Raw genomic sequence first — 115,343 nt, 5'->3', positions numbered from 1 at the left:
GCATGGTCGACGACTTCCCGCCAGAGATGGCGCGGCGTGAGTTCGTGGGGATCCGGCGCCAGGTCACGGCGGAAATGATGGCTCCAAAGCCCGTACGCGAGATAGACGAGGCCGTTGATGACGAAGGCCCAGGCGAAGAAGAAGTGCCAGCGCCGGCCGGCGGCCAGGTCCTGGTAGGACGGAAGCGTCAGCCACCCTGGAAACGCTCGCGGGGTCGGTTCGCCGTCCAACTTCGACAGGCCGAGGACCCCCGTCGTGGGCAGCGAGACATCCCCGATCTCCACGAAGCCCTGCGGCTCGCCGTTCTGCTCACGCGCGCCGATCGTGACGAAGGCCGGATCGGCGTCGGCACCGTACTGGCCCCAGTGAAGCCGCGGATAGGCGTTGAAGATCTGAAGCCCGCTCAGGAGCAGGAAGCTGAGGCACAGCACGTTCAGCCAGTGCGTCAGCCGCGTGACGATGGCGTGGCGCCGGATGAGGACGGTTCTCTCGCGCGGCGCTGACGGTGCATGCGGCGTATCCGTGGTCATCGGATTGGTCCCCATGGTGCTCTTGGTTGATCGGAAGGGAATGGCTGTCGCGTCCACCGGCCGGGCGATGTCGGCCAGGCCGGGGGACGCTCGGCTCACATCGGCGGGACGACGCCGTTTGCGCCGACGACGACCTGCTGCGCCGCGATCGCGCCGCCCGCATCCTTGTCGCCGGAAACGAAGACGGCCGCGCCCGGTTTCAGGTCAGCTTCCGTGGCCGGTGCCAGGGTGACGACGGGCGTGCCATCAGGAACCGCGATCTTCTTCTCCTTGCCGTGGTAGGAGACGGTCACGGTCCGGCCGTCAACGTCCTTGACGGCGTCCGCAACGGTGGCGTTGGTCATCGTGCTGTCGGGCTTCAGATCCCACCCGAAGCTGCCCTCCCCGGTGCCCTTCAACGCCGACGGGAAGATCAGAACCTCGAGCGCCCCATCGCCGCCATCGTTCGTCGGAAGCGAGGCGATGCCCACATAATCGCCGGGCTTGATGTCGTCGATGGCCGCCTGCGCGACGCTCGAGAGCATCCATCCCTGCGCGAGGGCGATGGTGACGGTCTCGCCTTCACGCGTCTTCACCGTCAAGGCTTTGCTGTCCGCATCGACGACAGCGCCGCGTACGCGCACCGTCTCTGCGGCAGCGCTCTGCACGAAGGCTGGCAGACCAAGCGGTAGCGTTAGCATGGCGGTTGCCAGGATAGCCGGCACAGATTTCCGAAACATGACGTTCTCCTTGTTGCCTAATCGTAGGTCGTTGGTGGGCGCGGGAGGGATGGCTTTCGTGCGCGCCCCACATGAAAGCCAAAGCGAAGCCGTCGGCGCCTACTGAATGGCGGTCGCTGTCAGTGGCTCGTGTGAGTTGAAGCTCGTCGAGCGCGAGAGGGCGTCCCAGGCGGCTATTTCAGCCTTCATGCTCTCCAGCTTCTGCTCGACCAGAAGCAAGGCATCGTCGCCCAGGAAGAGCCGCACCGGCGGCTCCGGGGAATCGATCAAGGTCAGCAGCGCCTGGGCGGCCCTGGTCGGATCGCCCGGTTGATTGCCGTTCTTTGCCTGCCGGGCGGCGCGGATCGGATCCATGACCGCGTCGTAGTCGACGATGCTGCGGACGGCGCGATCCATGGATCGCCCGGCCCATTCGGTACGGAACTGGCCGGGAGCAAGGGCGGTCACGCGGATCCCGAAACCCGACACCTCCTTGCCGAGGGCCTCGGAGATACCCTCCAGAGCGAACTTGCTGCCGCAGTAGAAGGCGATACCAGGCAGCGTGATGAAGCCGCCCATGGACGTGACGTTGACGATGTGGCCGCGCCGCCGCTGGCGCATTCCAGGCAGCACAGCCTTCATCATCGCCACCGGGCCGAAGACGTTGGCGGCGAACTGTCTCTGGAGGTCGTCCATGGAGGATTCCTCCAACACACCCTCTTGGCCATAGCCGGCATTGTTCACCAGCACGTCGATCGGACCGGCCATCTGCTCGGCCTCGGCAACGGCCGCAGGAGCAGCGTTGAGATCGGTGACGTCGAGCAGGATCGGGTGGGCGCGCTCCGGCGCGACGGCGGCGAAATCCCCAGCGTCGGTTTCCCGCCGCACCGTGCCGACAACGCGGTGGCCTGCCGCCAGTGCCCCCGCGGCGAAGGCGCGCCCGAGGCCAGAACTGACGCCGGTGATCAGAAAGGTTTTGCGATCGGCATTTGCCATGGTCTAACTCCAAGCGATGGCAATAACTATATCATGATATAGATACCAACATGACCCGTGACAAGACTCGCTCGACCGCCACCAATGTCAGAGGCGAGCCGCTGCGTCAGAACGTGCTCGATGCCGCGGAACGGCTGCTCCAGGAGGGCAAGGCCAACTTCTCGATGCGCGATTTGGCGGCCGAGGCGGGCGTCAGCTTTGCGACGCCATTCAATCAGTTCGGCAACAAGGCTGCGCTCATGCACGCACTTGCAGCCCGGCGGATCGAGACGGTGGTGAAGCGTTTTGCCGAGCGCCGACTGCCCCCGCTGGCGGCCGACCGCGTGTTGCTGGCCATCGACATTGCCATCGCCGGCATCCTCGAGAAGCCGGAGGTCAACCGCGTGGTTATGGGGTGGATCGGGACCTCCGGGCCCGCCCCCGGAAACATTCTCGCGCAGTCGAAAGCCTTGTGGGCAATGGCGCTGGGCGACGGGGACGGCCTACCCGAAGCCTACAGAGAGCGGACGTTGCGGTTCCTGCCGGGGCAACTCGCGTTCGGCTTCCGAGGCGTGCTGTCCTTCTGGACGGCTGGCGAATTGCCGGACGACGCGCTCGCCATGCAGGCACGAGAGGTCGCCGAAACCTTGCTGCGGGGCCTCGCAAACCCCGGCGCCGACTGTCATCCGTGAGCCCTTTGCGCTTTCGGGCGCATGGAGATTTGCGCCACCCACAACGGGACGTTTCAGACCGTCGGATAAGGGCGCCGGAGTTAGAAGCCATGGTTCACCTCGACCCCACGGCCATTCAGCGATCCTCGCTGCCCTCCCGCGCTACCCGCGAAAGAGCGGAATGCCGATCCCCGCACCGGCTCGACCTGCGACCCGGATCGAGCCGTTCTCGTTTGGTCAGGCATCGTGTCCTGCCGCTCGCAGGATCAACTTCGCCACCTCGTCGGGATGGGAAATCGGCGAAACGTGGCTTGATGCCAGCTCGACCGTCGAAGCGCCCATCCGCTTCGCCATGAAGCGTTGCGGCCTGGGATCGATCACCCGATCGTCGGCAGACACTGCGTAGAAAGAGGGTTTGGTCCGCCACGCGGCCTGGCTGACTTTGCCCATCGTCAGCTCTTTGCGAAAGGGCCACTGCACCGCGTAAAGTACCCTGGCCTTCTCCGGCGGTAAGTCGGGTGCGAAATCATGCAGAAAGGCTTCCTCGGTCAGTCGCCCCTCTTCACCGTCAAACACGATGCCCGCCGCTGCGGGCGCCGCAGGAAACCGCTTGGCAAGCGCAGTGTAGTCCTCGCCGGCGTCAGGAGCCCGGGCGGCGACGTATACCAGCGCCGATACATTCGGGGCGGTCCCCGCCTCGGTGACGATCATGCCCGAGAACGAATGTCCGACGAGCACGGTCGGTCCCTCCTGACGGGCGAGGACCCGGCGACACGCGTCCACCGCCTCGGGTAACGTCGTGAGCGGGTTTTGGACCGATGTCACGTTGAGCCCGCGACTTTGCAGGGGGCCGATCACGTCAGCCCACGATGAGCCGTCAACAAACAGCCCGTGAACGAGGACGACGTTGCGGGCCCTCCCGGGGTGAGGTTGGGCCGCGAATGAAAGCGCGGGGACGAGAGGGGCTGCCAACGCAGCCGCCAGCGCGGTCACGACGGTCCGGCGATCGATTTCCATGTTTCAATGCTCCTGAATCCAAGTGAATTCGAATGCGCAGAACTCGGCGGAACCGTTTGGTGCCTCCGCCGCTTCCGCTCCGGTCGAGCCGACTGCGGCTTTGCGCTCGCGTGCACGGTTCAGGCGGCAAAGCCGCCGTCGATCGTGTGCAAGGAACCCGTGATCCCACGCGCCTGCGTGCCGGCGAGGTAGAGCGCCAGGTCTGCCACTTCGTCCGGGGTGCCGTAGCGCTTTATGGCCATCGGCGCGAGCATGGAAGCTGCCCGAGGACCCTCGGCCGGGTTCATGTCCGTATCGGTAGGGCCGGGCGGGATCACGTTGACCGTGATGTCGCGCGAGCCCACGTCGCGTGTCAGACCGCGCGCCATGCCCTGCATCGCAGCTTTGGTCATCACGTAGGCGGCAAGCCCGGGCCACGGCATGTTGTCAGCGGTGTTCGATCCGATGACGAGGATGCGACCGCCATTGGGCATCATCCGCGACGCCTCGACACTTCCGAAATAGGCGCCTCGCACGTTGACGTCGATCATCCGGTCGACGTCGTCGGCGACCAGCGTCAGCGGATCGCCGAACACCAACAGACCAGCGTTATAGACGAATATGTCGATCGGCCCGGCGTCACGGATCGACGCGATGAGCACCTCGCGTTCGCCGGCATCCGCCCGGACGGCCTGTGCGCCTGTTTCGGCGGCGAGTTGGTTGGCCGCTTCGGCAGAAGCGACGTATGTGAACACAACGGTCGCCCCGGCTGCGGAAAAGCGCCGCACTATCGCGGCACCCATACCGCGACTGCCGCCGACGACGAAGACCTTTCGATCAGAAAACTTCATCATGCTTGTCCTTTGAATGCGGAAGGGATTGCGCCTGTCGACGGTCGTCTGCGGGTGCCCCACCGGCCGGGGGCGTCCGGCCCCGTCAGAGAGGGGTAGCGATGCTGCGCGACACGGTGGCGTCGGTGAAGCGGGGAACATCTGCCATCACCGCCTCCGTTTCGGCGGATGCGAGCGCCGCGTGAAGGGCGGCCTCGTCGCGAAACCGGTAGATCCCCACAGAGACATCCACCGCGTCGGCGTCGCGGGAAAGAAGGCGGCAGCGCTTTCCAGTCCATGCCGCTGCCAGCACGCGAGCGCCAGCGGTAGATGAACGTCGACATAGTGGTCGCGGTCGAAATAGGTGCCGCCGCTGCATGTCACTATTAGTGTTGTGTGTGTCATGGACCAGCATTTGGTCGGTTCAGCGTTGATAGTAAACTTACAGAAACGTACGTTGCTTGTTCAGTTATGTCAGTATTGGATGGTGGAGCGATGGATTGGAGCGACGTCCGGATATTTCTCGCCGTGGCGCGGACGGGAACGCTTGGGGCCGCGGCCCGGGCGCTACGGTTAAGCCATCCAACGATCGGCAGACGCGTACGGGCACTGGAAGATGCGACTGGTCAGACCCTGTTCCAGCGAACTGCCGATGGTTTCGTCCTGACGGAAGAGGGGAATGCTATTCTAGCGCTCGCCGAGCAGATGGAGGAAAGCGCGCTGGCCATGGAGCGGCGGCTGGCCGGGCAGGAACAGAACCTACAGGGGAGCTTGCGCATCTCCTCCGCCGATTGGTTCGGCGCCTATTTCCTGCCGCCGATCGTGGCCGACTACACCAGAGCCTATCCGAGCGTGGACATCGAAGTCCTGACGGGAACGCGCCTGTTCAGCCTGGCGCACCGCGAGGCCGACATCGCCTTCCGGATCGTGCCCTTCAACAATGCGGACGTCGTGCAGCGAAAGCTCGTCCACCTGGACTATGGCGTGTACGTCGCTTTGGGCGCCGCGGACCCGATCTACCGGGATGGAGCTGGGTTTCGCCTCATCACCCACGACACCTCGACCGGGCAGTTCCCCGACATCGACTGGCTCATGGAAGCCTTCCCGAACGCCCAGCCGCTGATGCGGTCGAACAATCGCAACGTGCAAGGGCATATGTCCAAGCAAGGCATCGGCATTGCCGTCCTGCCGCAGGTCGTCGGCGATCAGATCATCGGGCTGCGCCGACTTGAACTGCCCGAGAAGCCGCCGGGCCGCGATATCTGGATGGGCTACCATCGGGATCTGAAGCACCTCCAGCGCTTGCGAGCCTTCATCACGACCGTGACGGACCACATCTCTCGTATGCAAGCCTGACTCTGTCTGGGAGACCGCCCTGATCCATTCCCGGTCCCTGGCTCGGCGCCTGGTTCCGGGCGCCGGACGTCACAGCTTCCGAGACCACGGCGATGGCAACGGGTTCGTCCACGCTGAAGGCAAGCTGGGTCTGAGGTGATGGCCAATGGATGTAGGACTCCTTCGCCGTCACGCGCGAAAAGCTTTTCCCAGACGTCGTCAAGGTCCGAACAGATCTGACCGCGTGATGTGCGGAATCGTCAGTACTCGCAACGAAAATGTACGCCTACTTTGCCGTATCGAATGATCCTCGGCGTTCAAACGATCGGAGAAGAAGATGCACATCGGTTTCATCGGGCTTGGCAGCATGGGAAGGGCCATGGCCCGCAATCTCATCAAGGCCGGCCACGATGTCAGCGCGTGGAACCGCACGGCGTTGAAGCCGGAGGCAGCACATGGGATTACGACCGTCGACGGGCCCGAAGAAGCCTTTCAGGCGGAAGTGGTCTTCACCATGCTGTCGGACGACGCTGCGATCCGGGGGGTGGTGCTCGAGGGCGCGCTCCTCGATGGCGCACGCGCCGAGCTGATCCACGTGGTAACCTCCACCATCTCTATCGCCTTCGCAGAAGAGCTCGCGGCACGGCATGAAGAGGCTGGCGTCGGCTTTGTGTCGGCGCCGGTCCTGGGGCGGCCGGATGTTGCCGCCAGGGGCGAGCTAAACATGCTGGTCGGCGGCAAGGTGGACGCTATCACCGCCATCAAGCCGTTGCTCGCCGTGCTCAGCAAGAAGGTCTGGCAGCTTGGCGAGATCCCGGCTCAGGCCAATGCGGCCAAAATCGCCGCCAACATGATGATCGCCATGGCGATCGAGGCCATGGCGGAAGGCGTCGCGCTGACCGAGAGCGTCGGCCTAGAACGCGCGCGCTTCTTCGAATTGATCCTGGGGACGCTCTTCGCCGGGCGGGCCTATGAAAGCTACAGCGCGCAGATCACCGAAGGGGCGTTCAAGCCAGGCTTCCAAGCCAAGCTTGGCCTCAAGGACCTGCGACTGGCGACCGAGGCAGGCAGCGCGACAGGACGCAGCCTGCCGATGCTCGACGCGGTGCGGGAGCGATTGAGTGACGCCGTCTCGGCTGGGCTTGGCGAGCGGGACTGGTCGATCATGGCCGACGTCACCCTGCGCGGGGGCAACCGTTCGACGATATCCGCGGCCGCAAAGGAGAAGCACCCATGAAGACCTGGCTCATCACCGGCTGTTCGAGCGGCTTCGGCCAGCGCCTGGCGATCGCCGCCGCGGACCGTGGCGACCAGGTTGTCGCGACGGCGCGCGATCCGCGGTCGATCGAGGACATGGCCGCTGCCTATGGCGGCCGCATGATCGCGCTGCCGCTGGACGTGACCGATGCCGCGTCTGCGGTGTCGGCCGTCGCGGGCGCCGAGGCGTCGTTCGGCGGGTTGGACATCCTCGTCAACAACGCCGGCTATGGCCTGTATGGCGCTATCGAGGAAGGGGCGTCCGACGAGTATCGCCCGATGTTCGACGTGAACGTTTTCGGCCTGATCGAAACGGCCAAGGCCGCCCTCCCCGCTCTGCGAAGCCGTGGCGGGACGATCGTCAACTTCTCCTCTGGCGCAGGCATCGCCGGCGGCGGTGGTAGCGGTTATTACAACGCGGCGAAATTCGCGGTCGAAGGCGTGTCGGAAGCCCTTGCGGACGAGCTCCAACCGTTCGGCATCCGCGTGATCATCGTCGAACCCGGCCCTTTCCGCACCGAATTCCTCGGCCGGTCGACCACCATGGCGGCGAGGCAGATGCCCGAATATGCCGCGAGCTCCGGCAAGCGCCGACGGTACCGCGAGACGAACGATGGCAACCAGGCCGGCGATCCCGACAAGGCGGTAGCCGTGATCCTGCAAGCGGTCGACGCCGAAGAGCCGCCGCTACACCTCCCGCTTGGCCCGGTGGCTTACGCGATCGCCGAACGAAAGCTGAGGGCGTTCAAGGCTGACATGGATGCGTGGCGCGATATCGCGATCCACACGGATTTTGATCGGGCTTGAAGGCGGACCTTCGCCCGTATTTTCCTGTTCCGGAGCAAAATCATGATTGCAGCTTTGAACGGATTCACCCAGCAGATCATCGCGGCGAACGGCGTCAAGATGAACACGGTCACCGGCGGTGAGGGTCCGCCGATCGTTCTGATCCACGGCTTCCCGCAGACATGGTGGGAGTGGCACCGTGTCATGCCGTTGCTGGCCGCGCGGTTCAGCGTGGTCGCCGTGGACCTCCGCGGTGCAGGCTTTTCGGAGTGCCCGCTGGATGGTTACGACAAGGCGACGCTTGCGCGTGACGTCCATGAGGTCATGAGCGCGCTGGGGCATGAGCGCTACGCGGTATGTGGGCATGACATCGGCGGTATGGTCGCGCTGGCGCTGGCGGCAACGCACCGGGACGCGGTCTCCCATCTGGCGATACTCGACGTGCCGCTTCCGGGCTGGAGCGAATGGGAAGCGACCGCCGCGAAGCTTTGGCACTTCGCGTTTCATATGAACCGGGACCTGGCGGAGCGTCTGATCTACGGCCGCGAGTATGATTATGTATCTGCTTTCATCGCGGAGCGGATCTACGACCACAACAGCTATGATCCGGCCGACATCGACATCTATGCCAGGGCTCTGGCCCTTCCCGGGCGCACCCGCGGCGGCATGGAATGGTACCGCAGCTTCGATGCCGATCATGCGGCCGCGCTGGAATATAAGAGGCAACCACTGGATGTGCCGGTTCTGGCGCTCGGCGGCGACCAGCGGTTCGGCTCGCGCATGGTGCCGATGCTCGAGGAGTTCGCAACCAACGTGACCGGCGGCGCGATAGAACGGTGCAGCCACTATGTCCCGGACGAGCGACCGAACGAGGTTGCCTCGGCCCTGATCGCGTTTCTTTCCGCCCATTGAGAGCACCATGCCGGCGGACGCGCAATGGCGCGATCCGCCCGGGCACATCGGACGATGCCAGGTTCAGAGCCGGCCGTCCGCAGCAACAAACCTGTCCAGAAAAAGGAGACCGTCATGACCGCATCGACGATACGCGGCGTCAATCATATCGGCATCACCGTGCCAGATATCGAAGCTGCAACGGCATTCATTATCGAGGCGTTTGGGGGACAACTGATCTATCAGTCCTTCGGCCCGAACGATCCGCCGCGCCAGGGACACGAGTTTGAGCGGGCGGTGGGAGCCTTCCCGGGAACGGTAGTCCGTGGACAGGCGATGGTGAAGATCGGGACCGGGCCGGACATCGAACTATTTGAGATGCACGGACCCGAACAGGCGCAACCCGTCCGGGCGAGTGACTTCGGCATCACCCATTTCGGCGTCTACACCGACGATATCGACACGGCTGTCGAGCGCTTCGAAAAAGCCGGCGGCACCGCGCTTACCGCTCCGCGAGCAATCCCCTACGCGACTGAAAAGGGACCCGGGAACAAAGTCTGCTACTGTCGTATGCCCTGGGGAACGACAATCGAATTCATCACGACGCCTGACCAAATGGCGTATCATGCCCAGACTGATCTTCGCAGGTGGCAGGACGACGATTAAGCTGAGCTGCAATCTCCTGCTGGTGCCGGACATCTTTGCCACGGCGACAGACTTGCACCCGGCGCTTGCTGTCAAAAGGAGACCGTCTCCTTCCAGGGCCACGGACAGAAAAATCTGCCGTCTAGCGCTGGAGCCAAGTCGCGGCAACGCCTCCAATACAGGGCAGCCGCAAGCGGGCATTGCATCGGCGCCCTCGACCACAGTCGCATCATTGCCTTCGTCCGCGTGCTGATCAAAGTATGCGGAGACTTTTCGAAGGCAGGATGAAACCGTGCCCCGACCGCATATCCGTTCCGCCACCAACTCAGACGTTCAAGCCATTACAGCCTTAGTGGACGATGCCTACGGCTGTTATGTGGAGCGCATGGGGCGTGAGCCCGCACCGATGAGCGACGACTACGGGCGGCTTGTCGGCAGCGGTTGCGTGTGGGTTCTGGTGATGGACGAGGAGGTCGGAGGTCTTATCGTTCTGCGACGGGAAGCCGACCATGTTCTAGTCAGCAATGTCGCGGTCGGGCGTGCACATCAGGGCCGGGGTTTCGGAAGAAGGCTCCTGACCATGCTGAAGCGTATGCTCGCCAAGGCGGCTACGACGAGCTGCGCCTCTACACCAACGAGTTGATGTACGAGAACCTTAGGATTTACGAGAGACTGGGATGGGAGGAGTACGATCGCGCAGAACAGGACGGCTTTCGCCGCGTGTTCATGCGCAAGCGGCTCGACCTTAGCTTATCCGGGACAGCGGTCGGTTAATCCCGTCAGGGTTTGCGGATGGTCCGCTTCAGGTGCCCGTAAGAGTCCTGACAAAGCGCACCGTCCTGGGATCCGAAGGATGGCGGAACATCCGGTCGGGCGGCCCCTGCTCGACGATTTCGCCGTCCTCGAGGAATGCGACTTGATGGGCGATCCTCTCGGCGAGACGGAGGTCGTGGGTCGCCATCAGCTATCTCGCCGGCACCCTCGGCGGGTTGCTCACGACCTGGGTGACGTTCACGCCTTGCTTCCTGTGGATCTTTCTCGGCGCGCCGTTCATCGAGCGCATGCGCGGCAACCGGGCGGTCTCCGGCGCTCTCGCGGCGATCACGGCGGCGGTGGTCGGGTGATCCTGAACCTAGGCGTCTGGTTTGGGATGCACGTCCTCTTCCGAAAGGTTGATGAAGTCCAAGCGGGTCTGCTTTCGCTTGATGTTCCAATCCCTTCGAGCGTCGACCCCGTCGCCCTCCTGCTGTTTGCCGCAGCCGCTCTCGGCTTAGTCCGATTCCACATCGGTATCCTGCCGACTCTCTTGGGAGTCGCAGGTGCGGGAGCCCTCTGGCATCTCGCAGAGGGTTTGATCTGAAACGGCTTAGAAGCTCAACATGCGGCCGCTTTTCACTCGTCGACGCCAGAAAGCTGCCTGTCCGCAATCCACCCCGTCCGGTCGCTAGTACCGACGAGCGCTCTTCACGGCCCCTACTAAGCCGCCGCCGCTACGACATTATCGCGACCTTTTGCCTTGGCCCCGTAAAGAGCCACGTCCGCCGATTGGATCAACCCGGCGAGATCCCGCAGTTCCGCTCCCGCCCCTGCCGTCAACGTCGCAACGCCCGCGCTGATCGTCACGACGCCGTGGCTGCTGCCGGAATGCGGAATCGCCAGTTCCCGGACTGCCTGACGCACGACCTCTGCGCGCTCGAAGGCTCCGGCCGCGCTGGTGGCGGGCATCACCGCCGCAAGCTCCTCTCCGCCATAGCGCGCCGTAAAGTCCCCCGGACGTCGCAGATTTCCCTCAAGCGCCTCGGCGATCCGGCGAAGACATTCGTCTCCGGCTGGGTGCCCGTACGTGTCGTTGAAGGCCTTGAAGCTGTCGACGTCGATCAGGAGAAAGCTGAGGTCGGTCTTGGCGCGGACCGCGCGAGCGAACTCGGTGTCCAACTGCTTGTCGAGGGCCCGCCGATTGGCGAGGCCGGTCAGGCCATCGGTGGATGCCAGCTTCTCCAGCTTCAGGTTCGCTTCCGCAAGCTGGCTCTCCATCATCTTGCGGGACGTGAAGTCTCGCATGACGAAGACCGTCCCTGCACCAGCCTCCAGAGGCTTGCCAGCCACCTCCACCCAGCGGAAACCTCCGCCCCGATGGGCGACGCGATATTGGACCCCCGCCACCGCTCGGCCCGCCAGCACCTCGGCCATCATCGCATCGACGATCCCGACGTCGTCCGGGTGCGCAAGATCACGCGGTCGCATATTGATCAGCTCTACCGGTTCGCATCCGAGGACGTCGCGGCTGGCGGGAGAGACGTAGACGCGTCGTCCGGTAGTATCCGTCCACGTGATAAGGTCGGCAGTGTTCTCCGCGAGCGCACGGAACCGAGCTTCGCTAGCAGCCACGACCAGTTCGGCCTCCCGCCCGATCGAGAGCTTCCTCGACATCGCGTCAAGGACGCGGCCGAGCTTCCGGAGCTCCGGAGCCTGCCAAGGCTCGAGATCTGCCGTAGCGGCGAAATCCCCAGAACCGATCCCCGTCGCCGCGTCCATGAGGCGTCGAAGCGGGCGCAATTGCATCCGCTCGCTGATCCACCACACAGCCGAGGTTGCAACGAGCAGCAACGTCAGAAGTCCGACAGAAGACAGCATTAGCCGATGGCGGACCGGTGCCATCACCGAGCTCCTGTCCTCGCCGACCGCAAGAACGATGTTCCCTGCGCTCGAGAGAGGAGCGAAGCCGAATACCTTGTCCGCGCCATCAATCCCCGCCACTTCGGCCGTTCCGCCGCCAGGCATATTTCGGACTGCGGCCGTCAGTGGGTGTCCCGGGAAAGGCGCGCCAAAGGGGACGCCGAGCAGCGGCGGATAATGGACGATGATGCGACCTGAATCTGGTTCCAATAGCAGAACCGTCCTTTTTCCGCCGTCAGAGACCGCCTCTATTTCCGCAGTCATGCGGTCGAGGTTCAAGCTGGCGAAGACGGCGCCTGCGAAGCCGCCCCGAACGCGGGGGAATCCGCTCGCAGTGATCACTGTTGGTTTCCCGCTCACTTTCCCAATGACGAAGTTCCCGACGACAAATTGAGCTGCCTCCGGCGCCATCATCCTGTCCCGCAGATCGACATCGCTCAGAGCCTGGCGCACCGTCAGCGAGTTATGGCAGGTGATCGTCCCGGCGGCGTCAACGACGCCTACCGTGTTGTAGAGCGGATTGGCCGTCTTTATCCGCCGGATCAACGAAGAGCATGCCTCTCCTCCGGTCGGGACGACGGCGGGAACCAACGCCAGCGCCTCCAGCAGCGTCCTGGTTTCGTCGAACACGCGAGACTCGGTCGCAGCCGCCAGCGTCGCGGCGGCGTATACGTCGTTCTTCGCCGCGGCGATCGTCTGGTTGTGATCGACCCAAAGATAGCAGACGAACGCGATGGTCAGCGGAACCATGGCGAACGCAACGAGCGCGATCAGCCTGCTGCGCATGCCGATCGAGCCGATGGTGGGCAGTTTCAAGAGGTCTCGATTTCACAGATGAGGTGCCAACCGCGGCACGACGATGCCTCTACGGGTAGCAGATTTTCCGATGTTTAGCTTTACGGGGTCCTGTCGCATTTCCTGCTCATGGTGTGACGCAAAGCCAAATGCGGCTAGAGTCACTAGCACAAGGAAGCCGTTCAACCCGATCAGAACGGCCGCCGGAACGGGTGCAGGCCGCCACCGCCCGCATGAAGCGTCCTTTCTAGCGAGGCAGGAGAAAGGATTGAAGGCAGAGAGCTCCCCTGTGATACAGGTCTTTTCGACGAACGCGGCGGAGCGCTGGATTGAGATGCTAGTTCGGTAGAGGACAGGCCGCTCCCCACCCGAGCTGGAGTTGCTTTTCATCGCCTCCTGGGGAGCGAAAGCGGTCTGTCCGATTCTGGACATGCTAACCGCGAAAGCCGCCGTTCGGCTCGTGACCCTCTCTGAAGTCATTGTTGCTGCAACGAATGACCGGAGCCCCTGCGGGATGGAGCCCGGGAAATCCTAGACGCAGTCGTCCGAGAACGGCACCCTCATAAGGTGGACGCCCCCCAGTTGCCGACGGCTATTAAACAGAGCGCGGATTCTGAGGTTGTGGCGCACAATATTAAACTACGCAGCCGGGGTAATTTTTTAGCGAGCTGATGCAGGATCCGGCGACGTCCTGCTCTGCTTGGCGTGCGCCGGGGCTCGACCTTCCAAGGCCCGAGAAGCTCGCGGCGACCACCACTGTGTGCGTCTTCACAGAGTACGGCATGATCTGATGCCTTCGTACCGGCTCTGGCCGAGGCAGGTACCAACGACTTCTATTGGGCGCAGGGGTTGCTGCCTTCCAAAGATGTACCGATCGCTGCGCCTCCGTCCGGCAGCGCCTTGTGAACAATGTTGCATGACAGGCACATAGGGTTGGGTGCTTGGCTATCATTACAACTATTGCGGAGCTTTAGCTCGCGCCACCTCACAGACGCCGCTATGGCTAATGTCCTCGTCGTGCCTGAGTCGGCACGGCAAGCTTCGATCCTGCGCAAAAGCGTCGAGCCAGATCGCATAGGAGATGTGTGCCATCGAGACGCATGGTCTGCGAGGAACCACCTTCTGGCCTTTCGTCGGCTGGACAACGTGTTGCGTCGTTCGGCGAACTCGCGCTTTGGCGGCGATCGCCGCCGTGTGGCTCGTGGCGGGCTGCGGTTCGGTCGGTCAGCCTGAAACGGCTTCTCGAACAGCGATGGTCGATGCGCAGCAGGCATTTGCCTTACCGCCCGTGGGGGGGCCAGCCGTCATTGCGGTTGTTGAACAACGCTACCCAAACGCGACCGAACAGAAAATCGTCCTGCGCGCCAACGGCCGCAGTGCCGGGGAAAACTATTTGCTCGTCCAGTTCTTCGGCCCTGTCGGGGCGACCGGGCGCGGCCGCGATGACCTACGCAACCGCCCGCTCGCTGTGACCAACGTCGGCGCCGAGATGCGAGCGGCGTTTCCCGGCGTGACGATGGCCCGCTCCGCGATCTTCGTGCAGAACGAGTATGGTCCGTTCGGTTACGCGATTGGGCGAGCGGCGTCTGGCGACACCTGCGTCTATGCCTGGCAGCGGATCGCGGGCACGCCGCGGCCGCCGATGATCTTCCGCTCGAACGGCGCCATCGAGCTTCGGTTGCGCCTGTGCGATGGTGGCACCAGCGAGGCAGCCCTGCTGTCGGTGATGTATGGCGTGCGGATTCGTGCCTTCTTCGCCAGCGGGGCCTGGAACCCCTATGGCACCCCGCCGTCGCCGGATGCCGCAATCGGCCAACTCGGCGCGCCGATCTATCCTACCGGTGCCGGCGGCTACCAACCTCTGCTTGCGGATACGCCGGCACGCCCTGCGCAGCCGGCGCGGACCCGACCGGTGCGCCGCGCAGCCAGTCCGGCGCCGGCGCCCGTCGCCGTGCCGGCCGAGCCGCTTCCGGCACCTGTCGGTCCGCCCATTCCGCCACCGCCCTCGGCGACAGGCGCGGCACCTGAAGCACCGGCGGCCACCGCCGTTCCGAGTCCGCCGACAAACGCCTCCACCACCGATGATGCTGCGCCGGCGACGCCCGCAGCCACACCGACACCTGCCTCGGGTCCCGCACCGCTGATGCCGTCACGCCCAGCTTGCTCAGCCGCGCAGGAGGCGGCGGGCGCATGCTGAAGATCCTCCTCTCATTTGCCTGGATCCTGGCTGCTGCGCTGGCCCTCTTTGTGATCACGCTGCCGATCAGCCTCCAGGCACAGCTCGTCGCCGTGACGCTCGTGCTCGGTGTCATGATGCTGCTGAAGGTGCTGAAGCTCGGCGGGACATGGCGGCTCATCGCGCTCGCGCTCGGCACCACGATCGTCCTGCGTTACGTCTACTGGCGCACCACCAGCACGCTGCCGCCGGTGAACCAGCTCGAGAACTTCATTCCGGGCTTCCTGCTGTATCTCGCCGAAATGTACAGCGTCTTCATGCTGGCGCTGAGCCTGTTCGTCGTGGCGGCGCCGCTTCCGCCGCGGAGCGGGAGGGACACGCCCAATTCGGACCGGTTCCCGTCGGTGGACGTCTTCGTGCCGAGCTACAACGAAGACTACACGCTGCTTGCCAACACCCTCGCAGCCGCCCTGAAGATGGACTACCCGTCGGACCGCATGAAGGTCTGGCTGCTGGATGACGGCGGCACCAACCAGAAGCGGTTCGCGGAGCACGCCGGTACCTCGCAAGCTGCGGAAAAGCGCAACACCAGCTTGAAACAGCTCTGCGCCGATCTCGGTGCCATCTATCTGACCCGCGAGCGCAACGAGCACGCTAAGGCCGGCAATCTCAACAACGGGATGTTGCACTCGGACGCGGAACTCATCGCCGTCTTCGATGCCGACCATGCTCCGGCGCGCGACTTTCTGCTCCAGACGGTGAACTATTTCGAGCAGGATCCGCGCCTGTTCCTGGTGCAAACACCTCATTTCTTTATCAATCCCGATCCGGTCGAGCGCAACCTGCGCACCTTCGAGAAGATGCCGTCGGAAAACGAGATGTTCTACGGCATCATCCAGCGCGGACTGGACAAGTGGAACGCGGCGTTCTTCTGCGGCTCGGCAGCCGTTCTGCGGCGGGAGGCGCTCGACGAAGCCGGCGGTTTTAGCGGGGTCAGCATCACCGAGGACTGCGAGACTGCGCTCGACCTGCATTCGCGCGGCTGGAACAGCCTTTACGTCGACATACCGCTGATCGCTGGGCTGCAGCCCGCGACCTTCGCCAGCTTCATCCAGCAGCGCAGCCGTTGGGCGCAGGGCATGATGCAGATCATGCTGTTTCGCTTTCCGCTGTTCAAGCGAGGCCTCTCGTTTCCGCAGCGGCTTTGCTACATGTCGTCGACGCTATTCTGGCTCTTTCCATTTCCCCGCGCGATGTTCCTGGTGGCGCCACTGTTCTACCTGTTTTTCGGGCTTGAGATCTTCAATGCCTCGGGCGGCGAGTTCCTCGCCTATACGTCGACCTACATCATCGTGAACCTGATGATGCAGAACTATCTCTATGGGTCGTTCCGCTGGCCGTGGATTTCGGAACTCTACGAATACGTCCAGACGGTGCATCTCCTGCCGGCGGTGATCTCGGTCCTCATCAATCCGCGCAAGCCGACCTTCAACGTCACCGCCAAGGATGAATCCATCCTGACGAGCCGGCTGTCGGAGATCAGCCTGCCGTTCTTCGTCATCTTCTTCGTGCTGCTGCTTGGCGTTGCCGCGACCGCCTGGCGTGTCGTCACCGAGCCGGCCCAGGCCGATCTGACACTCGTCGTCGGCGGCTGGAACGTCTTGAACCTGTTGATTGCCGGCTGTGCGTTGGGCGTGGTCTCCGAACGCGGCGCTCGCAGTGCGTCCCGGCGGATCGGTGTCGCAAGGCGTTGCGAAATGCTGGTCGGCGACCAGGTCTTCCCGGCGACCATCAACGACGTATCCGTCGGCGGCGCCCGCATCCAGGTGTTCGGGGACGCGCCGCTGCAAACCTTCAAGAATGGACCGGGCACACTGCGATTCCGGCCGCATTCGTCCAGCGAGACCGCGGCCCTCGGCTTGCAGATCCGCAACGCACAGAAGGAGAGCGACGGCGCATCCATCGGATGCAGCTACGTCGTCAACGACGCCACCGATCACTTTCTCATCGCCGACCTGATCTTCGCTAATTCCGAGCAGTGGCGTTCGTTCCAGTTGAGCCGACGCCGTAATCCGGGTCTGTTACGGGGAACAGGATGGTTCATCGGGCTTTGCTTCTACCAAACGTCGCGGGGGCTCAGCTACCTGGCGCGCGGCGCGATGGGTCCGAAGAAGTCGGCCAAGCCAACGCAGAGAACAGTGGGCGCGCCATGAAGTGCCTTTTCAGTGCCGCTGCCTTTTTGGTCCTCGCGACCATGCCCCTACAGGCGCAGCCGGCGCCGTTCGACATGAGTCCGGAGCGGCCGGCCGACACCACCGCTCCGAGCCCACCGGTCGTTCGCCCGGCCACGCCCTCCGAATCGGTTGCGCCACGCTCGCCGGCGCCAGCGAGCGCTGACGCCCCTCGAACCTCTCGGGATACCGTGGACGACGACGCGGGAGCCGAGACGGCCGGTCCATTCCGCCGCCACATCCTGCCCATGGATAATTTCGTGCTGGCGGGGGAGATTGCGGCGCGAAGCTGGTCGATCTTTCTGACTGCTGAGCAAGCCGCTTCGCCGGTAGAACTCGCCGTCGGCTATCAAAGTGCGATCTTCGTCGCCCCTGAGGCTTCGCGACTCGTCATCACCATCAACGGCACGGAGGTCATCGAGGAAGCCGTCAGCTCTCCCGAAGGCGTCAAGCAGCTTAGGGCCGTCATTCCGCCCGGCGTGCTGCGGCCTGGCGACAACGACATCCGTTTCGCCACCTCGCTCCGACATCGCACCGACTGCACAATCTCCTCGACCTACGAGATTTGGACCGACATAGACCCAGCGCAAAGCTATCTGGAGTTTGCCGCCGAGGACGCCAGGCAGCTCAGGCGAGCGGAGGATATCGGCGCGGTAGGCGCCAATGCGCTGGGCAAAACCCGCTTCCATATCTACGTGCCCTCCGGCGACATCAGCCCGGTCGCCGATACGATCATCCGGCTTTCGGAGGGTCTGGCGCTGCTGGCGAGCATGCCGAACCAGACGATGGAGGTGGTGCGGGGAGATGTACCGATCCCGGGTGATGGCGAGATGACCGTGCTGGTCGGTCCTGCGGCGGATCTCGACAGCCTCGTCACCACCATCCCCGTCACCGCCGCGACTCAGCCGACCTATGGCTTCGTGACGCTGCGACAGGATCCGTCGGTGACGGTACTCGTCGTGACTGGCCCGGCCTGGAGCGACGTCGACTCCGCAATCCAGCGCATACTTGCGCCGATTGATCGGCCGATTTCCGTCAGCCGGAGCGCTCTCGCGGATCGATCCTGGCGAACGCCGGACAGCCCGCTGTTCCTCCGTGGGCGGAATGTGACGTTCCAGGAGCTCGGCATCAACACGCAGGAGTTCGCCGGACGGCGTTTTCGCGCTGACTTCACGGTCGGTATGCCGTCGGACTTCTACGCAAAGGCTTATGGCAATGCGACGATCCTGCTCGATGCGGCATATGCCGGAAACGTCGTCGCCGGAAGCCACTTCGACATCTATGTAAACGGCAACATCGCAACGACGCTGCCGCTCGGATCCGCCGGGGGTGCAGTCCTCGATCGCTTCCCCGTCGACTTCACGATGCGGCACCTGAAGCCGGGGATCAACGAGATCGTTGTCGAAGCGATCCTCATGACCCCCGACGACGCGGCCTGCAGCCCTGTCGCAAATGGCGACGAAAAGAGCCGCTTCGCCCTCTTCGAGACGTCGGAACTGCAGATTCCGGATTTCGCCCGCATCAGCAGCATCCCGGATCTTTCGCCGACGCGGGGGGTAGGTTCGCCTTACAACCGCCAGGCCGACCCATTTCCCCTACTAATAGAACGGGGTGGCAGAAACGGCGAGGCTATTATTTCAGCCGCCGCGACGCTGCTCGGCCGGCTTTCGGTCGTCGCCGGACGTCCGGTGCCCTTTGTTATACAATCGTCAGCGGCCGCAGCCGCGGCGCGAGATGCGCTGTTCATCGGGACAGCCGATCAGATGCCGGCTGGCGTGCTGCCGCGGCTGAGCGTCTCGGAAGCGGTCAAGACCGACTGGGGCAACCTTGAAGCGGACCCAGGGTCGGCGGAGGAAGCCGCGATCGCCGCCCGCTGGCAGGGCGAGGTCGGGGCGGGGCGCTGGCGCCAGCGGCTGAGCGAATTACAGGACTGGATGACCGCCAAGTTCGACATCATCCCGGAACAGATCCGGCTGCGCCCGGTCGGCGAGGCGGAGTTTATGCCGCCGCCCTCGGCAACGCTGATGATCGCCCAGGGTATGAGCCCCTCCGGCGACAAGGTGTGGACCGCGTTCAATGCCCCGACGGCGGCCGACCTGACGGCCGGCATCGAGGCAGTGACCGCTCATGAAGGCTGGGGGCAGGTCGGCGACAGCATCACCACCTACGATGCGGCGACGCAGACCTTCACCCAGATTCACGGAGCGGCCCCTACCCTGGTCCAATCCCAGCCTATCTCCTTCTCGAACCTGCGTCTGGTCACGGCGAACTGGCTGTCGGAGAACGTGCTCTCCTACGCCGGCCTGCTGGCGATCGTCGCCCTTCTGCTGGGGCTCGTAACAACGGCCTTTGTTTCGCAACTCGGGAGACGAAAGTGATGCACGCCGCATGCCGGGGCGCGTCGCTCGCCGCCGCCTTCGCGGCGTTGATCGCGACTACGACGATGGCCGACGCCCAAGCCTCGATCCGGCCCACCGACTGGGCCGCATACCAGCAGAGCTTCGTCGCGCCGGACGGTCGGGTCATCGACGACGGCAATGGCGACATCTCCCACAGCGAGAGCCAAGGCTATGGGCTGCTGCTCGCCTATCTTGCAAACGACATGGCAGGATTCGACTTGATCTGGTCGTTCACGCGGACGGAATTGCTGCTGCGCGACGACGGCCTGTCGGTGTGGAAATGGGATCCGGCGGCGACGCCCCATGTCACCGACCCGAACAACGCCACCGACGGCGACATCCTGATCGCCTACGCCCTGGCGCTGGCCGGCCGGCAATGGCAGCGGCCCGAACTGCTGGCCTCGAGCAGCACGATGGCCGAAGCCATCGCCGGCCTCATCGGTACCCAACAGGGCCGGACCGTGATCATGCCCGGCGCCGTCGGTTATGGCACCGACGACCGGCCGGACGGGCCGGTGGTCAATCTGTCCTACTGGATCTTCGAGGCCTTCCCGGTGTTCGCCGAGATCGCCCCGGATACCGACTGGCAAGCCGTGTCGAACGACGGGATCGCGCTGCTCCAGCAGTCCCTCTTGGGCCCCCGGCGACTGCCGCCGGAATGGCTGTCGCTGCAGACCCGCCCGCGGTCGGCAGACGGGTTCCCGGAAGAGTTCGGCTACAATGCCCTTCGCATACCGCTCTATCTACTGCGGGCCGGCGTGACCGACGACGCGCTGCTGCGCACTTTGGCAGACGGGATGAGCACCGAGACGGGCGAGGTTGCGATCGTCGATATCGCAACGGGCAACGTCAAGACCGCGCTCGCCGATCCCGGCTACGCGATCATCCCGGCGCTCGTCGGCTGCGTCCTCGAGGCGACGCCGATCCCACGGGCGCTGCAGCGCTTCGAGCCGACCCTCTATTATCCCTCGACGCTGCATCTCCTGTCCTTGTCCTACGCGACGCAGGCGCACCCGGAATGCCTCGAATGAGCTCTGCCCCGGCCTCTCGGCGCAGCCTGTCGCTGCTGGTGGCGGGTCTCGTTGCCGGGGTAGCGCTGAGCCAGTGGATCGACATGGCCGAGGACCGCTCGCGCCTGCCGGTCGGCGCCGATGTCCTATCCGGCGCAGTGTCGGATGGCGATGACCGGCGGACCTTCGCCGGCGATGAGCAGTGGTCGATGGTCTCCGAGGCCGGCGCGCAGGCGAGCGAGACGGTGCCGGATGCTGCCCCAGCCGCGGCGGCTTCGGGGGACGAGCCCGTTCTACCGCGTGGCAGGACCGCCAGGACTCCGTTCGCTGCCGATGCGCCGCTGGTGGCAGAGGCAGAGCCGGGTGCCGACGCCCCGACGACGCCGCCGCAGGTCGACGAGACGGCACTTCGCTATTTTGCCCGCTCCGGCGATTCCCGTCGGCTGGAAGCCGAGATCGCCCGCCTGCAGGCGCTCTATCCCGACTGGACGCCGCCGGAGGATCCGTTGTCCGTCCCGGACCTCGGCGACCCGTCGCTCGACGCCATGTGGCAGCTTTACGCAGGAGATAAATACGCCGAAGTCCGCGCCGCGATCGCGGCACGGCAGGAGGACGAAGCGGGCTGGGAGCCGCCGGCCGATCTCCTCGACCGGCTGGCGGTCGCGGAATCGCGCGTCAGGCTGGTCAACGCCTCGAACCTGCAGCAATACGACACCGTCGTTCGCGTCGCTGGGGACACGCCCAGCCTCCTGACCTGCAGCGAGGTCGACGTGCTGTGGCGGCTGGCCGAGGCCTTCGCGGAGACCGAGCGTCCGGGCCGGGCGCTCGACGCCTATCGCTACATCCTCACCAATTGCGACAATCCCGGCGAGCGGCTCGCGACGATGCAGATGGCGATCCAACGGCTCGACCGGCCGGCGATGGACAGCCTGCTCGCGCTGCAGCGGCCGAACGAGGACGGAATCGACGAGTTCGCCGCCATCCGCAACGATCTGAGCCGCCAGGCCGTCGATGCCGGCAACGCCGACCCGAACGCAACGGCCAGCCAGGCCGACCTCGAAACCGTTCGCCGGCTGGCCGAGGCGGATGGCGCGGTGGGCGACCGGCTACTGCTCGGCTGGTACTATCTGCGACGGAACGAAGCCACCGCTGCGGAGGCATGGTTCCGCCTTGCCCGGGCGGCAGCGGACACGTCCGAGGCCTCGCAGGGCCTGGCGCTGGCGTTGCTGGCGCTCTCGCAGCCGGTCGAAGCCGAGGCGGTGATCCGCCCGTTCGCCGACGAGTCCGATGCGGCCCGCACCGTCTATGTCGCGGCGGCGGCTAACCTCCTCGCCATCGAGCCGCCGATCGTCCAGTCGCCGGAAGTTCTCGGCACCATCGTCGCCGCGGTCGCCAAGGCAGAGGATGCCAACGGCGCCCAGCAGCTCGGCTGGTATGCCTACGGGCTGAACCAGTTGCCGACGGCGGCGCAGTGGTTTGCCCAGTCGCTCGACTGGCAGCCCAACAGCGAGCTGGCCGCCTTCGGCCTGGCGCTTGTCAGCCAGCGGCTCGGCGACGCCGGCGAACTCGCCCGCCTCAAGGCGGCCTGGCAGGGCCGCTCGCCGCGGATCGCCGAGATCGGCCAGGCCGGCGCGACGCTGCCGCAGACCGCATCAGGCGCTCTCGCGGCGACCGCGGCGGCGATGCAGGCTTCGTCTCCCTCAGCCGCTCCGGCGCCCTTGGCCTTTGTGCAACCGGCGGCACCGACCGCTTCGTCGGCACCTGCTGCGGCTGCTTCTGCCGCCGCCGCACCCGACGCCGCCGCTCCGATGCAGCAACCCGCCGTCCGGTCGGCGCCGCAGTATGCACAGCCGCGGCAGCGCAATTCGCCGCGCGGCTGCAGCGCGTCCACCGATCCCCGCACGCTGTCGGCGCAGGCGGCGCTCGACCGCGGCTGGTGTCTGATGGAACTGAACCGACCGATCGAGGCGGCGCCGTCCTTCGGCATTGCCCTGCTTGCCGGTTCCGCCCAGACGCGGCGCGATGCCGCATACGGCCAGGCCCTGGCCTATCTGCGGGTCGGGCTCGCCGACAAGGCAGCTGTCGCGGCAGCACGGGAGCCACAGCCGCGCGAGCGCCGCATCGAGCTGGAGACGGCGCTCCTCAGTGCACAGGCGCTGGATTCATTTGGGGCCAAGCGCCCCGTGGAAGCCTTGATCGCGCTCGACCAGCGCTCACGGATCGCCCCCGACCAGCTCGATCTGATGGTCTTGCAAGGTTACGCCTATCTGGAACTGCGTCGCTTCGCCGACGCAGAACAGGTGTTCACCGCAGCTGCAAAGGCCGGTAGCCGCGAGGCTGCCCGCGGCCTCAATGCATTGAAGACGGCTACCGGCGTTTTTGTGTCTTCCGACTGATGAGTGAAGATACTCATCATGCGCCTGCTTCAATGGCGGTAAACGCGTGGCGAGGACGTGCGCCAGCGCGCTCAACGAATGCAACGAGGCTGTCGAGCTGCCGGCTTCGAACCGGACTGCGACATCGTCTAGAGGACGTTCCGTGAGGCTGGCCGAGCAAGCAATGCCGAGGATTGGGCGTCGTTGCTGAATGGGCGCGCCGCGCAGGACTGTCCGATCGCCTGTCATAGTCCACTATGTCGGGTTCTTCCTGATCGTCATCGGCTGCGTAACCCTCGGCACGGCTCTCGGATTGGCCGCCGCAGTGGCAGCCCTCGAACTCGCAGGAGGTGACGCACGCGGTGGGCCGTTCGTGTTCATTGGCATTGCAGCCATGAGTGGGACAGGCGCCGGATTCCTCGTCGGTATCGCCGGCGCGGTGCTGTGGCTGCGCAGCCGCCAAGCGCATACACCCTAGCGGCGACGGTCAGAGTGGATGACAAGCCACCGACGGCGTTACTGATCGCCCCGTCTCAGGACGTTTCCCGGCGGCCTGCGACCGTGGGTCGCTGTTCGAAGGAATTATTGCTGGAACACCTTCGGCCCGTATCGCGAAGGCCGGCGGGATCCATCCGGATCACCGCGAGCACGCGAGCGACGCGATCCTCTCGCCTGCTCTTCAACGCATTCTGCCGGAATATCCCGACATCAAGTTCGATTTGTCGGCGCGGTGTAGGACGTAACCAGCTCTGACTTTTCGGTTTGCTGGGAGCCGGTGGGCATCTTCCACACGACCCCCCAACGGGCCAACAATGGTCCCCTGATCACGCCGGCTTCTACCGCACGGCTTTCGCGCTCCGACGCAGCGAGAATGTTCAACGCGTTACGAGAAATAACTAGCGGCAATCGACTACTTGCATTGGATCATCTATAATAGTCTAAGTGTTCATTGAATGACCTCTTTCTCTGGCTTCAGATCGATCTGGAACGATACGTCCATCATTCCGAAAATGATGATCTCAGAGCCGATCATTACCCTCGGTTTACAGATTCTCGACGCAATGAATTCAGCCGCCGGGACGGTCCTCTTACGGTGCTCAATTCATGTGGCGCGTCTATTCATGTCTGGTTTACGAGCATGACCTTCGCTTCGTCGCGATCGCCATCGTCGTGTGCGTGCTCGGCAGCTTCACGAGTGCGGCGCTGCTTCAACGGGCAGCGACAACCGGGGATGTGCAGCGCCGTAGCTGGGTGATCTTGGCGGGAATCGTCACTGGCATTAGCATCTGGACCACCCACTTCACAGCAATGATCGGGTACGCGCAGGAACTCGACCTGCGCATTAATGTAGTAGTGGCACTCGTATCAGCGGTCTCCGCGATGGCGCTGTCGGTGCTCGGCTGGTTCATTTGGTCGGAAGATTCGCGTTTGCGTAGAATGCTGGGCGGGGCAGTCGTCGGCGTCGCGCTGGCGTGCGCGCATTACATGGACATGGCCGCGTTGCAGGTTCCCGGCGTAGTCCAGTACGACGCCATCTTCGTCGTCGCCTCGCTGGCGGGAGGCGTCACACTTTGCGCCGGGGCGGGCTTGCTCCTTAAGCGTTCCACCAGTTTGCCACTGGCTTGGCCGTCGGCGGTGGCGCTGGGGTCCGGCATCCTCTGCCTTCACTTCATCGCAATGGCCAGTATGACCATTGTCCGGGGCAATGCGTCGGCAGTATTATACGGCGTGGATCTGGGCACCGTCGGGTCCATCGTCGTCTTCACCAGCATCCTGATCATCGCCGTCGCATTGTTTCTGGCCTACCAAAGCCAGAACCGGGCACGCGTCGCCACTGAGGACCGCAAACGCCTGCTGAAGGCGCTTGCCGATCTTCAGGCGAGCGAGGCCCATCATCGTGCCTCGATCGAACTGAACCCGCAGATAGCTTGGCTGGCCGACATCAACGGCGGGATTTCGGAGATATCCCCCCGCTGGGCGGAACTGGTTGGCATTCCTGTTGAGCAAGCTCACGGCGATGGGTGGCGGACGCCCGTCCATCCCGATGACTTACCTGATGTCGTTGCGCTCTGGCGGAGGGCAGTGGAGACAGGGAACGGCGGGATAGCCGATACGCGTTACCGGGTGCTGCTTCTAGACGGGTGCTATCGTTGGTTCCGGGCCCGAGCTCGCCCGCGCAGGGCGGCATCCGGAGAAATCATCGCCTGGTACGGCACGCTCGAGGACATCGATGAACAGGTGCGCGCAGAACTGGAGCTGAGACGAAGCGAGGAACGCTATCGCCTGGCCTTCCGAGCGACGAATGACGTAATCTGGGATTGGTCGTATGAGAGGCGTCGAACCACTTGGGCCGGCGCGATCGAAGAAGTGCTCGGATACCCCGAGGCAAGGGACGGGCAAACTGAGGAGTGGTGGATCGAACGTATCCATCCGGACGATCGGGATCGGGTCCTACGGCTCCAGGCGGCCGTGTTGCAGAGTGGCGGCGACCAATGGAGCCTCGAGTACCGCTTTCGGCGCAATGACGGCGAATATCTCAGCATGGTGTCGCGCTGCCTTATCGTGCGCGACGATAATGGCGTTCCCGTCCGACTGGTAGGATCGATGCTCAACGTCTCCGAACAGAGACGCATCGAGAACGAACTGCACCGGGCAGCTCACGAAGACAATCTGACCAAGCTTGCCAATCGCCGGCTATACGCTCTTCGGATCGACGAGGCGATCGATCGCGCCAATATAGACAAAAGTTGCGTCGGGCTGGTGGTTATCGACCTCAACAACTTCAAGTCGCTCAACGACAGTCTCGGTCACGCAGCGGGCGACGCGGTACTGTGCGAAGTAGCTGATCGTCTGAGGGCCTCCGCACCCCGAGGCGCTACAGTCGCTCGTCTGGGCGGCGACGAGTTCGCGATCATTCTGCCTGGACTAACACTGGCGGATGCGCGGGAAGAGACGGTTCGCGACGTACTCGCAGGACTTGAGGTGACGATGCTGATTGACGGTTTGCGCATGGTCGTCAGCGTTTGTGCCGGCGCCGCAATATGGCCTCGGGACGCTGACACCGCAGGTGATCTGTTGAAGTGTGCTGATCTCGCGCTCTACGCGGCCAAGAGCGAACACCCTGGTGCCATACGCGGGTTCAATCCCGAGATGCGACAGGCATCCGAAATTCGCGCCACAATGCTCTCGAACGCCCGGCTCGCCCTGGAGGATGAGCGCATCATTCCGTTCTATCAGCCCAAATTGAATCTGCGGACCGGGATGATTGTCGGCTTCGAGGCACTGCTTCGCTGGCAAGACAACACAGGCGACATCCGGCCCCCCGCCAGCATCTTTGCAGCCTTCGAGGACGTCGAGCTTTCGACCCGTATTACGGACTGCATGCTCCAGCGCATAATTCGGGACTGCGTCCGCTGGCGTGGTGAGGGAGTCGAATTTGGCCGCGTGGCCTTCAATGCATCGGCTGCGGATTTTCGTCGGAGCGACTTTGCCGACCGGGTTCTTCGCAGCATCTCGTCGGAAGATCTGTCGGCGGCCCTGTTCGAACTGGAGGTGACGGAGTCGGTGTTCATCGGACGCAGCACGGAGAGGGTTGTCCGGACGCTTGAGACGCTGCGTAGCGAAGGGATGACGATCGCTCTGGACGACTTCGGGACCGGTTACGCCTCCCTGACCCACCTCCAACAGTTCCCTGTGGACGTCTTGAAGATCGACAAATCATTCGTCTCGCCGATCCTCGCCGATGCCGAGTCCGGCGCCGTCGTGGTCAACGCCGTACTTCAGATGGCACGCAGCCTGCGGATCGAAACCGTTGCAGAAGGTGTTGAAACGCTTTCCCAGGCTGAATACTTGCGCGCCAGGGGCTGCGACATTGCGCAGGGCTACCTGTTCGGTCGACCATCACCAGCGGATCGGGTTCCGGCATTGTGCGCGGCCTCGGCAACGACCGGTTACCCCAACTACCTCGTGACGACCCCATGATCGACAAGTTCGCGCAGCCCAGCCGGCGCCTGTTCTTCCTGAAGATTATGCTGCCAGCGGTGGCTACGGCGTTGCTCCTGAATGGCATTGCGGCGTCGCTGCTATGGTGGTCGGCCTCGGAATCAGATCGTGTCTCGATCGATCGGCAGCACATGTTGGTCGACGTTGTGGTCGCCGATATCCGATCGAAGATCGCTCATGACCAGGAAAGCGTGACGGTATGGGACGACGCCGTCACGGAGGTCCAGAACCCGGGGGGTGCGGAGTGGATCGACGCCAATCTGGGTTCCTGGATGGCGAGCTATTTCGGGCACGACCACGCCTACGTCCTCAATGCCGTAGATCAGCCGATCTATGCTTTTGCCGATGGCGTCCAGAAGGATCCGTCGGCTTTCGCAGCCGTTCAGTCGCAGACCCTGCCCCTTGCACACGACTTGCGGTCTCGCTTGGCGGCCGGAGATACCCACGGCATATCCGATCGGACACTCACGCTAGGGGCATCAGACCTCGTGACCATCGACGGTCGCCCGGCCATCCTGAGCATCAAGCCAATCGTCTCCGATACCGGTGACCTCGTGCAGGCCCCAGGCGAGGAATACATGCATGTCGCCGTGCGCTATCTCGATGGCGCCTTCGCGGCTTTGTTGGAACGAGATTATCTCCTCGATAATCTGAAATTCTCCTGGGAGGCCGAGGCGTCCCCGGGCTCGGCAAGGGCCGCTCTTCTCAAGGACGATGGGCACCCGCTCGGGTACCTCGTGTGGACGCCGTTCAGTCCCGGGTCCACGGTGTTATGGCGGGTTGGCCCCGTCATGCTCGGCCTCGCGATCGCCAGCCTGATCGTCCTGGCCATCCTGCTTATGGCGCTGCGTCGGCGCTCGATCAATCTATCCCTGAGCGAAGCGGAGGTGCGGCATCTCGCCCACCACGATCTCCTGACTGGGCTCGCCAATCGCGCCCAACTCGCCAAGCGCTTCGATGCAGCGCTTCTCGACCGCTGGACGGGCGGGAGCCTTACGCTGATTTTCCTGGACCTCGATCACTTCAAGGAAGTGAATGACACGCTGGGTCATCCTGCCGGCGACGAACTCCTGCGGGAGTTTGCCGATCGCCTTCGTCGGATGACCACCGAGGCCGATACGGTTGCCCGCGTCGGCGGCGACGAGTTTGTTGTCCTGACGCGCTCACTATCATCGACACAAGCGGTCGCGGAGTATTGCGCGACCCTGATCGAGACGACCAGACGGCCCTTCGATCTTGAAGGCACGCAAGTGTTTGTCGGCGCAAGCGTCGGAGCCGCCCGGGCGTCCAATCCGTCGGACGATCGTGAGGAGCTGTCCCGTAGAGCCGACGTCGCCCTCTATCATTCCAAACGGTCGGGCCGCAGCAGCTATACACTCTACGACCCCCAACTGGACCAAGCGACCACACTCCGCCGAAATATGGAGCGAGATCTACGAACCGCGTTGGAGCGCCCGGGTGAGCTAGAGGTGTACTATCAGCCGCTGATCCGCGCGACCGATGGCACGATCTCCGGGTTCGAAGCCCTGCTGCGGTGGCATCACCCGGTTCAAGGATCGATCGCGCCGGCGGTGTTCATACCAGTGGCCGAGGAGACGGGTCTCATTCTGCGGCTGGGTGCATGGGTCCTCCAGCAGGTCTGCACCGACACTCGGGCCTGGCTCGTCGATACCGTCGCGGTTAACGCCTCGATCGTCGAACTGCACGACGAGCACTACGCCTCCCGGGTCGCGCAGATCCTTTCGGCAAACGGGATGGCTCCGCAACGCCTTGAGTTGGAGATCACCGAGAGCGCCTTTTGCGAGAGAGCGACAGACTGCGAGAAGAACATCACGCATCTGCGCGGGCTTGGCGTCAGGTTCGCGCTCGACGACTTCGGCACGGGCTTCTCGTCGCTGGGGCGCCTTCACAATCTCCACGCCGAGCGGCTGAAGATCGACCGAAGCTTCGTGGCGGGGTTTGGAAGTGACAAAGGGGATGAGGCGATCGTGCAGGCCATTGTCGACCTGGCGCAGGCTGTCGGCATGACGACCACTGCCGAGGGCGTTGAGACCTCCGGGCAACGCGATCTCTTAGCCGCCATGGGTTGCGATCAGCTACAGGGCTTCCTGCTTTCCCGACCGCTGCCCGCTAGAGAGATCGAGCGGTTACTGCGCGCCGGGTCGCTCAAGGCAGATCTCGGGATCGGGACACGGCTAGACAGTAGCTCACTGTGAGAGGTGCTGGTCGCCAGACAGCCGGCTGCGGAGCGCAGCCTTGCAGTGCCCGACCACATGCGATCGAAGATGCTCGTCCGAGACTATCGTGCACATGAAAAAGCTCGATGCCTGCGGCTTCCGCGAAGCCCGTCGCATCTGCCGCCCCCAGAACCAAGCCGTCGGGAATTGGGAAGGAAGCCTGCGGTGGCGCTAGCGCCGTTATCAACCAGGGCAACTTTCGGCTATGTGGCATTGAGCCTTCCAGGAATGTCTGGTTTCGGGGCGATGCCCAGCGGTCTTTAAGACGGCAACGGGCGCAGAGCCGCCAACCAATCGCATATAGCCGGTGTTTGCCGCCTACAACGACAGCGGCGAGGCGTATCCGGTGAGCTCGAGATAGCCTTTCCCGCCGGGCGTGCGGACCGCTCCCTCCCAATAGACCGGCAGACCGGTGGCGCGGCCGTCGAGTTCCTGATCCTCGAACAGAGGCGACAACGGAAAGCTGCGTTCGCCCTCCGGCAGGCGCAGTGTCAGCACCTGTTCGACGGGATAGAGCGCATCCGTGCGGGACGAGCGCCAGCGCCGGACGGCGGTGAAGGTGACGTCGCCGGGCGAGAAGCGGGTGACTGTGCCGTCCGGACGGCGCAGCGAGCCGCCGGCCCAGACCGTGCGATCGTCGCGATCGCGGATGCGGAAGGCGACCAGCGCGCCGCCGTCGTCGAGATTGAGGCCGACCCACTCCCAGCCGACCGCGCCGGGCGAAAGGAAGTTGGAGGACCATTCGCGATCGAGCCACGCCGTGCCGGTGACGCTCGATGCCGTCCCGTCGCGCATCAACGTTCCGGCGACTTCCAGATGCGGCATGGAATAATAGTGGCTGGCATCGCCCGGTCCCGGACCCTTGCGGCTGAAGCCCGCCTCCCCTTGCAGGAAAATCTCCTGGGTCGGGGCGAGCGTCAGCGCGAGCGCGAATTCGGGCGTCGAGACCTCGGTGGTGAAGCGTCCGTCCGGTTCGCGCTTGAAGCTCCAGTCGCCAAGGACGACGGCGGCATCGCCGGTCGGTGCCTCGGCAATGCCGAAGCCGGCGCGCGCGGCCCGCTCCCCGTGCAGCAGGCGGCCGACATCGGGGTCCGACAGGGCGGCATGGGCGAACAGCACCTGGGCGGGCGCGAAGCGGCTGGGATTGGCGGGATCGACCGCCGGCCGGCTGCGGAAGAACGTCACCTGGAAGCCGAGCTCGCTTCCATCTTCGGTGGTAAGCCAGCCGGTGACGTACCACCATTCGAGGCGGAAATCCGGATGCGCGCCGTGGTCGCCCGGGAAGGCAAGCGCGACGCCTGGCTGCACACGGGCAAAGTGGCTGTCGGCCTGGACCGCCACCGTGGCGCCGAGGAAGAGCGCGAGGATCGCGGCGAGCCAGCGCATCACCAGTCCTCCCGGACGGCGAGCGCCGCGTTCGTCGCTGTTGCCCGCCGCCCCGCCAGCATGGCGGTGACGGACGCGGCGAAGACGAGTGCGGCGAACACGGCCGCGATCGTGCCGACCGGCACGATCGTCGCCATCGTCCAGTTGAACGATTGCGGGTTGATGACGTGGATCAGGATCTGGCTGAGCGCGCCCCCGAGCAGCACGCCGGCGACGCCACCAATGGTGCCGAGCAACGCGCCTTCAATGCCGAGCATCGCCATGATCTGCCGTTTCTCCACGCCGAGATGCGCGAGCATGCCGAACTCGCGAACCCGCGCAATGGTCTGGGAGGACATCGTCGCGGCCACGCCCGCGAGGCCGACAAGGATCGCCACCGCCTGGAGCACATAGGTGACGGCGAAGCTGCGGTCGAATAGCTCCAGCGCGAAGCGGCGTAGCGTCGCGGGCTGGGCGATCGAGACCGAGGATCGAAGCTCGGCGGGAAGCGCTTCGAGGAGCGTGCGGCCAACGGCGTCCGGATCGGCTCCGGGATCGATCGTCACGGCCGCCTCGTCGCGCTCCGCGTCGCCGGTGAGGCGAGTGTAATCCTTGTCACGGATCACCAGCGCGCCCTGCTGGCGGGAATAGTCGCGCCAGATCCCCGAGACCGTGAACGCTTCTCCCGCGCCGATCGGCAGGTCGACGGCATCGCCGACGCTCCAACCGTATAGCCGGGCCGCCGGCTCGGACACCCACACCGGGATCGACCCCACCTGCGCCGCGGCTTCCTCGATCAGGACGAGCGAAGCCTCCGGGTTCTGCCCGTCGAGCGAACGGGCGATCAGGGCGACGGGCGGCCGATCGGGGATGAGCGTCAGCGGGATCTGGCGGCTGAAGGAAAGGCCGGCGACGCCGGGAACGCCTGCCAGCCGGGCCTGAAGCGAGGGATCGAAGCCGGCACTGCCCTCGGCGCGCAGATAAAGATCGGACGAGAGGACCTCCACCAGCCATTCGTCGACCGCGCCACGGAAGCTCGTCACCATCGTTGCCATCGCGATCACCAGCGCGGTGCTGGCGACGATGCCGCATAGCGCCGTCGCCGCCTCGGCCGGGGCGCCGTGCACATGGCGGACTGCGAGCAGGCCCGGCACGCTGGTGGTGCGGCGCACGGCCAGAGGCGCCAGCAGCCGGCGCGCCAGCCAGGGCACGCCCGCCACACCGCCTGCCAGAAGCAGCGCCATGCCGACGAAGCCGAACACCGGCAGGCCACCGACCGGCGGAAGCAGCGCAGCAAGCGAACCGGCAGCGATGAGGACGAGCGCCGGCAGCAATGGCACGGCGGAGCGCGGGTCGAGCATGTCGCCGCTGTTCTTCAATGCTGCGGCGGGCGCGGCCTGCGAGGCGGCGCGGGCGGGCAGCACGCTGCCGAGCATGGCGGCGGCAATGCCGAGCGCGAAGAACACGGCGGCGGCGAGCGGCTGGAAGACGATCCGCACATCGCCGCCCCGGAAGTAGCCCGCGCCGAGATCGCCGCCAAACCAGCGCAGCGCGAAGGTGGCGAGCGCTGCCCCGAGGGCAAGGCCCAGCAGGGCGCCGACGATCCCGATCGCAAGGCCCTCCAGCGCCACCACCGCGACGATGCCGCGGCGGGGCAGGCCGAGCGTGCGCACCAGCGCGAAGGCGCGAAGCCGCCGCGCCACCGACAGCGATTGCGCCGAGAAGACGAGGAAACCGCCGGTGACGAGCGCCACCAGCGCCAGCATGTCGAGATTGAGGCGATAGGCCCGCGACAGGGCGCTTCCCTGCGCGAGTTCGCTCTCGTCGCTTCCCAGAACGACATCGCCCGGCAGCCATTGCGAAAGGGACCGCTCCGCAGCCCCCCGGTCGGCGAGGCTGAGATCGACGCGGTCGAGGCGACCGAGCCGGTCGAAGCGCCATTGTGCGGCGGCGATGTCCATAACGGCAATCGCCTGCCCGTCCGCGACGGCGGGCAGGATCCCCGCGATGACCAATTCCACCGAGCGGCCGTTGGCGCTGACGGCCCGCGTCTCCCCGACCGTGCCGCCCGTCGCATCGAGCACGGCGCGCGAGACGAACAGGGCGCTCTCGTCGAAGACATTGGCGCTGCCGGTGTCGGGTCCGCTCATTTGCTCGCCGACGAGGCTTGGCGTCACGTTAGCGGCGCGGAGAATGTCGAGCCCGAGCAGCGTGAAGCGCGCCTCGCCCGCCTGCGCATCAAGGGCGACGACGGGGCTGGCATCTCCGACACCGGGCGTATCGATGATACGCGGATACAGCAACTCGTCGAAGCCGAGCGGGCTTGCCGCGCGCACCTGGAGGTCGGCCGCGCCGTTGACGCTGCGCACCGCGCCGTCGAAGGAGGCAAGCGCCGAGCCGTTGATCAGATGGATCGCGAACCCGAGCGCGACCCCGACGGCGATGGCGATCATCGTGCCAAGGAAGCGCGCCGGATCGGCGCGTGCGTCGCCGAGGATCAGCCATCTCAGCGCCAGTCGGGCGAAGACGAGGTCCGTCCTAGTCGTCATGGCGTTCCTTGAGCCCTTCGGCGGTCAGTGTCAGGACGCGGTCGGCGATCCGGGCGGTGGTCCGGGAATGGGTGACGACGACCCCAGCCGCATCGCCCTGCCGCACGGCGTCCGCGAAGAGCGCGAGCACCTTGCCGGCCGTGTGGGGATCGAGATTGCCGGTCGGCTCGTCGGCCAGGATCAGCGCCGGCCGATGCACGAGCGCGCGCGCAATCGCGACCCGTTGCATCTCCCCGCCGGAAAGGTCGCGCGCATAGTCGTCGCCGCGCGAGCCGAGGCCGACCGCGTCGAGCATCGCGTCGGCGCGCGCGTCGATCGTCGCGGCGTCGGCGGAAACGAGGGCGAGCGGCAGGGCGACGTTCTGGCGCAGCGTCAGATAGGGCAGGATATGGAAGGCCTGGAAGACGAAGCCGATGCGCTCGCGCCGCAACCGCGTCCGCTGCGTCTCGTCGAGGGCGCCCAACGCCACGCCCTCGATGGAAACCGCGCCCGCGTCGCTGCTGTCCAGTCCGGCGAGGATGTTCAGCAGCGTCGACTTTCCGACGCCGGACTCGCCCACGATCGCTACTAGCTCTCCCGCCGCGACGGCAAGGTCAAGATCGGCGAACAGGCGCCGCTCGCCCGGCACCGACTTGGCGAGGGCGCGGACGGTCAAAGTCGCGGGCGTATGGTTCAAAGGGGATCTTTCTTTGGATTAGGCCAAGCGGAATCAGGAACACGCTACAGGCCCTGCCCTCCAAACTTCACATCGGAACGCTCGGGAAGGCTGCTTTTCTAGATTCAATGAAAGCGCCCGAGCAATCGAGACGTTCCCACCGAGCAGGTGTTGTCGCGACGGCGCCGGCATAATTCCGGGTTGCCTTCGAGCCTTACGGCAGGCCCTAGAAATGATTTCTGCAATCCGGCCAATGCCGAATGAGCGGCGGCTACGGCTTCTGGATGATCGTTGCACCGGCAAACGGCGTTTGCTGAAGTCATGGGGGCGTTTGCCCCTCTGGGCATCCGGGGTTGTTCGGCAACTGCCATGCATGGACAGCTTGACCTCGTGATGTAGCGCCTGAACCGGGTGATGGCCCACAGGCGGCTGATGCCGTTTCGAAGTGGCTGTCGAGCCCGGTCAGGACAGCGGGTCCGGCTTGGGCACCGAGCGTAGATGCGGCTTCGCCTGGAAGGTCCAGCCATCCTCGTAGCGCTCGAACAGATCACTGACCCGGCGATCGGCGCCGTTCTCGTCGAAGCCCAGCTCGACCAGGCGCCGGACGATCTCGCGATGGATGTTGGCAAGCCCGACCTCGTCGCCCTTGTCGGACATGAGGGTAACGAACCAGTGGAGGGCAACCCTGGCCGCGTCGTCGCGCGAGGGGATCCGCCTGCGCTTCTGCTCGGCGCGATAGGCCCGCTGGTACTCGGCCTGGCGTAGAAGCCGTAGCTCACGCCGGGTCGGCGGCACGCTGTCGGCTTTGGCGCGCTTCGGCTGCTTTGGCTTCAGGGATTGCGTCGATGTCGGTTCGGGCATGGGGCTGCCTCGCCAGTTTGGAACGGTGAAGGGTTTGGGGCCCCGCCGTGCAGCGACGGCGAGGCCCGATGGGCAGAGGACGACGATCAGCCCGCGTTGTCGGGCTTGCCGGAGACGCCGCCCGGCTTCGGCGTCTCGGCTGCGAGAAAGCCCGGCATGATCGCGCCGGGTCGCTTGCCGCGGAACGCGTGGATCGTCGCGGGCGCCGACGCGGCGTTTCCTGCGGCCGGGTTCGGCTGCATGGCTTTCAGCGCCCCGGTCCTGTCGGCCGACGTGAGGGTGGCGACGTTGGTCGAGCCTTCGGCGACATCCGACGTCGGCTCCTCCCCCGTCGGCGTGTCGGTCGACGCGCCAACGGCCGTCGTCACGATGTCCGTGGCCACGGCAACCTTGGTCGCGTCGGTCGAAGCCCCCTCAGCCGCCGCTTCGGCCTCGGTGATCTCCACCATCGCCTCGTCGGCGGCCGCTCCGCTCTCGACGCCGTCGAGCGCGAAGGCCAGCAAGCCCATGACCTTGCCGCTAAGCCAGGCCTTCAGCTCGGTGGCTCCCGGCCAGTCCTCGGCGGTCGTCATGGTCTCGATGAGCGCCAGGACTTCCGCCCAGGCTTCGTCCGCCACCGGCAGGTGCCGCAGCGACGCGCTGCCCGACAGCGAACGCGGATCGATGTCGCAGACCATCGCGGTCAGCTCGGCGTGGGCCACCCTGGCGAGCGGCAGGACGTCCTTGACGAGCTTGCCCTTCTCCAGCCGCTTCGACCCGGCGCCCTCGAGCGCCGAGGCCACCATCTGCCGGATCGCCTTCAGCGCGGCCGTGACGGTCTTCTGCTGGCGCCCCAGCCTGGCGGAGCCGAGGTTGCGCAGACCCTTCGCCCCGCCGTGGGCGGTCGTGGTGGCGACGCTCTCCAACCCGGCGCGGACGAGGGCGTTGACCTCGCGCACCTTGAGGCGCTTGCCCGCGTTGAAGGACGCCAGCACCGTGTCGACCTGCTCGTCGGTCGCCGGGAGCAGGGCGATGAGGACGGTGGGCGTCACGTTGTTGCTGATGATCTCGGCCCGCCGGGACACGAACTTGCGGTGCACCTTCGCCCAGTTGTCGGCGGTCTTGACGTCGTAGCTGGTGTTGACCTCGATGATGTCCCGCCAGTGGCTGGGGTTGTCGACCTCCACGGCGATGTCGTCGAACGTCTCGCCGAGGTCGAACACGTTCTCGGTGGTCTTGCGGCCGAGCACGTTCACCCGCTCGATGCCCTTCATCACCTTCTCCTGCTGCTCGGTCGGGAGCGAGGTGATGTCGAACATCTCCTTCGCCTGCCTCCGGCCGCTCTCCTTCTTCTCCTTCGGCTCCCTGCGCACCCTCTCGGCCTTCGCCGCCACGGTCGCCTTTCCGGTCTCCGCCGCCTTCCTGGCCTTGGCGGTCTTGGCCGCCTTCGGCTTGCCCCGCGGCTTCTTCTCCTGTGCGGGCGCGCCGCCCGCGTCGTCCGCATCGCCCGCGCGCGAGGGCACACTCGCGGGGACGGGGTTCTCGTCGGGCGCCTCGCCGTCGCGGAAGTTCTCCGGCATGTCGTCGTTGGTCGCCATGGTCTCTCCTGATGTTGCGCAGCCATGATTGGCAGCAACACGCCACCATTAGCACAGTTTTTATGTCATAATCCAGCAGATTGCCTTTGACGGTCTCAGATCCATTGTTAAAAATACTTGTTTTTACAGTGAGTTAACTCAGACGCATTCCGGCCGATGGACCGATTTATTCTGAGGTCGCATGATAGGGGTCAGGTTTTACTTGCCGGAGATTTATTTACGCCGAGCTCAACAAGAGCCGATGGTCGTCGTGGTCTGCCCGCCACCCTTGACGCGAGGTCCACGACAGGCAGGTGCGAGCCGTGCGCCGCCGCTGGAAGTCGTCCTCGGTCGGCGATCAGCCCAGTAAAGTCGTCGCCATGCATTGGCGCGGCCGCCGCAACTGGCCCGCTCAAAATGTTTTTTGGTCTACGTCGGCGCCAGACAGGCTGGCGGCGCGTGCCCGCACAGGCGCGTGCAAACGGCGCTTGTCCGCGAATCCCCCATGTTGAGCTTTGCAACGATAGCCCCCACGTTCGACACGCCTATCCAGACGTTCCCAACGCGCGACTGGAGCCTTGCAACGCTGGTCCAGAGCGTCGCAACGGCAATGCGTAACTTATCTTACTTCATCTCAGGTCGCCCTGACGTGTAGGGGCTTTGAATCGAGGAGGAAACGCGTTCGGCTGCCCACGGCCCAGGCGGCATCGGCAGTGCTGAATCGGACGTCCAGACATTCGCAACGCTGGCCGTGAGGTTCGCAACGAGGACCCAGAGCTCCGCAAAAGGAATGCGCAATTTGAGCTGACCTGAAATGCGTTGCCGGGGACGTGCGACCGGTTACGGGCACTTCGATCGAGATCACCACCGCTGGAGCGGTTCCTCCAGCGGCTCCGAGGGCGCGATGCAGCGCGACAACGCGATCGACGGGTGCACAGGATCCAGCGCGCTCAGATGGTGCCGCCGTCTGATCCCGCGCGATTACCTCGGCACCCACCGTCGTGACGTCGCTGTCGCCGAGGCCACCGATACCGTCGGCCCGGCGGCATCCGCTCTCAGCCGTCGGTTGCCGGGGGGCCGAGGCGGTAGAAGCGGCTGAGGGTGCGGGCGTAGCCGTAATGCGGCGCGAACAGGTGGAGCTGCGAGGTGATGGACCTCCCGCCGCTGCGCAGCTTCGGGTGGCCGTACACTTCGCCCGTCAGGCAGGGCTGCATGCGCATGCCGAGCGACCAGTGTTCGAGGATCGGCGCGTCGGCCAGATCCCTCTCGCTGGGGTGCCAGCCGTCATCGATGCGGGCGATGTCGCGTTGAAGCTCCGTCAGCAGGTGCAGCTCCTTGTCCATGTGCAAGGCGGTGCCGTTCGGCAGGATGATGATGCTCATGCGGGCATGGTCCTTCGTTCACGGCTCAGGTGGCCGCGTCGGGTGGGATGGGGTCTCGGCAGGTGGTGCATATCGGTGGACGCCAGTCGGCGCTGACGTCAGCTCGGCGGCTCGGGCGGCTTAGGCTGGGACGGCTCGTTGGCGAGCGTGCGATCGGCCGCGGCGCGGTTCGGCATCGTGCTTCCGGCAGATGCCGTCGGACGGTCCGCCTTCGACATCCCCGCTTCGGCGCCCTTCGCCTTCGGCTCGGTGGCGGCGTCTGCCTCGACAGCCGTCGAAGCCTCTGTGCCACCGGCTGCGAACACAGCTTCGACTTCCGCCGTATCCATGCTGCCCGCCGCGCATAGCGCGTCGGCCAACCGCAACAGCATGGCCCGGTTGGCCTCGAGCGTCCGCGTCGCCAGCGCCAGCGCCGTCTCCAGCCGGGCATGAACGGCATGGCTCAGCGGATCGTCCCGCAGCAGCAGGAGTTCGGCGTGCTGCATCGGGCGGTGCAGCAGGGGCCGTTCGCCAAAGCCGAGCTCGATCTCCAGCGACAGCGCCAGCCTCGTGGCGCTGGCGAGGTCGCTCGAGCGTTCGCCGCCCGAGCCGACGGTAACGTTGCCGAACACCATCGTCTCGGCGGCTCGCCCGGCAAGATAGGCGGCGATGATCGCCATTACCCACGCCTCGGACTGCACGACATTCAGGTCGAGCATCGATTCCGCATAGCCGCCCTCGGCTGCCTCGATCGACAGGCTCAGTTCGCTGCCGACATTCAGCGCCCGGCGGACCACGGCGTGACCCGCTTCGTGGACAGCCATGCGGTAGCGCAGGTCATGCGGCCGGGCCGGGCGGCCACTGGCAAGACGCGCCGTCAGATCGGCATGGGTGAGGCCGCGTCCCTCGCGACGGGCCTTGCCGCGCGCCTCGCGCACCAGCCGCTCGATATCGGCGCCGCTTCGCCCGTCCGCCTGCCGGGCAAGCTGCGTCAGCACGACGTCGACCGGCTCCCGGTGGTGCGGCATCGGCGCGTCGGGATGTGCGGCCGCGACGAGGCCAGCGAGTTCGGGCCCGACGTGATGCGCCAGGATTCCCTTGAGCGCCTCGCGATCCGGCATCGGGATGGTGATCTGGTTCTCCCACCGGCCGGAGCGCTTCAGCGCCTCGTCCATCGCCTCCGGTCGGTTCGTCGCGCCGACGATGATCACGCCTTCCGCCTTGGCCGCACCGTCGAGCAACTCGAGCAACTTGTTGACCAACGCGTTCCAGTAGTCGGCATAGTCCCGGTCCTGCGGCTGGCGCTTGCCGATGCCGTCGCACTCGTCGATGAACAGGATCGACGGAGCATTCTGGCTGGCTTCCGCGAAGGCGGCATTCATCCGCGAGATGACGTTGCCGAGATAGCTTGCCTCCAGCCAGGTCGACACCGAGGAGACGTGAAGGGGCAGGTCGAGGCTGTTGCAGAGCGCCTTGGCATAGGTGGTCTTGCCCGTGCCGGGCGGACCCGACAGCAGCAGCCGCGAGCTGAGCTGGTCCCATGGCAGCGTGCCTGCCCGCCACAGCGCCAAATCGGCCTTGAGGTCGAGCCCCCAGCCGCGCGCCTCGCCGAAGCCCGCCAGGGTCTCGACGCTCAGCCGGAAGGGATCGCTCGATGCTTCCGGCAGGATGACCTCCGACCCGCTGGTCGAGGCGGTGTCCTTTTTGCCCGACTGGCCGGGCCGCCGAGACCCGGAGCCGGACTTCCGATGGTGGCGACCCTTGGCGTCAGCAGGCAGGCTCTCGACGCGCTTGTCCCAGTCGCTGTCGCTCTGGGATGACCGTGTCCGATACGCCGCCCATGGCGACGACGAACCCGGCGCCGAAGACGATGCGCCATCCCCGTCGTCTTGATCATCGTCGTCGGGACGCGACGCCAGGTGGCTCAGCATGGCGATCATACGGTCGACCGGCACGCCCGGGCGGATTGCGACTGAGAGGTCGGCCACCGACAGGCGCCGCGGATCGAGCGGTGCGGCTGCCAGGGCCGTCCGGAGAGCTGCACCGTGCTCATGGCCAACGACGCGCGCCGCCGTTTCCGCGATGATGTGGGCGTCGAGACTGCCGCCGTCGAGAACGACGTCGGCGGCGAGCGCCAGTAGTGACGGGATCGGTGGCGCCTCGGCGATAACCAGCAACGGATACGGCGTGCGCGCAACATGGGTGATGCGCATGCGTAGCGCAGCGTCGGACTCGATGTCCGGCTCGCCGTCGTGCTCTCCGGCAACCATGGTGACGATGCGCCAGCGAATGTCCTCGTCGTCGGCAAAACGGGCATAACCGCCGGGCTTCACGTAGTCGACGTCGAGTGTCTGCGTGCGCCCGGGCAGGATCGACCCCGCCTCGAGCAACCGCAGCGCCGCGGTGGCAAAGCCCTCGACGCGAGCGCGCAGCAGCACCAACGAACCGGGGCGGTCGAAGCGGTCGACGAGGTGCCCGACATCCATCTCGTTCTGCCGCAGAGCGTGCTCGATGAGCAGCAGCGTCGCGACGCTCTCGGCCACCTTGTGTTCGCCGCTGGTGGCGTTGGTGGCGCGTGCCGTGTCTGCCGGCTGGATGTCCAGCCGGAGCTTGGTGCGCGGGCGCTTGGGGAGAGCCATCAGACGCCTCCCTCGCGCGAGGCGCTTCCGGCGCCAGTCTCGGCAATGCCCTTGACCAGGAGCCACTCGAGCACCAGACGGCAGGTGGGGTCACCGGCATCGGCGTGACGGCGCAGAGTGTCGGTGAGAACGGTCGGGTAGCGGTGCAGAGCGACGCCATCGTCCACCGCCGTTGCCGCCGCCCGGGCAAGGTAACCCTCGTGCTGGCGGGCGGTCCACAGACTCAGACCGACCAGCAGGGCCGTGTCCTCGCGATCGTCCGTCGCAGTGAAGACCTCCCGCACGGGCGTCGGCGTGGCGGCGTCCGCCGCCGGGGTGGTGGAGGCGATCGTATCGGTGGCTTGGACGGCCGGGATCGACCACGTTGAGCCGAAGGCGGCGAACGACGTCAACGCGGTGGTGGCTGCGAGCTTCGTCGGCATTGGCTGGCGCCTCGGCGCGCTGTGCGGGGCGATAATCTGCGGGGTTGGGGTGGTCTGGTTCATGGACATGGCTTTCCCGTGCGCCGCGCCAGCTCTCGGCGGCTGCGGCGATGATTGATCAGGGATGGATGAGGCTGCGGCCCGGGATCGATCGGCGATCAGGCCGCGGCAGGATCAGGCGTCGAGCCGGGCCCGGGCAAAGCCGACGCGGATGGTCCGCGGTATGTGCGGCGCGGCGGATCGGAAATTATTCCCGGTGCGGCTGGCCGGAATGGCGCCGTCTGGCTTCAGGCCGAAGAGCGCGGCAGGGCCGGCGTCGTCTTCATGCGCCTCCGTAGCAAACGCCACTGCCGCGGGCTGCCCGGAGGCGGCGGCCAACGAACCGCCAGCATCAGCGCAGCTCGGCTGCATACGCCGGGTCGGCTCGACGTCTGCCTCAACCAGCCGCTGCGCTTCGCCAGCCAGCAGCGCGCGGATCTTCTCGCCGAAGCGGCGGCGCAGTTCCGCCATCGCCTCCGCCGCGCCGTCGATCTCCAGCAGATCGTCGATCTCGGCCATCGCCCAGATGCCGCTTTCGTGGTCGCTGGGCCCACTCGCCCCGTCAATGATGGCGATCCCCACCGTGTCGGCCATCAGCCGCTTGTGCTCTTTGTAGAGCCAGTCGGGCAGGATCAGCGATGCCGCCAGCATCCTTGTCTTCAGCTCGGCCAGGCGGTGCGTATCGAGGTAGGAGGCGATGGAGCGCTTGACGTCGAGGATGGTGGCGCTGTGGTAGCGGCGGTTCACCACGACGAGGTCAGGCGTGTAACTCGCGCGTGTTTTGGCGTCGGCGTCGAAGCTCAGCCCCTTCAGCCTGCCGCCGCGGTTGAGGGCGATGGCCTCCAGCGCCGCCGGGGTCACCGGAAGCCGCAGCGACTGCCAGAGCACCACCAGGTCCGGGTTGTGCTGGCCGATGGCAATGATCGCCTGCTCGAGCAGCTTGCCCTCGTGGAAGGATACCGACCGGATCAGCGAGGCGAGGCCGACATAGTCGCCGAGAATCGCGTCCGGCGCCGGAGTGCTGGCGACGATGGCGGCAACGGCTCTCTCGATCAGCGTGTCGAGTTCGGCCTCGATGTCAGAGAATCGGATACGGCAGGAATAGCGGGCGCGCTCGGCCACAGCCGAGGTGACACCCTTTGAAGAACGAAACATGTAAAGTCCCTTGGAACAGGGAGATGATCGGCGTGAGCCGCATCGGCAGCCGTCAGCGTCCGTCGCGCCGGACGAACCGGCGTCAGGCGGATGGCAAGCAACGGCATGAACGAGGCGGTTGCCCCATCCAGTCTGTCAGCGGTCGGTGATCATCTCGATTGGAAACAAAGCGGCTGGCGTCCGGCGCTGCCTAAGCGCGATCTGCCTGCGACAGCCGCGACATCGCGCGGCAGGATCCGCTCGGGCGAATCAACCCGGCGGTCCCCGTTTCCGAAACTTTCCTCGAAGGGACGAAGCAGTTATGGCTCGTCATAGCCCAAGACCTCTCAGCAGGTTGCGGGTCAGGCCCTCGTCTGGTGTTACCAGCACCTGCGGGGGCCGTCTCGTGTCCGCTCAGGGTGATCCCGAGCACAAAACGGAAACTGAGCCCTTCAGCCACCGATCGCAAGGCGCCGGCCGGAACTCGGCGCCGATATGGTTAACGAGGGGCTCACGGCGCCCCTCTGGACGTGCTGACGCGAACCTCGCGAAGTTCCGCAGTGAAGGCATGTCCAAATCCTTCCTCGTTCGCCGCTTCCGCACTCCAAAAGGTCCGAGGTGTTCGTCCGACGGATGTAGGTCCCCTCCTCTACGACTTGATGGCGGCGCGCGGCTGGGCAGGCGCCAAAGCCTGGGCTGACGCCACGCGCGGCATGGCACCAACGCTCATCGGCGGTAGCAAGAAGAAGAATGGACTTGATCTCGCTCAGCCGAAATCGCGGAAGCGCTGGTTGGAGCTCGGCGTCGATCCCTCGTACGTCCAAAAGGATGCGCCCGGCCCCGACTTTGAAGGAACGCCCCGGCTGACGCTCGAGATGTGTGCCAGGCTTCAGGACTTCCCGGACGAGTGGTCCTTCGCGGGGAACAGGCAGTCTCGGTTCCGGCAGATCGCAAACGCCTTTCCGCCGCGGATGGCGCGAATGGTCGGACTCTGCATCCAGCGGGCACTCTCCGGGGAGGAAGTCGATCTTCACGCTGCGCTCAGGGCGCCGCTGTTCCAGAAGATCGACGTTCCCGAACTGGCGAAGCTGACCGCCGCGCAGCGTGAGGACGAAGACGATCTCGAACAGTACGAGAACGCGTTCACTTTCGCAGCGGAGTAGCGGACAAAAAGAGGTGGCGCGATTTCTCTGACAGGCTCGGCCTGATAGGTGAATTGTCCACCGGATTTTAGGTCGCCACGACAACTGGCCGGATGAATTTGACGTGGTCCGGAGTTTTCCGGCTCACGCTCGAATGCGGGCGTCCTCGGTTGTTAAAGATCGCGGTATCTGCCGATCCATGTCCGGAATGGCTGACGGTCTTACAAGCCTCAGGGAGAGCGCTGTGGCGCTTCGCGCCGTAGCCGGTGCGGCACGCGGGTCTCCGGGGCGGATCCAAGCGCGCTAGTGGCAGCTCTCAACGTGCGGGCCGCAGCTCAAAGGTCGAGATATCGCGTTGCGGTGTTCGACTGGTGGCTGTAGCCGGACTGGCGCTCAATCTCTCGCATGACGCTGCTCCAATAGCGGCTGAGGCGACGCAACTCCCGGTCCTCTGACCAACGAGCATCCTTCTGCGCCGCTCTCCGCCGATCCCGCGCCGCGAGCCAGGCGTGCTGCGGGCTCCCGTGCATTGTCAGGAGAACTGTCGCCTCCCGTCGGATCTCGGGCGAGCGTTTGAATAGACGAGAGAGTAGGCGGCGGATCATATGCGCAACAAACCCTCGCCAGCTTTCTGCGGGTCGGGAACGTTACCGCGCATCCAGGCAGATAGGCTCCGACTGCCGTATCGAACGTAGCAGACGGGAGCGCTCCGCCGAACAAACTGCTGGCCGCGGCCCCACGGTTCGACCGGACGCGATAGCGTGACGGCGAGTTCACGGCTGCACCGGTCGCGGATCCATGTGGAAGCGTTCAAACCCAAACTAATCCCCACGCAATTGAGATGGGCAGGAAGCAAGCGAAGATTCCAAGCCCACAATGCTCTCAAAGCCCGAGTGCGGACAGCATCCGTAGCATCTGTCGGCCGCGTGGCGTGAGCCGATACCAGAAGGACATCTGCCAGCCCCGCACGACCTCGGCGAGTTTCGCGCCCGTCAGATAGTCCGCGGCCTGTAGTTCCCGCCCGGTCATCTCGTTCATCTCGAGCCCTACGCAGTCCTCTTCCGGACCCTCGTTTAGGCGGCGCATTAGGAAGATGCGAGACGGGGTAAGTCCCAGGTTGCGCAGATCAGATTTCTCAGACATCAGCGCTCGCTCCCTGTCCCGTGCGCCTGAGTTGAGCGATCAAGCTCAGCCGCAAAAGCCTTTGTTATCAAGAAAACCCTGGATAGCCGTCTAGCTCTCTCGGCGTATTCCGCCGCAACCAAGGGGATCAGCGCACGCAGAACTTCCACGTAGCTGTCGGCGCGATCCTGAGCCAATTTCGAGGCTTTCAGTGGTGGACGTCTCCATGTCTATTACATGTCCCCGCAGCAGCGATCGAAAAGCGTGGTCCGCGGTGCTCCACGAGGGGAACCATCTCCCGGCAGCCAGCATCGGATCGACGCCCGGCGTTTCGCCTCACGTTGACGTCAACCCCCAACCAGGGCACAGAAGTGACGCCCAATGCGGGGCTGGAGCCGAAACCAATATTGTTTACAGAGACTTGACCACCCTCTGGCTGGGGATCCAGGTTCCCCAGCCAATTCTTTCTCCTCATTGATTCGCTGCCGGGTTCCCTTGGCTGGAAATCCTTGCGCCACCGATGCCCGGTCTGATGCACAGAGTCGAGGTACACGACTGCGGCGCAAGCCTTCGGTCCGCTGCACAGCGTAGGTAGGCATGGCCGGACCACATCGTGTTTCCAACCCCGCATTACGGGGTCAACGTCTCATCGGGCGACGACCGGAAAGCATGCGGGACGATGCCGGCGCAGCCAGCACGGAGCACTTGCTGCCTCGGCTGGCCTCCAGTGACCTTTATGGACCGCGCCGAAACTGCTGGCGCACTTGGCTCAAGCTGCGCAGATTTCCGCAACGGCCGGCGATTCGTCCCGCTTGCCGGGCCATGTCCGCATGAACTGCCGGACAACCTTTTGAAGCTGTTCGGGCTTGGCGCCTCCGTTGGCCTGTACGACGAGGCCATTGGCGACGGTTATGACATAACGGCCGAGGCTTTCGGTGTCGGTATCGGCCGGCAGGTCGCCATCGGCCCGCCAGCGCTCCAGCCGCTCGCACAGGCGCTTGAGGTTCGACATCCGGCGCGACAGCAGATCGTCCTTGACCGATTCACCGTCTGGGCTGCAGACCAGCGCGCCCTGCACCATCAGGCAGCCGCACGGCGTCCCGTCGGGTGCTTCCGCGCCCGTGAACATCATCAGGAAGCCTTCTATGGCGCATCTCGAGGAAGGCTGGTCCAGGATCGCGTCAAGCGTGGCGATGCGCCGCTCGGCGTAGCGGTCGACTGCCTTCCGGAACAGCTCTTCCTTGTTGCCGAAGGCCGCGTAGAGGCTGGGCTTGGTGATGCCCATGGCGTCGATCAGGTCGGCGAGCGACGTGCCCTCGTAGCCCCGTCGCCAGAACAAGAGTATCGCCTTGTCGAGGGCCTCGTCGACATCGAACTCTCTGGGGCGGCCCCTGGCCATCTCGTTTCCTCCCGATTATCGAATTTTCGTTATTCTCCCGCGATATATAGGAAATTTGTCGCTTTTTTCAAAGCGTAGCGGCGTCCGCGGGGGCTGCCGGGCGCCAATGAAGCGCTCTCACGAATGGCCCATGGCCGCCTCTTCGATCTTCGCCGCATGGACCCGCTTCAGCGGCCGGCCCCCGGCCAGTGCACGCACCAGCACGTAGAACACCGGCGTCAGGAAAATTCCGAAGACCGTCACGCCGAGCATGCCGGCGAACACGGCGACGCCCATGGCCGCGCGCATCTCGGCGCCCGGCCCCGTCGAAAGCACCAGCGGCACGACGCCCATGATGAAGGCGATCGACGTCATCAGAATGGGGCGCAGCCGCAGCCGGCTCGCTTCCACGGCCGCCTGGCGGGTTGCCATGCCCGATATCTCCAGGTCGCGCGCGAACTCGACGATCAGGATGGCGTTCTTGGCGGAAAGCCCCACTAGGACGATGAACCCGATCTGCGTGAAGATGTTGTTGTCGCCCTGGTCCAGCCAGACGCCGACCAGCGCCGCCAGGATTCCCGTCGGCACGATCATGATGATCGCGAAGGGCAAGGTGAGGCTCTCGTACTGTGCCGCAAGCACCAGGAAGACCAGGAGAACGGCCAGCGGGAAGACGATCAGCCCGGAATTGCCGGCGATGATCTGCTGGTAGGTGAGGTCCGTCCACTCGAAGCCGACGCCCTTGGGAAGCGTCTCGGCGGCGACGCGCTCGACCGCCGCCTGTGCCTGGCCGGAGGAATAGCCGGGCGCGGGTCCGCCGTTGATGTCCGCGGCGAGAAACCCGTTGTAGCGGCTCGCCAGTTCCGGCCCGGCGGAAGGCTTCACCGTCATCAGCGCCGACAGCGGCACCATCGCGCCGTTCGACGAGCGCACCTTCAGGCGGGCAATGTCGTCGGGCTGGCTGCGCTCCGCGGCGTCGGCCTGGACCCGCACCGAGTAGGTTCTGCCGAAGGCGTTGAAGTCGTTGACGTAGAGCGAGCCGAGATAGATCTGCAGGGTGTCGAAGACGTCGGTGACCGAGACGCCCAGCTGATGCGCCTTGGTGCGGTCGAGATCGGCAAAGAGCTGCGGGACACTGATCCGATAGCTGGAGAACATGCCGGCCAGCTCCGGCGCCGCGCGCGCCTTCGCCAGGAAATCGTTGGTCGCCTGGCTCAGCGCCTCGTAGCCGAGTCCGGCGCGGTCCTGGAGCTGCAGCTTGAAGCCGCCGATCGTGCCGAGGCCCTGGACGGGCGGCGGCGGGAACATGGCGATCGTCGCCTCGCGGATGGCGGCGTATTTCTGGTTGAGGGAGCCGGCGATGGCGCCGCCCGGGAGGTCTTCGCGTTCTTCGAACGGAGCTTCGGTGACGAAGACCACGCCGGCGCTGGAGCTGTTGGTGAAGCCGTTGATCGATAGGCCGGGAAAGGCGACGGTGCTGCTGGCGCCGGGCTCATCGAGCGCGATGTCGCTCATCTGCCGGATGACATCTTCGGTCCGGTCGAGACTGGCGCCATCGGGAAGCTGGGCGAAGCCGACGAGGTAGCCCTTGTCCTGCGCCGGCACGAAGCCGCCGGGCACCTGTCCGAACATGAAGACCGTCGCTCCGACGAGGACGAGATAGACGCCCATGACGATCGTCTTCCGCGAGAACAGCTTTCCGACCGAGTTGCCATAGGCGCGCGAGCTTGAGGTGAAGGCGCGATTGAAACCCCGGAAGAACCATCCGAAGACGAAGTCCATACCTCGCGTCAGGCGGTCCTTCGGGGCGTCGTGGCCCCTCAGGAGGAGGGCCGCGAGCGCCGGCGACAGCGTCAGCGAGTTGACTGCGGAGATGACGGTCGAGATCGCGATCGTCACGGCGAACTGACGATAGAACTGTCCCGTGAGGCCCGAAATGAACGCGAGTGGCACGAAGACTGCGACAAGCACCAGGGCGATAGCGATGATCGGGCCGGAAACCTCCCGCATCGCCTTGTAGGTTGCCTCGCGGGGCGCGAGCCCCTCCTCGATGTTGCGCTCGACATTCTCGACGACGACGATCGCGTCGTCGACGACGATGCCGATCGCCAGCACCAGCCCGAACAGGCTGAGCGCATTGATGGAGAAGCCGAGGACGTAGAGTGCGCCGAAGGTGCCGATGATCGAGACGGGCACGGCAATCAGCGGGATGATCGACGCGCGCCAGGTCTGCAGGAAGACGATGACGACCAGCACGACGAGCAGAACGGCCTCGAGCAGCGTGTGCACCACGGCCTCGATCGAGGCGCGCACGAACTGCGTCGTGTCGTAGACGATCTCGTACTCCACCCCTTGCGGCATGTTGGCCTGCAACTCGTCCATCGTCGCCCGGATCGCGTCCGAGACGGCGATCGCGTTGGAGCCCGGCGACTGGAAGATCGGCAGGGCGACGGCCGGCTTGCTGCTCAGGAGCGAGCGCAGGGAATAGCCGGAGACGCCGAGTTCGACCCGTGCGACGTCGCGCAGCCGGACGACGGCACCGTTTGGCGCCGTCTTGACGATGATGTCGCCGAAGGCTTCGGGCGTGTTGAGCCGGCCTTGCGCGTTCACGGAAAGCTGCAGCTCGACGCCGGCGTTCGTCGGCGGTGCGCCGATCTGGCCGGCTGCGGCCTGGACGTTCTGCTCGCGGATTGCGGCCACGACGTCGCTTGCCGACAGGCCCTCCTCGGCGACCTTCTGCGGATCGAGCCAGACGCGCATCGCATAGTCGCCCGAGCCGAAGACCTGGACGTCGCCGACACCGGCGATCTGCGCCAGCCGGTCCTTGACGTTGATGACCGCATAGTTGCGCAGATATTTGATGTCGTAGCGTCCGTCCGGCGAGACGAGATGCACGACCATCATCAGGTCCGGCGAGCTCTTGGTCGTCGAGATGCCGAGTGCGCGGACCTCTTCCGGCAGGCGGGGTTCTGCCTGGCTGACTCGGTTCTGGACGAGCTGCTGGGCCTTGTCGGGGTCGGTGCCGAGGGCGAAGGTCACGGTCAGGGTCAGCGCGCCGTCGGCGGTCGCCTGGCTGGACATGTAGAGCATGCCCTCGACGCCGTTGATCTCCTCCTCGATCGGCGTCGCCACGGTCTCGGCGATGACCTTCGGATTGGCGCCGGGATATTGCGCCCGCACCACGATCGAGGGTGGCACGACCTCGGGGTACTCGGAGATCGGCAGGGCCTGCATGCCGAGCAAGCCGCAGATCAGGATCAGTACCGACAGCACGCCCGCAAAGACCGGCCGATCGATGAAGAAATTCGAAATGTTCACGGGGGTCTCTCCGTTCGCCGGCGAGGGCGTTGCGGCAGCAGGGTGTCCGGCGCCGGGCAATCCGGCGTCACGACGGCAGTCGGATCTCGAAAGGCTCTGGGTGGAAGGACGGCCCGGCGTCAGGGGGTGAGCCGGGCCGTCCTAGACCGTCGCGACTACTCGGCAGAGGCCAGCGCGACGGGTTCGGGCTGGACCAGTGTCCCGGGCGTCAGGGACTGGATCCCCTCGACGACGATCTGCTCTCCGGGCTTCAAGCCATCCTCCACCACCCGCAGTCCGTCGACGGTGGCACCGAGCGTGATGGTGCGGTACTCGACCTTCCTGTCTTCGCCGACGACGAGCACGTATTTGCGGTCCTGGTCGGTTCCAACGGCGCGCTCGCTGATCAGCAGCCTGTCCTCAGGCTTCGGTTGTCCCAGCCTGATGCGGACGAACTCCCCGGGAATGAGCGATCCTTTCGGATTGGCGAGCGAGGCCCGTATCCGCAACGTGCCGCTGCTGGGATCGACTTCGTTGCCGATGAGCTGGACATGGCCGCGAACTGCCGCCTGCGCCCCCTCGGAGCCGAATCTTTGGACCTCGACCGGTATGTCGCCATAGGCGGGGAGCGGTCCGTCCTGATCCGGCAGCGCCGAGAGGATCTCGGCGACATCGCCGGCATTCACGTCGAAGCCGGCATAGATCGGATCGACCGAGACCATCGTCGTCAGCACGGCAGACGAAAGGCCCGACGCCACCAGGTTGCCTGCGGTCACCTCGATCCGGCCGATGCGCCCATCGATCGGCGCCCGGACCTCGGTATAGCCGAGATCGAGCTCTGCGGTCGTCAGCGCGGCCTTCGCCGCATCGGCGCTGGCGACCGCCTGGTCATAGGCACTGGAGCGCTGGTCGAGAGTGCTCTGCGAGACGGTGCGGGAGGTGACCAGCGACTCGGCGCGCGTGACTTCCAGCGCAGCGAGGTGGACCTGCGCCTCGGCCGCCTCGACATCGGCCCGGACCCTGGCGACGGCCGCCTGATAAGGCGCCTGGTCGATCGTCGCGATGAGATCGCCCTTCTTGACGAGCGCGCCCTCGCGGAAGTGAAAGGACTGGATCGCGCCGCCGACGCGGGGCCTGATCTCCACCCGATCGACGGCTTCCAGCCGCCCGGAATATTCCCGCCAGAGCGTCACCGACCGAGGCGTCACCGCCGTGACCGGAACCTTCAGCGCCTGGGGGGCAGCGGCCGCCGCCTGGCCGGCCGCGGCAGGGCCCGTTTCGTTCAGGGCCGCGGTCGTCGCTCCCGCGGCGATGGCTAATGCCAGGCTCGAGCTCCAGAGGAGCCGTCGAAAGACTGTCCGTTTCATGGGTATCGCTCGCGAAGGAGTTCGAAGAATCTTTGGGGCCGCGAATTCACCAAGCCTCGCGCTCCGAACGGAGTTCGCGGGCTCGATGTGCGGCGTCCGGCTCAGGAGCCGGCGGCGGCATCGCTCGAAACGCGGACAGCGATGTCTCCGGCACAGTTGACGGCAGGCATGCGAAGCTGCCGGATGCGGCGCCCGACATCCGAAGGCCGGCCGTCGGCTACATCTGCCGCCAGGGCTCTGCTCCGGGACAGCCTGTGGCTGCCTGCAAATGCTGCTTCGGCAACTGGATCGGACTGCTGCATCGTCCCTCTCACATCGCACCTGCCGAGCCGCGGCTCTCGCCGGATCGGCGGAACCGCGGGTTCTGTACCGTCCGGTATGGACCAGCTAATCGGGCCTCGCCGTCCAGTCAAGACCGGAATTACCGATCGGTACAGAAAGTCTGTGCATCCATTCCCGACGCACCCGTCTGGTTCATCCGGACTCTCCGGCCATCTGCTCGATCGCCGGCCCATGGATGGCAGGCCCCGCCCGTTTGCTGCCATGCGCCTTCTGCTCTGGCAGGCGATGACCGCCAGTGCTGCCCGGGCGCAAGATCGTGCCCGGGCAGCAATCGTTCGTTCCTCGGGTTGTCAGAAGACGTCGATCGAAATCCCGTTTCTGACCATCGGGAACAAGTGTGAAGATCAGAAGCCGGTGACGCCGACGCGACGCTGTACGCTTGCGCGAGCTGCTTCATCCGCTCGCTTGCGGGCGTAGTCAGAGCCCGGAATATCGACGTTCTGCCGCCCGGCTTCTGGATAGCCGAAAGTCGAGGCCCGAGCGGGCGGGCGACCGGCCGCTTCGGGATACCCAATTGCAACCTTCAGGCGCTCGGCATAGCCGTTGGCGCGGCTCGTCGCGTTGGAACCGGGCACATATTGGGCCGAAGCCATTGTGGAACCGAAGAGAACCAACGCGGCGACGCTGGTGGCGAGAAGACGTGTCATGGTCTTATCCTTTGGGTTTCGTACCGCGCTTTCCGCGGCAGGATCGGCGATATGTGTACCGATCGGTAGGGCCCAGATGGATTGCATCATCGACGGCTTCAAGAGCTTCTATACCGATCGGAATAAAATTTTTCCTGAGGCTGCCTGACACCCCTGCTTTCGGGGCCGCAGGTCGGCGGCAGTCTGCCGATATCCGCCGGGGCATGCAGCGGTCATGCCCCCCGTCCTGACTCGACTGCAGCTCGCTCGGATCGGCGCAGCTGCCATGCCGGGGCACTTCCTGGATTCGATTCTGCCGCTGACGTGTCGGGGCGCTTGCCGTCCGATCAGACGGGCTGAGGTCAACGGCCTCCGCCCGCAGGTCCCGCACGCCGTCGTCGTCTGGAATATTTCCGGCTAAGTTCATCCACCGGTTCTGGCGGAGAATGGTCTTCTGTCTGAAATGATTTGATGTCACTCATCCTCACGCCGTCGCCCCGAGCGGCGCGACGAAACGACCGCCTTCAGCCCGCGGCTCCCGGGGTCCGCATCCAGAGATGCAGGCTGGTCGACGAACCGCTCATCCCCAGGAGAACACCAATGCCACAGCTGAACTTCCTCGATCGCTACAGCGCCTATGCGCTCGCTCTGCTGCGCATCGTGACGGCCCTGATCTTCATGGCGCACGGAACCCAGAAGCTCTTCGGTTTCCCGGCCGCTCCCGAGCGCGGCCTGCCGGAGCTGCTTTCCTTGTCGGGGATCGGCGGTCTCATGGAGTTTGTCGGAGGCCTGTTCATCCTGTTCGGCTTGTTCACCCGGCCCGTAGCCTTCCTGTTGGCCGGCGAGATGGCCGTGGCCTACTGGATGTTCCACGCGCCGCAGAGCTTCTACCCCGTGCTGAATGGCGGCGACGCCTCCATTCTCTACTGCTTCGTCTTCCTGCTCCTTTTCTTCACCGGCCCCGGCGCCTGGAGCATCGACGCCACGCTCGCAAAGAGTGACAGCACCTCGCCGGCGGCGAAGTAAGGCGCGAAACGCGGCCTCATCCGCCTACACGGCGGCCCAGCCGCCGTGTTGCATCTCGAGGTCGTCGGTGAGCTTGCTCGGCGACCGGCTGCGCGACCGCCTCGGTCCGACATTGCTCCCCGACGAAGATGGAAAGCGTGCCCTCTCCGGTCGAGCCGCGCAGGCGGCGTCGCTGAAAAGGCGCCCACGGGATGCCTGGCGTCATGCGGGGGAAGCGAATTCCCCCGCATGCGATTTCGCCGTCCTCGGCGGGAACGCCAGGACGGCCGGTCGAAACCTATCGGGCCGCGGTCACCACCACTTCGATCAGCACGTCTTCGCCGAGGTCGGCGATGCCGATCGTAGCGCGGGTCGGCAGGTCGTCTGCCGCGAGCCAGTTCGTCCAGGCTTCGTTCATCTCGCCCTTCTGGCTCATGTCGGTGATGTAGAGCATCGCCGAGAGAAGCTTGGTCTTGTCCGAGCCGGCCTCGACGAGCAGCTTCTCGAGCTTCTCGCAGATCTGCGCGGTCTGGCCGCCCATCGACTGCGACCGGTCGTCGGCGACGAGGCCGCCGACATAGATGACGCCGTTGTGCTCGACCATGCGATGCATGATCGGCGTCTTGAGGATTCGGTTGATCATTGGAAGACTCCGGTTGTTGTGGAGCGGGGAAGATGCGCCGCCTCTATGCGAGGTGGCGCGGCGAAAGAGGATGGGCGGCGCCTAGGCTGCCTGGTTGGCGAAGCGCCCGATGGAAAAGGGTGCGGTCGGCAGGTTCGTGCGGCCGGTCGAAACCAGTTCGGCGATGATCGATCCGCAGATCGGACCGAGTTGGAAGCCGTGCAGCGAATAGCCGAAGGAATGGAACAGACCATCCTCGGTGGCGCTCGGCCCGATCACCGGAATACCGTCGGCCATGCGCGCCTCGATTCCCGCCCAGGCCCGCACGATCCGCGCGTCCTGCATGACCGGGAAAAGATCGCGGACGGTGCGCGCGTTCTCGCCGAGCTTGGGGTAGTCGAGGATCGTGCGGTTGGTGTCGGGATCGGCCCGGCCGAGATAGCCGCCGCCGATCAGAACGGTACCGTTCCCGAACTGCTTGAAGGACAGCGTGCGCGAGGTCGCCCCGACGACGGGGCGAAGGAAGGGCGGGCGCCGCTCGGTGATCATCAGCATCGGCGCGACGACTTCCAGGGGCACGACCTCGCCGAAGCTTTCCGCGATCCTGCCGGCCCAGGCGCCAGCGGCATTGACCAGGACCGGCGCCATGAACTCACGGCCGTCCGTGAGCTGCGCGACGAAGATCCGCCCGTGCCGCCTGATCTTCTCAACGGCGACCCCTTCGACGAACTGCGCGCCGAGCCGCTCCGCCTTGTTCCGGAAGGCCTGCACCGTGCGAAACGGCAACGCCGCGCCATCGCCGCGCGAGACCAGGCCCCCCACGACATGCGGCGCGGCGGCGGGCACAAGATCCCGCAGCTCGTCCTCGCCGATCACCTCTTCATGGTCGAAGCCGGCCTGGCGCAGTTCCTCGGCGCGCGCCCGGCATTTTTCCAGATCCGCTTCGCTCTCGGCGAGCTTCACCTGGCCGTGGCTCTCGAAGCCGCAGTCGTCGTCGACCAGGTCCTCGATCCGGTGCCACAGCTCCATCGAGGCCATCGAAAGCGGCACCTCGGCGAGGTGCCGGCCGAGGCTTCGCACGCCGCCGGCGTTCACCCCGGAGGCATGGCGGCCGGGATAGTCCTTCTCGACGAGCGTCACCGACGCGCCCCGCATCGCCAGATGCAGGGCCACCGAGCAGCCGTGCAGGCCGCCGCCGACGATCAGGACGTCGCTGCTCGGCATCCCTTTCAGCCTCGCGCGACCGTCTTGATTTCGGTCTCGCTCATGTCGAGCGTGGCGAGTTCGGCAAGCGTGATCGGCTTGACCGGCGCGCGCAGGCGATAATAGCCGACCGCCTCCGCCGACGTGCCCCGCGCCTCGGCGATCGTCTCGGAGACGGTCAGCCCGCAAAGCCTTCCCTGGCAAGGTCCCATGCCGCAGCGCAGGAAGGACTTGAGCTGGTTGGGCCCGGTGATGTTGAGCGTCTTCACCGCGTTGCGGATCTGGCCGCCCGTCACCTCCTCGCAGCGGCACGCCAGCGTGTCGTCGCCGGCGACGCGGAACTGCTGCGCCGGCTGGTAGAGCCGATCCAGGAACGCGCGCCCGCGATCATAGCGAGCCAGAACCGCGCGGATGGGGGCGGCGCGGCGATCGCGCTCTTCCGGTGAAATGCGCCGCAGCGCCGCCAGTGCAGCGAGGCCCGCTATCCGCCCCCGCTCCGCCGCTGCTTCCGCTCCGGCGATGCCGCCACCGTCGCCGGCGATGGTGATCCCCTCGACGCTGGTGCGACCCCATTCGTCGAGCTTCGGCTTCCAGGTGAGCTGAAGCGGGTCGTATTCGAGCTCGCAGCCGCTGGCGCTCGCCATGTTGATATTCGGCACTACACCCTGATGCAGAAGGAGATGATCGGCTCCGATCTCGTGGACCTTGCCGCCTTTCGTGTAGCGCACGCGGGCGAGATGGCCCTCCCCTTGCGCCTCCAGCGCCGTCACTCCCGAGATGACGCGCGCCCTGCGGCGCACCTTCGCCATCAGCTTCAGGCCTTTCGCGAGATAGGGCGAGGCCAGGAAGCGGGGCAGTTGCCCGATCGCCGCGCTCCAGTTCGCCCTCGGCGTCGTGTCGAGGATGGCGTCGAAATGCTTGCCGCTCTCCAGATACTGGGCCGCGATCAGCCAGAGCAGCGGGCCGCTGCCGGCCAGCACCACCTTGCCGTCCACGGTGACGCCGGATGTCTTCAGCAGAATCTGCGCCGCGCCTGCCGTCATGACGCCGGGAAGCGTCCACCCGTTGATCGGAAACGGCCGCTCCAGCGCACCCGTTGCCATGACGACTTGCGCCGCGCGGATCATCGCCGTCCGTCCACCGGAAGAGATTCCCAGCTCGAGATCGGGAGCAAGCTGCCAGACCGTCGCGCCCGGAAAGTACGACGCCCCGCTCGCCGCGAAGGCGTTCGTCAGCTCTTCGCCCTTCCAGTAATCCTTGCCGAGCAAGGCACGCCGCTTGAGCGGCGTTGCGCCGATGCCGCGGTAGATCTGGCCGCCAGGGGCCGGGTTCTCGTCCACCAGCAGCACCGACGCGCCGGCGGCGGCGGCGAGTGTCGCCGCGGCCATGCCGGCGGGCCCTGCCCCGATCACGACGAGTTCGTAGGTCTTCGCGAGCTGGTCGACATGCGCGATCGGGGTCATCGGGCGAGTTCCCTCTTGCCGCGGCCGATCTGCGTCTCGACCGTCATTCCAGGACGCAGGGCGACGAGGCATCCCTGCTGGTTGCCGACGCCGTCGATCGTGACCAGGCATTCGAAGCACACGCCCATCATGCAGTAGGGCGCGCGGGGCTCGCCGCTGACCGCGCTGCTGCGACAGGTCTCGACGCCGGCCGCCAGAAGGGCGGCCGCGACCGTATCGCCCGCCCGTCCATCGACCGGCCGGCCATCGAGGGTGAAGGAGACCGTCGTGCGGTCGAGGTCAGGAAGCCGCTGGAACATGGAACCGTCTCGTGGAAAATGCGTCGAAATCTTGCGGAAGGACGCCTTCGGCAAAGTGCTTCGCGAGCAGTTGCGCGTGCGCCGCGGCCAGGGTGACGCCCGAATGGCAGGAGGCGACGAAGGCGCCGGGATGGGTGGGCGACTGCTCGTAGATCGGAAAGCCGTCGCGGCTGTAGACGCGCAGCGCAGACCATGTCCGCACCACGTTGAGGCGGCCGAGGCGCGGGAACATGCGGATCGCCCGGTCCGCCATCACCGCGTTGATGCCGGGACGCATGACGGTGTAGTCGTCCGCCTCTTCCTGGCTGTCGCCGATCATCACGCCGCCCTCGTCCGTCTGGCGGACGGTGGAGAGCGGCACGTCGAGGAAGGGTTCGGTCTTCTCGGTGACGAGAACCTGCCCGCGCAGCGGCCGCACCGGCACGTCCAGTCCGACCATCTTGCCGAGCCGGAGATTGTCGAGCCCGGCCGCCAGCACTATGCGGTCGGCGCTGAACGTGCCTTCGGCGGTCTTCAGCGCATAGCCGTCCCTGCCGGGCACGATCTCGTCCACCAGCGCTCCCGGCCGGTAGGTCCCGCCGAGCGCGGCGAAGCCGGCATGCAGCGCACGGAACAGCTTCAGCGAATTCACGTCGCCGTCGAGCGCGCAGTAGGTTCCGCCCACGACGTCCGGCCCCACCTCCGGCAGGTGTCGGCGAACCTCGTCGCCATCCAGCACGTCGATGCGATAGGGCTCGGTATCGGACTGGTTGTGCAGGCGGTTGATGTTGGCCGCCCGGCGCTCGAGTTCGTCCTCGGAAAGGCAGAGATGGTATCCGCCCGGCCGCCGGTAGGCGAGCGAGAAGCCGGCATGGCCCTCCAGCTCGGCGGCGAAAGCGCCCCACTCGTCGGACGAGCGACGCGTCCAGGTCGCATAGCGCGGCATGCCGAGGCCCTTGCTCTGGACCCAAACGAGCGCGAAGTTTCCGCGCGAGGCGCGCTTGGCGACGTCGCCCTCGTCGAGCATCAGCACCTTCAGGCCGCGCTTGACCAGGCCGTAGCCGATGGCAGAGCCGACCAGTCCCCCGCCGAGGACGGCGAAGTCGTAATCATGTTTCATCTTTATGCGTCCGAGCTTAGCTGCGGCCAGGGCCGACCAGCAGCCGTTCCATTCCGAAGAGGCGGTCGAGCACGACCATCAGGATCACCGTCAGGACGATGAGGATTGCCGAGACCGAAGCGACCAGCGGATCGATATTGTCCTGGATGTAGAGAAACAGCCGGACCGGCAGCGTTGTGGTGTGCGGCGTCGAGATGAAGATGCTCATCGTCACCTCGTCGAAGCTCTGGATGAAGGAGAGGATCCAGCCGGAGACGACGCCCGGCAGGATCAGCGGCAGCGTCACGCGCCGGAAGGTCGTCCAGCGTGAGGCCCCCAGCGAGACGGCGGCGTGTTCGATCTGCCGGTCGAGGCCGATCGACGTCGTCAGGATGAGCCGCAGCGCGAACGGAAAGACGACGATGAGGTGGCCCGCCACCAGCGTCCAGCCGGAGATGCCGAGACCGGTCTCGCTGAAGAAGCGCAGGAGCGCGATGCCGAGGACGATGTGCGGGATCATCAGCGGCGACTGGAAAAGGCTCAGAAGCGCGCCGCGGCCGGCGAACTGCATCCGCCCGAGGGCAAGGGCCGCCGGAACGGCGAGGACCACCGCCAGTGTCGAGGAGACCGCCGCCAGCCAGAGACTGGTGCGAAACGAGGCGAAGAATTCCGGACGGTCGGCGATGGCGTAGAACCAGCGCAGCGAGACACCACTGGTCGGCAGTGAGAGATAGCCGTTCGGGGTGAAGGCGACGACGCAGACGATCAGGATCGGCGCGACCGTGAACATCACCACGAAGGCGTGGAAGGCCAGCGCGAGGGGACCGTTACGGTTCATTGGAACACCTGCGAGTAGCGGCGCTCGACCAGCCTGTTGCAGCCGAGAATGATGACGATGTTGGCGACGAGGAGGAGCACCGCGATTGCCGCCCCCAGCGGCCAGTTCAGCGTCGACAGGAACTCGTCATAGGCGAGCGTTGCCGCCACCTTCAGTCGGCGGCCCCCGATGATCGCCGGTGTCGCAAAGGCCGAGGCCGCGAGGGCGAAGACGATGATCGATCCGGTGAGGATGCCGGGCATGATCTGCGGCAGGACGACCCGTCGCACGACCGTGAAGGGGGTGGCACCGAGGGAGATCGCTGCGTTCTCGACCTGGGGGTCCAGCCGCTGCAGCGCGGCCCAGACGGAGATGACCATGAAAGGCATCAGGACGTGGGCGAGCGCGATGACGACGCCGGTCTCGGTGTACATGAACTGGATCGGCGTCGTGAGGATCCCCAGCCCCAGGAGGGTCTGGTTGATCACGCCGGTGGAGCCGAGGAGCATCGCCCAGCCCAGCGTGCGGGCCACCACCGAGATCAGGAGCGGCCCGAGCATCACCAGAAGGAAGATCGCGCGCCAGGACCCCTTCATCCGATGCAGGATGTACGCCTCCGGCGCCCCGAGCGCGGCAGCGAGCAGGGTGGTGAAGAGCGAGATCCTGAACGTGCGCAGGAAGATCTCGTGGAAATACGGATCCCGGACGATCTCGGCGTAATTGGCCAGCGAGACGTCGCTCGAGATGCCCGTGTACATCCCGAAGGAGTGCAGCGACAGGATGAACGTCATCCCCAGCGGCACGAGGATGAGCGTTCCCACCACCAGCATCGCCGGCAGGTTGAGGACATACGGCACCCAGGAGCTGCGGCCATGCCGAGCCGGTGCCGGCGACGCCGCGTCTGTTGCTACGGTGCTCATCCTGCGCGAGCCTCGTCACGCGGCAGCACCCGCATGTCGTCGACGGTCCAGGCGAGATGAACCGTCTCCTGGACCTTGGGCAGCGTGCGGCTGCCGTTCGGGGCGAGGACGAAGATCTGTCCCGCCTCGCTGTCCACGTCGAAGAACCACTGGCTCCCCTGGAAGACGCGTTTCTTCACGATGCCTTTCAGGCCTGCATCGCCGAAGGCCACGCGTTCCGGGCGCACCGCCACGAGAACCGGTCCCTGCGCGCCGTCCTCGTCCAGAGTCCAGTGCTGGCCCGGCACGCTCACGGCACGACCGTCGCGCTGGCCCTCCAGCGTGTTGGTGCGGCCGAGGAAACTGGCGACGAAATGCGATGCCGGTGTCTGGTAGGCCGCTTCCGGCGGGCCGACCTGCTCGATCGCGCCCTTGTTCATGACCACGACGCGATCGGAAAGGGCCATTGCCTCGGACTGGTCGTGCGTCACCAGGATCGTCGTGAGACCGGTACGCTCCTGGATATCGCGCAACTCGCCCTGCATCTCCTCGCGCAGCTTGGCGTCGAGGTTGGAAAGCGGTTCGTCGAGCAGCAGGAGATTGGGCTCGATCACCAGCGCGCGCGCCAGCGCCACGCGCTGCTGCTGTCCACCGGACATGCGGCGAGGATAGCGGTCCGCCATCGTCTGCAGGCCGACGAGCTCGAGCACGGCGGCGATCCGACGGTCGCGCTCGGCTCTGTTCACCTTGCGCATCTCCAGCCCGAAGCCGACATTCTCCGCGACCGTCATGTGCGGGAAGAGCGCGTAGCTCTGGAACACGATGCCGAGCCCACGCTTGGCAGGCGTCACATGCGCGAGATCGCGGCCATCCAGAAGAATGTGGCCCGACGTCACGTCCACGAAACCGGCGATCATCTGGAGCGTCGTCGTCTTGCCGCAACCGGACGGGCCGAGCAGCGAGACGAATTCGCCGCGCTCGATGTCCAGCGATATGCCGTCCACCGCGATGAGTTTGTCATACGCCTTGGTGAGGCCGACGATCTTCAGGAAGCTCATGTTCACGCAACCGTTCGAGTGGATGCGTCCCGCCCGGAACCGGGCGGGACGCTTTTGAGGCTTGCGCCGCTGGTCAGCCCTCGACTTCGCGCGTCCAGCGGGTGTTCCATTCCTCGCGGATCGGATTGACATAGTCCCAGTCGATGACCCGAAGTTCTCCGACCTGTTCCGGGCCATAGGGGATGCCCTCGGCCTCCTCGTCGGTCAGCGAAGCGTTCTTGTTGACGGGGCCATAGCCGTAGCCGCGCGCCACCCGCTCCTGCACTTCCGGCGACAGGAGATACTGGAGGAGTTCCTGGGCCAGCGGGTTGTCGCGGCCCGCGATGGGGCAACCGACGATGCCGAGCGAAACGGCGCCTTCCTTCGGATAGACCATCTTGACGGGGAAACCCGTATTGGCGAGCGAGTTGATGCGGGCCGAACCCCACACGCCCAGCACCGCCTGGTTGCTCTGGAAGAGCGCGGTCATCTGGCCGGGGGACGCCTCGTAGGCGAGCACGTTCGGGTCGATCTCGTTGACGAAGGCCTCGAAGCCGGGATCGATATTGCGCTCGTCACCGCCGCCGAGTTCCGCCGCCATCACGAGGGCGTGGAGGCCGTAGGTGTTGGAAAGCGGCGGAACGACCAGCTTGCCGGCATATTTTGGATCCTTGAGGTCCGCCCAGGACGTCGGCGCCTCCCAACCCTGCTCCTCGAAATACTGCGTGTTGTACATCAGGCCCGTCGCCACGGCGCCGAGGCCGACCGCCTGGTTGCCGCTGATCTTGGCCATGTCGTAGAGCTCGTCATAGACGGGAGCCGGCTCGATATCGGAACAGAGGCCGAGGGCGATGGCCTGGTAGGCCGGTCCGTCGTCCATGATGGCGACGTCGATCTGGGGACTGGACTGGGTGGCGACCAGCCGCGCCAGCGTGTCGGTGGAGTTACCTGCCGTGTACTCGATGCGCACGCCGTGCTCCTTCTCGAAATCAGGAAAGACCTGTTCGCGCATCAACTGCTCGTAGGAGCCGCCATAGGCGGCGACGTAGAGCACGTTGTCCTGTGCCAGGGCGGGAGCGGCACCGACCAGGGAGACGACGGCGGCAGATACCAGAAGGGAAAGAGGCGGCTTGATGCTCATCGATAACTCCTGTCCAAAAATCGATCACCCTGTAACCATTCGAGAGTTGTCGCCATTCGTCAAATACGTTTTTATGTCGTCTCGATGACTCAATGTTATAGCGATGATCCGATGCGCACCCATGTTGAAAAGTAGGCAGGTCGAAGCCTTCCGTGCCGTCATATTAAGCGGCTCAGCGACCGAGGCGGCCAATTTTCTCAATGTCACCCAGCCGGCTATCAGCCGCCTGGTGGCTGACCTCGAGTATCAGATCGGCCTGAAACTCTTCGAGCGAAGGGGCGGAAAGCTGCTGCCGACGGCCGACGGCGTCACGCTTTATCGCGAGGTGGAGCGCTCGTTCGTCGGACTGGAGCGGATCGAGAAAGCCGCCAAGGACATTCTGGAACGACGGGGCGGGGAACTTCGGGTCGCAGCCTTACCCGCGCTTGCCACCAGCTTCTTGCCCATGGTCACCGCAAACTTTGTCTCCGCGCGCCCGGCGGTGGACATCACGCTCTACGGGATGACCTCGCCGTCCGTTCTGGACTGGGTGACGACGGGACGTTGCGACCTGGGAATAATCCACGAACGCATTCCGCACTCGGCGATCACCACCTACGAACTTCCGTCGATGGACGCCGTCTTCATCGCGTCGCGCGGCCACAAGCTGCTGGCACGCGAATCGATCGAGCCGAAGGATCTGCACGGCCAGGATATCGTCGCGCTGGCGGCTGCCTCCTCAACCCGTCGCAAGTTCGACGCCGTCATGGTCACCCATGATTGCGTCCCGCGGATCCGGACGGAAAGCCCGCTGACGATGATCATCTGCGGGATGGTCGACGCGGGATTCGGCTGCGCGATCGTCGATCCCTTCACCGCGTCGCATCTGCCCTGGCGAAACCTTCAGGTCCGCCCCTTCCTTCCGGCGATCAAGTTCGAATGGTCGATGATCGTACCGAACTTTTCGCCCGTTTCCTCGCTTGCCCAGGACTTCGCGGACGAGTTCGCGAATTCGTTCTCGCAGACGTTGAGCATCCTCACTCGTCGCCCGGCAATCGCTGACCATCCAGCGCTCCTGTCCGACCTTTGATCGGTTCCGCCTTCCGAAGGCGGTGCTAGACGGTACCCGGGGCCAAGGACTGTACGGTCTCCAGGATCGGCGCGGCGTCGTCGAGGTCGGGCGCGAGCATCGCGGCCACGCGCTCCAACGAGGCGATCAGCATCGATTGCTCCCAATCCTCGAGTGCCAGGAACTGCTCGTTGAATCGAGCGTGCACGCCATCGGGGGCGATCGTCAGGATGTCCTGGGCTCGCGGCGTCAGGGAAAGCCAGACCTGGCGGCGGTCGGTCTCGCCCTTGCGACGCTGCAGCATGCCAAGGGCCTCCAGCTTGTGGATCAGAACCGTCGCGGTCGCCTGGGTGATGCCCATGCGGGCCGCGAGATGCCCGGCGGTCTGCTCCTCTCCTTCCTCCAGCATCTGCAGGAAGATCAGCTGCGATGGGGTGAGCCCGGTCTCGGCCAGCAGGGCCTTCGCATTGAGCTCGGTGGTGCGCAGTATCTTGCGCATCGCGGTCAGGGCACGCTTGGTCCGGTCTTCCAAATAGCGCGATCCATCAATGGGCACGAGCTGTCCACCTTAGCTGCTCGATCGAGCGACCCCAAGCGGGATCGCGACATGTCACGTCGAAAAAATATAGTTCGTAGATACGAATCATTTCGCGATTCGGAAAGCTGCGCTCGGCCATTAGAAAAGTAAATCTGCACCTCCTGATGCCTGCAGCTTGGGCTCGATGAGCCATCTGGCCGCCTCAAGCCGGCGCAGATCACAGCCCCTTCAATTGACATTTAGTTAGATGTGTCTAACATTCTGGCTCTCAGCACTGGAGCCCACCCAATCATGCAGTCGACAGAGGCGATTCCGCGAAAGATCCAGCACGCCCATGCCCGTCTTCGGGCACCGCGGCCCGAAGACGGCGCCGCGATCTGGGCTCTGGTGCAGGACACTGCAGGGCTCGACGACAACTCGATGTACTGCAACCTGCTCCAGTGCACGCATTTCGCGGCGACCTGCGCGCTCGCCGAGATCGACGGGAGGGTGGTCGGTTGGGTGTCCGGCTACATTCCACCCGAGACCCCCGACGTGCTCTTCGTCTGGCAGGTCTGCGTCAGCGAGCGGGCGCGGGGCCAGGGCCTGGCGCGGCGGCTGATCGCTTCCGTCCTGGCCCGCGACGCCTGCGCCGGCGTCCGTGTCGTCCATTCGACCATCACCCGGGACAACGCAGCGTCCTGGGCCCTGTTCGGCGCGATCGCCAACTCGCTCGATGCCGATCTCACCCGCCAGCCGCACTTCGAGCGCGACGACCATTTCGATGGCCGGCATGAGACCGAATACCTGGTCTCGATCGGCCCCTTCGAGCGCGACGCGCTTTCCCTGCGCGACGCCGCCTGAGCCCGGCCTCCCCTTAACCTACCGTCCCAAGAAAGACGTGTTCATGACCGCAACGATTTCCGCCTTCTCGCCCGTATTCGACCGTGTCGAAAGCCAGGTGCGCTCCTATTCGCGCAGCTTCCCCAAGACCTTCGGCAAGGCGCAGGGTGCGACGCTCTACGACCAGTCGGGGGCCGCCTATACCGATTTCCTCGCCGGCTGCTCGACGCTGAACTATGGGCATAACGACCCCGACTTGAAGGCCGCTCTGGTCGACTACATCGCCGCCGACGGCATCGCCCACGGGCTCGACATGTTCACGGACGCCAAGCAGGCGTTTCTGGAGACTTTCGAACGCGTCGTGCTGAAGCCCCGCGGCATGGACTACAAGCTGCAGTTCACCGGCCCGACCGGCGCCAACGCGGTGGAAGCGGCGATCAAGCTGGCCCGCAAGGTGACCGGGCGCAACAACATCGTCGCCTTCACCAACGGCTTCCACGGCGTCACGCTCGGCGCGCTTGCCGCGACCGGCAATGCCGGGCATCGCCAGGGTGCCGGCACGCCGCTTTCGGGCGTCTCGCGGGCTGCCTTCGACGGCTATTTCGGCCCGGAGATCGATACGGCGGACATGCTGGACAAGCAGCTGTCCGATCCATCGAGCGGCTTCGACGCGCCGGCGGCGATCATCGTCGAAACCGTGCAGGGCGAAGGCGGGCTCAACGCCGCGTCCCCCGATTGGCTGCGGAAGATCGAGGCGATCGCCCGGCGGCACGGGGCGCTGTTCATCGTCGACGACATCCAGGCCGGGTGCGGACGGACGGGCAGCTTCTTCTCCTTCGAGAAGATGGGGCTCGACCCCGACATCATCACCATGGCCAAGTCGCTCTCCGGCATGGGCCTGCCGATGGCGCTGACGCTGTGCAAGCCGGCGCACGACATCTGGGAGCCGGCCGAGCACAACGGCACCTTCCGGGGCAACAACCACGCCTTCGTCACCGCCACCGCGGCGATCGAGAAATTCTGGTCGGACGGCGCGTTCGAGGCCGAAGTCGCGAAGAAGGCCCGGTATCTGGAGGATCGGCTCGGTGCGATTGCCGCGACCTACGGCTTCACCCTGCGCGGTCGGGGGATGATGCGCGGGATCGACACCGGGACCGGCAACGTCGCCGAAGCGATCTGCCAGGCCTGCTTCCGGCAGGGGCTGATCATCGAGACATCGGGCGGCCATGACGAGGTCGTCAAGGTGCTCGCGCCCCTGACCATCCACCAGCGCCAGTGGGCCGCCGGGCTCGACATCCTCGAGATGGCGTTCGACGAAGTTCTGGGCGGCCACCGCGCCGCTGCCGAATAGAAGGTATCCGACCATGATCGTGAGAGACCTTGCCGCCGCGCGGCAGACCGACCGCCTGGTGACCGCCGAGGGCTGGGATTCGACCCGGCTGCTGCTGGCCGTGGATAAGATGGGATTCTCGTTCCACATCACCCGCATCCACGAGAACACCAGCCACGTCTTCCACTACAAGCACCATTTCGAGAGCGTCTACTGCATCTCGGGCGAAGGCTCGCTCGAGGACCTGGCGACCGGCGAGGTCCATCAGATCCGCCCTGGCGTGATGTACGGCCTCGACCAGCACGACCGGCACCGCCTGAGCGCCAAATCGGAGATGGTGATGGCGTGCTGCTTCAACCCGCCGGTCAGCGGCAGCGAGGTGCACCGCGACGACGGCTCCTACGCGCCGGCCGCCGAATCCACCTGATCTTTGGAATAAAAACGCAGGAAGGAACTCCCATGAGTACCGCCATGCAATGGAACAGCCACGACGATCTCTATCCTACCCGGCTTCGGACCGAGCAGTGGCTGGAGCGCAGGGACCCCACCTTTTGGGGCCGGTGGACGCCGCAAGCGCCGCTGACGCGCGAACAGACCGAGAGTTTCGATGAGAACGGTTACCTCGTCCTGAAGGACGTCTTCTCGCCGCTCGAGGTGACGGCGCTGCAGGAGGAGTCGCGCCGCATGCGCAGCGGCGAGGCGACGCTTTCGGCCGAAAACGTCATCACCGAACCCGGCTCGAGCGAGGTGCGCACGGTCTTCCGGCTCGACGAGCAGAATGCCCTCTTCGATCGCCTGGCGCGCGACGCGCGCATCGCGGGGCGGGTCAGCTATCTGCTCGACGACGACGTCTACCTTCACCAGAGCCGGCTGAACTACAAGCCCGGCTTCACGGGCAAGGAATTCTACTGGCATTCCGATTTCGAGACCTGGCACGCCGAGGACGGCATGCCGCGGATGCGGGCGATCTCGGCCTCGATCCTGTTGACCGACAATGACGCGCTCAACGGTCCCCTGATGCTGATGCCGGGGTCGCACAACACGTTCGTTGCCTGTGCCGGCGAAACCCCCGAGGACAACCACAAGACGTCGCTGAAGAAGCAGGAGGTCGGGGTTCCGAGCCACGACAGCCTGTCGGAGATGGCCCGCCGCCATGGCATCGACTACGCCGCCGGCGTCGCCGGAACGGTCGTGCTGTTCGACTGCAACACGCTGCACGGCTCGAACGGCAACATCACACCGTTCCCGCGCTCCAACGCCTTCTTCGTCTACAACGCCTGGAGCAACAAGGTGGTCGATCCGTTCGCCGCCCGGTCGCCCCGCCCGGCGTTCCTGTCGTCGCGCGATCCGGAACGCCCGATCGAGATCGTTTCCGGCAAGCTCGCCTGAGCGGCGTCAACAGCGCATCCGCGGACGACTTACCGACAAACTCGACCGTTCCCGTCCGCCGGGACCGGCACTGGAGACTTCATGCCCAAAGCGCCTCATAGTGTTGAAAAGATCGGCGGCACGTCGATGTCGCGCACCGCCGAACTGCTCGATACCGTCCTGATCGGCGAGCGCTCGGGAGAGGCCCTCTACAACCGCATCTTCGTCGTCTCCGCCTATGCCGGCATGACCGACGCCCTGCTGGAGCACAAGAAGTCGGGCGAGCCGGGCGTCTACAAGCTGTTCGCCGGCGCCGAGAGCGGCGGGAGCTGGGGCGAAGCGCTCAGCCATGTGGCGCGGCGGATGCTCGACAAGAATGCCGAGATCTTCGACGATCAGGAACTGCGCGACGCCGCGGACCGCTTCGTCAGGGAGCGGATCGAAGGCGTTCGCTCCTGCCTCATCGATCTGGCGCGGCTCTGCTCGTTCGGGCATTTTCAGCTCGAGCAGCATCTGATGACGGTGCGCGAGATGCTCTCCTCGCTCGGCGAGGCGCAGTCGGCGCACAACACCGCGCTGCTGCTGAAGAGCCACGGGGTCGGCGCACGGTTCGTCGACCTGACCGGTTGGTGCGAGGACGGGCAGCTGCCGCTCGACGAGGCAATCACGCGGGCCTTCGCCGACATCGATATCAGCCGGGAGCTGCCGGTGGTGACGGGCTATGCCCAATGCACCGAAACGCTGATGGAGACGTATGACCGGGGGTATTCCGAGGTGACGCTGTCGCGCGTGGCGGTGATGACCAAGGCCGCCGAGGCAATCATTCACAAGGAATTCCATCTGTCGTCGGCCGATCCCCGCGTCGTCGGTGCGGATGAAGTGCGGGTCATCGGCGAGACCAATTACGACGTTGCCGACCAGCTCTCGAACATGGGGATGGAGGCGATCCATCCTCGTGCGGCCAAGAGCCTGCGCCAGGCCGGCATTCCCCTGCGCGTCAAGAACGCCTTCGAGCCCGACCATCCCGGAACGGTGATCCGCTCGGACAACCTCACGACGCGACCGGGGGTGGAGATCGTCACCGGCCTCAAGGGCGTCTTCGCCTTCGAATTCCACGACCAGGACATGGTCGGGGTCAAGGGCTACGACAGCGAGATCCTCGAGGCGCTGCGCCGGCACAAGGTCTGGATCATCGCCAAGACTTCCAACGCCAACACGATCACGCATTTCCTGAAAGGCTCGATGCAGGCGATCAAGCGCGTCGAGGCCGATCTTTCCAAGGCGTTTCCCAATGCCGGCATCAACCTGCGCAAGCTGGCCCTGGTGTCGGCGATCGGCCGGGACCTCGGCGGCATCAGCACGCTCGGCAAGGCGATCGCCGTGCTCTCGGAAGCCGGCATCGTGCCGCTCGGGGTCCACGACCTGATCCGCAAGGTGGATCTGCAGGTCGTCGTCGAGGAGCGCGATTTCGAGGCGACGATCCGGGCCCTGCACAAGGGCCTTGTCGCCAGCGGGGCCGCTCCTTGCGCTGGGAAGCTCGCAGCCTGAACAAGCCGGCCGACACCGGCTGGAACGCCGCCAGTCGCTGACGGCTATCCCGCTATTCGCTCTGCTGGCTTTGTTTCTTCCGGTCGACCCATCGGAAGATCGGCGCGGCGGCCGCCATGACGAGGACCACGCGGACGATGTGATGGGTGGCGACGAAGGCGACCTCGATCTGCAAGGCGAGCGCGATGACGCTCGTCTCCACCAGCCCTCCTGGCGCGTAGGCAAGCGCCACGGAAACCACGTCGAGCGGAGTCAGGGCGGCCAGAGCGAACGCGAAGGCGACCGCGCTGGCGATCAGGATGACGAACGATCCCAGGGACAGGACCAGCGTCCGCAGCATCTCGCTCGGCGCCGTTCCGACGAAGCGACAGCCGAGCGTGACGCCGAGCACCAGCTGGGCGATCCAGACGATCTCGCGCGGCGGCGCCGTATGCGTCCAGCCGGCGAGATGAACCGCGCCGCTGGCGATCATCGGACCGAGAAGATAGGGGGCGGGCAGCTTGAGCCTGCGGCCGAGAATGGCGCCCAGCACGCCGGTGCCGATGAGCCAGAGCACCGACTCAAGGCTCGCCCCGCCGATCGGCGCGCCGGTGGCGGCGCCGGTGCCGATGTCGCCCCCGCCGAGCGCGGGGATCAGGAACGGCAGGCAGGACACCGTCAGAAGGATGCGGATCGAATGGACGAGCGCAATGCGGCGCGCGTCGCCGCCGCGGGCCTGGCCGAGCAGCACCATCTCGATCAGACCGCCCGGCATGCCGGCGAAATAGGCCGTTGGCAGGTCGTAGCCGCCGATCTTGCGGAAATAGGCGACGCAGGCCGCCCCGGAGACGAGGAGAAACAGCATCAACCCGGCCAGCGTCGGGATCCAGGCCCCCATCCGGCTTACCATGTCGGCCGAAAAGCTCGCGCCGAGCAGGACCCCGAGCACCACCGACATCGGCGGGCGCACGATCATCGGCGCCCGGACGGGCAGCTTCACCAAGGCGGCCAGCGTGCAGGCGAGCATGGCGCCCAGCATCCAGGGCAGCGGCCATCCCATATAGAGAAAGGCCGCCGTGCCGAGCCCGCCGATCCCGAGCGCCAGCGCGAAGCGGGGATAGTCGAATCGGGCAGGATGGAAGGCGCTGAGCATGGTCATGCTGACACTTCTAAGGTCTGCATGGCGCTAACGGACGGACGCCGCGATCTGCTCGATGATCGCCGCGCCGGTGCGGATGCCCTTGTGGAAGAATTCGAGCCCGATGTTCTCGTCGGGCGCATGGTTGCGTTCGTCGGCATTGGCATAGGGAACGAAGAACGCCGGTATGCCGAGGATGCGGGTAAAGGCGGAGTCGGGCCCGCTGGCGCCGATCATCGGGTAGAGCAGCGGCGGCTGTTCGTGGCCAAGCGTCACCGCGCGGATCAGCGCGTCGGCGAACGGGTGATCCATGTCCGTCTTGGACGGATGCTTGCCGCCGCCCTGCCGCACGAATTCGACGCCCGGCGCGTGCCGGCGCACGTGGTCCTCGACGAGTGACAGGATCGTCTCCGGCGCCATCCCGTCGACCAGGCGCATGTCGCATTTGGCCCGCGCCTCGCAGGGGATGACCGTCTTGATCCCCTTGCCGGTATAGCCGCCGACGATGCCGTTGATGGTGAGCGTCGGCTGGAACATGATCCGGTCGAACAGCGGGCGGTCGTGCGGCGGGTCGAGTTCTCGGATGCCGATTTCCCGCTTCAGCGCGTCGAGGTCGACGGGCAGCGCATCGGCGGCAGCGCGCTCGCGTTCCCCGGGCGGCACGATGTCGTCGTAGATCCCGTCGATGGTGATCGTCCCGTCCGGGCTCTTCATGGTCGCCAGCAGATGCACCAGCGTCCACGCCGCGTTCGGCGCGATGCCGCCGAAATTGCCGGAATGGAGGTCCCGGCCGGCTTCCCGCGCGACGAGATCGAAGCGCACGGCGCCGCGGGTGCCGAACATGATCACCGGCTTGCCGGACGCGTCGAGCGGCCCGTCCGCCGTCACCACGAGATCGGCCTTGAGCAGATCCCGGTTGGCTTCGACGAACGCCTCGATATGCGGGCTGCCCACCTCCTCCTCGCCCTCGAGCAGGATCTTCACGTTGCAGGGCAGGTCGCCGTGCACCTTCAGCCAGGATTCGATCGCCAGGATCTGCGCGAAATGCTGCCCCTTGTTGTCACCCGCGCCCCTCGCGTAGATGCGCCCGTCGCGGATGGTCGGCTCGAAGGGCGGGCTCGTCCAGGCCTCCAGCGGCTCGGGCGGCTGCACGTCGTAATGGCCATAGAACAGGATTGTGGGCAGGCCCGGCTTGGGCGGTAGCGAACCCACGACCATCGGATGGCCTGCAGTCTCGACGACCTCGACGTCCATGCCCATGGCGCCCAGCATCGTCTCGAGAAGCGCGGCGACCTCGCGGATGCCGATGTCCTGAGCGCTGATCGAAGGCTGGCGCAGATAGTCGATCAGCCGGTCGACGAAGGCGTCCTCGTTCGCGGCGATGTGGCGGAAGACGGGCGCCAGCATCGGCTCGTTCGCGGTGTCCAAGCTGTCCGTCCCTCCGCTTCGGGTGCCCTCTCCGTTAGGCACGGGCCGGCTCGATCTGCGGCACGTCCCAGTTCATGCCCGGCATCGAGGCGAGCAGCGACTTCGTATAATCGTTCGTCGAGTGCTCGAAGACGGCGCGGGCCGTGCCCATCTCGACGATCTCGCCGTTCTTCATGACCGCGATCCGGTCGGAAATCTGCGCTGCTACCCTCAGGTCGTGGGTGATGAACAGCATGGTCAGCCCCATGCGGTCGCGGACGTCCTTGAGGAGTTGCAGCACCTCCTTCTGCACCGAGACGTCGAGCGCCGAGACCGCCTCGTCGGCGATCAGGATCTTCGGCTCCATCATCAACGCGCGCGCGATGCAGATGCGCTGGCGCTGTCCGCCGGAGAACTGCGACGGGTAACGCGCGAGAGCCTCCGGATCGAGGCGAACGATGCGCATCAGTTCGTGCGCCCGTTTCCACGCTTCGTCCTTCGCCATGCCGAAATTGATCGGTGCGCTGACCAGCTGGTCGCCGATCGTGCGGCGCGGATTGAGCGAGCCGTAGGGATCCTGGAAGACGATCTGGATCTGGCTCCGGAAGCGCCGAAGCTTCTCCTTCGGCAGGGAAGCGAAATCGGTGCCACTGATCAGCGTCTCGCCGCCGCCGTCGGGTTCGATCAGCCGGATCAGCGTCCGCACCAGCGTCGTCTTGCCGGAGCCGGACTCGCCGACGATGCCGAGGGTCTCGCCACGCTTCAGGCTGAACGTGGCAGGCCGCACGGCGTGAACCGTGCGCTCCGGCGACAGGAAGCTGCGCGCGACGTGGAAAGTCTTGGCCAGCCCCTTCACCTCCAGCACGGTCTCGGCGTCGGCGGGCAGCGGCTCGGGCTCGGCCGCGCGACGCGGGGGCACCGCGGCGATCAGCTGGCGGGTGTAGGGATGCTGCGGGCTCGACAGGACCTGCTCGGCCGGACCTTCCTCGACGATCCGTCCCTTCTCCATCACCACGACCCGGTCGGCAATCTCGGCCACGACGTCGAAATCATGGGTGACGAAGAGGATGCCGGCGCCGTGCGTGTCCTTCAGCCGCTTCATCAGCAGCAGGATCTGCGCCTGCGTCGTCACGTCCAGCGCGGTCGTCGGCTCGTCGGCGATCAGCAGCGACGGGTTCATGGCGAGGGCGATCGCGATGACGATGCGCTGCCGCTGCCCGCCGGAAAGCTGATGCGGATAGGAGCGGTAGATACGATCGACGTCCGGGAGATGCACCTCCTCCATCAGCGCCAGCGTCTTCGCCTTGCGCTCGGCCTTGCCGAAACTGCTGTGCGCCTTGAAGACTTCCTCGATCTGGTCGCCCACCGTGAAGCACGGGTTGAGCGAGGTCATCGGCTCCTGGAAGATCATCGCCATGCGGTTGCCGCGCAGGCGAACATGCTCGCGCGGCCGCATGGTCAGGATGTCGCGTCCCTCGAACACCACGCGGCCGGCCGAAGGCTTCAGCGCCTTCGGCAGGAGCCCCATCGTGGTGAAGGCCGTGACGGATTTGCCCGAGCCCGATTCCCCCACGATGCAGACGATCTCGCCGGCGTTCACACGGAAGGAAAGCTCTTCCACCGCGTGAGGCCGATCGCCGCTCTTCGGCAGGTCGACGGTCAGACCGTCGACCGCCAGGACGGGTTCGCGCTCGGTCTGGCTCATGCCGCCCGCTCGCCGATGTCGTGGAAAATCCCGGCCATCATCATGGCGGCCTCTTCCGCAACCGAGAGCAGCATGTGCTCGTCGGGGGCGTGCTGGCCGCAGGCGCGGTGGGAGTGCGGCACCCATACCGTCGGCATGCCGAGCGTCTCGACGAAGATCTCGTTCGGCAGCGAGCCGCCGAGATTGGGCAGGATCGCCGGCGCCTTGCCGGTCGTCTGCTCGATCGAGGCAGCGACGAGGCGCACCCACTCATTGTCCGGGTCGGTCCGGGTGGCGGTGAAGAAACCACGCTTCATCGGCTCGATCGCGATGTCCTGGAACCCGTGCGCGTCGAGATGCTCGCGCAGTGCCGGCAGGATGCGATCGGTCTCGACGCCGACGACGTAGCGCAGCTGGCAGGTCGCGCGGGCATTGCCCGGCACGGCATTGACCGGCGCCTCGGGACGCCCGCAGGTGAAGGCGAGAACCTCGAAACTGGACCAGCCGAACACCTGGTCGGGACCGACCAGGCCGGGCTCGCCCCACTCGGGGTCGGTCTCGGGATCGCTGGCGTCCGGTTCGAGCGAGATGGTCGACAGCGCCTTGCGAACGTTTGCGGGGATCTCGCCCGGCGTCCATTCGCGGATGGCCAGGCGGCCCTTGGCGTCGGTGATGGTCGCCAGCGCGTGCGCCAACCGGATCCCCGGGTTGACCAGCAGGCCGCCCCAGTTGCCGGAATGGTAGGCGCCCGGGCGCTCGTCGGCGATGAGGTGGAAGCCCATGCCGCCGCGCGCGCCGAGGAACATGGTCGGCGTGCCCGGCGCCGTGCGCGGTCCGTCCGAGGCGATGAGGACGTCCGCCGCGAACAGGTCGCGATGGGCCGCGGCGATCTCGACGAGACCGGGCGAGCCGCTCTCCTCGCCCATCTCGATCATCACCTTGACGTTGAAACCGAGCTTGCCCTTGGCTTCCAGCACGCAGCGAAGCGCGGCGATGTTGATCGTATGCTGGCCCTTGTTGTCGACCGTGCCGCGACCGAACAGGCGGCCGTCCGCCTCGTCCAGCCGGAAGGGATCGCGCCCTTCCTTCCAGTCACCGCCCATGCCCCAGAGCACGTCACCGTGGCCATAGGTCAGGATCGTCGGCAGCGCGGCATCCTCGATGCGCTCCGCGAACAGCACCGGCAGGCGCTCGGCGGCGGGGTTCTCCAGGATGCGCGTGGTGAAGCCCATCGCCTCGAGATCCGGCGCGATCTCCTGTGTCAGATAGCGCCGGTGATCCGGACCAGAATCCTCGCGCGGGCTCTCGGACGGGACGGCGACGCGCCGCGCCAGCTCGGCCTTGAAGGTGCCGCCGGTCACATACTCCCGGGCGGCGGCTATACCGCTTTCGCGCGTGCCAATTCCATCGGACATGGCTGTCACTCCAGTATCAATTGCATGTCAGTTTCGGTTCTCGGGCGCCATGGCATCCCGAAGGCCATCGCCGGCAAGGTTGATCGCCATCACCAGGACGAAGATCGCCGCGCCGGGGATCATGATCAGCCAGGGGTCGAAGAGCAGGAACTGCCGCCCTTCGGCGACCATCAGCCCCCAGGAGGGCGTCGGTGGCTGGACGCCCAGTCCGAGGAAGGAAAGGGCCGCTTCCAGCAGGATCGCCTGCGCCATCTCGAAGGTGGCGATGACCGCCAGCCGGTCGAAGATGTTCGGCAGGACGTCGCGGAAGATGATCTGCCGCGTGGTGAAGCCGAGCGAGCGGGACGCCTGGATGTATTCCTGGTTGCGCAACTGCTGCGTCGCCGACCGCGTCACCACGGCAAAGCGGTCCCACAAAAGGAACCCCAGCACCAGGACGACGACGGTCAGCGACCCGCCGAACAGGGCGACCACCGCCAGCGCCACCATCACCACCGGCAGCGTCAGCCGCGTCATGATGAAGAAGTTGATCAAAAGGTCGATCTTGCCGCCGAAATAGCCGGCAAGAACGCCGAGCGTCGTGCCGATCAGGCCCGAAGTGATGACCGTGAAGACGGCGATCAGCAGCGAGATCCGCGCGCCATAGATGATGCGGCTGAGATAGTCGCGGCCGAGTCCGTCCGTCCCGAGAACATGGTCCCACGAACCGCGATCCATCCAGACCGGCGGCACCACGCGGTTGCTCATGCTCTGCGAGTACGGGTCGTAGGGCGCGAGCAGCGGCGCGAAGATCGCCACCGCGAGGATCAGCAGGAAGACGCCGGCGCCGAGGAGGAAGGTCGGGTTGCGGCGCAGACGCCGCCACGCATCGCTCTTGGGCGCACCCTGCCCGGCCGGGGGTGCGACGATGACCGGATCGACAACGCTCATTGGATGCGGATCCTCGGGTCGAGCCAGGAATTGACCATGTCGGACAGGAGAACCAGCGCGATATAGAACACCGCGACGATCAGGAGGATCGCCTGGACGACCGGCAGGTCCATGCGGGAGATCGATTCCCAGGCGAGGTAGCCCAGCCCCTGGATGCCGAAGACGGTCTCGATGACCACCGACCCGCCCAGCATGTTGCCGAACTGGACGGCGAGCAGCGACACGACCGGGATGACGGCGTTGCGCAGCGCGTGCTTGAAGATCACCTTGCCCGTCCTGACGCCCTTGGCCCTGGCGGTCCGGATGTAGTCGGAGGACAGCGCCTCGATCATGCCGGCTCGGATCAGCCGCATCATCGGCGGAGTGGAATAGTAGCCGAGCGCGATCGCCGGCAGGATGAAGTGACCGAGGGTCGTCGAGCCCGAGGCCGGCGCCCAGCCGAGCATCAGCGAGAAGACGACGATCAGGATCAGGCCGAACCAGAAATTCGGCATCGCCTGGCCCATGACCGCGATGGCGAGCGCCGTCCGGTCGACGATGGATCCCGGCCAGAGCGCGGCAAGAACGCCCAGCGGCACCGCCAGGCACAACATGACCAGCGCCGCGAGCGAAGCCAGCGTCAGCGTGTTCGGCAGGCGGTAGAAGATCAGGTCGGCCACCGGCTGCTTGAAGAACAGCGAATTGCCGAAATCGCCCCGGAGCGCGTTGCCGAGCCATTCCGCGTAGCGGATCAGCCAGAACCGGTCGAGGCCCAGTTCCGTGCGGATGGCCGCCAGCTGGGCCGGCGTCGCCTCCTCCCCGGCGATGGCGGACGCGACGTCGCCGGACGCGTTGAGGAGGAGGAAAGCCAGCAGCGAGACGGCCAGGCAGACGCAGACTGCCAGGCCGATCCGTTGTGCCATGTAGAGAAGCATGCGATTTCCCGTCGTCGATTAACGACCTGCGAGGCGAGTGGTTACTCGGTGACCCAGCGCGACTGGAAGAAGCGCGGCGTCTCGTCCGGAACCGGCGTGAACTCGAGCTTCGAGTTGTAGGCGTAGTTCAGCGCATAGGTGAACAGCGGCACCTGGTAGGCCTGCTCGGTGATGCGCGTGATCATCTCGCGATAGGCTTTCAGCCGCTGCTCGTTGTCGCTGGTGTTGCCCTCTTCCAGCAGCTCGATGACGCGCTCGTCCTTCGAATAATCGACCTCGGAGCCGGAGAACCAGTAGCCGGCCGAACCGCTGATATCGCGGATCGAGTTCGAGCCCCAGGCCTGGAACCACATCGGCAGCTTGCCTTCGTCGCGGGCGGTGGCGATGGCGGATGCCTGCACGAAGTTCAGGCTGCCGTTGATGCCGACCTCGGCGAGACTGCCGAGGACCGCCTCGATCAGCGGCCGGTCGCGATAGCCCCAGAACTCCAGCGAGAACCCGTCCGGATAGCCGGCTTCCGCCAGCAGCGCGCGGGCCTTTTCCGGATCGTAGTCGTAGGTGACGGCCGCATCGACGACGCAGCCGAACTGGGCGGGCGAACAAGGCGTGTTGATGACCGTCGATCCCGGTCCCATCAGCGCTTCGCGGATCGCCTCGCGGTCGATGGCGTGGTTGACGGCCTGGCGGACCTTCAGGTCCTGCATCGGGCTGTCGCCCGAGCGGCCGAGCGCGTCCATGCCGAGAAAGGCGATGCGCAGCGTCTCACCGGCCTCGACCTTGATCGCGTCGCTCGTCGCCAGCCGGTCCACGGCATCCGGCGGCACGCGCCAGATCCAGTCCAGGCCGCCGCTCATCAGCTCGATGGCCTGCGTGTTGAACTCGCCGATGCGCCGGAAGACCAGGGTCTCGATGGACGGCTGGCCCTTCATGCCGCCGAAATAGTCGGGGAAGGCTTCCATGGTGATGCGCTCGCCGGCGACATGCTCGGTGACGCGGTAGGGACCGGTGCCGATCGGGGTACGAGACATGCCTTCCGGGCCGACCTCGGCGTAATATTTCGCCGGATAGATCGGCAGGAGGTTCGCCACGTATTCGAGAATCGGCGGGAAGACGCCGGCGGTCTTCAGCCGGACGGTGTAGTCGTCCACCTTCTCAGCGCCTTCGAGGAAGAAGATCGGCTGCGGCGTCGCGTTGGTCGTGACGTACTCGACCGTTGCGACCACGTCGTCGGCCGTGAGCTTCTCGCCGTTGTGGAACTTGACGCCCTTGCGCAGCACGAACTCGATCGTCGTGTCGTCGACGAAGCGGAAGGATTCGGCGAGATGCGGCTCGAACTCGCCCGTCTCGTCATTGCGGTACAGCAGGCCGCCCCAGATGTGGTTCGCCAGGACGATCCCTTCGCGGATCGTGTGCTGGTAGAAGTCGATGTTCGACGGCATCGAGTCCGACGCCCAGTTGAGCGAATTGTCCTCGGGTCCGGCGACTGCCGGCGTTGCCAGGAGGGCGGCGCCCAGAGCGAGCATTGAGATACGGTTCAGACGGATTTTCATCAGGACCCTCATTAAGAGCTGGCGGGACATTCGATCGGGACGATCGGCGATACGCCCTGCATGGACATGGCAGGCTGCCTGGATTTGCTGCATTTTGTGCCCTGCAAACATGCTAGGCAGATGCCGTCGCAACAAGTACAATTTGGTGAGCGCTGCCATGCCATATCGGCAACGCAAGGCTTGGGAGGGCCGATGCAGACCACGAGCCTGCGATACTTTCTGACGGTTGCCCGATGCGGCTCCATCGCCGCTGCTTCAACACGGCTGAACGTCGCCGCGTCCGCGATCAGCCGACAGATCGCCAATCTCGAGAGCGAACTGGGCTGCGTGCTGTTCGAGCGCCGGCCACGCGGGATGGTGCCGAGCCCCGCCGGTGATCTTCTCGTCGACCATGCCAACCAGATCCTGATGCGGGCCGACCTGGCCGTCTCGGAGATTCTCGGGTTGCAGGGCACCGCCCGCGGCCTCATTCGCGTCGCGGGCAGCGAGGGCTTTGCGCTGGACGTGCTGCCCAACGCCATTGCCGCCTTTCACGCCCGGTTCTCGGGGATACGCTTCGAACTCGCCGTCATGCCCCCCATGAAGGTGACGCAGAGCGTCGCCTCCGGCGAAGCGGACATCGGAATGACGTTCAAGATGGGCAAAGACCCCGGGCTGACGATCGTCCACGAGACGACGGTCGCGATGCTCGGCCTTTGCGCCAAGGGGCATCCCCTCGCGGACGCCGCTTCTGTGCCGCTGCGGACGCTGCAGGATTATCCGGTGGTCCTGATGCCGGAGGACACGACCTCCCGCCAGGTGTTCGACGCAGCCTGCCGCGATGAGGGCATCACGATCGAGCCGGTCCTGACGACCAATTCGCTCCCGTCGATCCTGTCCTTCGTCAAGCTGACGAAGGCCGTGGTGCCCCTGGCCTCCCTGTCGATCCTCGGCCCGGTGCTCCGGGGCGACTTCGCCGCCTTTCCTCTGGCGGACTCGGCACGGACATCGCGCGCGGTCCAGGTCGCCGTCATGCGCGATCGACGGCTGCCGCAGCCGGTGCGAATCTTCTTGGATGAGTTCGTGTCGACGCTTCCGACCGACCCGTAATCGCCGTCAGCCTGGCGCACCTTCCGTGCATGAAGGGCAACGCGGATGATGACGCAGCTGCGTCTCTGTGGCGGCCATGTCAGGCGGGACGGCGGCGCAGGAACGCCGCAAGCCCGGCCAGAAGCAGCGTGCCGACGATCAGAAGCAAGGCAGCCGCGGCGACCGCCGGCGAGATGTTCTCGCGGATCGAGGAGAACATCTGGCGGGCGAGCGTCCGCTGGTTCGGACCGGCGACGAAGAGCGTCAGCACCACCTCGTCGAGCGACGTGGCGAAGGCGAACACCGCGCCGGTCACCACGCCCGGCATCGCCAGCGGCAGCGTGACCCGCCGGAAGACCGTGGCCGGCGAGGCGCCGAGGCTTGCGGCGGCGCGTTCGGTCGTCCGGTCGATCCCCTGCAGCGCCGTCGAGACGCTGACGATGACGAAAGGCACGCACAGGACCGTGTGCGAGACGATGACGCCGAGATAGGTGCTGGAGAGCCCGATCCGGGCCAGCGAGATCTGCAGGCCGACGCCCAGCACCACCGCCGGGACCACCATCGGCAGCAGGAAGATCGTGCGGACGACGTCGGGAAACGGGATCGCGCTGCCGCGCAGCGCCAGCGCCGCCAGTGTTCCGAGGACGACGGAGAGCGCCGTCGCGCCGGATCCGATGATCAGGCTGTTGACGATCGAGGCGCTCCATTGCGCCGACCGGCCAAGTTCCTCGAACCATCGCAGCGAATAGGCGTCGATGGGATAGTTGAGGAAGATGCTGTCGGTGAAGGCCAGCGGCAGGATCGCGACGATCGGCAGGATCAGGAACGCCATCATCAGCGTCGCGAAGAGTGCCTGGAAGACGCGCAGCATGGCTCAGAGCCCCGTCGGCGTCGAGCCGCGCGAAAGGCGGCCATAAACGAGATAGAGGACCGTGGTGATGGCGAGGAGGATCAGGCCGAGCGCGCCGGCCATGCCCCAGTTCGCTGTCTGCAGCGCGTAGAAGGCGATGATCGAGGAGATCATCTGGTCGTTCGGTCCGCCGATCAGCGCCGGGGTGATGTAGTAGCCGATCGCCACCATGAAGACGAGCAGCGAGCCGGCGAGCAGGCCCGGCAGGCTGAGCGGCAGGAGAATGCGCCGAAAGGCGGCGAAGGGTGTCGCCCCCATCGAAGCGGCGGCCGGCATCAGGTTCTTCGGGATCGCCGCGACGACCGAGTAGATCGGCAGGACCATGAACGGCAGGAGGACGTGGGTCATGGCGATGACCACGCCGAGCCGGTTGAAGATCAGCGGCAGCGGGCCATCGGTGATCCCGAGCCCCATCAGCGCGCCGTTGATCAGCCCCTCGTTCTGCAGAAGGATGAACCAGGCCGCGGTGCGCACGAGCAGCGACGTCCACAGCGGCAAGAGGACGGCAAGCAGCATGAGATTGCGCTTCCAGCCGTCCAGCGAGGCGGCGAGCATCGCATAGGGCAGCCCGATCAGCGCGCAGAGCGCCGTGATCGTGCCGGCGATGGCGAATGTCCGCCAGATGATCAGCCGGTTGGCCGAGGTCGCTGCTGGTGCGGCGACGATGTCGCCGGCGGCGTCGCGCTCGAGATCCAGCGCGGCAAGGAGGTTCCGGTCGGTATAGGGGGCGACGCTGACCTGGATCGCCTGCCAGAATCGCGGCTCTGACCACCGCTCGTCGACCGCCACAAGGTCGAGCCGTTCGCCGGGCGCCGTGTCGCGTGCGGCGTTCGCCGTCCGGCTCATCAGCGTCCGGAATCCGGAGACCTGGCTGTTCAGCATGCGCACCGCGCCCCCGAGCACCGAGCTCGGCACGTCGCGCAGATCGGCGACGAGGGCATCCTGCGCCGCGGCATCCGGGATCCCCTCGCCCTCCCACGCCCCGATCGCGGCGGCGGTCTGCGGCAGCGCCCCGCCGATGGCGTCGTTGTGGACCGCGACGGCGACCATCGTCCACAGCGGCCAGATGAAGAACACGCCGAGAAACAGCGCCAGCGGCAGGATCAGGAGGCCGGCGCGGAACCGCGCGTTGGCGAAAGCCCCGCTCATGCGCTGAAGACCGAGCAGTCCTCGGCGCGGAAGGCGATCGGCAGCCGCGTTCCGACCGGCCAGTTCTGGGCACTGCGCTCGGCGCGGGCGACGAGCCGCAAGGACCCGCAGGCAAGATGGAAGCGCAGATGATCGCCCTGGTAGACGACGTCCTCGACCTCGGCGTCGAGGATGTTGTGGAAGCCCGGCGCCGGTGTCAGGCAGATACGCTCGGGTCTGACCGACACGACAATCTCCGCTCCCGTCGGCGCGGACGGCGCCGCGGCGACGATGCGCTGGCCGCCATCGACGACGATCTGGACAAACCCTCCGTTGCCCGATCCGTCGATGCGGCCTTCGAGCAGGTTCGTCTCGCCGATGAACTGCGAGACGAAGCGGTTCTGCGGCCGGTCGTAGACTTCGCTCGCCGTGCCGATCTGGGCAATCTTGCCCTTGTCGAAGATCGCGATGCGATCCGACATGGTCAGCGCCTCGGACTGGTCGTGGGTCACGAAGACGATGGTCAGGCCGAGCCTGCGGTGCAGTTCACGGATCTCCAGCTGCATCGCCTCGCGCAACTGCTTGTCGAGCGCGCCCAGCGGCTCGTCCATCAGGATGACCTTCGGCTCGAAGACCAGGGCGCGGGTGAGCGCGACGCGCTGCTGCTGACCGCCCGACAGCTGCGACGGCCGGCGCTCGGCCAGATGCTCCAGATGGACGCGCGCCAGCGCCTCGGTGACGCGCTTTTTCACTTCCGGCTTCGCCACGCCGCGCATCTGCAGCGGGAACGCGACGTTCTCGGCGACGCTCATATGCGGAAACAGCGCATAATTCTGGAAGACCACGCCCATGCCGCGGCGATGCGGCGGCAGGTCGTTCAGGAGCTGGCCGTCGAGGACGATCTTGCCCGCCGTCGCGGCTTCGAAGCCGGCGAGCATCATCAGGATCGTCGTCTTGCCCGAACCGGAGGGACCGAGAAGGCTGAGGAACTCCCCCTTGGCGACGTCGAGGTTCAAACCCTCGACCACTTTCAGGGGGCCGAAGCTCTTGGCAACGTCGCGAAGCTCGATGAAGGCGGCCATGGTTCCTTTCGCGTGGAGGTCTGTCGCGGCGCGAGGGGCGCCGCGACCGTCGTTTTGCGGAAAGCCGCCTGGCTCTATTGGGCGAGCCAGGCGTTGAAGCGCTCGTTGAGGGCCTCGATGTTGTCGACCCAGAAATCGCCGTCCAGCGCGATCGCCTCCTCGAGATTGGCAGGCGCTGTCGGCAGTTCCGCCGCAACCTCGGGCGCCAGCATCTCGCCGGCTTCCTTGTTGGTGAGGCCATAGGCGATGAATTCCGGCAGCTTGGCCTGGTTCTCGGGCAGGCTGGCGAACTGGATGAACTCGAACGCCGCTTCCTTGTTGGGCGAGTCCTTGAGGACGACCCAGGAGTCGATGGCGTAGATCGAGCCCGGCCAGACGATCTGGAAGTTCTTCCCTTCCGCCTTGTTTATGCCGGCGAGCCGGCCGTTATAGGCCGTCGTCATCACCACTTCGCCCGAGGCCAGAAGCTGGATCGGCTGTGCGCCGGCTTCCCACCAGACGATTTCGGACTTGATCTCGTCGAGCTTGGCGAAGGCGCGGTCGACGCCCTCTGGCGTTCCGAGCACGTCGTAGACCTCTTCGACCGGAACCCCGTCCGCCATCAGCGCGAATTCGAGCGCGTATTTGGGTCCGCGGCGCAGGCCGCGCTTGCCGGGGAATTTCGTCGTGTCCCAGAAATCGTTCCAGCTCGTCGGAGCCGTCGTCAGCTTGTCGGCGTCGTAGGAGAGGCCGGTCGTCCACACGATCGCGCCGACGCCGCATTCATTGACCGCCGCGTCGAGAAACTTGTCCTCGCCGCCGAGCGCGCTCCAGTCGACCGGCTCGTACATTCCGTCGGCGCAGCCGAGTTCCAGTTCCTCGGTCTCGACCTGAACCACATCCCAGTCAGCCGGCGGCGTCGCCATCTTGGCGGCGATGACGCCGTAGCCACCGTCCCACGTCACGTCCAGGACCGGCGCCCCGGCCTTGTCGCTGAATGGCTTGAAGTAGATCTCGCGCTGCGCGTCCTGATAATTGCCGCCCCATGAGACCACCGTCAGGTCCCGTGCCTGCGCCGAGACCACCCCGACGGCCACGGTTGCCGCAAGAGCTGCAGCGACCTTCATTATTCCTGTCTTCATCATGGCACGGCCCCTTTTGGTTGAACGGATCTGAACTCAATCACGATTCCGCGTTCATGACAGTCAGAAAGGTTCTGTGGTGAATAAACTCACCAGCCCGTCAATAGGTCGGTGGCGTTATCGCGCTGACGATACGGGCCGGAACATCGCTCGCATTGCGGAACCGATGCGGCGTCTGGCTGTCGAAATAATAGGCGTCGCCGGTCTCCAGCCGCCTGCGCTCGGCACCGACGCTGACCTCGACAGCTCCCGCCACCACGACACCTGCCTCCTGGGCGGCGTGCGAGATCGCCTCCCCCGTGTCGGCTCCCACGGCGTAGGTTTCGCACAGCATCACGATCTGGCGGTTCGGATGGTTCATTCCGACGAGCCGGTACGAGATGCCGTCGGAGCGGCCGATTTCCGGGAGATCCTCTCGTCCGTAGAACGGCGAGTAAGGCATCGAGGCGCTCATGCCTGAAAAGAAGCCGCTGAGGGTTGAGCCCATCGCCTCGAGCATCGCGCCCAGCGTGTCGACCGAGGGGCTCATCCGGTCGCGTTCGATCAACGAGACCGACGAATGCGAGATGCCTGACCGCGCCGCCAGTTCCCGGGTCGTCAGCTGCCGTCTCCGCCGCAGTTCCCGAAGCCCCTCACCGATGGCAGGCATTTGCGCTTCCTCTTCCTACGCCTTTGCGTTGACCATTTCTCCGCCTCGCCCAAACATTGAGCGCAAACGCGGCACTTGATCATTATAATAAGCATCATTCGGCGTCGGACGTCATCCCACCCGTGCTGCGACCGCGTCGGCCACAGGCATGGCAGAAAAAGAGGGACGCGGCTGCTAGGTTCGGTCGTCCGTGGTCTTGGGGAAGCGCAGCTCCTGGCGCCCTGGCAAAAGCGATTGCGCCTCGATGTTGGCGCACGGTATCCTGATGCAGGATGACCGCGCCTCCCGTTCTGGTCGGGTGCAGCATCTCTAAAGCATGCAGACCCAGAAACCGTCAGTCGCCCATGCCACGCCGGCCCGCTGCCCTTCCGCGGCCGTCGCCCCTCAAAAACCTTCAGATTTGGAGTAAGGCCAATGGATACCGTGACCACCCGTGATGGCGTCAACATCTTCTTCAAGGACTGGGGCCCCCGCGACGCCCAGCCCATCGTCTTCAGCCACGGCTGGCCGCTCTCGTCCGACGACTGGGACGCGCAGATGGTCTTCTTCCTCAACGAAGGTTTCCGCGTCGTCGCGCATGACCGGCGCGGCCACGGGCGCTCGACGCAGGTGGCCGACGGCCACGACATGGACCACTATGCCGACGACCTTGCGGCGGTGACCGCGGCGCTCGACCTGCGCGAGGCGGTCCATGTGGGCCATTCGACGGGCGGCGGCGAGGTCGTCCGCTACATCGCACGGCACGGCGCGGAGCGTGTTGCGAAGGCGGCCATCATCGCCGCCGTCCCGCCGCTGATGGTCAAGACCGATGCCAATCCCGGCGGTCTGCCGAAGGAAGTCTTCGACGACTTCCAGACGCAGGTCGCGACCAACCGCGCGCAGTTCTACCACGACGTGCCGGCCGGACCCTTCTACGGGTTCAACCGCCCTGACCGGCCGGCCATGGAGGGCCTGATCCTGAACTGGTGGCGGCAGGGGATGATGGGCAGCGCCAAGGCGCATTACGACGGCATTATCGCCTTCTCGCAGACCGACTTCACCGAAGACCTGAAGAAGATCGACGTGCCGGTCCTGGTGATGCATGGCGACGACGATCAGATCGTGCCCTACGAGGATTCCGCGCCGCTTTCCGCCAAGCTCCTGCGCAACGGCACGCTGAAGACCTACAAGGGCTTTCCGCACGGAATGCCGACGACGGAAGCGGCGACCATCAACGCCGATCTCCTCGCCTTCATCAGAGGCTGAGGCGCGACCGGGGCGCGGCCACTGCCGTGCCCCGATCGATGCGGATCAGCCGCCGAGGATCTCCGCCATGTCGACGCGGCGGCCCTCGGCGACGGAACGGCTCGCCGCCTCGGCCAGCGCCAGCGCCATGTAGCCGTCATGCCCCGTCGTCAGCATCGGCGTACCGTTCGTGAGGGCCGACAGGAAGCTGGCGATTTCCGCGGCATAGGCCGCAGCGTAGCGGTCCATGAAGAAATTCTGCAGCGGCGGCCGCGAATAGCCGGCGGCGGATGCCACCGTGACGTTGGCCTCGTGCTGGTTCTCGGCCGAGACCATCCCGTCCGAGCCATGCGCCTCGATACGCTGGTCGTAGCCGTAGGTGGCGCGGCGCGAGTTGGTGATGACCGCCTGCCGGCCGCTCGCCGTCGTCAGGATGACGCTCGCCGTGTCGACATCGCCAAGTTCGCGGACACGCGGGTCGACGAGGACCGAGGCCGTCGCCATCACGCTCGCCACCTCCTCGCCGAGCAGATGCCGCGCCATGTCGAAATCGTGGATCGTCATGTCCCGGAACAGACCCCCGGAGCGGGGCAGGTAGTCGAGATGCGGCAGGCCGGGGTCGCGGCTGGTGATGATCACCTGCTCGACGGCGCCGATCCGCCCCTCGTCGATGGCGCGCTTCACGGCGGCGAAATGCGGATCGAACCGGCGGTTGAAGCCGACCATCAAGGGCGTGCCGGTTTCGGCGACAACGGCGAGGCATTGCCGCACCCGATCGAGCGACAGGTCGATCGGCTTCTCGCAGAAGATCGGCTTTTTCGCCCGCGCGAACATCTCGATCAGATCGGCGTGGGTGTCGGTCGGCGTGCAGATCGCGACGGCGTCGACATCGCTGGAAGCTGCGATCTCGGCGATCGTTCGCACCGGACAACCATAGGCGGTGGCCAGGGCCTCGGCGGCCGGCGCCATGGCGTCCGCGACGGCGGCCAGGCGCGCACCGGGCGTTGCGGCGATCGCCGCCGCGTGGACCTTGCCGATCCGGCCGGCGCCGAGGACTGCGATGGAAAGCGACATGTCAGGTTTCCGTTCTGGGAGATGAGTCAAAGCGTGAAGGCATCGCGGAAGCGCTGCAGGGCGAGAAGATGATCGCCCTCGGGCAGAGCCTCCAGCCCGATCGTGCCGCGATAGCCCATCGCGTGAAGGGCGCGTGCGACGCGCGGATAGGCGATCTCGCCGGTCCCCGGCTCGTGCCGGCCGGGCACGTCCGCGACCTGGATCTCGGCGATGTGTGGCAGCGCCTGCCGGCAGAGCTCGATCAGATTCCCCTCCCCGATCTGCGCGTGGTAGAGGTCGAGATTGAGCTTGATACCGGGCCGGCCCACCGAAGCGACAAGGGCAAGGCAGTCCTCGGCACGCGCGAACGGCACGCCCGGATGGTCGACGGCCGTGTTCAGGTTCTCCAGCATGAAGGTGACGCCGGCCCGCTCGCCGAGATCGGCGAGGCGGTCCAGCGTATCGCGTGCCTTCAGCCACATCGGACCGTCGGCCCCGGCGCTCGGCACCACCGGAAGCCCCTTGGCGTCCAGCCCGGTCCCGTGAAGATTGAGGCGCGGGCATCCGAGTTCCAGGGCGACAGGGATCGACTGCGCCGCTGTCGTCAGCAGTTCGTCCGCCCCTGCGTCGTCGGCGAGCGCACCGCGCAGATAACCAGTCATCGAAGAGAACTGCGCACCACTTCGCGCCAGCGCCGCGACGTCGTGGCGGGACCAGTCCCAGATCTCGACGGCAAAGCCCAGCTCGGCGAGCCGTATGGCGCGTTCCGGCATCGGCAGGTCGGTGAAGACCAGCTCGGCGCAGACGGCGAGAGGGAATGCCGCGTTCATCCGCGCACCGCCGCTACGGAGACGCGTCGCCCGTCGTCCCGCGCGGAAGCCGCGATCGCATGGACAACGCGCTCGATTTCCAGCGCCTCGGCAAAGTCCGGGCCGGGCCTTGGCCCACCCGCGAGGCCCGCCAGCAATTGCGCGGCCTCGATGGTCTTCAGGTCGTTGAAGCCGAGCCCGTGCCCGGGCGCGGGGCAGAAGGCGCCATAGGGCGCATGGTCGGGGCCGGTCAGGATCGTGCGAAAGCCCCGCTCGGCCTTCGGGCCTTCGTTGATGTAGAGCTGCAGTTCGTTCATCCGCTCCTGGTCGTAGACGATCATGCCTCGGCTGCCATGTGCCTCGAATCCGAGACTGCCCTTGCGGCCCCAGGCGGCGCGCGAGATCGTCAGCGCGCCGTGGAAGCCGGCAGAAAATCGCACCAGCGCACTCGCGACGTCCTCGTTCTCGACGGCGCCCTCGCCGCCTTCCGGCAGCGGCCGCGTCGCATAGGCGGCGCCCATCTCCGCCACCACGGAATCGATTGGTCCGCCGAGCGCCGTCAGCAGCGAGACCAGATGGACGCCGATATCGCCAAGCGCACCGAGACCTGCCTCGGAGGCCCGGCAACGCCAGGTCCAGGGCAGCGTTTCGTCGGCCTGGTAGTCCTCGTCGACCCAGCCACGCAGATGGAACAGCCGGCCGATCCGGCCCTCGGCCACCAGCTGGCATGCGTGCGTGAAGGCTGGGTTGCGCAAATAGTTGTAGCCGACGAGGGTGAGGCGGTCGCCGCGCGCCGCGGCCATCGCCTCGGCGTCGGCAAGCGTGACGCCGAGCGGCTTCTCGCACCAGACGTGCTTGCCGGCCGCCAGCGCCGCCTCCGCCATCGGGCGATGCAGGGCGTTGGGTGTGGTGATCGAGACGACATCCACCGCCGGATCGGCGATCAGCGCCTGCCAGTCGTCGCCGGCGGTCTCGAAGCCGAACTGCCCGGCCATCTTGTGCGCCGTGTCGAGCGGCGTGTCGCACAGATGCACGAGCCGCACCGGCGGCAGGCCACCCATCACCGCGTTCGCATTGCGCCACGCCAAAGCATGCGCCTTGCCCATGAAGCCGGTGCCGATCAGACCGATGCCGATTGCCATATACCCTCCTCCCCCTCGGCGGCCGTCATACCAGCTGTGGAATTTTCATTCCATTATTTTCTTTCTCGGGGTATCGACGATAATCCTGCCCAGGACGGAGCCGAACATGCCGGACGAGACCGCACCACAGAGCATCGAGGCGTTCCACCGGCGCCTGCAGGAGGTCACCGGCACGCTGCCCAAGCGCCTGGCGCAATGCGCCGAATATCTTGCCGGCCATTCGGATCGCATCGCGCTGTCCACCGTCGGGGAACTCGCGAAAGCGGCGGGAGTGCAGCCTTCGGCGATGATGCGTTTCTGCCAGATCATGGGATTCTCCGGCTTCTCGCAGATGCAGCGTCTCTTCCGTGAGGGCTACGCGCAGGTCTGGCCGGACTACGGAACGCGGCTCCGCAACCTCGGCGAGGCAGGCTCGGAAAGCCCCGCCGCGCTGCTTGCCGAATTCATCGAGACGAGCCAGCTGTCGCTCGAGCGTCTTGCCCGAACGTTCGAGAGCGAGGCGCTGGACCGCGCCGTCGACGCCTTGGCCGGAGCACGCACCATCCACGTCGTCGGCTTGCGGCGCGCCTTCGCCGTCGCAGCCTATCTCGACTACGTCTTCGACAAGATGGCGGTACCGGCGATCCTGCATGATGGATTGGGGCGGCTCGACCGGCGCCACGCCCTCATGCCGGACGACGCGCTGATCGCCGTCAGCTTCGCGCCCTACAGTGCCGAGACAGTAGAACTCGCCGAGCACGCGCAGCAGCGCGGCCTCCCGGTGGTTGCCATAACCGACACGGTGCTGAGCCCGCTGAATGGCATCGGCGCCCATGTACTGACCGTGACGGAGGCCGACTTCGGCGCCTTCCGCGGCCTGTCGGCGACGCTGTCGCTGTCTCTGGCGCTCGCCGTTGCCACCGGCGCGCGGCGACGCGGCTCGGGCAGGCCGCTTGCGTTACCGGTAGAAATGGAATAAATATTCCAGAAGGCGTCGGGAGGATGCCGGGCAGGCGCGTGCCTGCCGTCTCAACGGGAGGAACACGATGAAACGCATTCTCGCAATCGCGTCGCTGGCGCTTGCCCTTTCCGGCGGCTCGGCCCTGGCCCAGACCATCATCGTGGTCACGCACGGACAGGCCAACGACGCCTTCTGGTCGGTCGTCCAGAACGGCACGCAGGAGGCCGCGAAGGACACCGGCGCCAGCGTCACCTACCGCGCCCCGGAGACCTTCGACATGGTGGCCATGGCCTCGCTCATCGATGCCGCCGTCAACCAGGAGCCGGACGGCCTCGTCGTTTCCATTCCCGATGCCGATGCGCTGAGCGAGTCGATCAAGCGTGCCGTGGACGCCGGCATCCCGGTCATCTCGATGAATTCCGGCGGCGACGTGTCGAAGGATCTCGGGGCGCGGTTGCATGTCGGACAGTCGGAACGCGATGCGGGCCGCATCGCCGGCGAACGGCTTGCAGAACTCGGCGGCAAGAAGGGCATCTGCGTCAACCAGGAAGTCGGCAACGTTTCGCTCGACCAGCGCTGCGAGGGCTTTGCGGAGGGTTTCGGCGAAGTATCGGTGCTGCCGACCTCGAACGACCCGCAGGACGTCCAGTCGCGCGTGCGGGCCGCGCTCGATTCCGATCCTGAGATCGACACGATTCTTGCGCTCGGCGCCTCGACGGCGGGCGAGCCTTCGGTTGCGGCCGTCCAGGCGACTGGCCGCGGTGACGAAATCCGGGTTGCGAGCTTCGACCTCTCGGCGAACTTCCTCGAAGCGGTCGCCAACGACCAGGCGGCATTTGCCATCGACCAGCAGCAGTTCCTGCAGGGGTATCTGCCGGTCGTCTTCCTGGCGCTCAACGCCGAATACGGCCTGATGCCGGGCGGCGACGTTCCGTCGGGGCCGAACCTCGTCGAGAAGGACGCCGCCGAGATGGTCATCGACCTGTCGGCTCGCGGCATCCGCTGATCCGCTGGGTCGGAGGCGGCCCCTGCCGCTTCCGACTCCGGCCTTTTGCCAGGATTTACCGGGAAGCCGGGCGTGGTCGCGCGCCCGCAGAACAGACCGTCCGGCGAGTGACCTGACGGTCCAGAGACGAGGATCACCATGGCCGTCGACAAGACGCTCGACGACGAGCGGCTGAAAAAGGTCTCCGCGCTATCGCGGATCATGCAGCGCCCCGAACTCGGCGCCCTCGCCGGTCTGGTCCTGGTGACGGTGTTCTTCTTCTTCACCGCGGACCCGGTGATGTTCAGCCTTGCCGGCGTGATCAACTTCATGACGCCGGCCGCGCAGCTCGGCATTCTCGCGCTCGGTGCGGCGCTCCTGATGATCGGCGGCGAGTTCGACCTGTCGGTCGGCTCGATGGTGGCTTTCGCCGGTCTGATCTTCGGCGTCGGGCTGACGCTCTACGACCTGCCGCTGAGCCTCGCGATCCCGATGACCTTCGCCGTCGCGGCGATGGTCGGCGGCATCAACGCCCAGATCGTGCTGCGCACCGCCCTGCCCTCCTTCATCGTCACCCTCGCCTTCTTGTTCATCCTGCGCGGCCTCAGCCTCGTCGGGCTGAAATGGGCGACCGGTGGCGCTACCCAGCTTCGCGGCATCCAGGGTTCGGTCGAAGGCGACTGGCTGCTGCCCATCTTCTCGGGCGACGCATTCCCCGGACTTTTCCGCTGGCTCGCCGAAATCGGCGTCGTCGGCAGCTTTGCCAACGGCATGCCACGCGTCAGCGGCATTCCGGTCGAGATCGTTTGGTTCGTCGTCCTCACGGCGGTGGCGACCTGGATCCTGCTTCGCACGCCCTGGGGCAACTGGATCTTCGCCTCGGGCGGCGACCAGACCGCCGCGACGAACTCGGGCGTTCCGGTGCGCAAGGTGAAGATCGCCCTCTTCATGCTGACGGCCTGCTGTGCCGCCCTCGTCGCCATCATCACCGTCCTCGACGCCGGCTCCACCGACGCCCGTCGCGGCTTCCAGCGCGAGTTCGAGGCGATCATCGCCGCGGTCATCGGCGGCGCGCTGCTGACCGGCGGCTACGGCTCGGCGATCGGCGCCTTCTTCGGCTCGATCATCTTCGGCATGGTGATGATCGGCCTCTCCTACACCGACATCGACCAGGACTGGTACCAGGTGTTCCTCGGCTCGATGCTGCTCATCGCCGTCGTGTTCAACAATCTGATCCGCAAGCGCGTGACGGGGGAGCGTTGAGATGAGCGAAGCCATCCTGGAAATGCGCGACATCGAGAAGCACTTCGGCAATATCGTCGCTCTGGCCGGCGTCAGCTTCGACGTGCGCCCCGGCGAATGCCACTGCCTGCTCGGCGATAACGGCGCCGGCAAGTCGACCTTCATCAAGACGATGTCCGGCGTTCACAAGCCGACGCGCGGCGATATCCTCGTCGACGGCCAGCCGATGAATTTCTCCAGCCCGCGCGCCGCGATGAACGCCGGCATCGCCACGGTCTACCAGGATCTGGCCATGATCCCGCTGATGAGTGTGACGCGCAACTTCTTCATGGGGCGCGAGCCGACCAAGGGGAAATGGCTGTTCAAGCGCTTCGACGTCGAGCATGCCAACCAGGTGACGATGGAGCACATGCGGTCGATGGGCATCGCGCTGCGCGAGCCGGACCAGGCGGTGGGCACGCTGTCGGGCGGCGAGCGCCAGACCGTCGCCATCGCCCGGGCGGTCTATTTCGGCGCCCGCGTCCTGATCCTCGACGAGCCGACCTCGGCGCTGGGCGTGCGCCAGACCGCCAACGTCCTCTCCACCATCGACCGGGTCCGCAAGCAGGGCGTCGGCATCGTCTTCATCACCCACAACGTGCGCCACGCCATGGCGGTGGGCGACCGCTTCACCGTGCTGTCGCGCGGCAAGACGCTCGGCACCAGCCGGCGGGGCCAGATCACGGCGGAAGAGCTGCAGGACCTGATGGCCGGCGGCCAGGAGATGGCAAAGCTGGAATCGAGCCTCGGGGGCACGGTGTGAAGCGCCTCGACGTCATCACGATCGGGCGTTCGTCGGTCGACCTCTACGGCGCGCAGGTCGGCGGGCGGCTCGAGGACATGGGCTCGTTCCACAAATATCTCGGCGGCTCGCCCACCAACATGGCGACGGGCACGGCGCGGCTCGGGCTGAAATCGGCGCTGATCACCCGCGTAGGCGACGAGCACATGGGCCGCTTCATCCGCGAGGAGCTGCAGCGCGAGGGCGTCGACGTGCGGGGCGTGAAGACAGACCCCGACCGCCTCACCGCCCTCGTCCTGCTCGGCATCCGCGACGAACATCGCTTTCCGTTGATCTTCTACCGCGAGAACTGCGCCGACATGGCGCTCTGCGAGGACGACATCGACCTCGGCTTCATCGCCGAGGCGCGCGCGGTGGTGGCAACTGGCACGCATCTGTCGCATCCGCGCACCGAGGCGGCCGTCCTCAAGGCGCTGCGCCTTGCGCGTGACGGCGGCGCCCGCACCGCGCTCGACATCGACTACCGGCCCAATCTCTGGGGCCTCTCCGGCCATGGCGACGGCGAGAACCGCTTCATCGAGAGCGACGCGGTCACCGCCCGGCTGCAGGGTCATCTCGGCCTGTTCGACCTGATCGTCGGCACCGAGGAGGAGTTCCACATCGCCGGTGGCTCGACGGAGACGCAGGCGGCGCTCGAAGCCGTGCGCGCCCTGACCGGCGCGACGCTGGTGCTGAAGCGCGGCGCCGCCGGGGCTGTCGCCTTTGCCGGCCCGATCCCGGCCGATCTCGACGACGGCGAGGCCGGGCCCGGCTTCCCGATCGAGGTGTTCAACGTCCTTGGCGCCGGCGACGGCTTCATGTCCGGCCTGCTGAAGGGCTGGCTCGACGACGAGAGCTGGCCGAAGGCGCTCGAATACGCCAATGCCTGCGGCGCCTTCGCCGTCTCGCGCCATGGCTGCACCCCGGCCTATCCCAGCCTGGAAGAGCTGCAGTTCTTCCTCGCCCGCGGCATCAGCACGCCAGCACTGCGCCATGACGCCGAACTCGAGCAGATCCACTGGTCGACCAACCGGCACGTGGACTGGCCGGCGATGCGCGTCTTCGCCTTCGACCACCGCATGCAGCTGGAAGAGCTCGACGGCGCGACGCCGGAGCGGATCGGCGCATTCAAGCTCCTCTGCCTGAAGGCCGCGATGCAGGTATCCGCCGGCCGCCACGGCTACGGCATTCTCTGCGACGACCGGCTCGGCCGCGCCGCTCTCCATGCCGCGTCGGGCACCGGGCTCTGGGTCGGCCGTCCGGCGGAGAAGCCGGGCTCGCATCCGCTGGCGCTGGAGGCCGAATTCGGCGAGGATTGCGGCAATCTTGTCGAATGGCCGCTGCACCAGGTCGTCAAGGTCCTGTGCTTCTGCCACCCGGACGACACGGCCGAGATCCGCGCCGACCAGGAAGCAACGCTGAAGCGGCTCTATCGCGCCGCCCGGCGCAACCGGTTGGAGTTCCTGCTGGAGATCATCCCGTCGAGGCTCGGTCCCGTCGACGACGAAACCAGTGCCCGCCTGATCCGGCGCTTCTACGAGATTGGCATCCATCCCGACTGGTGGAAGCTCGAACCGCTGACCAGCAGCAAGGCATGGGAAGCGGCCTGCGCGGCGATCGCCGACAACGACTCGCATTGCCGCGGCATCGTGGTACTCGGCCTCGACTCCAGCGAGGCGGATCTCGCCGCGAGCTTCGCCGAGGCGGCGCGGCACGATCTGGTCAAGGGTTTTGCCGTCGGGCGCACGATCTTCGGCTCGGCCGCGCGGGACTGGCTGGCCGGCGCGATCGACGACGACGCGGCGGTGGAGCGGATGACGCAGAACTTCTCCCGGCTCTGCGGCCTCTGGGACACCGCCCGAGCCTCAACGAAGGAGACGGCCGCATGACGACGATCCGGCTGACGGCGGCGCAGGCGATGGTTCGCTGGCTTAGCGCGCAGATGACCCCGTCGGGCGAGCCCTTCATCGCCGGTTGCTGGGCGATCTTCGGCCACGGCAATGTCGCGGGGCTCGGCGAGGCGCTCGAAGGCGCCCGGGAGGTCCTCCCGACGCATCGCGGCCAGAACGAGCAGACTATGGCGCATGCCGCCATCGCCTATGCCAAGCAGTTGCGGCGCCGGCGCGCGATGATGGTCGCTTCCTCGATCGGGCCGGGCGCCACCAACATGGTGACCGCCGCCGCCCTCGCCCACGTCAACCGCCTGCCGGTGCTGCTGGTGCCGGGCGACGTCTTTGCCGGCCGTGGCCCCGACCCGGTGCTGCAGCAGATCGAGGATTTCGCCGACGGCACGGTTTCGGCCAATGACTGCTTCCGCCCGGTCAGCCGCTATTTCGACCGCATTACCCGACCCGAGCAATTGCTGACCGCCCTGCCCCGCGCCATGCGCACCATGGCCGATCCGGCCGATTGCGGCCCGGTGACGCTCGCCTTCTGCCAGGACGTGCAGGCGGAGAGCTACGATTGGCCCCAGAGCTTCTTCGCCGAGAAGGTCTGGCCCTTCCGCCGCCCTGCGCCGGACCCGGTCGAGGTTGAACACATCGCCGGGATGATCCGCGCGGCGAAGCAGCCGGTGATCGTCGCCGGCGGCGGGGTGCACTACGCCGAGGCCGCGGACGCGCTGGCCTCGTTTGCGGCCCGGTTCGGCATCCCGGTCGTCGAGAGCCAGGCCGGCAAGTCTGCCCTAGCCTGGGACCACGATTGGAATTACGGCCCGGTCGGCGTCACCGGCGCCTCGTCGGCCAATATTGTGGCGGCCGGGGCCGACCTCGTCATCGGCGTCGGCACGCGCTTCCAGGATTTCACCACCGGCTCATGGGCGCTGTTCAAGAACCCCGATCGCCGCCTCGTCTCGATCAACGTCGCCGCCTATGACGCGATGAAGCACGGCGCCGAGCCGCTCTGCGCCGACGCGCTGACGGCGCTCGAACACCTGACCGAGGCGCTCGGGAGCCATCGCGCGCCAGCGCCGGAGCCCGGCCTGAAACAGGCCTGGTTCGCCGCCGTCGATCCGCTCACCGACGCGCCGGACGGTGGCAACGCGCTGCCCACCGACCAGCAGGTCATCGGCGCCGTGCAGCGGGCAAGCCATGCCGACACGGTCGTCATGTGCGCCGCCGGCACCATGCCGGGCGAGTTGCACAAGCTCTGGAAGGCGCCCCGTCCCGGCGCCTATCACATGGAATACGGCTATTCCTGCATGGGCTACGAGATCGCCGGCGCGCTCGGCATCAAGCTGGCCGAGCCGGATCGCGACGTGGTCTGCATGGTCGGCGACGGCAGCTACATGATGGCCAATTCCGAGCTCGCGACGGCGGCGATGATGGGCGTGCCCTTCACCGTCGTCCTCACCGACAATCGCGGTTATGGCTGCATCAACCGGCTGCAGGTCGCCACCGGCGGCGCCGAGTTCAACAATCTCTACGCCCATACCGGCATGCCGAACGCCCCCGCCATCGACTTCGTCGCCCATGCAAGGGCGCTCGGCGCCGAGGCCGTGAAGGCGGCGAGCATCGGCGAGCTGGAGGCAGCGCTCGCCACGCGTGCGGGCAAGACGGGCCCCTTCGTCATCGTGGTCGACACCGATCCCTATCCCTCGACGCCGCATGGCGGGCACTGGTGGGACGTCGCGGTTCCGCAGACGTCGGATCGCGAAGAAGTCCGCGCCGCCCGCAAGGCCTATGAAGACCAGCTGAAAGAACGCTCATGACGCTCTACGGAACCAACCCCATCGCCTGGTCCAACGACGACGACCAGACGCTCGGCGCCGAGATCACGCTGGAACAGTGCCTGGACGAGGCCGCGGCGATCGGCTTCGACGGCATAGAGAAGGGCCACAAGCTGCCGACGACGCCGGAAGGCATCGAACGCGAGCTCGGCGGACGGGGCCTGCGCTACGTCTCCGGCTGGCACTCGCTGAACCTTTTGACGCAGGACCTCGAGACCGAGAAGGCGGCGATGCAGCCCTTCCTCGACCTCCTGAAGGCGGTCGGATCGAAGGTGATCATCGTCTGCGAGACCTCCAACGCCATCCACGGCGCCGACGGCGTGGCGGTGAACGACAAGCCGGTGCTGCAAGAGGCCGACTGGCCTGCCTTCGGCGCCGGGATCGAGGCGCTGGCGGCATTCGCGGCCGCTCAGGGGATCACGCTTGCCTATCACCATCACATGGGGACCGTGGTCGAGACGCCGGACGAGATCGACCGCCTGATGGCGAACACCGGCCCGGCGACGAAGCTCCTCTTCGACACCGGCCACTGCTTCTTCGGCGGCGGCGATCCGGAAGCGGTCGCTTCGCGCCATATGGCCCGCGTCGCGCATTTCCACGCCAAGAACGTCCGGCCGGAGATCATGCGGCAGGTGCGGGAGGAAAACCTCTCCTTCCTCGAAGGCGTGCGGCGCGGCGTCTTCACCGTACCCGGCGACCCCGAGGGCGGCGTCGACTTCCTGCCTGTCCTGCGCATCGCCGCCGAGCATGGCTATGCCGGATGGCTGGTCATCGAGGCCGAGCAGGACCCGGCGCAGCGCAACCCGCGCCATTACCAGTCGATGGGGCTGAAGGCTCTGCGCGGCTTCGCGCGGGAGGCCGGGCTCGACCGCAGCGAGGCCGCGGCATGAAGCTCCTGCGCAAGCCAACCGGTACCCACGGCCTCGTCCACGACGTCACGCCGCAGAGCGCCGGCTGGTCCTATGTCGGCTTCAGGCTCTGGCGCCTCGCCGCCGGCGAGAGCGCCGAAGGCATGCTCGGCACGGACGAGGCGATCATCGTCATGGTCGAGGGCAAGGCCGCGATCACCGCGGCGGGCACCGACTGGGGCGTCCTCGGCGAGCGCATGGACGTCTTCGAGAAGACCCCGCCGCACTGCCTCTACGTCCCGAACGGCAGCGACTGGAAGGCCGTCGCCGAGACCGACTGCACGCTGGCGCTGTGCCTTGCGCCCGGCAAGGGCGGCCACGAGGCCCGTCGCATCGGCCCGGACGGGATCACCCTCACCCAGCGCGGCGAGGGCTCCAATGCCCGCTTCATCAATAACATCGCCATGGAAGGCGAAGACGTCGCGGACTCGCTGCTCGTCACCGAAGTGTTCACGCCGGCCGGGAACTGGTCGAGCTATCCGAGCCACCGGCACGACGAGGACCGGTTTCCCGAGATCACCTATCTCGAGGAGACCTATTATCACCGGCTGAACCCCGCCCAGGGCTTCGGCGTCCAGCGCGTCTACACCGAGGACGGCACGCTCGACGAGACCATGGCGGTGAAGAGCCACGACCTCGTCCTGGTGCCGCGCGGCCACCACCCCTGCGGCGCACCGCACGGCTATGAGATGTATTATCTCAACGTCATGGCCGGCCCCTTGCGCAAATGGCGCTTCGTCGCCGATCCGGACCATGCCTGGCTGATGTAGCCGGCGCCCTCAGGGCGTGATCGCCACCTTCAGCACGCCGTCGCGCTGGTTGGCGAAGAGCTCGTAGGCTTCCTCGATGCGCTCCAGCGGAAACCGGTGCGTCACCATCGCCTGCAGGTCGATGCGGCCGGACGCTACCACGTCCATCAGCCGGCGCATGCGCTCCTTGCCGCCGGGGCAGAGCGTCGTGACGATCTTCAGGTCGCCGAGCCCGGCCATGAAGGGACCGAGCGGGATGGTCAGGTCGCCCGAATAGACGCCGAGGCTGGAGAGCGTGCCGCCCGGCCGCAACACCTTGAGGCAGGATTCGAACGTCTGCTGCGTGCCGAGCGCCTCGATGGCGACGTCGACGCCGCGGCCGTCGGTCAGCTTCATGATCGCTTCCACCGGGTCGCCGGCCTTGAAGTCGACGACGTGGTCGACGCCGAGCCTGCGGGCCATGGCCAACCGCTCGGGCACCGTATCGACGCCGATGATCGTCGTCGCGCCCATCAGCCGGGCGCCGGCCGCGGCGCATAGCCCGATCGGCCCGAGCGCGAAGACCGCCACCGTGTCGCCGATCCGCACCTTGCCGCTTTCGGCGCCCGACAGGCCCGTCGACATGATGTCGGGACACATCAGCACCTGCTCGTCGGTCAGCGCGTCGGGCACCGGGCTGAGATTGGCCATCGCGTCCGGCACCAGCAGATATTCGGCCTGGCAGCCGTCGATCGTGTTGCCGAAGCGCCAGCCGCCCATCGGCTTGAAGCCGTGGCGCGTGCCCGCCCCGTCCTGGGAATGGCAGCCGCAGAGACAGGCGTAGGAATGGCCGCTCGGCGTGATCGCGCCGGCGATGACCCGCTGACCCTCCTGGTAGCCGCTGACGGCGGAGCCGAGCTTCTCGATCACGCCGACCGGCTCGTGGCCGATCGTCAGGCCCTTCTCGACCGGATACTCGCCTTTCAGGATATGCACGTCGGTGCCGCAGATCGTCGTGGTGGTGACGCGGATCAGCGCGTCGAGCGGCCCGACATCGGGGATCGGCTTCTCATCCAGCACGATTCGACCGGGCTCGACGAAGATGGCGGCTTTCATCATGCGCGTCATGGCGACTCTCCAGTGGGCGTCATCTGATCGGCGGCGGCCGCGGCGGCGCAGCACGCTCTGCTGTCTCGATAGCGCAGTCCGGACGCTGCCGACTTGATGCAGAGCAAGTCGCGTCCGGCCGACCCGGGCCGACGGCACGATGCCTTTGCTGCCGGGAGGGAGGAAGGGACAACGGCTGCAAAAGCTCAGGTAAGGGTTCGACTCCCGGCGCTTCCTTCGCCATTGTCGCCGCGTCACCAGCCGAGAGTTATCTTTGCCATGCAGCGGCACGATCCAGCGCCCATACGCCGAACCGTGCGCAAGTCGCGAATGCTGCGGCGATCCCGGGTGGTCTGGGGCACCCAGCGCGTCTGGCGGCCCCGGCTGATCTTCTGGGCGGGCGCACTGGCGATCGGTCTGGTCAGCGTCGGCTTCGCCCTCCTGGCGGACGCCGCGCACCAGGCCTTCGAATCCATCCGCTCAAGTGCCGGATTCGGCACCGTCGCCATGCTGGTGCTGCCGCCGGCGGGTTTCGCCCTCTCGGCCTTTCTGACGCTGCGCTTCTTCCCCAATTCGCAAGGCAGCGGCATCCCGCAGGCGATCGCCGCCCGTCACCTCGAACTCGATGCCGATCGCGGCCAGCTCCTGTCGCTGCGCATCGCGGCCGGGAAGATTCTTCTCACCCTGCTCGGGCTCCTGTCCGGCGCCTCGATCGGGCGCGAGGGCCCCACCGTCCAGGTCGGGGCGGCCATCATGCTGGCAGCGGGGCGCCTCGGCGGCATGGTGCAGGCCCGCGGCCTCATCCTCGCGGGCTCGGCCGCCGGCATCGCCGCGGCCTTCAACACGCCGCTCGCCGGCATCGTCTTCGCGATCGAGGAGATGGGCCGCGCCTACGAGGCCCGGACCAACGGCCTCGTCCTCTCCGCCGTCGTTCTCGCCGGTCTCGCCTCGCTCGGCCTGACCGGCAACTACACCTATTTCGGCGAGAGCAATGCCGTGGCGAACACCCTGCAGGACTGGGGTCTGGTCATCGCCTGCGGCGTCATCGGCGGCGCCCTCGGTGCGGTGTTCACCGCCAGCGCCCTCTGGATGCTGCGACGCATCCGGCGCTGGTCCGCCAGCCTGCCGATGCGGCGCGCCGTCGGCGCGGCAGCGATCTGCGGGGTTGTCGTCGCAGCCGTCGGGTTCATCTCCGACGGCGCCACCTACGGCACCGGTTACGAGCAGGCGCGCAGCGCGATCGAGGGTGACCCGCTGCCGCTGTTCTTCTTCGCCGAGAAATTCGTCGCCAGCCTCGCCTCGATGGCGTCCGGTATCCCCGGCGGGATCTTCGCTCCGTCGCTGGCGGTGGGAGCTGGCCTCGGCTCCACCATCGGTGTCATCGTCGGCGCCGGTTCCGGCCTTGCCGCGACGCTGGCCATGGCCGGCTATTTCGCGGGCGTCGTTCAGGCGCCGATGACCGCCTTCGTCATCATCCTGGAGATGACCGGCAACCACGGCAACGTCATCCCGCTGATGCTCGCCTCGCTGCTCGGCTTCGGCACCGCCCGCCTGGTCTCCGGCGCGCCGCTCTACCACAGCCTCGCGCGCAACTTCGTCGCCGACGTGCTGCGCTTGCGCCGCTCGCAGGCGCGCGACATCGAGGAAACCGCCCCATAGACCCCCATGCAGGACAAGACGGGCGGCCGGTCGACGCGATACAAGCTGCCTTCATGTACCCGGTGACTACCGGGAGAGCCTCTCAAGAACCGCTTCGAACAGGTCGGCGGCATCGTTGGCCAGCGCTGCGCCGAGGCACAGACCCCAGACCTTCTCCTCGGCTTCTCCTTCAGCCTTCTGCAGGTTCTCGTCGGCCGCCTCCCGAAGGCGCTGGATCATGTCGACAATCGCCTCCTCGGGATCTGGAATGTCGGCATTCATGCGCGTCTCGCGGTATCCGTGAACGATCAAGTGCCAAAACCGGCAGTCCTCGGATATCGTAAATAGGGCCGGTGACGCGATTTATCGCGTTCCGCTTGCAATCGGCGCGGCAAAACCGCCAGCCGCGACAGCTGCTCCTGCCAATTCAGAGGCGCGCGGCGGATCGCGGCAAGGGGCTGGTGCATGCAGCCGCCAGTCCTTGCCGGATCGCGTCGCAAGCCTCAGCCGCCGGCGATCCCGGCTGTCAGCTGCCGCCATGCGTCTTCTTCCGGATGATCGCGGCGCCGCTCGCCGTAGAACTGCGCGATCAGGCGGCGCTCCGAATCGTAGAGTTCGACCGTGGTAAGGTCGCCGTCCTTCGACGGCTTGCGGACTTCGAATGCCTCGGCCACCAGATCCTCGCGCAGATGCAGGTCGAAGCCCGGGTCGAGGACGTTGATCCACGGCCCCATCGCCTTGATGGTCTTCACCTTGCCGGTGAAGATCTGGATGCAGCCGCGGCTGCCGACGAAGCACATGATCGGCAGGGCCTGCTCGCTCGCCGCATTCAGCAGCGCCGTGGCGGCGCCCTGTCCCAGGCGCCGCACATGAGCCTCGTCCATCAGGTCGAGCGAGCCGCGGCGATCCAGCCCGTGCCGGCGCAGCATCGGGAAGAACTCGTGGACGTCCCGCATGGCGGCGAACTCGCGGCGGAACGCCTCGGCATCGGCCGTCCCGGTGAGCTCCTCGACCGGATAGGCAACGACCGCGAGCGGCTGCGGCGCGGGATCGGCGAAACGCTCCCGCAGCGTCTCGAAGGCGGCGACGTCGGAGGCGGGACGCAGATGGATCTTGATGACCGCCTCGCCGGCCGCGTCGAAGATCTGCAGGCTGCGGCGCGGGCCCTTCTCGTCCGGCAGCTCGACCGCGAACGCATGGTGCCAGTGCTTGAGCAGCAGGCGGAGGTCGAGCGGCGGGTTGAGCACCAGCCCCATGTGCCCCGACAGGCTGATCTCGCCGAAGGTTCCGACGATCTCGTGCACCGCAGCCTCGTTGCGGGTGAGCGACATCACCTCGCCGAGCGACGGCAGCGCCTCGACGATCGCCGCCATCTCGGGCCGCAGGCGGACCACTTCGGGACCGTCATGCTCGGCCAGCAGTTCGGCTTCTGAAAGGCCGCGTTCGCGGGCGAGATCGCGCGAGCGCTTGCCTGTCGCGAAGAACGGCACGGCCGGTGTCAGCGCGGCGGCGAGAGAAGAGGCATCCATGGCGTTTTCCTGGGTTTCAGGCCGCGGTCTGCGGCAGGACGAAGGGAATGCCGGGCGGCGGCAGTGCGCCGACCCGCAGCTTGAGGTCGAAGACGCTCTCGATGAGCCGGTCCGTGAGAATGGCGGCGGGCGAGCCATCGGCGACGATCGCGCCATGCGCCAGGACGACCAGACGATCGGCGAAGCCGGCCGCGAGGTTGAGGTCGTGCAGGACCGCGACGACCCCGCCGCCGGCCCGGGCGAAGTCGCGCCCGATCGACAGCACCGCCAGCTGATGGCGGATGTCGAGGCTGGAGATCGGCTCGTCGAGAAAGAGGTAGCGCGGCGTGCCGTGGACGACCGGCGGCCCGATCTGGCAGAGCACGCGGGCGAGATGCACCCGTTGCTGCTCGCCGCCCGACAGCTCCTGGTAGTAGCGCCCTGAAAAACCTGCCAGATCGACGCGATCCAGCGCGTCGACGATGTCCTGGACCCGGCTCGTCCGCCCGCCAGCATCGAGCCCGAGCCGCACGACTTCCGCGACGGTGAAGGGAAAGGCGAGCGCCGAGCTCTGCGGCAGAACCGCGCGGCGGCGGGCGAGTTCCCGCGCCGGGACGCTCGACAGCAGCCGATCATCGAGCAGCACGCTGCCCTCGTCGGGTGCGATCTCGCCGGCCATCAGCTTCAGCAGCGTCGACTTTCCCGCCCCGTTCGGCCCGACGACGATCGTGAAGGCGCCGGGCTCGACGTCGAGCGACGAGGGGTGGAGCGCGGCCCGGCCGCGATAATGCACGCTGGCTTCGTCGATGCGGATCATGCCCCTGGCCTCAATAATCCGCGACGCCGCGGCGGCGCAGCAGGATCCACAGGAACACCGGCGCGCCGATCGCCGCCGTCAGTATGCCGAGCGGCAGCTCGGCCGGCGCGACCAGGGTGCGGGCCGCCATGTCGGCGAACAGCAGAAGGCTCGCGCCGAACAGCGCCGAGGCCGGCAGCAGATAGCGATGGTCCGGCCCCAGCCAGAGGCGCAGCAGATGCGGCACGACGATGCCGACGAAGCCGATCGTGCCGGAAACGGCGACGGCGGCCCCGGTGGCGAGGGCGACGAGCACGATCGTCACGCGCTTCAGTGCCTGCACCCGCACGCCGAGATGAAAGGCTTCGGCCTCGCCGAGCACCACGCCGTTGAGATCGCGGCCGACCAGCGGCGCGAAGACCAGCGCGGCGACCATCATCGGCGCTGCGGCGGCCAGCTTCGCCCAGCTGGCGCCGCCGAGGCCGCCGAGCGTCCAGAAGGTCAGGTCGCGCAGCTGCTCGTCATTGCTCATGTAGATGAGGAAGCCGGTGCCGGCTGCCGCCAGCGCCCCGAGCGCGATGCCGGCCAGCAGCATCAGCGCGACCGAGGAGCGACCGGCCAGCGTGCCGATCCGATAGATCACCAGCGTCGCGGCGAGACCGCCACCGAACGCCGCCACCGGCAGCGCATAGATGCCGAAGAGGGCGGCGTAAGGCGCCAGCACGCCGGCGGACAGGACGATCGTCGCGACGGCCGCAAAGGCCGCACCCGACGAGACGCCTATGAGGCCCGGATCGGCCAGCGGATTGCGGAACAGGCCCTGCATCATCGCCCCGACCGTGGCGAGCGAGGCGCCGACGAGCGCGCCGAGCAGCACGCGCGGCAGCCTTATCTGCCAGACGATCACGCGGTCGGAGATCGTCTCGGTCGTACCGTTCGGTCCGTCGAGCAGGACGCGCATGACCGTCGCCGGCGACAGCATCGCCGGACCGACCGCCAGCGCCAGCAGCGCGGCAGTTGCGAGCAGCGCGGCAAGCACGCCGAGCCCGATCTTCGCGCGCGCACTGCGATCGCCGGAAAGGGCTGCGGCGCGCGACATCCGGCTCCCCGCGAGCGCCGGACTAACGGACATGAGCCGGCTCGGCGGACATGATGCCTGGGTAGAGCGCTGCCGCCAGTTCCCGCAACGCGCCCGGCGTCCGGGGACCGAAGCCCAGGAGATGCAGTGCGTCCATCCGGATGACGGTTCCCGCCTGCCCGGCCGGCGTCGCCGCGAGGCCCGGCACCGTCAGCGGATCGACCGCCTCCAGCCCAGGTCGGGTGACCATCAGGATGGCATCCGGCTCGAGCGCCGCCACCGCCTCCGAGGACAACGTCTTGTAGCCTTCGACGTCGCCGAAGACGTTTTTAGCACCGGCAAGACGGATGACGGCGTCGGCGCCGGTGCCGCTGCCCGCGGCGTTGATCCGCCCGTCTACCAGCGACAGGATGAACAGGACGCGCTTTCTGTCCTCGATGCCGGCAAGATCGTCCGCCAGCGCCTCGAAGCCGGCGTCGATCTTCGCCGCCATCGCCTCGCCGGCATCCGCCTTGCCGACGGCGGTGGCGACGGTGCGGACCTTCTCCGTCAGTTCCTCGACCGTGTAGCCGGTGAGCACGTGCTGCACGGCCACCCCGGCCGCGTCGATCAACTCGACGGCCTGCTGCGGGCCGGCCCCCTCATCCATCAGGATGAGGTCGGGTGAGAGCGACAGCACGCCTTCGGCGGAGAGCTGGCGCATGTAGCCGACATTGGGCTTCTCGGCGAGCGCCTCCGGCGGATAGAGGCTCGTCGTGTCGACCGCGACGACGCGGTCCTCCTCCCCCAGCGCATAGAGGATCTCGGTGATCGCCCCGCCGATCGTGATCACCCGCTGCGGCTCGGCGGCGGATTGCGCCCCGGCCGGCACGGCGAAGGCGCACAGCACGGCGGCGGTAGCGATGGCGGACAGGCGCATGGTCGATCCCTCTGGCTTGGATGTGCGCGGAGCCGACCGCAGCCAGCGCCGAATACATGAGCCTGATTGTCGTATTCGTCCCCGCCCGTCAAGAAGATGTCGAAGTTTTTGTAGAGTAGAATTCCTCTAAATTAGAACAATGCAAATCTGGAATTCGTCTAATATAGATTAAATGAATCTTTCTGATTGACTCTCCAACTTTTGCCTCAGTATCTAGCGTCATACCGGAAATCCATTGATGTATAACGTGGAATAATTCCAGAGAGCGCAGGCTCCGGGGCGCTGCGCGAGGGGCGATGACGATGCGTGACATGATGCGGGCGATGATGACGGGCGCGGCGGTTTCCGCCCTGCTGACGGGCGGTGCGGGGGCGCAGACCGTCACCACGCAAGACAATCTCACCCTCGACCCGGTCATCATCGAGTCCGGCGAAGCGGCGGCGAGCGAAGGTGTCGGCGGAACCGTCACGACCAGCACGACGCTGCGTGCCACCATCGACAACAAGCTGATCGACAGTATCGAGGATCTCGGCCGCACCGAGGAAGCCGGCATCAGCTTCAACCGCACCACGCGCTCGATCAATATTCGCGGCCTGGAAGGGCCGCGCGTGCTCACGACGATCGACGGGATCCGGGTGCCCTACCTCGCCGACGCGACCCGCGGCGCCAATGGCGGCGCCGACAGCTTCGACTTCAGCTCGCTCTCGGCGCTCGACCTGACGCGCGGCGCCGACCCGCTGCTCGGCTCTGGCGCCCTCGGCGGGGTCCTCGCCTTGCGCACGCTCGACCCGGAGGACCTCCTACCGGGCGACAAGACCTTCGGTGCCCTCACCAAGAACGGCTACGATTCGGTCGACGAAAGCTGGTTCACCTCGAACGCCGCGGCGATCCGCGTCGAGAACACCTACGCCCTGATCCAGGGCGGCTATCGCGGTGGCCACGAGATTGACAACCAGGGCGACATCGACACGCTCGGCGTGACGCGAACCGAGCCCAACCCGCTCGACTACGACCAGTACAATATCCTTGCCAAGCTGCATCAATATGTCGAAGGCGGACACCGCTTCGGCGTCACCGGCGAGATCTTCAGCCGCGACGACGACATCGACACGCGCACCAGCCAGGGCGCGACGGGAAACTATCTGGCGGGGAACTATTCATCCGGCGAGGACGTCAAGCGCGAACGCGCAATGTTGACCTACGACTATCTGTCGCCGGACTGGGGCGCCAGCTGGCTGGATGAGGCCTCGGCGGTTCTGTACTACCAGAATGTCGAGCGGCACTCGACGATCGATGCCTACCGCTCCACCTCCGTCGTCGGTCCCTATCACCGCGACAACAGCCTCGCCGAGGAATCCTTCGGTTTCAACGGCCACGCCACGGAGAATTTCGAGACCGGCATCGTCTCGCACCGGCTGACCTTCGGCACCGAGCTGCGGACCGCGACGACCACCCAGTATTCTTACGGCGAGGATAATTGCCGCCGGCCCTACACCGGCCCATTCGCGGTCTGCAACAATCTGCACACCAACCAGGCCGACACGCCGGAGGTCGACAGCAACTCCGTCGGCTTCTACGCCGAGGACGAGATGGGCCTGTATGACGGGCGCCTGCGCCTGACGCCGGGCCTGCGCTTCGACTGGTACGAGGAGACGCCGCAGCTCACCGACGAATATGCGGGAAGCGCGGCCTATGACGGGACGCTGCCGCCCGATTCCAGCGACACGGCGGTCTCGCCGAAAATCCTCGTGGAATACGATCTGCTGCCGGAGCTGACCGCCTATGCACAGTGGTCGATGGGCTTCCGCGCCCCGACCGTCAGCGAACTCTATTCGCGCTTCGGGGCCGTCGGCACCTATCTGCGCGCCGGCAATCCCGAACTGGAGGCCGAGCGCAGCGACGGCTTCGACATCGGACTGAAGTACGAGACCGCCGACTACGGCGCCCACGTCAACATCTTCCGGACGGAATACGAGAACTTCATCGACGTCGTGCAGTTGGCGCCATCCTGCTTCGTCGAGCCGACGAACTGCAACCCGCTTTATCCCCAGGGCGGCATCTCCAGCTACCGCAACATCCCCGACGCCCGCATCTCCGGCGTCGAGCTTGGCGGCCATGTCCGCTTCCTCGACTACTGGACGGCCCGCGGCTCGCTGGCCTACGCCGAGGGACGCAACCTCACCGACGACACCTATCTCGACTCGGTGCCGCCGCTGACCGCAATCCTCGGCCTCGGCTATGCGAGGCTCGAATGGGGCGGCGAGGTCACCACCAAGCTGGCGGCACGTCGCGACAAGGTCGACGAGGGATACGAGGCGCCCGGCTACGGCGTGGTCGACATGACCGCCTGGTATGCGCCGGAGGCCCTGCCCGGCTTCAAGGTGGCCGGTGGCATCTTCAACGTCTTCGACAAGACCTACTACGACGCGGTCAATGTGCCCGACAGCCCGTCGCAGCCGGATCTCTACTATTCCGAGCCCGGCCGCTCGTTCAAGGTGAACGTCACCTACCAGTTCTGAGCGAGGAGGCCCCAGGCCGCAGCCCTGCCGGCTGCGGCGCAGCGGGTCAGCGATGCACCTGCCTGCCTCCCTCCGGCAGCTTGCCCGCCGGCGGGAGGCACATTCTGTCGTATCTAGGGCCGTGCGGTTTCGTCGCCGTGCGGCCTCTCGAATACCGCCATCTGACTCGTGCCGCCGAGGTCGCGGTGGTTTCCGGCAATGTCGGAGCAGCTCACCTGGTAGCCGTTGCGGGAGGCGACACCTTCGGCCCATTGGCGAAAACGCGGGCGATCCCATTCGAAGCGGTGATCTGGATGCCGGAAACGGTTCGCGGGAACGCCGAGCAGGCGGTTGAACTCGGCATTCGGCGTCGTGACCACCACCGTTGCGGGCCGCATGGTGGCGAACACCGCACGCTCGAGGGAGCCGAGGCGGGCGGGGTCGACATGCTCGATGGTCTCGACCAGCACCGCGCAGTCGAAGCCGGCATATCGCGGCCCGGCCTCGATCAGCGACCCATGGACGAGCTTGATGCGGTCACTGCCGTCGTCGAGCAGGCTGCCGAGGCGGACGCGCAGCCGCGCCAGCGCCTCATGCGACAGGTCGATGCCGACGAGCCGCTCGATCTGCGGTTCCTCCGCCAGCTCGGTCAGCAGATCCCCGTCGCCGCAGCCGAGATCAAGGACGCTGCTCGCTTTCGAGGCGCGCACGACGCCCAGCACGGCATCGAGCCGCTGCCGGTGCAGCCAGGAGGTCATCCGCCCAACCCCGTCATCCGCCGTTTCCCATGGCCCGGCACCTCGTGGCCGGTCGTTTCAACATCAGATCTCGGCCCAATCGATCCCTCGCCAGACCCTCGGGGACCTCTTGGCAGTGCTAGCGTCGGCGTGAGAGCGGCGCAACACAAGGCCCCCGCCGTGGCGGGGCAGATTCCAGGTGCCCTCGCCTCGCCTTCGTCTGGCGCCCTGCCCCCGCGTCCCCTATCTGCGACGGGAATGACCGCCGGTCGGCGGCCGGGAGACGAAATGATGCGGTGGCTATGGCTCCTTCTCGGAGGCCTCTCCCTCGTCGCCGGCGCCGCCGGCGCGGTGCTTCCGCTGTTGCCTGCGACGCCCTTCCTGCTGCTCAGCGCCTTTGCCTTCTCGCGCGGCTCGCCACGGATCGAGGCCTGGCTCATCGGCCATTCGGTGCTCGGCCCGCCCATCCGCAACTGGCGCCAGGGCGGCACGATCAGCCGGCGGGCCAAGCATACGGCGCTCGCGGTTATGGCCGTCACCTTCGTCGGAAGCTGGCTCTTGGGCGTCGGCGCGACCGTGCTCGCCATCCAGTTCCTGGCCTTGGCCGGCGCCGGCTTCTTCGTCGCGACACGGCCCGAGCCGCAGCGCATCCGCTCCGACGCGGATAGAACCCCGACGCACGAGCCGCGATAGGACCGGGAGGTCAGCCGCCGCTCAGCGCCCGTATGACATTGGGAATGGCGGGCAACGACAGCAGCACGGTGCCGGCCAGCCAGATGCCGGCCACGACGGTGCCGCTCGGCCGGGCAGCCCAGCGCTCGTAGAGCGCCGCCGGGACGCCGGCGGCCATGATGGTCAGCGTCGACAGGATCAGCGCGCTCATCATGTAGACGATCTGGCTGTAGGGCGGCAGCCAGCCGGGATACCAGACCGGATAGAGCAGGAAGACCATCAGCACCCATGGCGAGAAGATGCCGTTGACGATGGCGACGGCCATGACCGGAACGAGTGCGTTCTTTTCCATCGCCTCAGCCCACCTGCGAAGCCATCGGGGCGAGCCCCAGCCGCACCAGCAGCGCGAGATAGGCCACCCTGAGGGCCATCAGCCAAAGCACGCCGAAGATCATCACCACCGGCTGCGTCAGGACGGCCGGGGTGACGAAGCGCACGACCCGCAGGAACGGGTCGGTGATCCCTTTGAAGGCCCGCCAGATGTAGTTGTCCCAGTTTTCCGGCACGAATATCCCGAGAACGAAACGGCCGATCAGCGTATAGGCCACCGCCGCCAGCACGAAGTTCGGGATGTGGAAATACCAGTAGGACCAGAAATCGTTCATGCGGGGGAGACATCCGATGCTGCGATGCCGGCGCGTTATGGCAGCGGCACGCCTGAAATGAAAGCGGGGCCCGTTGCCGGACCCCGCTTCGACTGCCGACCTTCAGGGGTCAGGCGGTCTTTTCTTCCATCATGGTCTTGCCGCGCGGGACGCGCAGTTCCTCGATGAAGGCCTGCATCTCGGCGGACGGCTCCTTGGTCAGCCGCGAGACGACGATCATCACCAGGAAGCCGACCGGCAGTCCGAACGCCGCGGCCGAGAGGTTCTTCACACCCCACCAGTTGGCGATCGTCTGGGCATGCTTGTCGAGCGCCGCCCAGGCAGCAGCCTGTGCCTCAGGTGCCGCCGCCGCATAGGCCGCCTTGAGCTCGGCATACTGCGCGACTGCCTCTGCCGAAGCCGTGGAGAGTCCGCTCCACGTCTCGTAGAAGCCGACGGCGCCGTAGCGGGTGCCGAGCAGGTAGTAGAGGCAGATGCCGAAGCCCGCGATCATGCCGGCCACGGCGCCCGGCGTGTTATTGCGCTTCCACCAGACGCCCAGCACCAGCGCCGGGAACAGCCCCGCCGCAGCAAGCGAGAACGCCCACGACACCATCGCCAGGATGTCGCCCGGCTTGGTGGACGCCACGTAGGCTGCGCAGAGCGCCACGAGCACCAGCAGCACCCGCGACACGATCAGGCGGCGCGAGGTCGGCGCGTTCTGGTCGATCATCTTGTAGTAGATGTCGTGGCTGAGCGCGTTGGCGATGGCCAGCAGCAGGCCATCAGCCGTCGACAGCGCGGCGGCGAGACCACCGGCAGCGACGAGACCCGAGATGACATAGGGCATGCCGGCCATTTCCGGCGTGGCAAGCACGATCATGTCGGGGTTGAGGTTGATGTTGGCGAAGCCGATCGTGGTCACGCCCTGTGTCGCACAGGCCGCTGCGATGGCCGCCGCATCCACCGCGGCAGCGCCGCAGATCTGGACGAGAGCGTTGTCCGCCGCCGCCCATCGCATCATCCAGCCGGCCTTTTCGGCGATGTTGTCCGGCGTCAGGCCGGATGCCACCAGGTCGAGCATCGTCCACTTCGCGAAAGCCGCATAGGCCGGCGCCGTGAAGTAGAGCAGGAAGATGAACAGCAGCGACCACGCCACCGACACGCGCGCCTCACGGACGGAAGGCGTCGTGAAATAGCGCATCAGGACGTGCGGCAGCGATGCCGTGCCGACCATCAGGCAGAGGATGAGCAGGAAGTAGTTGAGGGCGTTGTAGCCGCCATGCGCGAACGGCGTGGCATGGCCGACCGCCAGTCCCTGGGCCTGTTCGAGCGCAGCGATGTTCTGCAGCGCCTCACCCTGCATCAGCTGCGGGATCGGCACGCCGGTCAGCACCGTCGACATCCAGATGGCCGGGATGAGGTAGGCGATGATCAGCACGATGTACTGCGCGACCTGTGTCCAGGTGACGGCGCGCATGCCGCCGAGCATGGAACAGACCAGAATGCCGGCGAGGCCGACATAGACCGCGACGTTGAAGTCGAGGCCGAGGAAGCGGGCCGAGATGATGCCCGTGGCATAGATCTGCGCGACCACGTAGGTGAACGAGCAGGAGAACAGAACGACGACGCCGATGAGGCGGGCAAAGTTGCCGCCGTAGCGGGCCGACAGGAAGTCGGGAACCGTGTAGGCGCCGAACTTGCGCAGATACGGCGCGACGAGGATGGCCACGAGCACGTAGCCGCCGGTCCAGCCGAGGACGAAGGCGAGGCCGTCATAGCCGAGCAGGTAGAGCGTGCCCGCCATGCCGACGAAGGAAGCGCCGGACATCCAGTCGGCGCCGGTGGCCATGCCGTTGTAGATCGCCGGGACGCGGCGGCCGGCCACGTAATACTCGCCGACCTGCATGGTGCGGCTGAGGATGCCGATGATCGCGTAGATGGCGATGGTGAAGCCGACGAAGAGATAGCCGATGATGACGTTCGGAACGCCCAGCCAGCTGAGCAGCGCCATCAGGAGCACGAAGGCGATGAAGCCGCCGGTGTAGATCGTGTAGATGCGGCCGATATTGGAGAGGAAGTCTCCCTTACCTGCCGATCCGCCTACGGTAGTATCTGCCATTGACGTCCCCCCCTCACTCTTCGTCGACGTTGTGTTCTTCGTCGATCCTGTTCTGCTTGCTAGCGAAGATGAACAGCATGATGACGAAGGCGATCAGCGACCCCTGCGCGGCCATGTAGAAGCCCAGCGGGAAGCCGAAGATGACGATCTCGTTCAGTTGCTCCACGAAAAAGTGGATGAAGTATCCGAAGAAGAACCACAGGCCCAGCATGATGAACATGAGCCTTCTTGTCTGCTTCCAATAACTGATGCGATCCAGCACAGCCATCGCTTGTATCCCTCCCTTTATGAGCCGCGATCCTCCTCGACCGGCTGGCCCTGTTAAGTAGTTCCCCTGCCTTACGATGCCGGAGCTCCCGACTATGCGCAGGGCAGAATCGGTCCTGCCGCCACGTAATCTGGAATGGGTACCATTGATCGCTGTCGAAGTTCATACGACTTTAGAATGAAACCGAGGGGAATTGTCGGCCGGCACTGGCGGGCGGGCGTCGTGCCTTGTAGACCTCGGCTTCGGCCGCAACGGGACCGAAGGGAGACAGCCATGGGCCTGTTGGATACTTTGCTGCCCGGTTTTCTGCGGCGACCCGAGCCCATCACGACCGTCGCGGACCTCGCCGACTTCATGGATGCGCGGGCGGCGTTCCTGTCGCAGAAGAGCATCGTGGAATTCTGCCGCGTGCGCGCCGGCGTCTACTGGCAGAAGCTTTTCACTGAAAAGGAGTTTATCGAGGCGCTCGATCATTCCCGCTGGAGCGCCTATCCGGCCTGCTACGCCATGCTCGCGGAGATGATCGAGGGAGCGCTGCGCGAGCCGGCCGGGACGCGCCAGCGCGGTCTGCCGGCCGCCCTCGAGAAGGTCGCGCGCGCCAATTTCTCGCGCTACGGCGTGCCCGCGGGTCGCGACGAGAGCTACTGGGAGGACGCCGTCGCCCTCACCCGCGAGCGCCTCGCCAAGACCCAGGCCGGTCCGCCCCGGCCGGTGCGGGAGATCCCGAAGCCGCTCGCCCGAAAGGTCTTCGAGGCGGTGCCCATCCACCCGGACCTGCTGACCAACGACTACGACTACATCTTCAACTTCCTGCGCATGAACATCCTGCGGGCGCACGAGGATTTCCTCAACCTCGCCGATCGCGCCGCCATCGCCGACGAACTCCTCGGCCCGTCGCGCCACTGAGCAGCGTCAGCGAAACATCAGATCGTGCAGCAGGTCCGGTACCGCCTGGAGCCTTCGCACCAGCTGCTTGAGGTCCTTCTGCTGCTCGCGGCTCAGCGCCGCCAGCTCGACCCGGTTGGACACGGCGATCCCGGCATAGATATCGCGCGTCTGCTGGGCGAGAGCCAGCCGGAGCAAGAGGTCGTGGCCCTCCGCCATGGCCTTCATGTCCCGCTCGCCACCGATGCCGCGCGCCATCAGCCCCTCCAGCCGGTCGCGCGTTCCGGCCGCCCGCACATCGTTCCGGATGGCGAGCGTCCGCGCCGCCGCGACGATGGGGAAGAGCCCATGCTTCTTGATGTCGAAGCGCCCCTCCTCGAGCTGCAGGCTGCCGAACATCGTGAACGGCGTGCCGGCGACGATCTGCTCGCCGAGCAGCTTGGCGAAGGCAGGCTCCGCGTGGCCGCGCTCGTAGGCGTAGTCGAGGAAACCGGCACCCAGCGCCAGATCGCCGTGGACCGGCCGGAGATCGAAGACGATGTCGACATTCAGGAGATCCTCCGGCCGCGAACGACGCACCCATTGGTCGACGCGCGCCTTCCAGCTTTCCAGGCTGCCCCGGAAGCCGGGATTCTTCGCCATGACGCCGCCGCGGCAGAAAGGCACGCCGGCCGCGTCCAGCATCGCGGCCAGAAGCTCCCCGAAGGCGGCGAACCAGCGGTCTTCCGGCCCGTCCGGATCGCCCTCGGCGAAGATCACGGCATTGTCCTGGTCCGGCGCCAGCAGGCTCTCGCCCCGTCCTCCGGACCCCAGAACGAGGACGGCATAGGGTGATGGCGGCGGTCCCTCGCCCGCGGCCTGCATCGCCTGTTCGGCCAGCACGGCGGCCCGCCGGGTCAGCGCGCAGAGCTCCTCGCTGACGATCGAGGCGACGCTCCTTGCGTCGATGTCCTCGCCCAGCAGCGAGCGCGCGACGCCCGGCAGTGTCGCCCAGGCCGCGGCGAGCGCGGCGGCGTCAGGAGCGTCCTCGATCGCGTCGTCCAGCTTGATCGCCGAGCCGGCGCGCAGGCGCAGCAGGTCGCGCGCCGACAGCATGCCGACAAGCCGGCCGTCGTCGCTGCGCACCGCGAGATGGCGCAGCCCCAGCCGGTCCATCCGGCCGATCGCCCGGTAGGCGAAGGCAGCAGCGCGTACGCTGGCGAGCGGGCGGGAGGCGATCGCTCCCACGGGGGCAGCCAAGGCCTCCTCGCGCTCGTTGGAGATCTGCCGCAGCATGTCGCGCTCCGTGACGATGCCGTAGGCCTCGACCGGCTCGCCCGGCACGCCGCGCTCGGAGACCAGCACCGAGCTGATCTTGCGCGTCACCATCAGGTCGATGACGCGCCCTGCCGGCTCGCTCGCGGCCACCACCACCGGGGGATGGCTCATCAAGGTGTCGACGCGGTGGCGATAGGCGTAGGGGTCGACCGGCTGAAAGGCCGGGGCACGCGGCCGCGCCACCGGCTCCACCCAGCCGGCGCGATGGCCGGCCTCGAGCGCATGCGACAGCATCAGGCACGCGTTCTCCGCCTCGCCCAGCGTGCGGATGCCCTGCTTGCGCAGTTCCGGAAGGAGCGCGACGAAGATCTCGCCCGCCGCGATCGCGTCGCCCAATCCGGTGTGCCGGCCCTCCACCCTCACCCCCAGCCAGTCTGCGATCATGTCCAGCGAATGATCGGCGAGTTGCGGGTGCGCCACCGTTGCAAGCAGCCGGACACAGAGGGAGCGGGGCTTTTCCCAGGCGAGGCCCGCCCGCCGACATTCCCGCTCGAGCACCGCAAGGTCGAAGCCGATCGTGTGACCGACGAGAATGCGCGAGCCGACGAAGCGCTGGAGCGTCGGCCATTCCGCGGCAAAGCTTGCCGCGCTGCGGACGTCGGAGTCGCTGATCCCGTGAATCCGCGTCGATGCGGGCGGAATCGGCTCCCCCGGATCGACCAGCAGGTCGAGCCGATCGCCCGGCACGACCTTGCCGCGCTCTATGCCGACCGCCCCGATCTGGATTATCCGCGCCCGGCCGGCGTCGGGGCCCGTGGTCTCGGTGTCGACCGCCGCAGCGGCAAGCGCGATCAAGGGCGTCGCGCCGGTTGTCGTCTCCATGGCACCGCCTTTCGAAGGGTCGCGGGTTACCCGAGGTCCGCTGCCGCGCCGCCCGGAACCCGCAGGATGCACGATCGGCCCCAGCTCTGTCTTGACGTTGCGCAATGCGGTAATATCCACCGATCGGCAAGGAGCTGTCATGATGTTCCGGGACCGCGTCGATGCCGGCCGCAGGCTCGCCGCGGAGCTTGCGGGCTACAAGGGCGAGGATGTCGTCGTGCTGGCGCTGCCGCGCGGCGGGGTGCCGGTGGCAGCGGAAATCGCCACGGCGCTCGACGCGCCGCTGGATCTCGTGCTGGTGCGCAAGATCGGCGTGCCGGATCAGCCGGAGCTTGCCATGGGCGCCGTCGTCGACGGCGAGGTGCCGCTGGTCGTCCGCATCCCGCAGATCATCCGGGCGGCCGACGTCGATGAAGCGACGTTCGAGCGCGTCCTCGCTGCAGAACTCGCAGAGATCGCCCGGCGGCGGCTGATCTATCTCGGCGATCGGCCGCGCGCTCGCCTTGCCGGTCGGATGGTCATCGTCGTCGACGACGGGCTCGCCACCGGCGCGACCGCCAGGGCGGCCCTGCACGCCGTGAGGCAGCAGAATCCGAAGCGCCTCGTCCTTGCCATCCCGGTCGCCGCCGCCGACTCCCTTGCGGATTTAGCGGAGGAGGCCGATGCGGTCGTCTGCCCCGAGCCGCAGCAACGGCTCGACGCCATCGGCTATTACTACGACGATTTCACGCAGACCTCGGACGAGGCGGTCCAGGCGATCCTCGCGCGCTTCCCGGCCGAGCGGGCACGGGAGAGCCGCGGCGACGCGGCAGGCAGTTGATCGTCGCCCGTGGGGCGGCGGGCTCCATGCGGCGGCAGGCGGGTGTTCCGGTGCCGACGCCCATTTGATCCGGATCATCCCGTTCGCCGGATCGTGTGCGAATATCCGTGGCGACGCCGGCCCTGCCGGCGGAAAATGCGATCAGGGAGGTGAGACCATGTCCATCCGAGTGCTCGACAAGACCGAATGGCAGTCATATTGCGACCGGGTTTCCAAGGGGCTGGCCGGACAGCGCGCCAGTATCGAGATCTCCGGGCTGTCCCTCGGCCACCAGGTGGCGGCTTCGTCGCTGCCGCTGCTCGGCATCGCCTACGAGCCGAGAAGCGACCTGCTGGAGATCGCCCTCGAGGGCGTCGACCATCTCATCCGCCACCCACGCCAGATCGTCGTCGACGACGGGCTCGACGGCCTGCGGAGCATGGAGATCATCGACGCCGAGGACCGGCATCAGATCGTGCAGCTGACCGAGCCGCTGATGCTGACCAGCTGGTCGTGACTGCGGGCGCCGGCGGTCGCTCCGCTGGTCGTCGGCGTCAGCTCTCTTCCCGGTCAAGCAGCGCCAGGGTGCCGGCGTCCATCCGGCCCTCGAAATAGCGGTCGAGTGCGCGGTGAAAGAGCCCTTCTTCCGCTGGCGCCACCTTGGCGAAGAGCGTCATCGACGAATGGAACTTCATGTCGTCCGGGGAGCCGAAAATAGTGTTCGCCGAGCGACCCTCGACGCCGAGCACCGTTTCCGTGCAGCGCTTCAGGCGCGGCCCGAGCACCGGGTGATCGAGGTAGGCGCGCGCCTCTTCGGCCGAGCCGATGGCGTAGAACTGCGCCGTCGGCGAGCGGCCAAGCCCCTGAAGCTGCGGGAAGACGAACCACATCCAGTGGCTTCGCTTCCGGCCCGCGACGAGTTCCGCCAGCACCGTCGCGATGACCGGGTCCTGCGCTTCGACGAACCGGTGGAGGTCGTGGCGCTGCTCCATTCTAGGTCTCCTTCGTCGGGCGCCGGCGCCGCTTTGCCGGGACGTCGACCAGTTCGATCCAGGCCGGCGCGTGGTCGCTGGCCTTCTCCCAGCCGCGCACATCCTTGTCCACGCCAGCGGCAGCAAGTCTCGGCGCGATCGCCGGGCTGAGCAGGAAGTGGTCGAGGCGCAGGCCGGCATTGCGGCCATAGGCATTCCGCAGATAGTCCCAGAACGTATAGATCACCGCGTCCGGGTGAAGCGCGCGCACGGCGTCGAGCCATCCCTGTTCCAGAAGACCCGCATAGGCGGCGCGGACTTCCGGCCGAAACAGTGCGTCGTCCACCCAGCGCTCCGGCTTGTACACGTCGAGATCGGTCGGCATGACGTTGTAGTCGCCGGCCAGCACCACCGGCGCGCC

98 protein-coding genes and 1 pseudogene (2 of these 99 cut by a window edge) are annotated in these 115,343 nt (G+C 66.3%); 39 read left to right on the top strand and 60 right to left on the bottom strand.

The annotated features are described in order from the left end of the window. The 3 genes from GGR03_RS18325 to GGR03_RS18315 all read right to left on the bottom strand — a co-directional run. Positions 1-530: the 5' portion of a cytochrome b/b6 domain-containing protein gene (locus GGR03_RS18325; RefSeq protein ID WP_183210230.1), read on the bottom strand. It extends 328 nt beyond the left edge of the window; the window shows 530 of its 858 coding nt (coding positions 1-530); its start codon is at positions 528-530; its stop codon lies beyond the left edge, outside the window. Positions 531-625: 95 nt separating this feature from the next. Then, complete coding sequence (locus tag GGR03_RS18320) at positions 626-1,249, bottom strand: hypothetical protein (protein WP_183210229.1); 624 nt, start codon at positions 1,247-1,249, stop codon at positions 626-628. A gap of 99 nt (positions 1,250-1,348) precedes the next feature. Further along, positions 1,349-2,224 (bottom strand): oxidoreductase, encoded by an 876-nt coding sequence (locus GGR03_RS18315; RefSeq protein WP_183210228.1) that lies wholly within the window; start codon positions 2,222-2,224, stop codon positions 1,349-1,351. Between the two features lie 50 nt (positions 2,225-2,274). Here GGR03_RS18315 and GGR03_RS18310 point away from each other — a divergent pair, with 50 nt between their 5' ends. After that, positions 2,275-2,895: a TetR/AcrR family transcriptional regulator gene (locus GGR03_RS18310; protein WP_183210227.1), complete on the top strand. Its 621-nt coding sequence runs from the start codon at positions 2,275-2,277 to the stop codon at positions 2,893-2,895. Between the two features lie 216 nt (positions 2,896-3,111). Here the strand turns inward: GGR03_RS18310 and GGR03_RS18305 are convergent, their stop codons facing one another. Next, positions 3,112-3,891 carry an alpha/beta fold hydrolase gene (locus GGR03_RS18305; RefSeq protein WP_183210226.1) on the bottom strand — a complete coding sequence of 260 codons (780 nt, stop codon included), beginning with the start codon at positions 3,889-3,891 and terminating at the stop codon, positions 3,112-3,114. Between the two features lie 119 nt (positions 3,892-4,010). Beyond that, positions 4,011-4,862, bottom strand: a complete 852-nt coding sequence (locus GGR03_RS18300) for an SDR family oxidoreductase (RefSeq protein ID WP_343058879.1) — start codon at positions 4,860-4,862, stop codon at positions 4,011-4,013. 333 nt (positions 4,863-5,195) lie between these two features. On the opposite strand from GGR03_RS18300, the gene GGR03_RS18290 reads away from it, so the two are divergent. The 6 genes from GGR03_RS18290 (at position 5,196) to GGR03_RS18265 (ending at position 10,257) form a co-directional block, all read left to right on the top strand. Next, complete coding sequence (locus GGR03_RS18290; RefSeq protein WP_183210225.1) at positions 5,196-6,056, top strand: LysR family transcriptional regulator; 861 nt, start codon at positions 5,196-5,198, stop codon at positions 6,054-6,056. Between the two features lie 316 nt (positions 6,057-6,372). Further along, positions 6,373-7,272: an NAD(P)-dependent oxidoreductase gene (locus GGR03_RS18285; protein WP_183210224.1), complete on the top strand. Its 900-nt coding sequence runs from the start codon at positions 6,373-6,375 to the stop codon at positions 7,270-7,272. Beyond that, the gene (locus tag GGR03_RS18280) at positions 7,269-8,099 is read left to right on the top strand and encodes an oxidoreductase (RefSeq protein WP_183210223.1); all 831 of its coding nucleotides are present in this window, start codon (positions 7,269-7,271) and stop codon (positions 8,097-8,099) included. Before GGR03_RS18285 ends, GGR03_RS18280 begins: the two co-directional genes overlap by 4 nt. A 42-nt stretch (positions 8,100-8,141) precedes the next feature. Then, positions 8,142-8,990, top strand: a complete 849-nt coding sequence (locus GGR03_RS18275; protein ID WP_183210222.1) for an alpha/beta fold hydrolase — start codon at positions 8,142-8,144, stop codon at positions 8,988-8,990. A gap of 114 nt (positions 8,991-9,104) precedes the next feature. Beyond that, complete coding sequence (locus GGR03_RS18270; protein ID WP_183210221.1) at positions 9,105-9,635, top strand: VOC family protein; 531 nt, start codon at positions 9,105-9,107, stop codon at positions 9,633-9,635. Positions 9,636-9,999: 364 nt separating this feature from the next. Beyond that, positions 10,000-10,257: a GNAT family N-acetyltransferase gene (locus tag GGR03_RS18265; protein ID WP_425486727.1), complete on the top strand. Its 258-nt coding sequence runs from the start codon at positions 10,000-10,002 to the stop codon at positions 10,255-10,257. 159 nt (positions 10,258-10,416) lie between these two features. Here the strand turns inward: GGR03_RS18265 and GGR03_RS18260 are convergent, their stop codons facing one another. Next, entirely contained in the window at positions 10,417-10,575 is a 159-nt protein-coding gene (locus GGR03_RS18260) for a hypothetical protein (RefSeq protein ID WP_183210220.1), read from the bottom strand. Positions 10,576-10,582: 7 nt separating this feature from the next. Between GGR03_RS18260 and GGR03_RS18255 the strand changes: the two are divergent. Then, a pseudogene (locus GGR03_RS18255) lies at positions 10,583-10,974 on the top strand (chromate transporter); the annotation flags it as partial. Between the two features lie 116 nt (positions 10,975-11,090). On the opposite strand, the gene GGR03_RS18250 reads toward GGR03_RS18255, so the two are convergent. Further along, positions 11,091-13,106 carry a diguanylate cyclase gene (locus GGR03_RS18250; protein ID WP_183210219.1) on the bottom strand — a complete coding sequence of 672 codons (2,016 nt, stop codon included), beginning with the start codon at positions 13,104-13,106 and terminating at the stop codon, positions 11,091-11,093. A 1,153-nt stretch (positions 13,107-14,259) separates the two neighbouring features. Here GGR03_RS18250 and bcsN point away from each other — a divergent pair. From bcsN to GGR03_RS18215, 7 genes are all read left to right on the top strand, one after another. Continuing rightward, positions 14,260-15,282, top strand: a complete 1,023-nt coding sequence (gene bcsN, locus GGR03_RS18245) for a cellulose biosynthesis protein BcsN (RefSeq protein WP_183210218.1) — start codon at positions 14,260-14,262, stop codon at positions 15,280-15,282. Then, positions 15,276-17,474: a UDP-forming cellulose synthase catalytic subunit gene (bcsA, locus tag GGR03_RS18240; RefSeq protein ID WP_183210217.1), complete on the top strand. Its 2,199-nt coding sequence runs from the start codon at positions 15,276-15,278 to the stop codon at positions 17,472-17,474. Before bcsN ends, bcsA begins: the two co-directional genes overlap by 7 nt. After that, entirely contained in the window at positions 17,357-19,870 is a 2,514-nt protein-coding gene (locus tag GGR03_RS18235) for a cellulose biosynthesis cyclic di-GMP-binding regulatory protein BcsB (RefSeq protein ID WP_183210216.1), read from the top strand. Before bcsA ends, GGR03_RS18235 begins: the two co-directional genes overlap by 118 nt. Continuing rightward, a complete protein-coding gene (locus GGR03_RS18230; protein WP_183210215.1) occupies positions 19,870-20,922 on the top strand; it encodes a family 8 glycosyl hydrolase in 1,053 nt (350 codons plus the stop codon). Before GGR03_RS18235 ends, GGR03_RS18230 begins: the two co-directional genes overlap by 1 nt. Continuing rightward, positions 20,919-23,297: a cellulose synthase gene (locus GGR03_RS18225; RefSeq protein WP_183210214.1), complete on the top strand. Its 2,379-nt coding sequence runs from the start codon at positions 20,919-20,921 to the stop codon at positions 23,295-23,297. Before GGR03_RS18230 ends, GGR03_RS18225 begins: the two co-directional genes overlap by 4 nt. A 1,083-nt stretch (positions 23,298-24,380) precedes the next feature. Next, on the top strand, positions 24,381-27,257 hold the full coding sequence (locus GGR03_RS18220) for a bifunctional diguanylate cyclase/phosphodiesterase (protein WP_183210213.1): 2,877 nt from the start codon (positions 24,381-24,383) through the stop codon (positions 27,255-27,257). Next, the gene (locus tag GGR03_RS18215) at positions 27,254-29,494 is read left to right on the top strand and encodes a putative bifunctional diguanylate cyclase/phosphodiesterase (RefSeq protein ID WP_183210212.1); all 2,241 of its coding nucleotides are present in this window, start codon (positions 27,254-27,256) and stop codon (positions 29,492-29,494) included. The genes GGR03_RS18220 and GGR03_RS18215 overlap by 4 nt, the downstream gene beginning before the upstream one ends. A gap of 339 nt (positions 29,495-29,833) precedes the next feature. Here the strand turns inward: GGR03_RS18215 and GGR03_RS18210 are convergent, their stop codons facing one another. The 9 genes from GGR03_RS18210 to GGR03_RS18170 form a co-directional block, all read right to left on the bottom strand. Further along, complete coding sequence (locus tag GGR03_RS18210) at positions 29,834-30,901, bottom strand: lipocalin-like domain-containing protein (protein WP_183210211.1); 1,068 nt, start codon at positions 30,899-30,901, stop codon at positions 29,834-29,836. Further along, positions 30,901-33,429 carry an FtsX-like permease family protein gene (locus GGR03_RS18205; RefSeq protein WP_183210210.1) on the bottom strand — a complete coding sequence of 843 codons (2,529 nt, stop codon included), beginning with the start codon at positions 33,427-33,429 and terminating at the stop codon, positions 30,901-30,903. Before GGR03_RS18205 ends, GGR03_RS18210 begins: the two co-directional genes overlap by 1 nt. Then, complete coding sequence (locus GGR03_RS18200; RefSeq protein ID WP_183210209.1) at positions 33,419-34,105, bottom strand: ABC transporter ATP-binding protein; 687 nt, start codon at positions 34,103-34,105, stop codon at positions 33,419-33,421. Before GGR03_RS18200 ends, GGR03_RS18205 begins: the two co-directional genes overlap by 11 nt. 441 nt (positions 34,106-34,546) lie before the next feature. Next, entirely contained in the window at positions 34,547-34,945 is a 399-nt protein-coding gene (locus GGR03_RS18195; protein WP_183210208.1) for a hypothetical protein, read from the bottom strand. Between the two features lie 86 nt (positions 34,946-35,031). Continuing rightward, complete coding sequence (locus GGR03_RS18190; RefSeq protein ID WP_183210207.1) at positions 35,032-36,522, bottom strand: hypothetical protein; 1,491 nt, start codon at positions 36,520-36,522, stop codon at positions 35,032-35,034. Between the two features lie 1,034 nt (positions 36,523-37,556). Then, positions 37,557-37,883 carry a DUF6634 family protein gene (locus tag GGR03_RS18185; RefSeq protein WP_183210206.1) on the bottom strand — a complete coding sequence of 109 codons (327 nt, stop codon included), beginning with the start codon at positions 37,881-37,883 and terminating at the stop codon, positions 37,557-37,559. A gap of 98 nt (positions 37,884-37,981) precedes the next feature. Next, a complete protein-coding gene (locus GGR03_RS18180) occupies positions 37,982-40,501 on the bottom strand; it encodes an AAA family ATPase (protein WP_183210205.1) in 2,520 nt (839 codons plus the stop codon). After that, positions 40,501-40,923, bottom strand: a complete 423-nt coding sequence (locus GGR03_RS18175) for a hypothetical protein (RefSeq protein ID WP_183210204.1) — start codon at positions 40,921-40,923, stop codon at positions 40,501-40,503. The genes GGR03_RS18180 and GGR03_RS18175 overlap by 1 nt, the downstream gene beginning before the upstream one ends. Positions 40,924-41,097: 174 nt before the next feature. Next, positions 41,098-42,117 (bottom strand): hypothetical protein, encoded by a 1,020-nt coding sequence (locus tag GGR03_RS18170; protein WP_183210203.1) that lies wholly within the window; start codon positions 42,115-42,117, stop codon positions 41,098-41,100. Between the two features lie 638 nt (positions 42,118-42,755). Here GGR03_RS18170 and GGR03_RS18165 point away from each other — a divergent pair. Next, positions 42,756-43,259: a DNA cytosine methyltransferase gene (locus tag GGR03_RS18165; RefSeq protein WP_183210202.1), complete on the top strand. Its 504-nt coding sequence runs from the start codon at positions 42,756-42,758 to the stop codon at positions 43,257-43,259. Positions 43,260-44,120: 861 nt separating this feature from the next. Here GGR03_RS18165 and GGR03_RS18160 read toward each other — a convergent pair. The 5 genes from GGR03_RS18160 to GGR03_RS18140 form a co-directional block, all read right to left on the bottom strand. After that, positions 44,121-44,381: a hypothetical protein gene (locus tag GGR03_RS18160; protein ID WP_183210201.1), complete on the bottom strand. Its 261-nt coding sequence runs from the start codon at positions 44,379-44,381 to the stop codon at positions 44,121-44,123. Positions 44,382-45,129: 748 nt separating this feature from the next. After that, complete coding sequence (locus tag GGR03_RS18155; RefSeq protein WP_183210200.1) at positions 45,130-45,759, bottom strand: TetR/AcrR family transcriptional regulator; 630 nt, start codon at positions 45,757-45,759, stop codon at positions 45,130-45,132. A 117-nt stretch (positions 45,760-45,876) separates the two neighbouring features. Next, complete coding sequence (locus GGR03_RS18150; protein ID WP_183210199.1) at positions 45,877-49,056, bottom strand: efflux RND transporter permease subunit; 3,180 nt, start codon at positions 49,054-49,056, stop codon at positions 45,877-45,879. A 155-nt stretch (positions 49,057-49,211) separates the two neighbouring features. Further along, entirely contained in the window at positions 49,212-50,402 is a 1,191-nt protein-coding gene (locus GGR03_RS18145) for an efflux RND transporter periplasmic adaptor subunit (protein WP_183210198.1), read from the bottom strand. A 686-nt stretch (positions 50,403-51,088) separates the two neighbouring features. Further along, the gene (locus GGR03_RS18140; protein ID WP_183210197.1) at positions 51,089-51,391 is read right to left on the bottom strand and encodes a hypothetical protein; all 303 of its coding nucleotides are present in this window, start codon (positions 51,389-51,391) and stop codon (positions 51,089-51,091) included. A 579-nt stretch (positions 51,392-51,970) separates the two neighbouring features. Between GGR03_RS18140 and GGR03_RS18135 the strand changes: the two genes are divergently transcribed. Continuing rightward, positions 51,971-52,396 carry a DoxX family protein gene (locus tag GGR03_RS18135; protein ID WP_183210196.1) on the top strand — a complete coding sequence of 142 codons (426 nt, stop codon included), beginning with the start codon at positions 51,971-51,973 and terminating at the stop codon, positions 52,394-52,396. A gap of 277 nt (positions 52,397-52,673) precedes the next feature. Here the strand turns inward: GGR03_RS18135 and GGR03_RS18130 are convergent, their stop codons facing one another. The 9 genes from GGR03_RS18130 to GGR03_RS18090 all read right to left on the bottom strand — a co-directional run bounded on the left by GGR03_RS18130 (position 52,674) and on the right by GGR03_RS18090 (position 60,934). Continuing rightward, on the bottom strand, positions 52,674-53,018 hold the full coding sequence (locus GGR03_RS18130) for a RidA family protein (protein WP_183210195.1): 345 nt from the start codon (positions 53,016-53,018) through the stop codon (positions 52,674-52,676). A gap of 81 nt (positions 53,019-53,099) precedes the next feature. Further along, positions 53,100-54,221, bottom strand: coding sequence for an NAD(P)/FAD-dependent oxidoreductase (locus GGR03_RS18125; RefSeq protein ID WP_183210194.1), 1,122 nt, complete (start codon positions 54,219-54,221; stop codon positions 53,100-53,102). 5 nt (positions 54,222-54,226) lie between these two features. Further along, positions 54,227-55,663: an FAD/NAD(P)-dependent oxidoreductase gene (locus GGR03_RS18120; RefSeq protein WP_183210193.1), complete on the bottom strand. Its 1,437-nt coding sequence runs from the start codon at positions 55,661-55,663 to the stop codon at positions 54,227-54,229. After that, a complete protein-coding gene (locus GGR03_RS18115) occupies positions 55,660-55,962 on the bottom strand; it encodes a (2Fe-2S)-binding protein (RefSeq protein ID WP_183210192.1) in 303 nt (100 codons plus the stop codon). Before GGR03_RS18115 ends, GGR03_RS18120 begins: the two co-directional genes overlap by 4 nt. Beyond that, positions 55,943-57,061, bottom strand: a complete 1,119-nt coding sequence (locus tag GGR03_RS18110) for an NAD(P)/FAD-dependent oxidoreductase (protein WP_183210191.1) — start codon at positions 57,059-57,061, stop codon at positions 55,943-55,945. The genes GGR03_RS18115 and GGR03_RS18110 overlap by 20 nt, the downstream gene beginning before the upstream one ends. A gap of 16 nt (positions 57,062-57,077) precedes the next feature. Further along, entirely contained in the window at positions 57,078-57,878 is an 801-nt protein-coding gene (locus tag GGR03_RS18105) for an ABC transporter permease (protein WP_183210190.1), read from the bottom strand. Beyond that, on the bottom strand, positions 57,875-58,777 hold the full coding sequence (locus GGR03_RS18100) for an ABC transporter permease (protein WP_183210189.1): 903 nt from the start codon (positions 58,775-58,777) through the stop codon (positions 57,875-57,877). Before GGR03_RS18100 ends, GGR03_RS18105 begins: the two co-directional genes overlap by 4 nt. After that, a complete protein-coding gene (locus GGR03_RS18095; RefSeq protein WP_183210188.1) occupies positions 58,774-59,814 on the bottom strand; it encodes an ABC transporter ATP-binding protein in 1,041 nt (346 codons plus the stop codon). Before GGR03_RS18095 ends, GGR03_RS18100 begins: the two co-directional genes overlap by 4 nt. Positions 59,815-59,887: 73 nt before the next feature. Further along, positions 59,888-60,934 carry an ABC transporter substrate-binding protein gene (locus tag GGR03_RS18090; RefSeq protein ID WP_183210187.1) on the bottom strand — a complete coding sequence of 349 codons (1,047 nt, stop codon included), beginning with the start codon at positions 60,932-60,934 and terminating at the stop codon, positions 59,888-59,890. Between the two features lie 121 nt (positions 60,935-61,055). On the opposite strand from GGR03_RS18090, the gene GGR03_RS18085 reads away from it, so the two are divergent. Beyond that, a complete protein-coding gene (locus GGR03_RS18085) occupies positions 61,056-62,003 on the top strand; it encodes a LysR substrate-binding domain-containing protein (protein ID WP_183210186.1) in 948 nt (315 codons plus the stop codon). A 25-nt stretch (positions 62,004-62,028) separates the two neighbouring features. On the opposite strand, the gene GGR03_RS18080 is transcribed toward GGR03_RS18085, so the two are convergent. Continuing rightward, the gene (locus tag GGR03_RS18080; RefSeq protein WP_183210185.1) at positions 62,029-62,514 is read right to left on the bottom strand and encodes a MarR family winged helix-turn-helix transcriptional regulator; all 486 of its coding nucleotides are present in this window, start codon (positions 62,512-62,514) and stop codon (positions 62,029-62,031) included. A gap of 297 nt (positions 62,515-62,811) precedes the next feature. Here GGR03_RS18080 and ectA point away from each other — a divergent pair, with 297 nt between their 5' ends. The 5 genes from ectA (at position 62,812) to GGR03_RS18055 (ending at position 67,588) form a co-directional block, all read left to right on the top strand. Next, positions 62,812-63,363, top strand: a complete 552-nt coding sequence (gene ectA, locus GGR03_RS18075; RefSeq protein WP_183210184.1) for a diaminobutyrate acetyltransferase — start codon at positions 62,812-62,814, stop codon at positions 63,361-63,363. A 43-nt stretch (positions 63,364-63,406) separates the two neighbouring features. Then, entirely contained in the window at positions 63,407-64,693 is a 1,287-nt protein-coding gene (gene ectB / locus GGR03_RS18070) for a diaminobutyrate--2-oxoglutarate transaminase (protein WP_183210183.1), read from the top strand. A 13-nt stretch (positions 64,694-64,706) separates the two neighbouring features. Continuing rightward, positions 64,707-65,099 (top strand): ectoine synthase, encoded by a 393-nt coding sequence (locus GGR03_RS18065; RefSeq protein WP_183210182.1) that lies wholly within the window; start codon positions 64,707-64,709, stop codon positions 65,097-65,099. Positions 65,100-65,131: 32 nt separating this feature from the next. Continuing rightward, positions 65,132-66,061 carry an ectoine hydroxylase gene (thpD, locus tag GGR03_RS18060; protein WP_183210181.1) on the top strand — a complete coding sequence of 310 codons (930 nt, stop codon included), beginning with the start codon at positions 65,132-65,134 and terminating at the stop codon, positions 66,059-66,061. Positions 66,062-66,142: 81 nt separating this feature from the next. Beyond that, complete coding sequence (locus GGR03_RS18055; RefSeq protein WP_183210180.1) at positions 66,143-67,588, top strand: aspartate kinase; 1,446 nt, start codon at positions 66,143-66,145, stop codon at positions 67,586-67,588. A 52-nt stretch (positions 67,589-67,640) separates the two neighbouring features. Here GGR03_RS18055 and GGR03_RS18050 read toward each other — a convergent pair whose 3' ends face one another. The 7 genes from GGR03_RS18050 to GGR03_RS18020 are packed head-to-tail and all read right to left on the bottom strand — an operon-like array spanning position 67,641 to position 76,605. Then, positions 67,641-68,726, bottom strand: coding sequence for an AbrB family transcriptional regulator (locus tag GGR03_RS18050; RefSeq protein ID WP_183210179.1), 1,086 nt, complete (start codon positions 68,724-68,726; stop codon positions 67,641-67,643). Positions 68,727-68,753: 27 nt separating this feature from the next. Continuing rightward, entirely contained in the window at positions 68,754-70,133 is a 1,380-nt protein-coding gene (locus tag GGR03_RS18045; RefSeq protein ID WP_246368215.1) for a M20/M25/M40 family metallo-hydrolase, read from the bottom strand. A 34-nt stretch (positions 70,134-70,167) separates the two neighbouring features. Next, entirely contained in the window at positions 70,168-71,817 is a 1,650-nt protein-coding gene (locus tag GGR03_RS18040; protein WP_183210178.1) for an ABC transporter ATP-binding protein, read from the bottom strand. Then, positions 71,814-73,211, bottom strand: a complete 1,398-nt coding sequence (locus tag GGR03_RS18035) for a M20 family metallopeptidase (protein ID WP_183210177.1) — start codon at positions 73,209-73,211, stop codon at positions 71,814-71,816. Before GGR03_RS18035 ends, GGR03_RS18040 begins: the two co-directional genes overlap by 4 nt. Before the next feature lie 27 nt (positions 73,212-73,238). Continuing rightward, complete coding sequence (locus GGR03_RS18030; protein WP_183210176.1) at positions 73,239-74,141, bottom strand: ABC transporter permease; 903 nt, start codon at positions 74,139-74,141, stop codon at positions 73,239-73,241. After that, on the bottom strand, positions 74,138-75,055 hold the full coding sequence (locus GGR03_RS18025; protein WP_183210175.1) for an ABC transporter permease: 918 nt from the start codon (positions 75,053-75,055) through the stop codon (positions 74,138-74,140). Before GGR03_RS18025 ends, GGR03_RS18030 begins: the two co-directional genes overlap by 4 nt. 41 nt (positions 75,056-75,096) lie before the next feature. Then, on the bottom strand, positions 75,097-76,605 hold the full coding sequence (locus GGR03_RS18020) for an ABC transporter substrate-binding protein (RefSeq protein WP_183210174.1): 1,509 nt from the start codon (positions 76,603-76,605) through the stop codon (positions 75,097-75,099). A gap of 192 nt (positions 76,606-76,797) precedes the next feature. Between GGR03_RS18020 and GGR03_RS18015 the strand changes: the two genes are divergently transcribed. Continuing rightward, positions 76,798-77,694, top strand: coding sequence for a LysR family transcriptional regulator (locus tag GGR03_RS18015; RefSeq protein WP_183210173.1), 897 nt, complete (start codon positions 76,798-76,800; stop codon positions 77,692-77,694). Positions 77,695-77,773: 79 nt separating this feature from the next. Here the strand turns inward: GGR03_RS18015 and GGR03_RS18010 are convergent, their stop codons facing one another. From GGR03_RS18010 to GGR03_RS17990, 5 genes are all read right to left on the bottom strand, one after another. Continuing rightward, the gene (locus GGR03_RS18010) at positions 77,774-78,544 is read right to left on the bottom strand and encodes an ABC transporter permease (protein WP_183210172.1); all 771 of its coding nucleotides are present in this window, start codon (positions 78,542-78,544) and stop codon (positions 77,774-77,776) included. Between the two features lie 3 nt (positions 78,545-78,547). Beyond that, positions 78,548-79,732: an ABC transporter permease gene (locus tag GGR03_RS18005; RefSeq protein WP_183210171.1), complete on the bottom strand. Its 1,185-nt coding sequence runs from the start codon at positions 79,730-79,732 to the stop codon at positions 78,548-78,550. Then, the gene (locus GGR03_RS18000; protein ID WP_183210170.1) at positions 79,729-80,793 is read right to left on the bottom strand and encodes an ABC transporter ATP-binding protein; all 1,065 of its coding nucleotides are present in this window, start codon (positions 80,791-80,793) and stop codon (positions 79,729-79,731) included. Before GGR03_RS18000 ends, GGR03_RS18005 begins: the two co-directional genes overlap by 4 nt. Before the next feature lie 74 nt (positions 80,794-80,867). Continuing rightward, positions 80,868-81,914 (bottom strand): ABC transporter substrate-binding protein, encoded by a 1,047-nt coding sequence (locus tag GGR03_RS17995; protein WP_183210606.1) that lies wholly within the window; start codon positions 81,912-81,914, stop codon positions 80,868-80,870. A gap of 100 nt (positions 81,915-82,014) precedes the next feature. Then, the gene (locus GGR03_RS17990; protein WP_183210169.1) at positions 82,015-82,563 is read right to left on the bottom strand and encodes a cupin domain-containing protein; all 549 of its coding nucleotides are present in this window, start codon (positions 82,561-82,563) and stop codon (positions 82,015-82,017) included. A 414-nt stretch (positions 82,564-82,977) separates the two neighbouring features. On the opposite strand from GGR03_RS17990, the gene GGR03_RS17985 reads away from it, so the two are divergent. Next, on the top strand, positions 82,978-83,808 hold the full coding sequence (locus GGR03_RS17985; RefSeq protein ID WP_183210168.1) for an alpha/beta fold hydrolase: 831 nt from the start codon (positions 82,978-82,980) through the stop codon (positions 83,806-83,808). 45 nt (positions 83,809-83,853) lie between these two features. Here the strand turns inward: GGR03_RS17985 and iolG are convergent, their stop codons facing one another. From iolG to GGR03_RS17970, 3 genes are read right to left on the bottom strand one after another with little or no spacing between them, the layout of a single operon-like run. Beyond that, the gene (iolG, locus tag GGR03_RS17980) at positions 83,854-84,861 is read right to left on the bottom strand and encodes an inositol 2-dehydrogenase (RefSeq protein ID WP_183210167.1); all 1,008 of its coding nucleotides are present in this window, start codon (positions 84,859-84,861) and stop codon (positions 83,854-83,856) included. A gap of 26 nt (positions 84,862-84,887) precedes the next feature. Continuing rightward, positions 84,888-85,670 carry a TIM barrel protein gene (locus GGR03_RS17975; protein ID WP_183210166.1) on the bottom strand — a complete coding sequence of 261 codons (783 nt, stop codon included), beginning with the start codon at positions 85,668-85,670 and terminating at the stop codon, positions 84,888-84,890. Further along, positions 85,667-86,791 carry a Gfo/Idh/MocA family protein gene (locus GGR03_RS17970; protein ID WP_183210165.1) on the bottom strand — a complete coding sequence of 375 codons (1,125 nt, stop codon included), beginning with the start codon at positions 86,789-86,791 and terminating at the stop codon, positions 85,667-85,669. Before GGR03_RS17970 ends, GGR03_RS17975 begins: the two co-directional genes overlap by 4 nt. Positions 86,792-86,897: 106 nt before the next feature. Here GGR03_RS17970 and GGR03_RS17965 point away from each other — a divergent pair, with 106 nt between their 5' ends. From GGR03_RS17965 to iolB, 8 genes are all read left to right on the top strand, one after another. Continuing rightward, the gene (locus GGR03_RS17965; protein WP_183210164.1) at positions 86,898-87,749 is read left to right on the top strand and encodes a MurR/RpiR family transcriptional regulator; all 852 of its coding nucleotides are present in this window, start codon (positions 86,898-86,900) and stop codon (positions 87,747-87,749) included. Positions 87,750-87,816: 67 nt separating this feature from the next. Next, positions 87,817-88,737, top strand: coding sequence for a sugar ABC transporter substrate-binding protein (locus GGR03_RS17960; RefSeq protein WP_183210163.1), 921 nt, complete (start codon positions 87,817-87,819; stop codon positions 88,735-88,737). Positions 88,738-88,875: 138 nt separating this feature from the next. Further along, a complete protein-coding gene (locus GGR03_RS17955) occupies positions 88,876-89,979 on the top strand; it encodes an ABC transporter permease (protein ID WP_210292203.1) in 1,104 nt (367 codons plus the stop codon). A gap of 1 nt (position 89,980) precedes the next feature. Continuing rightward, a complete protein-coding gene (locus tag GGR03_RS24395) occupies positions 89,981-90,760 on the top strand; it encodes an ATP-binding cassette domain-containing protein (RefSeq protein WP_183210162.1) in 780 nt (259 codons plus the stop codon). Then, positions 90,757-92,667 (top strand): bifunctional 5-dehydro-2-deoxygluconokinase/5-dehydro-2-deoxyphosphogluconate aldolase, encoded by a 1,911-nt coding sequence (locus GGR03_RS17945; RefSeq protein ID WP_183210161.1) that lies wholly within the window; start codon positions 90,757-90,759, stop codon positions 92,665-92,667. The genes GGR03_RS24395 and GGR03_RS17945 overlap by 4 nt, the downstream gene beginning before the upstream one ends. Next, positions 92,664-94,487, top strand: coding sequence for a 3D-(3,5/4)-trihydroxycyclohexane-1,2-dione acylhydrolase (decyclizing) (gene iolD / locus GGR03_RS17940; protein ID WP_183210160.1), 1,824 nt, complete (start codon positions 92,664-92,666; stop codon positions 94,485-94,487). The genes GGR03_RS17945 and iolD overlap by 4 nt, the downstream gene beginning before the upstream one ends. Further along, complete coding sequence (gene iolE / locus GGR03_RS17935) at positions 94,484-95,395, top strand: myo-inosose-2 dehydratase (protein WP_183210159.1); 912 nt, start codon at positions 94,484-94,486, stop codon at positions 95,393-95,395. Before iolD ends, iolE begins: the two co-directional genes overlap by 4 nt. Continuing rightward, positions 95,392-96,183 (top strand): 5-deoxy-glucuronate isomerase, encoded by a 792-nt coding sequence (gene iolB / locus GGR03_RS17930; protein WP_183210158.1) that lies wholly within the window; start codon positions 95,392-95,394, stop codon positions 96,181-96,183. Before iolE ends, iolB begins: the two co-directional genes overlap by 4 nt. Positions 96,184-96,192: 9 nt before the next feature. Here iolB and GGR03_RS17925 read toward each other — a convergent pair whose 3' ends face one another. Beyond that, on the bottom strand, positions 96,193-97,269 hold the full coding sequence (locus GGR03_RS17925; RefSeq protein WP_183210157.1) for an NAD(P)-dependent alcohol dehydrogenase: 1,077 nt from the start codon (positions 97,267-97,269) through the stop codon (positions 96,193-96,195). A 309-nt stretch (positions 97,270-97,578) separates the two neighbouring features. Here GGR03_RS17925 and GGR03_RS17920 point away from each other — a divergent pair, with 309 nt between their 5' ends. Then, positions 97,579-98,907: a chloride channel protein gene (locus GGR03_RS17920; protein ID WP_343058864.1), complete on the top strand. Its 1,329-nt coding sequence runs from the start codon at positions 97,579-97,581 to the stop codon at positions 98,905-98,907. A 66-nt stretch (positions 98,908-98,973) separates the two neighbouring features. On the opposite strand, the gene GGR03_RS17915 is transcribed toward GGR03_RS17920, so the two are convergent. From GGR03_RS17915 to GGR03_RS17895, 5 genes are all read right to left on the bottom strand, one after another. Further along, positions 98,974-99,168 (bottom strand): hypothetical protein, encoded by a 195-nt coding sequence (locus GGR03_RS17915; RefSeq protein WP_183210155.1) that lies wholly within the window; start codon positions 99,166-99,168, stop codon positions 98,974-98,976. A gap of 221 nt (positions 99,169-99,389) precedes the next feature. Continuing rightward, the gene (locus GGR03_RS17910; RefSeq protein WP_183210154.1) at positions 99,390-100,415 is read right to left on the bottom strand and encodes a hemin-degrading factor; all 1,026 of its coding nucleotides are present in this window, start codon (positions 100,413-100,415) and stop codon (positions 99,390-99,392) included. A gap of 16 nt (positions 100,416-100,431) precedes the next feature. Next, positions 100,432-101,211, bottom strand: coding sequence for a heme ABC transporter ATP-binding protein (locus GGR03_RS17905; RefSeq protein WP_183210153.1), 780 nt, complete (start codon positions 101,209-101,211; stop codon positions 100,432-100,434). 10 nt (positions 101,212-101,221) lie between these two features. Further along, entirely contained in the window at positions 101,222-102,322 is a 1,101-nt protein-coding gene (locus GGR03_RS17900) for a FecCD family ABC transporter permease (RefSeq protein ID WP_183210152.1), read from the bottom strand. Further along, positions 102,312-103,187: a heme/hemin ABC transporter substrate-binding protein gene (locus tag GGR03_RS17895; RefSeq protein WP_183210151.1), complete on the bottom strand. Its 876-nt coding sequence runs from the start codon at positions 103,185-103,187 to the stop codon at positions 102,312-102,314. The genes GGR03_RS17900 and GGR03_RS17895 overlap by 11 nt, the downstream gene beginning before the upstream one ends. A 302-nt stretch (positions 103,188-103,489) precedes the next feature. Between GGR03_RS17895 and GGR03_RS17890 the strand changes: the two genes are divergently transcribed. After that, on the top strand, positions 103,490-105,706 hold the full coding sequence (locus GGR03_RS17890) for a TonB-dependent hemoglobin/transferrin/lactoferrin family receptor (protein WP_183210150.1): 2,217 nt from the start codon (positions 103,490-103,492) through the stop codon (positions 105,704-105,706). Positions 105,707-105,819: 113 nt separating this feature from the next. On the opposite strand, the gene GGR03_RS17885 is transcribed toward GGR03_RS17890, so the two are convergent. Continuing rightward, a complete protein-coding gene (locus tag GGR03_RS17885) occupies positions 105,820-106,443 on the bottom strand; it encodes a methyltransferase domain-containing protein (protein ID WP_183210149.1) in 624 nt (207 codons plus the stop codon). A gap of 267 nt (positions 106,444-106,710) precedes the next feature. Here GGR03_RS17885 and GGR03_RS17880 point away from each other — a divergent pair, with 267 nt between their 5' ends. Next, positions 106,711-107,115 (top strand): YbaN family protein, encoded by a 405-nt coding sequence (locus tag GGR03_RS17880; RefSeq protein ID WP_210292201.1) that lies wholly within the window; start codon positions 106,711-106,713, stop codon positions 107,113-107,115. Between the two features lie 10 nt (positions 107,116-107,125). On the opposite strand, the gene GGR03_RS17875 is transcribed toward GGR03_RS17880, so the two are convergent. The 4 genes from GGR03_RS17875 to GGR03_RS17860 all read right to left on the bottom strand — a co-directional run bounded on the left by GGR03_RS17875 (position 107,126) and on the right by GGR03_RS17860 (position 110,128). After that, complete coding sequence (locus tag GGR03_RS17875; protein WP_183210148.1) at positions 107,126-107,446, bottom strand: hypothetical protein; 321 nt, start codon at positions 107,444-107,446, stop codon at positions 107,126-107,128. Positions 107,447-107,450: 4 nt separating this feature from the next. Further along, the gene (locus tag GGR03_RS17870; RefSeq protein ID WP_183210147.1) at positions 107,451-107,759 is read right to left on the bottom strand and encodes a YggT family protein; all 309 of its coding nucleotides are present in this window, start codon (positions 107,757-107,759) and stop codon (positions 107,451-107,453) included. A 109-nt stretch (positions 107,760-107,868) separates the two neighbouring features. Beyond that, positions 107,869-109,860 (bottom strand): sodium:solute symporter family protein, encoded by a 1,992-nt coding sequence (locus GGR03_RS17865; protein WP_183210146.1) that lies wholly within the window; start codon positions 109,858-109,860, stop codon positions 107,869-107,871. Between the two features lie 13 nt (positions 109,861-109,873). Further along, a complete protein-coding gene (locus GGR03_RS17860) occupies positions 109,874-110,128 on the bottom strand; it encodes a DUF4212 domain-containing protein (RefSeq protein WP_183210145.1) in 255 nt (84 codons plus the stop codon). A 273-nt stretch (positions 110,129-110,401) separates the two neighbouring features. On the opposite strand from GGR03_RS17860, the gene GGR03_RS17855 reads away from it, so the two are divergent. Continuing rightward, positions 110,402-111,034, top strand: coding sequence for a hypothetical protein (locus GGR03_RS17855; protein WP_183210144.1), 633 nt, complete (start codon positions 110,402-110,404; stop codon positions 111,032-111,034). A gap of 6 nt (positions 111,035-111,040) precedes the next feature. Here the strand turns inward: GGR03_RS17855 and GGR03_RS17850 are convergent, their stop codons facing one another. Beyond that, entirely contained in the window at positions 111,041-113,152 is a 2,112-nt protein-coding gene (locus tag GGR03_RS17850; protein WP_183210143.1) for a DUF294 nucleotidyltransferase-like domain-containing protein, read from the bottom strand. A 139-nt stretch (positions 113,153-113,291) separates the two neighbouring features. Here GGR03_RS17850 and GGR03_RS17845 point away from each other — a divergent pair, with 139 nt between their 5' ends. Beyond that, positions 113,292-113,972: a phosphoribosyltransferase gene (locus tag GGR03_RS17845; RefSeq protein ID WP_183210142.1), complete on the top strand. Its 681-nt coding sequence runs from the start codon at positions 113,292-113,294 to the stop codon at positions 113,970-113,972. 157 nt (positions 113,973-114,129) lie between these two features. Continuing rightward, entirely contained in the window at positions 114,130-114,468 is a 339-nt protein-coding gene (locus GGR03_RS17840) for a DUF5335 family protein (RefSeq protein WP_183210141.1), read from the top strand. Positions 114,469-114,505: 37 nt separating this feature from the next. Here the strand turns inward: GGR03_RS17840 and GGR03_RS17835 are convergent, their stop codons facing one another. Continuing rightward, the gene (locus GGR03_RS17835) at positions 114,506-114,943 is read right to left on the bottom strand and encodes a DUF1810 domain-containing protein (RefSeq protein WP_183210140.1); all 438 of its coding nucleotides are present in this window, start codon (positions 114,941-114,943) and stop codon (positions 114,506-114,508) included. Between the two features lies 1 nt (position 114,944). Next, a protein-coding gene (gene xth / locus GGR03_RS17830; protein WP_183210139.1) for an exodeoxyribonuclease III crosses the window boundary here: on the bottom strand, positions 114,945-115,343 show its 3' end. The gene runs 414 nt beyond the window's last position; only the last 399 of its 813 coding nucleotides appear in the window; the start codon falls outside the window, past its right edge; its stop codon occupies positions 114,945-114,947.

The sequence above is a fragment of the Aurantimonas endophytica genome (genome assembly GCF_014196845.1).
GTDB lineage: Bacteria > Pseudomonadota > Alphaproteobacteria > Rhizobiales > Rhizobiaceae > Aurantimonas > Aurantimonas endophytica.
The sequence above is the reverse complement of the archived record's forward strand: the minus strand, read 5'-3'. Positions and strand labels throughout refer to the sequence as shown.

Bases quoted from the DNA above. Each gene is read 5' to 3' on its own strand.
- GGR03_RS18065 (WP_183210182.1), top strand. From the start codon at position 64,707: ATGATCGTGAGAGACCTTGCCGCCGCGCGGCAGACCGACCGCCTGGTG.
- GGR03_RS18040 (WP_183210178.1), bottom strand. From the start codon at position 71,817: ATGAGCCAGACCGAGCGCGAACCCGTCCTGGCGGTCGACGGTCTGACC.
- GGR03_RS17905 (WP_183210153.1), bottom strand. From the start codon at position 101,211: ATGATCCGCATCGACGAAGCCAGCGTGCATTATCGCGGCCGGGCCGCG.
- GGR03_RS18215 (WP_183210212.1), top strand. From the start codon at position 27,254: ATGATCGACAAGTTCGCGCAGCCCAGCCGGCGCCTGTTCTTCCTGAAG.
- GGR03_RS18000 (WP_183210170.1), bottom strand. From the start codon at position 80,793: ATGGCCGCCTTCATCGAGCTTCGCGACGTTGCCAAGAGCTTCGGCCCC.
- GGR03_RS17970 (WP_183210165.1), bottom strand. From the start codon at position 86,791: ATGGCAATCGGCATCGGTCTGATCGGCACCGGCTTCATGGGCAAGGCG.
- iolE (WP_183210159.1), top strand. From the start codon at position 94,484: ATGACGCTCTACGGAACCAACCCCATCGCCTGGTCCAACGACGACGAC.
- GGR03_RS18140 (WP_183210197.1), bottom strand. From the start codon at position 51,391: ATGACACGTCTTCTCGCCACCAGCGTCGCCGCGTTGGTTCTCTTCGGT.
- GGR03_RS18260 (WP_183210220.1), bottom strand. From the start codon at position 10,575: ATGGCGACCCACGACCTCCGTCTCGCCGAGAGGATCGCCCATCAAGTC.
- GGR03_RS17925 (WP_183210157.1), bottom strand. From the start codon at position 97,269: ATGACGCGCATGATGAAAGCCGCCATCTTCGTCGAGCCCGGTCGAATC.
- GGR03_RS18300 (WP_343058879.1), bottom strand. From the start codon at position 4,862: ATGTTCCCCGCTTCACCGACGCCACCGTGTCGCGCAGCATCGCTACCC.
- GGR03_RS18175 (WP_183210204.1), bottom strand. From the start codon at position 40,923: ATGCCGACGAAGCTCGCAGCCACCACCGCGTTGACGTCGTTCGCCGCC.
- bcsA (WP_183210217.1), top strand. From the start codon at position 15,276: ATGCTGAAGATCCTCCTCTCATTTGCCTGGATCCTGGCTGCTGCGCTG.
- GGR03_RS18005 (WP_183210171.1), bottom strand. From the start codon at position 79,732: ATGAGCGGGGCTTTCGCCAACGCGCGGTTCCGCGCCGGCCTCCTGATC.
- GGR03_RS18310 (WP_183210227.1), top strand. From the start codon at position 2,275: ATGACCCGTGACAAGACTCGCTCGACCGCCACCAATGTCAGAGGCGAG.
- GGR03_RS18315 (WP_183210228.1), bottom strand. From the start codon at position 2,224: ATGGCAAATGCCGATCGCAAAACCTTTCTGATCACCGGCGTCAGTTCT.
- GGR03_RS18290 (WP_183210225.1), top strand. From the start codon at position 5,196: ATGGATTGGAGCGACGTCCGGATATTTCTCGCCGTGGCGCGGACGGGA.
- GGR03_RS18235 (WP_183210216.1), top strand. From the start codon at position 17,357: ATGGTTCATCGGGCTTTGCTTCTACCAAACGTCGCGGGGGCTCAGCTA.
- GGR03_RS18190 (WP_183210207.1), bottom strand. From the start codon at position 36,522: ATGGCGACCAACGACGACATGCCGGAGAACTTCCGCGACGGCGAGGCG.
- GGR03_RS17835 (WP_183210140.1), bottom strand. From the start codon at position 114,943: ATGGAGCAGCGCCACGACCTCCACCGGTTCGTCGAAGCGCAGGACCCG.
- GGR03_RS18030 (WP_183210176.1), bottom strand. From the start codon at position 74,141: ATGAGCGTTGTCGATCCGGTCATCGTCGCACCCCCGGCCGGGCAGGGT.
- GGR03_RS18120 (WP_183210193.1), bottom strand. From the start codon at position 55,663: ATGACCCCGATCGCGCATGTCGACCAGCTCGCGAAGACCTACGAACTC.
- GGR03_RS17850 (WP_183210143.1), bottom strand. From the start codon at position 113,152: ATGGAGACGACAACCGGCGCGACGCCCTTGATCGCGCTTGCCGCTGCG.
- GGR03_RS17910 (WP_183210154.1), bottom strand. From the start codon at position 100,415: ATGGATGCCTCTTCTCTCGCCGCCGCGCTGACACCGGCCGTGCCGTTC.
- GGR03_RS18130 (WP_183210195.1), bottom strand. From the start codon at position 53,018: ATGATCAACCGAATCCTCAAGACGCCGATCATGCATCGCATGGTCGAG.
- GGR03_RS18280 (WP_183210223.1), top strand. From the start codon at position 7,269: ATGAAGACCTGGCTCATCACCGGCTGTTCGAGCGGCTTCGGCCAGCGC.
- GGR03_RS18100 (WP_183210189.1), bottom strand. From the start codon at position 58,777: ATGAGCACCGTAGCAACAGACGCGGCGTCGCCGGCACCGGCTCGGCAT.
- GGR03_RS17990 (WP_183210169.1), bottom strand. From the start codon at position 82,563: ATGCCTGCCATCGGTGAGGGGCTTCGGGAACTGCGGCGGAGACGGCAG.
- GGR03_RS18210 (WP_183210211.1), bottom strand. From the start codon at position 30,901: ATGCGCTGGCTCGCCGCGATCCTCGCGCTCTTCCTCGGCGCCACGGTG.
- GGR03_RS18185 (WP_183210206.1), bottom strand. From the start codon at position 37,883: ATGAGCATCATCATCCTGCCGAACGGCACCGCCTTGCACATGGACAAG.
- GGR03_RS17955 (WP_210292203.1), top strand. From the start codon at position 88,876: ATGGCCGTCGACAAGACGCTCGACGACGAGCGGCTGAAAAAGGTCTCC.
- GGR03_RS18010 (WP_183210172.1), bottom strand. From the start codon at position 78,544: ATGCTGCGCGTCTTCCAGGCACTCTTCGCGACGCTGATGATGGCGTTC.
- GGR03_RS18055 (WP_183210180.1), top strand. From the start codon at position 66,143: ATGCCCAAAGCGCCTCATAGTGTTGAAAAGATCGGCGGCACGTCGATG.
- GGR03_RS18205 (WP_183210210.1), bottom strand. From the start codon at position 33,429: ATGACGACTAGGACGGACCTCGTCTTCGCCCGACTGGCGCTGAGATGG.
- GGR03_RS17890 (WP_183210150.1), top strand. From the start codon at position 103,490: ATGCGTGACATGATGCGGGCGATGATGACGGGCGCGGCGGTTTCCGCC.
- GGR03_RS18265 (WP_425486727.1), top strand. From the start codon at position 10,000: ATGGGGCGTGAGCCCGCACCGATGAGCGACGACTACGGGCGGCTTGTC.
- GGR03_RS17885 (WP_183210149.1), bottom strand. From the start codon at position 106,443: ATGACCTCCTGGCTGCACCGGCAGCGGCTCGATGCCGTGCTGGGCGTC.
- GGR03_RS17840 (WP_183210141.1), top strand. From the start codon at position 114,130: ATGTCCATCCGAGTGCTCGACAAGACCGAATGGCAGTCATATTGCGAC.
- GGR03_RS18275 (WP_183210222.1), top strand. From the start codon at position 8,142: ATGATTGCAGCTTTGAACGGATTCACCCAGCAGATCATCGCGGCGAAC.
- GGR03_RS17900 (WP_183210152.1), bottom strand. From the start codon at position 102,322: ATGTCCGTTAGTCCGGCGCTCGCGGGGAGCCGGATGTCGCGCGCCGCA.
- GGR03_RS18180 (WP_183210205.1), bottom strand. From the start codon at position 40,501: ATGGCTCTCCCCAAGCGCCCGCGCACCAAGCTCCGGCTGGACATCCAG.
- GGR03_RS18090 (WP_183210187.1), bottom strand. From the start codon at position 60,934: ATGAGCATCAAGCCGCCTCTTTCCCTTCTGGTATCTGCCGCCGTCGTC.
- GGR03_RS17895 (WP_183210151.1), bottom strand. From the start codon at position 103,187: ATGCGCCTGTCCGCCATCGCTACCGCCGCCGTGCTGTGCGCCTTCGCC.
- GGR03_RS17880 (WP_210292201.1), top strand. From the start codon at position 106,711: ATGATGCGGTGGCTATGGCTCCTTCTCGGAGGCCTCTCCCTCGTCGCC.
- GGR03_RS17965 (WP_183210164.1), top strand. From the start codon at position 86,898: ATGCCGGACGAGACCGCACCACAGAGCATCGAGGCGTTCCACCGGCGC.
- GGR03_RS18110 (WP_183210191.1), bottom strand. From the start codon at position 57,061: ATGAAACATGATTACGACTTCGCCGTCCTCGGCGGGGGACTGGTCGGC.
- GGR03_RS18095 (WP_183210188.1), bottom strand. From the start codon at position 59,814: ATGAGCTTCCTGAAGATCGTCGGCCTCACCAAGGCGTATGACAAACTC.
- GGR03_RS17865 (WP_183210146.1), bottom strand. From the start codon at position 109,860: ATGGCAGATACTACCGTAGGCGGATCGGCAGGTAAGGGAGACTTCCTC.
- thpD (WP_183210181.1), top strand. From the start codon at position 65,132: ATGAGTACCGCCATGCAATGGAACAGCCACGACGATCTCTATCCTACC.
- GGR03_RS18305 (WP_183210226.1), bottom strand. From the start codon at position 3,891: ATGGAAATCGATCGCCGGACCGTCGTGACCGCGCTGGCGGCTGCGTTG.
- GGR03_RS17920 (WP_343058864.1), top strand. From the start codon at position 97,579: ATGCTGCGGCGATCCCGGGTGGTCTGGGGCACCCAGCGCGTCTGGCGG.
- GGR03_RS18220 (WP_183210213.1), top strand. From the start codon at position 24,381: ATGTGGCGCGTCTATTCATGTCTGGTTTACGAGCATGACCTTCGCTTC.
- GGR03_RS18020 (WP_183210174.1), bottom strand. From the start codon at position 76,605: ATGAAAATCCGTCTGAACCGTATCTCAATGCTCGCTCTGGGCGCCGCC.
- GGR03_RS17975 (WP_183210166.1), bottom strand. From the start codon at position 85,670: ATGAACGCGGCATTCCCTCTCGCCGTCTGCGCCGAGCTGGTCTTCACC.
- GGR03_RS18225 (WP_183210214.1), top strand. From the start codon at position 20,919: ATGAGCTCTGCCCCGGCCTCTCGGCGCAGCCTGTCGCTGCTGGTGGCG.
- GGR03_RS18230 (WP_183210215.1), top strand. From the start codon at position 19,870: ATGCACGCCGCATGCCGGGGCGCGTCGCTCGCCGCCGCCTTCGCGGCG.
- GGR03_RS18125 (WP_183210194.1), bottom strand. From the start codon at position 54,221: ATGCCGAGCAGCGACGTCCTGATCGTCGGCGGCGGCCTGCACGGCTGC.
- GGR03_RS17995 (WP_183210606.1), bottom strand. From the start codon at position 81,914: ATGAAGACAGGAATAATGAAGGTCGCTGCAGCTCTTGCGGCAACCGTG.
- ectB (WP_183210183.1), top strand. From the start codon at position 63,407: ATGACCGCAACGATTTCCGCCTTCTCGCCCGTATTCGACCGTGTCGAA.
- GGR03_RS18015 (WP_183210173.1), top strand. From the start codon at position 76,798: ATGCAGACCACGAGCCTGCGATACTTTCTGACGGTTGCCCGATGCGGC.
- GGR03_RS17860 (WP_183210145.1), bottom strand. From the start codon at position 110,128: ATGGCTGTGCTGGATCGCATCAGTTATTGGAAGCAGACAAGAAGGCTC.
- GGR03_RS18035 (WP_183210177.1), bottom strand. From the start codon at position 73,211: ATGTCCGATGGAATTGGCACGCGCGAAAGCGGTATAGCCGCCGCCCGG.
- GGR03_RS18165 (WP_183210202.1), top strand. From the start codon at position 42,756: ATGGCGGCGCGCGGCTGGGCAGGCGCCAAAGCCTGGGCTGACGCCACG.
- GGR03_RS18115 (WP_183210192.1), bottom strand. From the start codon at position 55,962: ATGTTCCAGCGGCTTCCTGACCTCGACCGCACGACGGTCTCCTTCACC.
- GGR03_RS17875 (WP_183210148.1), bottom strand. From the start codon at position 107,446: ATGGAAAAGAACGCACTCGTTCCGGTCATGGCCGTCGCCATCGTCAAC.
- GGR03_RS18050 (WP_183210179.1), bottom strand. From the start codon at position 68,726: ATGACCATGCTCAGCGCCTTCCATCCTGCCCGATTCGACTATCCCCGC.
- iolG (WP_183210167.1), bottom strand. From the start codon at position 84,861: ATGTCGCTTTCCATCGCAGTCCTCGGCGCCGGCCGGATCGGCAAGGTC.
- GGR03_RS18285 (WP_183210224.1), top strand. From the start codon at position 6,373: ATGCACATCGGTTTCATCGGGCTTGGCAGCATGGGAAGGGCCATGGCC.
- GGR03_RS18145 (WP_183210198.1), bottom strand. From the start codon at position 50,402: ATGAAACGGACAGTCTTTCGACGGCTCCTCTGGAGCTCGAGCCTGGCA.
- GGR03_RS17960 (WP_183210163.1), top strand. From the start codon at position 87,817: ATGAAACGCATTCTCGCAATCGCGTCGCTGGCGCTTGCCCTTTCCGGC.
- GGR03_RS17985 (WP_183210168.1), top strand. From the start codon at position 82,978: ATGGATACCGTGACCACCCGTGATGGCGTCAACATCTTCTTCAAGGAC.
- GGR03_RS17845 (WP_183210142.1), top strand. From the start codon at position 113,292: ATGATGTTCCGGGACCGCGTCGATGCCGGCCGCAGGCTCGCCGCGGAG.
- ectA (WP_183210184.1), top strand. From the start codon at position 62,812: ATGCAGTCGACAGAGGCGATTCCGCGAAAGATCCAGCACGCCCATGCC.
- GGR03_RS18195 (WP_183210208.1), bottom strand. From the start codon at position 34,945: ATGCCCGAACCGACATCGACGCAATCCCTGAAGCCAAAGCAGCCGAAG.
- GGR03_RS17855 (WP_183210144.1), top strand. From the start codon at position 110,402: ATGGGCCTGTTGGATACTTTGCTGCCCGGTTTTCTGCGGCGACCCGAG.
- GGR03_RS18170 (WP_183210203.1), bottom strand. From the start codon at position 42,117: ATGTTTCGTTCTTCAAAGGGTGTCACCTCGGCTGTGGCCGAGCGCGCC.
- iolD (WP_183210160.1), top strand. From the start codon at position 92,664: ATGACGACGATCCGGCTGACGGCGGCGCAGGCGATGGTTCGCTGGCTT.
- iolB (WP_183210158.1), top strand. From the start codon at position 95,392: ATGAAGCTCCTGCGCAAGCCAACCGGTACCCACGGCCTCGTCCACGAC.
- GGR03_RS17870 (WP_183210147.1), bottom strand. From the start codon at position 107,759: ATGAACGATTTCTGGTCCTACTGGTATTTCCACATCCCGAACTTCGTG.
- GGR03_RS18085 (WP_183210186.1), top strand. From the start codon at position 61,056: ATGTTGAAAAGTAGGCAGGTCGAAGCCTTCCGTGCCGTCATATTAAGC.
- GGR03_RS18320 (WP_183210229.1), bottom strand. From the start codon at position 1,249: ATGTTTCGGAAATCTGTGCCGGCTATCCTGGCAACCGCCATGCTAACG.
- GGR03_RS24395 (WP_183210162.1), top strand. From the start codon at position 89,981: ATGAGCGAAGCCATCCTGGAAATGCGCGACATCGAGAAGCACTTCGGC.
- GGR03_RS18135 (WP_183210196.1), top strand. From the start codon at position 51,971: ATGCCACAGCTGAACTTCCTCGATCGCTACAGCGCCTATGCGCTCGCT.
- GGR03_RS17915 (WP_183210155.1), bottom strand. From the start codon at position 99,168: ATGAATGCCGACATTCCAGATCCCGAGGAGGCGATTGTCGACATGATC.
- GGR03_RS18105 (WP_183210190.1), bottom strand. From the start codon at position 57,878: ATGAACCGTAACGGTCCCCTCGCGCTGGCCTTCCACGCCTTCGTGGTG.
- GGR03_RS18160 (WP_183210201.1), bottom strand. From the start codon at position 44,381: ATGTCTGAGAAATCTGATCTGCGCAACCTGGGACTTACCCCGTCTCGC.
- GGR03_RS18270 (WP_183210221.1), top strand. From the start codon at position 9,105: ATGACCGCATCGACGATACGCGGCGTCAATCATATCGGCATCACCGTG.
- GGR03_RS18025 (WP_183210175.1), bottom strand. From the start codon at position 75,055: ATGCTTCTCTACATGGCACAACGGATCGGCCTGGCAGTCTGCGTCTGC.
- GGR03_RS18155 (WP_183210200.1), bottom strand. From the start codon at position 45,759: ATGGCCAGGGGCCGCCCCAGAGAGTTCGATGTCGACGAGGCCCTCGAC.